The sequence below is a fragment of the Kitasatospora sp. NPDC096077 genome (assembly GCF_040303245.1).
In the GTDB taxonomy this organism is placed as follows: domain Bacteria; phylum Actinomycetota; class Actinomycetes; order Streptomycetales; family Streptomycetaceae; genus Kitasatospora.
The window spans coordinates 1-113,486 of sequence record NZ_JBEOSV010000004.1 but is presented as its reverse complement, the minus strand read 5'-3'; the positions used below and the strand labels follow the sequence as shown (position 1 = coordinate 113,486).

Sequence of the window (113,486 nt, the reverse complement as noted above, 5' to 3'; positions counted from 1 at the left end):
GTGCTGCGCAAGCGGCTGCCGACGATGGAGCGTTCGTACCGCCTGCCCGGCGGCGCGGTGATCTCACCGGCCGCCTTCGCGGTGGCGAGCCTGGTCATCTACTGGTCCGGCTGGGACACCCTGTGGCGGCTGGGCCTGGCGATCCTGATCGGGTACCTGCTGCTCGGCGGGTACTCCGCCCACGCCGTGTCGAAGGGGGTGCCGAACGCGCCGCGGATGGATTTCCGGGCCGGGCAGTGGCTGCCGGTCTACCTGATCGGGATGGGGGTCGTCTCCTGGCAGGGCACCTTCGGCGTGGGCGCCCGGGGCAACCTGCCGCTGTGGTGGGACATCGCGGTGGTGGTGCTGTTCTCGCTGGCCGTCTACTACTGGGCGCTGGCGGTGGCGCTGCCGGCGGAGGAGATCGAGCGGAACATCCGCGGCGTCGAGGTGGTGGACCCGGGCGGGCACTGAACGGCCGCTTCCCGCACAGCACTTCGCCCCGCCGAGCACAGCACTTCGCCCCGCCGAGCGCAGCGCTCGGCGGGGCGGAGTCGTCAGTGCTGCTGGTCGGACGGGGCGGTGGCCGGGGCGCCGGTCCCGGCGCCCGGGCTGGTGCCGGGGCTGGTGCCGGGGCTGGTGCCGGTGGTGCTCGGGTCGGGCTTGGTGACCGGGTCGGGGATGTCGGCCATCGGCAGGGACTGCTTGGGCGTGCCCCGCAGGGCGTCGTTCATGGCGTCCCGCCAGATCGGGCCGGGGCCGTCGGCGCCGAACACCTCGGAGTGGTAGCGGCCGTTGATGGTGATGTTGCGCATCTCGACGCCGCCCGCCGGTCCGCCCAGCCAGACGGAGGTGGCGAGCTGCGGGGTGTAACCGCTGAACCAGGCGGCCTTCTTGTGGTCCGAGGTGCCGGTCTTGCCGGCGATCTGCCGGTTGCCCTCCAGGTTGAGCGCGGAGCCGGTGCCGTCCACGGTCACGCCGTTCAGGATGGTGTTGATCGCCTCCGCGGTGTCGTCGGAGAGCACCTTCTCGCAGTGGCCGGCCGGGACGGGCACGTCCTTGCCGTCCACGGTGGTGATCTTGTTGATGGCGAGGGTGTTGCAGTGGGTGCCCTCGGCGGCGAAGGTCGCGTAGACGTCCGCCATGGTCAGCGGGCTCATCTCCTCGACGCCCAGGGCCATCGAGGGGACCTCCTCCAGCGGCTTGCCGCTGGCCTTGGTGGTGATGCCGAACTTGTTGACCATCTGCTTGACCGCGCAGAGGCCGATCTCCTGCTCCATCTGCACGAAGTAGGTGTTGATCGAGCGCGCCATGGCCTCCTTGAGCTGGTAGGGGCCCTTCTCGTTCGGGGACTCGTTGGGCACCACCGTCTTGGGCCGGCCGTCGTTCCGCCAGGTCCCCTCGCAGGTCTTCATGGTCGGGTACTCCAGCTTGTTCGGCGCCGAGTACTCCTTGGTCGTGGACAGGCCCGCCTCCAGGGCCGCGGCCGCGACGATCGGCTTGAACGTGGAGCCGGGCTGGAAGCCGGTGCCGCCGCCCATCGCGGCGTCGACGTTGAGGTTGACCACGGTCTGGTTCTTGGTCGTGTCCAGGCCGTAGGGGCGGGTCTGGGCCATCGCGAGGATCTTGCCGGTGCCGGGCTCGATCATGCTGGCGGCGGCGGAGACGGAGTCGGTGACCTTCACGTTGCTGCTCACCGCGTTCTGGGCGGCGGCCTGCTTGTCCGGGTCGAGGGTGGTGTAGATGTTCAGGCCGCCCTGGTCCCAGACCTTCTTGCGGTCCTCGCTGCTCTTGCCGAAGGCCGGGTCCTGCTTGACCACGTGGCGGACGTAGTCGCAGAAGAAGCCCAGGCCGGCCTTGGCGGTGATGCAGCCGTTCTGCGGGTCCTTGTACTTCAGACCCAGCGGGGCGGCCTTCGCCTCCTTCGCCTGGTCGGCGGTGATGTGCTTGTTCTCCAGCATCTTGTCGATGACGGTGTCCCGGCGCTTCTGGGCGGCGCTCGGGTGCAGCTTGGGGTCGTACTGGGACGGGTTCTGGACCAGTCCGGCCAGGGTGGCCGCCTCGGCGACGGTCAGGTCCTTGTTGCTCTTGCTGAAGTAGCGCTGGGACGCGGCCTCCACGCCGTAGGCGCCGTTCCCGTAGTAGGTGATGTTCAGGTAGTTGGTGAGGATCTGGTCCTTGGGCAGTTCCTCCTCCAGCTTGACGGCGATCTTCAGTTCCTGGATCTTGCGGCCCAGGGTCTTGCGCTGGGCCTCCTGGACGGCGTCCTTGTCGTCGCCGGCCTTCTCCACGTTGACGTTCTTCACGTACTGCTGGGTCAGCGTGGAGGCGCCCTGGGAGGCGGTGCCGCTCTCCGCGTTCTTGCCGAGTGCGCGGACGATGCCCTTGACGTCGACGGCGCCGTGCTCGTAGAACCGGGCGTCCTCGATGTCGACCTGGGCGTGCCGCATGAAGGGCGACATCTGGTCGGCCGGGATGACGGTGCGGTCGCGCTCGTAGACCTTCGCGATCAGTCCGCCCTTGGCGTCGAAGATCTGCGTCGCCTGGGTCAGCGGCGGGGTCTTGAAATCGCTGGGGATGTCGTCGAAGCCCTCCGCCGTGTCCTTGGCGGTCAACCCGATGCCGCCGGCGACCGGCAGGGCGAGGCCCGCCACCAGGACGCCGGACACCACGCTCACCCCGAGGAAGGTCGCGCCGAAGCGGACCAGCCGGAGCGGCGAGTTGCGGGACGGGCGGGAATCCGCGGTGTCGTCGGCGGAATTCCGTGTGGTCGATATAGGAGGGCGATTTGAGTCCACAACACTTTGATGTCGCGGGTGTGGAGAAAGGTTGCACGCGGAGTGCTCGGAGGGGCCGAAGTGGGCCTTATGCGGTCGGAGTTCCGTTTTGTGCAGTGCCCGGCCCCGGGACAGCGCTCCGCCCCGCCGGGCGGTGGTCCGGCGGGGCGTCGTTCGGCGGGGTGTTGCCCGGTGGGGTGTTGTTCGGTGGGCGAGGCGGTGGCGGACTACACCCCGGCGGTCGCGGTCCAGGCGGCCTCGGCGGCGGCCAGGGCCGGTGCGGCATCCGCCCCGGTCGCGCCGGCCAGGGCGGTCAGGCAGGCGAGGACGGTGTCCAGCGAGGCCGCCCGGCCGTAGTGGTTCACCCGGAGCATCTCGGCGGCCAGCGCCCCGCCGCCCGGCTGGACCGGCAGCGCCGGGTCGAGGCCGGCCGCGAGTTCGGCGGCGTGCAGGCCGGCCGCGGTGCGCAGGGTGGTGGCGACCGGGGCCGCGTGGGCGTCCTGGTGGACGAACGGGCTGAGCGTGCCGAGCGCCCGGGCGCCGGCCCGGGTGGCGGCGGAGGCGGCGCGGTGGCGGGCGATCACGCTGGGCAGGCCGTCGGCGGTGATCCGGTCCAGGCAGGCGCCGAGCGCGAGCATCTCCAACTGGGCCGGGGCGTGCGGGAGTACGGCGCGGCCGGCGTCCGTCCAGCGCTCCTTCCAGTCGAGCAGCGACAGGTAGGAGCGGCGCGGCGCGGCCGGGTTGGCGGCGATCCGCTCCCAGGCGCGCTCGGAGACGGAGACGGCGGAGACCCCGGCCGGGCCGCCCATCGCCTTCTGGCCGCCGATGACGCACAGGTCGATGCCCCACTCGTCGGTGAGCAGCGGCTCGGCGGCGACCGAGGCGACCGCGTCGAGCATCAGCAGGGCGCCGTGCGCGCGCACCACGGCGGCGATCTCCGCGACCGGGTTGGTGTTGCCGGTGGCGGCCTCGGCGTGCACCAGGGAGACGAAGTCGATCTCCGGGTGGCGGGCGAGGGCCTCGGCGACCTGCTCGGCGCCGACCGCGCTGTCGAAGGGCACGGCCAGGTCGACCACCGTCGCGCCGCAGGAGCGCAGCCAGTTGCCGAAGGTCTGCCCGTACGGGCCGGTGACGATGTTGAGGGCGGTGGAGCCGGGGTGGGCGGCGCCGCGGATCGCGGCCTCCAGCGGGAGCAGCGCCTCGCCCTGGGTGACGATGACGTCGGCGTCGGTGTGCAGCAGCGCGGCCACCTGGTCCTCGATCGCCGCGAACCCGGCGGCGCTGAGCGGGGGGAGGTCGAGGAAGGGGCTCACGGTGCAGAACCTTTCGGGTGCGGGCCGGGTACGGATCGGTGGGTGCCGGAACGAGTGTGCCGCATTTTCACTGCTTACAGGTCACGGTCGCGTCGGTAGAGTGCGGCCATGAGCGATGGCGCGGTGCTGCACGTGCGGGGTCGGGTGCTGGTCGGTCCGGACGAGGTCCGGGACGAACTCTGGGTGGTGGACGGCACGGTGAGCTTCTCCCGCCCGCCGACCGCCGGGGACGTCCGGACGGTGACCGGCTGGGTGCTGCCCGGCCTGGTGGACGCGCACTGCCACGTCGGCCTGGACGCGCACGGCGCCGTGGACGCCGAGACCAGCGAGAAGCAGGCCCTCACCGACCGTGACGCCGGCACCCTGCTGATCCGCGACGCCGGTTCGGCCGCCGACACCCGCTGGATCGACGAGCGCGAGGACCTGCCCCGGATCATCCGGGCCGGGCGGCACATCGCCCGCACCCGCCGCTACATCCGCAACTACGCCCACGAGATCGAGCCCGGCGACCTCGCCGCGTACGTCCGGGCCGAGGCCCGGCGCGGCGACGGCTGGGTGAAGCTGGTCGGCGACTGGATCGACCGCGACCGCGGCGACCTCGCCGCCTGCTGGCCCGGCGACGCGCTGGCCGAGGCGATCGCGGCGGCGCACGAGGAGGGCGCGCGGGTCACCGCGCACTGCTTCGCCGCGGAGTCGCTGCCGGACCTGCTGGCGGCCGGCATCGACTGCGTCGAGCACGCCACCGGACTGACCGAGGAGCTGATCCCGGCCTTCGCCGAGCGCGGGGTGGCCATCGTCCCGACGCTGGTCAACATCGCCACCTTCCCGGACCTCGCGGCCGGCGGGGAGTCCAAGTTCCCGGCCTGGGCGGCGCACATGCGGCGGCTGCACGAGCGCCGGTACGACACCGTGGGGGCCGCGCACGACGCCGGGATCCCGGTGTTCGTCGGTACGGACGCGGGCGGCTCGCTCGCGCACGGGCTGGTCGCGGACGAGGTGGCGGAGCTGGTGAAGGCGGGGCTGAGCCCGGCGGAGGCGCTGTCGGCGGCGAGTTGGGGGGCGCGGGCCTGGCTCGGGCGGCCCGGGCTGGAGGAGGGTGCGCCGGCCGACTTCGTGGTGTACCGGGAGGACCCGCGGGCGGACGTCCGGGTGCTCGCGGACCCGCTGCTGGTGGTGCTGCGGGGGCGGCCGGTGGGGTGACGCGGGGGCGGTGCGGGGCCGGCCGGCGGGGCGGCCGGTGGGGTGATCGTTTGCGGTGACGCTCTGTCGGTATGGGCCGATAGGGTGACGCCCATGGCACCGCGTCCACTGAATGAGATCGTCGAGCCCGGTTGGGCCACCGCCCTGGAACCCGTCGCCGGGCAGATCGCCGCGATGGGCGACTTCCTGCGCGCCGAAATTGCGGCCGGCCGCACCTACCTGCCGTCCGGGCCGAACGTGCTGCGGGCGTTCCAGCAGCCGATCGCCGACGTCCGGGTCCTGATCGTCGGGCAGGACCCGTACCCGACCCCCGGCCACGCCGTCGGCCTGAGCTTCTCGGTGGCGCCCGAGGTCCGGCCGATCCCGGCGAGCCTGATCAACATCTTCCGGGAGTACGGCACCGACCTCGGTCTGCCGCAGCCGTCCAACGGCGACCTCACGCCCTGGACGCAGCAGGGCGTCCTGCTGCTGAACCGGGCGCTGACCACGCAGCCGCGCAACCCCCGGGCCCACAAGGGCAAGGGCTGGGAGGCGGTCACCGAGCAGGCGATCCGGGCGCTGGTGGCGCGCGGCGGCCCGATGGTGGCGATCCTCTGGGGCAGCGACGCCCGCAACCTGCGCCCGCTGCTGGGCACCATCCCGACGGTCGAGTCGGTGCACCCGAGCCCGATGTCGGCGGACCGCGGCTTCTTCGGTTCGCGGCCGTTCAGCCGGGCCAACGAGCTGCTGGTGCGGCAGGGGGCGCAGCCGGTGGACTGGCGGCTGCCGTAACGGAGTCGGGCTTGCCGTAGCAGAGTCACGTCAGGGCGGAGCGCCAAACTCACCCCAACGGGTGAAATGACGTTCCGTGCTGCTCATGTGACAGATCGTTCGAGAAGACTGGCGGCTCACCATTTCATCTGTGTGGGGGTACCGCCTTGTCTTCTCGCCGAATCGTTTCCGCTGCCGTCGTCGTGGTGGCGAGTACCGCGCTCGCCGCCGGGCCCGTCCAGGCGGCGCCGGTGCCGGCCTCCGCGCCGTCCTCCGCGCCGACCGCGTCGCCGGGCAAGGCGCGCGCCGTGACCGCCGAAGTCGCCCTGGACGTCAAGCTGTTGAACAACTCCGTGGCCGTCCCGGTGGACATCGCGCTCAACAAGGTGGAGTCCCCGGCGCAGCGCGACGGTTCCGTGCTGACCGCCAAGGTGGCGGGGGTCGACCAGGCCGCCCCGGTCGAACTGGTCAAGGCCGACATCGGCAAGTCCGTCACCCGGGTCGACGCCAAGGGCGCCACCGCCTCCGTCAAGCTGGTCAACGCCGATGTGCACGCCCCCGGCCTGCCCGCCACCGCGCTGCTCGGCCTGGAGGCGATGAGCGCCGAGGCCACCTGCCCGGTCGACGGGCAGCCGACCGCGGACGTGGTCGCGCCCGCCAAGCTCACCGTGCTGGGCAAGCCCGTCACCGTCGGGCTCTACGGCCCGACCAAGGTGGACGTGCCGCTGGTCGGCAGCGTGTCGGTGGAGTTCTCCAAGAAGACCACCACCACGACCACCGCCGCCGCCTCGGCCCTGGAGGTGCAGGTGGAGGTGAACCCGCTGAACCTGAACGTCGCCAAGGTCACCGGAAAGATCACCGTCGCCTCGGTGAGCTGCGAGAAGCCCGTACCGTCCACCCCCACGGACACCCCGAGTGCCGCGCCGACCGGCGTGCCCACCGCCCAGCCGGTGGTCGACACCAGTACCTCGCGGGCCGCGGTGCCGCAGGCGGCGGTGGAGAAGCCGACCGGGCAGCCGGAGCGGCTCGCCACCACCGGTGGCAGCAGCGCCACCGGCCCGCTCGCCGCCGGTGCGGCCGCCCTGGTCGCGGGCGGTGCGGCCGCCCTGTGGGCCACCCGGCGCCGCCGGTCCGCGCACGCCCGCCGCGGCTGACCGGCCGCGCCCCGGGCCGCCCGTCGACCACCTGTCGGCCGTTCCTCATCTTTTGGTCACTCCGGGCGGCGGGAGTGCCACGCCTGGCACTCCCGCACCGTGACCGTGTCGATGCGGACGGTTGGTTCACATGCGCGTTACACGAGAGGAACAACCGGGAAACGGCGACTTGCGACGCTACGCGGGCACCCACCACCCAGCAATGCGAGGGACACGTCGTGGCAATCAAGGCCGAGTACATCTGGATCGACGGCACCAAGCCGACCGCGAAGCTCCGTTCCAAGACTCGCGTCCTGCCCAACGCCGACAAGATCCCGACCTGGGGCTTCGACGGTTCCTCGACCAACCAGGCCGAGGGCCACGCCTCGGACCGCGTGCTGGAGCCGGTGAAGGTCGTCAAGGACCCGATCCGCGGTGGCGACAACATCCTCGTCCTGTGCGAGGTCCTGGAGACGAACGGCACCCCGCACGAGTCCAACACCCGCGCCCTGCTGCGCGAGGTCGAGGAGAAGTACACCGCGCAGGAGTCGATCTTCGGCATCGAGCAGGAGTACACCTTCTTCAAGGGCTCCCGCCCGCTCGGCTTCCCGGAGGGCGGCTTCCCGGCCCCGCAGGGCGGCTACTACTGCGGCGTCGGCGCCGAGGAGGTCTTCGGCCGCGAGATCGTCGAGCTGCACCTGGACCGCTGCATCGACGCCGGCCTGGCCATCTGCGGCATCAACGCCGAGGTCATGCCCGGCCAGTGGGAGTTCCAGATCGGCCCGGTCGACGCGCTGACCGTCTCGGACGACCTGTGGATCGCCCGCTACCTGCTCTACCGCACCGCCGAGGAGTTCGGCATCGACGCCACCCTGGACGCCAAGCCGGCCCGTGGCGACTGGAACGGCGCGGGTGCCCACACCAACTTCTCCACCAAGGCGATGCGCGAGGGCTACGACGCCATCATCACCGCCTGCGAGTCGCTCGGCGCCTCCCAGGACATCGTGATGGAGCACGTCACCCAGTACGGTGCCGACATCGAGTCCCGTCTGACCGGCAAGCACGAGACCGCCCCGTGGAACGTCTACAGCTACGGCGTCTCCAACCGCGGTGCCTCGGTCCGCATCCCGTGGCAGGTCGAGGTGGAGCAGAAGGGCTACATCGAGGACCGCCGCCCGAACGCCAACGTCGACCCCTACGTGGTCACCCGCCTGCTGATCAACACCTGCTGCGAGGCCCTGGAGAAGGCCGGCCAGGTCTGATCCCCGCGCCCTCCTGAGCGCCCCGCCGGGCCTCCCCTCCACCTGGAGGGGAGGCCCGGCGGCCGTGCGTGCGGCACTGGGGCGGACGGTGGGTGGACGGTTGAACTCGGCGGCCAGGAAGTCCCGTTGCTACCGGTGATGGCCGCCCGGAGCGGCCGGACGCCTCTTGAACGAGGAGGGGGAGTCCCGGAGAATCGGTCCATGACCACTCCGGGCCGCCCCCTCCTCGTGCGCCGTCTGTACGTGGACCTGGCGCGGGTGTGGGCGGCCGGCTGTCGTCGTCGGTGAGTTCGCGGGTTCTCCGAAACACCACCGACGTCAGGCAGTACCGGCCGCAGGAGTGTGTCCGTTCATGGCTCTCACCTTCCACTGGTTCCTCCCCACCAACGGCGACAGCCGGGGCATCGTCGGCGGCGGGCACGGTTCGACGCCCGGGACGGCCGGCTCCGACCGGCCGCCGAGCATCGCCTATCTGGGCCAGGTCGCCCGCAGCGCCGAGCAGTTGGGCTTCGAGGGGGTGCTGACGCCGACCGGGGCGTGGTGCGAGGACGCCTGGCTGACCACGGCGATGCTGACCCAGGTGACCGAGCGGCTGAAGTACCTGGTGGCGTTCCGGCCCGGGCAGATCAGCCCGACGCTGGCGGCGCAGATGGCGGCGACCTACCAACGGCAGTCCGGCGGGCGGCTGTTGCTCAACGTGGTGACCGGCGGCGAGTCGGCGGAGCAACGGGCGTACGGGGATTTCCTGGACAAGGACGCCCGCTACGCGCGCACCGGGGAGTTCCTGGAGATCACCCGGCGGCTCTGGGCGGGGGAGACGGTCGACCACGACGGCCTCCATCTGCGGGTCGAGCGGGCGAGGTTGAACCGGCTGCCCGATCCGGTGCCGCCGGTCTACTTCGGCGGCTCCTCCCCGGCGGCCGGGGACGTCGCGGCCCGGCACGCGGACGTCTACCTGACCTGGGGCGAGCCGCCCGGCCAGGTGCGGGACAAGATCGGCTGGATCCGTGAGCTGGCCGCCGCCCGGGGACGGTCGGTGCGGTTCGGGATCCGGCTGCACGTGATCACCCGGGACACCTCCGCCCAGGCCTGGGCGGAGACCGAGCGGCTGCTCGCCGGGATGGACCCGAGCCGGGTCCGGGAGACCCAGCGGGCCCTGGCCGAGAGCGAGTCGGAGGGGCAGCGGCGGATGCTCGCGCTGCACGGCGGCTCGTCGGAGCGCCTGGAGGTGTACCCGGGGCTCTGGGCCGGGATCGGGCTGCTGCGCGGCGGCGCGGGGACGGCGCTGGTGGGCAGCCACCGGGAGGTCGCGGACCTGGTCACCGAGTACCACGAGCTGGGGATCGACGAGTTCGTGCTGTCGGGCATGCCCCACCTGGAGGAGGCGTACTGGTTCGGGGAGGGCGTCCTGCCGCTGCTGGCCGACCGCGGCCTGTGGCGCCGACCGTGACCGGCACGGACCGTGACCGGTGCCGACCGTGACCGGTGCCGGTCGGGAACGGCGTCGGTCGGGAACGATGTCGGTCGGGAACGGTGACGACGCCTGCAAACCGCTGGTCAATTCCGCACGGCCACCGGAGAATTCACGACATGACCCAGCAGCCCCTGCTCCTGCTCGACGTGGACGGACCGCTCAACCCCTATGCCGCGCCCCGGCTGCGGCGGCCGGCCGGCTACGACAGCCACGACCTGATGCCCAGCTGGTGGGCCCGGCGGCAGACCCGGCAGGCCGAGGGCAAGGCGAAGCCGCTGCGGGTGTGGCTGAACCCGGGGCACGGGCCGGAGCTGCTGTCGCTGCCGTACCAGCTGGTGTGGGCGACCACCTGGATGGACGAGGCCAACGTGCTCATCGGCCCCAACCTCGGGCTCCCCGAACTGCCGTACATCCCGTGGACGGAGCTGTTCGCCGAGGACCCGGAGGGGCTGCACTGGAAGACCAGGGACGTGGTGGCCTGGGCGGCCGGGCGGCCGTTCGTCTGGGTGGACGACGAACTCGGCCCGCAGGACGCCGCCTGGATCTCCGCCCACCACCCGGCCCCGGCGCTCACGCTGCACGTCAATCCCCGGATCGGCCTGCTCGCCGAGGACTTCGCGACCCTGCGGGACTGGGCGGCCGCCGCGTGACCGGGCGGCCGTTGCTGCTGCTCGACGTGGACGGGCCGCTCAACCCCTACGCCGCCCAGGACACCGACTGCCCCGAGGGCTACGGCACCCACCGGCTGTTGCCCGAGTCCTGGGTGGCCCGGCACGCGCCGCTGCCGCGGGCGGAGGTGGAGCCGCTGCGGGTGTGGCTGAACCCGGGGCACGGGCCGGAGCTGCTGTCGCTGCCGTACGAGCTGGTGTGGGCGACCACCTGGATGGACGAGGCGAACACCTTCATCGGTCCGCGCCTCGGCCTGCCCGAACTGCCGTACATCCGCTGGACGAACCTGTTCGGCGAGGACGCGGGCGGGCTGTACTGGAAGACCAGGGATGTGGTGGCGTGGGCGGCCGGGCGGCCGTTCGTCTGGCTGGACGACGAGCTCGGGCCGGCGGACATCGAGTGGATCGCGGCCAACCATCCGGGGGAGGCGCTGCCGCTCTGGGTCGACCCCCGGGCCGGCCTGCGGGAGTTGCACTTCGCGGCGCTGCGGGAGTGGGCGGAGGAGTCGCCGTGCTGAGCGGGGAGCCGGTCGGGCGGGTCGAGCGGCTGCGCCGCTATCCGGTCAAGTCGCTGCTGGGCGAGGAGCTGTCGGCGGTGACGGTGGACGGCCGGGGGCTCGCCGGGGACCGCGGCCGGGCGCTGCTGGACGTGGCGAGCGGCCGGGTGGCCAGTGCCAAGAACCCCCGCCGCTGGGCCGGGCTGCTGGACTACTCGGCGGCCACCGCGGCGGACGGCCGGGTGGCGATCACCGGCCCGGACGGGTGTTCCGTCGACGAGGCGGAGCTGTCCGAGACGTTCGGTCGCAAGCTCACCCTGATCGCCGAGCGCCCACCCGGCGCGACGGTCGAGCGGGCCGTCCCGGAGGAGGTGCTGGCGCACGGGATCGAGGCGGAAGTCCCGGTGACGCTCTCGGAGTTGGGGCGTGCCGCCGAGGCGGGCGGCTTCTTCGACTTCGCCCCGCTGCACCTGATCACCAGCTCCACGCTGGCGGCGGTGGGCGTCGACGCGGAGCGCTACCGGCCGAACCTGGTGATCCGCACCGAGGGCGAGGGCTTCGTCGAGAACGCTTGGGTGGGGCGGGAGTTGGCGATCGGGGAGACGCTGCGGCTGCGCATCGTGGCGCCCACCCCGCGCTGCGCCGTCCCCACCCTGCGGCACGGCCCGCTGCCCCGACGGCCGGAGGCGCTGCGGGTCCCGGCCGAGCGCAACCGGCTGGTCCCGCTGGAGGGCATGCCCGCGCTGCCCTGCACGGGGGTGTACGCGCAGGTGCTGGCGCCGGGCCGGGTCGGGGCCGGTGACGCGGTCAGGCTCGGGCCGGGCTGAGGGCTGAGGGCTGAGGGCTGGGGGCTGGGGGCTGAGGGCTGAGGGCTGAGGGCGAGGTGGCGGGGTGGCCCGGCTCAGGCCGGACCCAGCACCTGCTGCAGGGCGGCGAGGAAGCGGTCGGTGGTCCCCTCGTCCCGGACGGCGATCCGCAGCCAGTCCTCGCCGAGACCGGGGAAGGTGTCCCCGCGCCGGACGGCGAAGCCGTGCTCGCGCAGCCGCTCGCGGACCGCCGCCGCGCCCGGCAGCCGGACCAGGACGAAGGAGGCGGCCGGCTCGCCGTGGATCCGCAGGGCGGGGAAGGCGGCCAGGCCCTTCACCAGGCAGTCGCGCCACAGGGTGAGTTCGGCGGCCGCCCGGTCCGCCTCGGCCAGCGCCGCCGGGCCGCTGCAGATCTCGGCGGCGGCCAGCGCCGGGGTGGAGACCGGCCAGAGCGGCTGTGCGGCGCCCAGGGCGGCGATCAGCGGCGCCGGGCCGAGCACATAGCCGATCCGCAGCCCGGCCAGGCCCCAGGTCTTGGTGAGGCTGCGCAGGACGACGACCTGCCCGGGCAGGTCCCGGACGGCCGCGAGGGACTCCCGCTCGCCCGGCACGGTGTCCATGAAGGCCTCGTCCACCACCAGGGTGCGCCCGGGGCGGGCGAGTGCGGCGACGGCCTCGGCGGGGTGCAGGACGGAGGTCGGGTTGGTCGGGTTGCCGAGCACCACCAGGTCCGCCTCGGCGGGGACGGCGGCCAGCCGGAAGCCGTCCTCGGGGGAGAGCAGGACCCGGTGCACCCGGTGTCCGGCGTCCCGCAGGGCGGCCTCGGGCTCGGTGAACTGCGGGTGGACGAGGACGATATGACGAGCCGTCAGCACGCGGGCGAGCAGTACGAAGGCCTCCGCCGCCCCGGAGGTGAGCAGCACCTCCTCGACCGGGCGCCCGTGCCGGGCGGCCACCGCGGCGCGGGCGGCGGACTGGTCGGGGTAGGCGGCGAGGGTGCCCAGGGTGGCGGCCAGGTGCTCGCGCAGCCAGGGCGGGGGCGTGCCGGTGCGGACGTTGACGGCGAGGTCGACCAGGTCGCGGCCGTCCGCCCGCACCTCGGCGTCGCCGTGGTGGCGCAGGTCGGGCTCGTGGGCCGTCATGCGTGGGCTCCGTCCGTGGGGAAGTCGGGGGCATCGGGGGTCTCGGGCGGGCCGGGTGGTTCGGGCGGGCCTGGGGGCTTCGGGGTCTCGGGCAGGCCGGGGACCCGGTGGAGCTCGTACGCCCCGGGCGGGACGGTGAGCCCCGCGCCGTCGCCGAGCGCGACCAGGGCGACCGCATGCCCGTGTGCGGCCAGTGTGACGGCCGCCCCGAGGTGGTCGACCACCTCGCCGGCGCCGTCCGTCGCCACCCCGGCCCGGTCCAGCACCTCGCCGCGGGTGTTCCGGACCGACCCGGGTTCGGGCACCGCGACCCGTCGGGTGCCCGGCCGGAGCAGTCCGGCCACCGCCTCGACCGCCGCCGGCCGGCCCACCACCACGGAGGCGCGCCGCAGTTCGGTCAGCGCGCGCGGGACGAGCAGGTCGTGGTCGCCCGGGCCGAGGCCGACCAGGGCCAGCCGCCCGCGCACCGCGGCCCGGGCGATCGCCACCGTGGCCGTCGCCGACTTCCGCTTGGGGACGACGAGTTCACCGCCGCGCGCGCTCGCCAGCGCCGCCGCCTCGGCGACGCTCGCGGTGCCGACCGCCGTCCCGACGGCCTCGGACGGGTTCGGCACGGTGAGTCGGGCCAGCTCCTCCGCCGGGTGTTCGTCGACCGGCACGTTCAGGCAGCGGGCGGCCCAGCGCACCGCCGGGTGGTCGCCCTTGCCCGCCACGGTGGCCACCCGGGCGATCGCCGGGCGCAGAAGGCCGGTCTCCTTGAGTACCTCCGTCAACAGCCGCATGGCGTCGGCCGGTTCGGCGGCGCTGCCGGCGCCGATGCCGACCACCAGGGTGCGCGGGACGACCAGCAGGTCGCTGCCGTCCGGGTCCTCCCGGTCGGTGATCCGCAGCACCGGGGCGTCCTCGGGCGCGTCCGGCCGGACGTTCGGGGGCAGTGCGGGCAGCGGGTACGGCACCTCGGCGACCAGCCGGACCGGCCGGCCGTCGGCGGCCGCCTGCCCGGCGGCTGCGCCACCGCCCCGCCGGTAGCGGACGGCGTGCGGCGTCAGGACGGCCAGCGGGTCCTCGGGGGCGGGCAGCGGGCCGGTGAGCACCGGGGTGACGCCGAGGGCGGCGGCCACCTCGTGGGCCAGCTCCTCGGCCGAGTCCGTGTGGGCCAGCGGGATGATCCAGCGTCGCCCCGGGTCCAGGCAGAGCACCTCGGTGTCGCGCGGGCGGGCGACGAGCCCGCCGGTCAGCAGTCCGACGACGGTGGCGAGCGAGCCGACGGCGATCACCTGCCGGTGGCGGTCGAGTGCGAACTGCATGGCCTCCGGCGCCTGGAAGCAGTTGCCGAGCGAGGCCCGGTAGACGTGGCTGCTCTCCGGCCAGCGGGCCTGCAACTCGTCGGCCAGCGGGCGGCCCGGCCCGTGGATGGCGACCAGTCCGATCACGTCCCGCACTCCTTGCCGTCCCCGGCCCTGCGTTCGTGGGCCCCCGTGATCCCACCACGGGCGGCCGAAAGGGGTCAATCGCGGCGGGTGTGACCTCCGCCGCCGGGCCCGGCGCGGTGCCGGGTACGACCTCCGGCGCGGTGCCGGGTACGACCTCCGCCGAGGCGCCGGGTGCGGCGCCGGGCGGGACCTCCGTCGCAGGTCCCTTCGTGTCCGGTCGCTCCGTACGGGCACGGCCTCGCAGCTGTTCGCCTGTTCTTCACTTCTCTTGTGCGGTACACGACACTGCCGCGATCCTACTGTTCTCGGCGCTCCCGTCCTGGGAGCCCCGACAACCGGAGGACCCCATGGCCTTCGCACGACTCCGCAAACACGGCACCCCCACCGCCGCCCCCACCACCGACCCGCGCCCCGCCCGTGGTCGCAAGCTCCGCCCGATCACCGCCCTCGCCGCCGGCCTCGGCCTGGTCGCCGGCTCGCTCGGCCTGTGGGCCGCGAGCGGCGACGCGGCCGCCGACACCGCGGCCGGCCTGCCCTCGCCCGACCACATCATCGTCGTGATGATGGAGAACCACGCGTACTCGCAGGTCATCGGCAGCTCCGATGCGCCGTACTTCAACAACACCCTGGCCGCCGGCGGCGCGACGCTGACCCAGTCGTTCGCGCTCACCCACCCCAGCCAGCCCAACTACTACATGATCTTCTCCGGCAGCTCGCAGGGCGTCACGGACGACAGCTGCGTGGACGTCGGCGCGCTCCAGCAGCCCAACCTGGGCTCCGAGCTGCTCGCCGCCAACCAGACCTGGGCCAGCTACAACGAGGGCCTGCCGAGCGTCGGCGCCACCGACTGCAGCAGCGGCAACTACGCCCAGAAGCACAACCCGTGGTTCGGCTTCGGCAACGTGCCCACCTCCAGCGCCTACGGCATGGACGCCTTCCCGACCGACTACACCACCCTGCCCAAGGTCTCCTTCGTCGTCCCCGACCTGTGCGACGACATGCACGACTGTTCCGTGAGCACCGGCGACTCCTGGCTGCAGAGCAACCTCGACGGCTACGCCCAGTGGGCCAAGAGCCACAACAGCCTGCTGGTCGTGACCTTCGACGAGGACAACAAGCTCTCGGGCAACCGCATCCCGACCATGGTCTACGGCGCCCACGTCGCCCCCGGCAGCTCCACCGCCACCACCTACAACCACTACGACGTGCTGCACACGCTGGAGGACCTGGCGGGCGTCAACGCCCACGCCGGCAACTCCGCGAACGCCTCCGACATCACCGGCATCTGGAACTGACGCCCGTGTACGTCGCGGACTCCCGCAGCTCGAAGGCCCCCGTCGCACCGGCCACCGGCCCGGTGCGGCGGGGCGCCGCCCTGCGCTCCGTGCCGGGGGCGGTCCTCGCCCTCGGCGCCGTGAGCATGGTCACCGACATCTCCTCCGAGATGGTCAACGCCGTCCTGCCGCTCTACCTGCTCACCGGACTCGGCCTCTCCCCGCTCGGCTTCGGTCTGCTCGACGGCATCCAGAACGGCTTCAGCGCCCTGGTCCAGCTGGCCGGCGGCTACCTCGCCGACCGCCGCGGCCGCGACGGGGCCGCCCGCCACAAGACGGTCGCGGCCGTCGGGTACGGGCTGTCCGCGCTGTGCCGGCCACTGCTGCTGTTCGTCCACACCGTGCCGCTGATCGGCGCCGTCATCGCCGCCGACCGCACCGGCAAGGGCCTGCGCACCGCACCCCGGGACGCGATGATCTCGCTGGCCACCGAACCCGCCCACCGCGGCCGGGCGTTCGGCGTGCACCGGGCGATGGACACGGCCGGCGCGCTGCTCGGCCCGCTCACCGCCTTCCTGGTGCTGCGGCTGGCCGGCGGGCCGATGCTCGCCGACGGCGGCGAACGGCACGGCTACGACGCGGTGTTCACCGTCAGCGCCTGCGTCGCGGTGCTGGGCGTGCTGATCCTGCTGCTCTTCGTGCCGAACCGGCTGAGTGCCGACACATCGTCAACCACTGCGCCGACGCTGCGGAGCAGCCTCACCCTGCTCCGGCTGCCCGGGCTGCGCCGGCTCGCCCTGTGCGCCGTGCTGCTCGGTCTCACCACCGTCAGCGACTCCTTCCTCTACCTGTTGATCCAGCGCCGACTCGGCCTGTCCGTCAACCTGTTCCCGCTGCTGCCGCTCGGTACGGCCGCCGCCTTCCTGCTGCTCGCCGTGCCGCTCGGCTCGCTGGCCGACCGGGTCGGGCGCCGCCGGCTCTTCCTGCTCGGGCACGGGGTGTTGCTGCTGGCGTACGGGCTGCTGCTCTCGCCGTTGCGCGGGCTACCGGCGGTGGTCTGCGTGCTGGTGCTGCACGGCTCGTTCTACGCCGCCACCGACGGGGTGCTCGCCGCCGCGGCGGCCGACACGGTGCCGGTCGAGCAGCGCGGCGCCGGGCTCGCCCTGGTCGGCACCGGGCAGGCCCTGGCCCGGTTCGCCTGCTCGCTGCTGTTCGGTGCGCTGTGGAGCGTGGTGGGCGGCTCGACCGCGCTGGCCTGGTCGGCGGGTGCGCTGGCGCTGTGCGTGGCCGGCGCGGCGGTGGTGCTGCGGACGTCCGGGCCGGTCGCCGAACCCGATCCCGTCCAGAACCGCTCTTGAGCCCGACGCGCCCGTGAGCCCGACGTATCCGCGTGTCCGTGAGCCCGATGTGCCCGTGAACCTGGAGAGTCCTTGACATCCTCCCCGCCCTGAAGGGCGGGGATTCCTGGCTCACGCTGCCGCAGCGTCCGTCGGACGGTGCGGACTTCCACGATCAACACCAGCCGGGTTGAGACCAGCCCGGACGAGCATCACGGCGGCGGAGTTCTTGTCCCTGGGGGACGAGACTCCGCACCCGGTGCACGAATAGGTCCTCTCGGAGAGGAGGAGACGGTGCTTGGCTCTCACACCGCAGTGCGCGCAGTCCATCGTGGTGTGCGCGGGGTTGACGAGATACACGGTCCGCCCGTGCTTGCGGGCCTGCTCGATCAGGGCCGTCTTCGCGGCCCCTATCGCCGCGTCGGCGGCCTTGCGGGCCATGGTGGTCTTCGCCAGGAACTTCGGCCGGAAGTCCTCCACCGCGAGGGCGTCATGGTCCCGGACGACCTGCTTGGCCCACTTGCGGGCGGTGTCGGTCCGCTGGTCGGCGATCTTCCGGTGGACCTTCGCAGCCTGCCGCCGGGCCTTCCGGTAACCCTTCGTCTGGGCCTTCCCTTTCGGCTGCCCGCGCCGGGCCATCTGCCTCTGGTAGTGCGCGAGCCTTTGCGCGGCGCTCTTCCCGTGCTGGGGGTGGGGCAGGTCGTGGGCATCGGAGGTGGTGGTCGCGATCTCCCTCACGCCCCAGTCGATGCCGATCACCGCACCGGTCCGCGGCAGCGGCTGGACGCCGACCGCGACGACGAACGAGCAGTACCAGTGCCCGAGGGAGTCCTGGTACACGCGCACCGACGAAGGGCCGCACGGAAGGTCACGCGACCACACCACCGTCACGGCGATGCCGCTCGCGAGATGCAGCCGGCCGTCTCTGATCCGGAAACCACGCCGGGTGTAGTTCAGGCTGAGCCGGGAGTCCCGCTTCCTCTTCGGCTTCGGCATCCCGGCGCGCTGACGCCGCGGCGGCTTCGTCTTGATGTCCTTGAGGGCCTTCGCCCGGGACTTGGCGAAGTCCCGGATGGTCTGCTGTTGCGGAACCGACGCGCCTTCACGCAGCCACGCCGTCGCACCGCGGGCCTCGGTCAGGAGCTTGTCGAGGTCGGCCGGCCCGCAGGTACGCGTCGCGCCGGACCGGTTGGCGAGGTGTGTCCTGCGGGACATGTGGACGCACTCGTTCCACAGCCACCGGCACCGGCCCCACTCCGCCTCCAGCAGCGCGCACGCCGTCTTCGACACGCGCAGGCGGTAGGTGTACCGGGCGTGCCCGGCTTCCTCCGCAACCTGTCGCGTCGTCACAACCCGGAACCTACCGGACCCCACCGACAACGAGAGAGGACAGAGCGGATGCGCAGAGGACTCCGCCGCTTCGCGACTCCGAGCCAAGGACCCATTCCTCCCCGACCTGAAGGCCGGGGCTTCCTGGGAGAAATCTGGTGAACCTGCAGAGCAACCGCAGCCGGGTGATCGTGCTGCTGCTCGCCGTCCTGGTGCTCGGCGCGGTCGGCACCGGCGCCGTCCTCTACGCGGCCGACCGCACCGCCGAACGCGGCCGCACCCAGGCCGGCGGGCCGCCCGTCAGCCCGGGGCCGGTCTCCCTCGACGTCCCGTCGAACGGGCGGCAGTTGCTGTTCCGCAACATGGCCTGGGGGCCGCACCGGGACGAGATCACCACCGTCCCGGCCGACCGGCCGGACGGCCCGCGCACCGCCTCCGGCACCCAGTGCCTGCGCTTCCACGCCGCCGCCGGCACCGGCATCTGCCTCCAGGCCCAGCACGGCGCGCTGGACGACACCTACCGCGCCGTCGTCCTCGACGACCACCTGCACGAACGGCGCGCCTTCCCTGCCGCCGGCATCCCCACCCGGGCCCGGGTCTCCCCGTCCGGGCACCTCGCCGCCTGGACGGTCTTCGTCAGCGGCGACTCCTACGCGGGCACCAACTTCTCCACCCGCACCTCGATCGTGGACGTGCGGGACTGGAACCTGCGGGAGAACCTGGAGGACTTCGCGGTCGTCAAGGACGGCCACCCGTACCAGGCGCACGACATCAACATCTGGGGCGTCACCTTCGCGGACGACAACACCTTCTACGCCACCCTGGCCAGCTCCGGGCAGACCCACCTGGTCCGCGGCGACCTCGCCGCCCGCACCCTCACCACGCTGCACGACAACGTCGAATGCCCCTCGCTCTCCCCGGACGGCACCCGCATCGCGTACAAGAAGCGCGTCCCCGGCCTGCCCGCCGACTCCCCGTGGCGGCTGTACGTGCTCGACCTGGCGAGCGGGACGGAGACCGCCACCGCCGAGCAGCGCAACATCGACGACCAGGCCCTCTGGTCCGACGGCGGCGCGCTGCTCTACGCCCTGCCCGGGGACTACGGCGCCGACCTGTGGACCGTCCCGGCCGACGGCTCCGGCGCTCCACGGCTGGTCACCAAGGCCGCCGTCGCCCCCGCCTACCTGGGCTGAGGAACTCTCCGCTACGGTCCCACGTCGAGCAGAGTGTGACGTCCTGATCGCAGGTGTCGGACGATCGTTCCGGACGGACGATCGTCCGAGACATCTGTCCGAGACGTTTGTCCGGGACTGCGGTCCGGGACAATCGTCTCGATCGGACGTCCTGAGCGAAACGGGGGAGCGAGCAAACCGTGGACGGCATCCCGCCCGAGCGCATGGTCACCGATTCCTGGCCGGCCCTGCACGGCCGGCCGGTCCTGCGGCGCACCGTCGCCGTCGGACTGGTGCTGTGCGTGTCCGCCGGCGCCGCCCTGGTGGTGCGCGGCGTCAATGCGCTCACCATCGGCCGGGTCGGCCGGGACACCGACCGGGACCGCGCCGAGCGCCTGGCCGGCCTGCACCCCTCCCAGCACCCCGGTGCCGGTCGCTACTACGTCCCGGTCGGCGCCGTCTACACCCGGACCTCGGACGGCGCGCCCGTCGCCTACCTGCACTACCGCCTCGGCGGCGGCAAGGAGCCCGGCCTCGGCGAGTTCCTGCGCACCTACGACCTCCCCGAGCCCGGTCCGGCCGCCCCGCTGCCGCCGGACCTCGCCGCCGCCCTCGGCGGTGACGAGCCGGCGGAGGCCCCGGAGCTCCCGGAGGCGCCGGCCTCCGAGACGCCCACCGCGACGTCCACCGTGCCGCCCACCGCGACGCCCACCCCCGAGCCGGCCGTCGTCGCGGCCGAACCGCCGCCGACCGACGCCGCCCCGGACATCGCCCCGGACGTCGCCGAGAGCCCGGACGCGACCGGCGACGGGGATCCGGAGGACGGCACGCCCGACCCGAGCCCCACCCCGACCAGGACCCCGACCCCGACCTGGACCCCCACCCCGACCGCGACCCCGTCCGCCGTCCCCACCCACGCCCCGACCGCCCGTCGGATCTATGTCGCCACCGTCCCCGGCGGCCTCCCGGGCGCCGCCGACATCTACATCCGCGCCACCGGCTGACCCGCCCCGCCGGGCAGCGGCCGGGCGGGGCGGGGGTGCGGGGTGCGGGGTGCCGGTCCGGGGCGGGGCCGTCAGCGGGCGGCCGCCGTCTGTCGTACGGGCGTGTGTGCCGCAGTCGTCTCGACCTCAGCCGCCTCGCCCGCGGCCGCCTGGCCCGCCGCCGCGGCGGTGGCCGTGGCCGTCCCGCGGGCCGGGGCCTGGCCGATGAGCATCGCCCCGAGGGCCAGCACCAGGCCGAGCACCTGCCACGCGGTGAGGGTCTGGCCGAGGACGACCAGTCCGCCGACCGTGGCCACCACCGGGTTGATCAGCCCCAGGAAGGACGCCGGCCCGGCGCCCAGCCGCTCGATGCCGCGGAACCACAGGACGTACCCGACCGCGGTGCTGAACAGGCCGAGGTAGGCGAAGCCCGCCAGGTTGGCCGTGCTCAGGGCCGGCGGCGCGCCCTCGACCAGGGCCGCGAGCGGGACCAGGAGGACCGAGCCGGCCAGCAGCTGCCATGCCGTGAGGTCGACCATGGTGGCGCCCTCCGGGCGGCCCCAGCGGCGGGTGAGGACGGTGCCGGTGGCCATCAGTCCGATCGCGGTGACCATCGCGGCGATCCCGACGCCGTCCAGCGCGGCCCCGCTCTTGAGCACCAGCAGTGCCACCCCGCCGACCCCGACCACTCCCGCGAGCAGCGCCCGTCGCCCGGGCCGGACCCGGAGCACGCCGATCGAGAGTCCGGCGACCAGCAGCGGCTGGATCGCCCCGATGGTGGCCGCGACGCCGCCGGGCAGGCGGTAGGCGCCGACGAAGGTGAGCGGGAAGAACAGCCCGATGTTGAGCATCCCGAGCACCGCCGCACGCCCCCACCAGCGCCCCCTGGGGAGCTTGCGGCCGATCAACAGCAGCAGGAGCCCGGCGGGCAGCGCCCGCAGCGCGGCGAGCAGCAGCGGGCGGCCCTCGGGCAGCAGCTGGGTGGTGACCAGGTAGGTGGTGCCCCAGGCGGCCGGGGCGAGTGCGGCGGCGGCGGCGATCCCTGCGCGCTTGCGGTCCATGGTGTTCCCGATCCCCTCAACGTTGATTATCTGAACGTTGAGATATTTCTACGCCCCGAGGTCCGCGAACGTCAAGTATGTGAATGTTAAGATATCTACGACCGGTGGACGGGGACCGGCGAACGACGAGCGGCGGACGGTCGCCGCACGGAGTCCGAGGGAGATGGCAGGCCATGCAGCAGCGCGACACCGTCGACGACATCGCCGACCAGTGGGCCAGGAACCGCCCCGACCTCCCGCTGGAGGCGATGGCCCTGATCGGTCGGCTGCGGCGGCTGAAGGCCCGGGTCGACAACGCCCTGCGCGAGTACTTCCTCACCTGCGGCCTGGACTCCTCCGAGTTCGACGTCCTCGCCACCCTGCGGCGCTCCGGCGAGCCCTACGAACTCAACGCCCGGGCGCTGCTGAAGTCCGCCATGGTCACCTCCGGCGCCATCACCAACCGGGTCGACAGGCTCTCCGCCAAGGGCCTGGTCGAGCGCAACCCCTGCCCGACCGACCGCCGTGCCGTCCTGGTCCGCCTCACCCCGGCCGGCAAGGAACTGATCGACGCCGCCCTGCCCGGCCACATCCGGAACGAGGAGTCCATCCTCGCCGCCCTCGACGCCGACGAGCGCGCCCAACTCGACGTCCTGCTGCGCAAACTGCTCCTCGCCCACGGCGACACCGAGCCGCTCGGCTGAACCGGTCCGGGCGCTCTCCGCGCCCCGGTGGGGTGGTTCGCGTGTCCACCGCCCGTCCGGCCGCGTTATCCCGGTGGGCCACCGCACCGGAGGAGAGGGCCGATGAAGCGCAAGACCCCCAGGGACATCGCGGTCGACGACCAGCTGCGGGCGGCGGGCGCCGAGGGCGCCCAGTGGCTCGCCGCCGCCGGCTGGGGCCCGCCGGTGAAGGTGCCGCTGCAGAACGCGGCCAAGTGGCAACGGGACACCCGGGACCGGATGCTGGCCGCGCAGCAGGACGAGTCCTGCACCTGGTGCGACCACCTGCTGTACGGCGGCCCGCAGCCCGTCGTGGTGCACGCCGAACACCCGACCCACCTGGTCTGCCGCGCCTGCTCGGTCACCGCCCGGTCCCGTCGGCGCTGCCTGGACTGCGGGGGGCCGGCCGACTCCACCTCGCCGCTGGACGGCCGCGAGGACGTCTGCATGGGCACGGTGGCGATCTACACCCGGCTCCGCTGTGTCGCCTGCTTCCGCGCCGACCCGCTCAACGGGACCTTCGGCGGCGCCTCCTGACCCCCGCTACCGGTCGGCGACCAGGGCGTAGCGCTCGTCCGTCACCGGGCCGCCCCACAGCTCCGTCTCCCCGCTGAGCGGCACGATCCGCAGTCGCGCCACCAACGGCCTTACCGCCGCGGCGAGTTGCTCCGCACCGACGCCCCCGTCCCAGGGCAGCCGCCCGGCACCCGCGACGTACGGCTCCGCCCGCCCGCCGGCCTCGCGCCAGCGCCCCTCGACCAGCACCAGCCGCCCGCCGGGCCGGAGCAGCCGCACCCAGGCGTCCAGCGCCCGCTCCGGCTCGGGCAGGGTCCAGACCAGATGCCGGCAGAGCACCACGTCGAAGCTGCCCTCCCGGACCGGCGGCGCGCCCGCGTCGCCCACCAGGAACCGCCCCGGCAACCCGGCGGCCGCCAGCTTCGCCCGGGCCCGCGCCACCATCCGCGGGGCCAGGTCCACCCCGGTCACCCGGTGCCCGTCCGCCGCCACCAGCTCCGCCAACGAGCCCGTCCCGCAGCCGACATCGAGCACCTCCACCGGACCCGCCGGCAACCACTCCCGGATCCGCCGCACCCAGGCCTCCCGCGTCCCGGCCGCCCGCAGCCCGTGATCCGGCTCGTCGTCGAAGCTCGACGCGGCCGCGTCCCAGTACGCGCCGATCGCCCGGCTGCCCCGCCCGTCCGTCATGCCGGCCATCCTCCCAGCCGCCACCGACAGTCGGCCTGTTGTTGCGGCCCGGCCGCCTTGCCCGGGCTGCTCCCCGCGAGGCGCTCAGTACCTGGGTGTCAGTCCTCTGGGGGGACGGCCGCCGCCAACTCCCGGCGGACGGCGGCGAGCGCCTCCGCCGGATCGACGGTTCGCGACACGTCGACACCGTCGACGACGAATGTCGGGCCCCCGTTCCGGCCCGTGTCGAGCTGGACGCGCTCCTCCCAGGACCCGACCGTCAGGACGTACACGTTGTCGTCGTCACCGGGGTGGGGCACGGTCGGTCGCCGGACCCGCAGGCCCGGAGCGGTCCGACGGGCCTCCCGCAGGATGTCGTCCAGAGGGCCGCCCGTGAGGTCGTCAGGGCTCCACTCGCGGCTCGGGGATCGCATTCGATCATCCTCCAACACCCCTGGCTCCCGGTGCTGTTCAGGGTGGCGGCCGGTTCCCCCGTTCACGCCCCGCCGGTCAACTCCGGCGGCTGCCAGTCGTAGATGCCCGCGGAGCGGCTCAGCAGGGCGCGGGTGGGGAGGAGGCCGGCCAGGGTGAGGGCGGTGGTGCGGAGCAGGGTGGCGGCGGGTGTGCGGAGGGCGACCAGCTTGCCGGTGCGGCGGGAGGCGGTGACGACGGCGGTGGTGCGGGGGAGCCGGGCGGCGGTGTAGGCGGGGAGGGCGGTGGCGAGGTCGGCGGCGGGGGCGAGCGGGGCGGCCAGCACGAGGGCGTCCTCGACGGCCTGGCAGGCGCCCTGGCCGAGGAAGGGGCACATGGCGTGGGCGGCGTCGCCGAGCAGGGCGACCCGGCCGTGGTGGTACGCGGGCAGCGGGTCGGCGAGTTCCCGGACGTCGTTGCGGAGCACCCGGTCGGGCTCGGCGAGGGCGAACAGCTGGGGGACGGGTGCGCACCAGTCGCCGAACAGGCGCTGGAGTTCGGCCTGTTCGTCGGCCGCCCGGGCGCCGGCCGGGGCGAGGGCCGCGCCGTAGACGTAGACCCGGCCGTCGGCGAGCGGGACGATCCCGGCGAGCCGGCCGCGGCCCCAGACCTCGCCGGCGGCGGCCGGGCGGCGGGCCGGGGTGACGATCGCGCGCCAGGTGGTGAAGCCGCTGTAGCGCGGGCCGGGGTGGCGGGGGAAGAGCAGGCCGCGGGTGGCGGAGTGGATGCCGTCGGCGGCGACGACGAGCCCGGCGGGCCGGTCCCCGTCGCCGGTGTGGACGACGGCGGGGTGCCGGGTGCCGCCCGGGTCGACGACGGTGGCGGGGGAGTCGGTGCGGACGGTGCCCTCCGGCAGGGCGTCCACCAGGGCGGCGATGACCTCGGCGCGGGCGACGGCGGCGACCGGGTCGCCGAAGTGGGCCTCGACGGCGGCGGTGCTGGTCCGGGCGAGCCAGCGGCCGGAGGGGTGGCGTACGCCGATGGCGGGGTGCGGGGCGGCGAGGGCGCGCAGTCGGGGGCCGACGCCGAGCCGGTCGAGGGCGCGCAGCGCGTTGGGGGCGAGGGCGAGTCCGGCGCCGACGGGTTCCAGGGAGGCGGCGCGTTCGTGGACGGTGACGGGGACGCCCTGTCGATGGAGGGCGAGGGCGGCGGTCAGGCCGCCGATGCCGCCGCCGATGACGATCGCCTGGTGCAGGCCCATGTGGGGCTCCTGTTCTCGCACGAGCTGGCAACGCGCTGCTCACTACGGGTGTAGTGGCCGATGTTCCAGCACCGTACTACACATGTAGTTTCCCGTAAACTACGACTGTAGTGAGTTGGGGGAGCCCGAAGGGAAAGGCCATGATCGGACCCATGACGCCCCCGCGCCCGACCCTGATCGCCGACGCCGCCATCGACCTGATCGCCGACGCCGGCCTGCGCGGCCTCACCCACCGCGCCGTGGACGACGCGTCCGGCCTGCCGGCCGGCTCGACCTCCAACCTGGCCCGGACCAGGGCCGCCCTGCTGGAGCTGGTGCTCACCCGGATCGTCGAACGGGAGACCGCCGACTACCCGGTGTTCGCCGAGGGCGGCCGGTCGCCCTCCGTCGTCCCGCCGCGCGAACTCCTGGCCGGGATCACCGCCGAGGCGCTCTTCCAGGCGCTCACCAGCGGCCGCCGGCTCACCCTGGCCCGCCTGGAACTCGCCCTGGAGGCCACCCGCAGGCCCGAACTGCGCGCCGTCTACGACCGTTTGGGGGCACGCTTCGCCGACCTCGCCGCCGACCTGCTCGCCCGGGCCGGCTCCGCCGACCCGGAGCGCGACGCCCGTCGGCTGATCCGCTGGTGCGACGGCGTGCTGTTCAACGCGACGGCCGGCAGCGGGCACTGGCACGTGCCGATGCCGGAGGAGCTGCGCGAGGAGATCGACCGCTACCTCACCTCGCTGCTGGGTGGGGACGCCTGACGGGCCGCCGCCTATACTCCGTGTGCTCGATCAGCCAGGGGGAATCATGCTGAGCACGTTGGACGTGGCCGTACTGATGACGATCGGTGCGGCGTTGCTGCTCCGGCTGGCGACCCTGCCGGTGCTGGTGCGCTCGCAGACGGCCACCCGGCGGCGGGCCCTGGCGGCGACCGGCGCCGATGCGACCGCCGGTGCGCCGGGCGGCACCGGTGCGACCGTCGGCGAGTTGGCGGTGGGCCTGCTGGGCGCGGTGGGGCTCCTGGTCTTCGTGTCCGCCAACGTCCTGGGGGGTTTCGACTCCAGAGTGCTGCAGCAGTCCTTCGACCCCGCCAACGCCAGGTACATCGCCTACCCGACGCACACGGCCCTGAGCCTGGCCCGGACCGAGTACATCAGTGTCTTCGTGGTCTGCCTGCTGCTCTGGCTGCTGTTCTGCTACCTGACCCAGCGCAACCTGCTGACCGTCGGCCTGCCCCGGGAGGTCTGGACGTCCAGCGGGACCCGGCTCCGGGTCATCGGCCTGCTCGTCCTCCGTGCGGCGCTCGGACTGCTCCTCCTCCCGGTCGCGCTGATCGTCGCCGCGACGTTCTACCAACTCGTCGCCGTCCTGGTGAGCCGCAGGCCCAAGCCGGTGGGCGCCGCTGCGGCGGATGCCGGGGCGGGTGAGGCGGCGCAGGCGTTCCAGGCGGCGCTGGCCGCCCAGAACCCGTACACGCCGAACCCGTACGCGCCGAACCCGTACGCGCCGACCGTGCCGCCGCAGGCGCCGCAGAACCCGTACGCGTCCACCGTGCCGCCCCAACTGCCGCCGCAGGCGCCGTACGTCCCCACGCAGGTCCCGCCCGCCCCGCCCGTCGGCCAGCCGCTCAGCGCCCACGAGCCCCGCACGATCGGCGGTTACCAACTCCTCGGCCGGATCGGCTCCGGCGGCATGGGCACGGTCTACCTCGCCCGCCGTCAGGGCTCCGCCACCCAGGTCGCGCTGAAGACCATCAACCTCGAACTCCTCGACGACGCAGACCTGTTGCGCCGATTCCAGCGCGAGTCCGAGGTGCTGGCGATGGTCCCCGGCGCCTACACCGCCCGGGTGCTGGACACCGGGGTGGACGCCGGACGCCCCTACCTGGCCATGGAACTGCTGGACGGCCGCCCGCTGGACGCCCACCTGCGCGAGCAGGGCCCGATCCGCTCCGCCGAGGCACTGCGCGCCCTCGCGCTGGCACTGGCGGTCGCCCTGTCCGGGGTGCACCGCCTCGGACTGGTCCACCGGGACCTCAAGCCCGCCAACATCATGCTGACCACCGCCGGCCCGCGTCTGCTGGACTTCGGCATCGCCGCGATCGTCGACGGCACCCGGCTGACCGCCACCGGCGGCGGCCCCGGCACCCTGACCTACATGGCGCCGGAGCAGTTCGGCGACGAGCGGGTCGGCCCGGCCGCCGACATCTGGGCCTGGGCGTGCTGCGTGGTCTGCGCGGCCCACGGGACCAGCCCGTTCGCCGCGACCAACACCGGAGCGGTGATCCGCCGGATCGTCGACACCGGACCCGAACCCACCGCACTCGCGGCGGTCCAGGCCCTCGACCCGACCCTGGCCGCCGTCATCCGCCGCGCCCTCTCCACCGACCCGGCCGCCCGCCCCGCCGACGGCACCGCCCTGCTGGCCGCACTCGCGGCAGCCCAGCCGACGGCACCGGACCCGACCGCCGTCCACGAGCAGATCACCCGCGGCTGGCAGACCCTCGCCCTCTAGCGCCTGTCCGGCCGGGCCCGGTCGCTCACCTCCCGGTGGCTCACCTCCCGGTCGTCATCCGCGCCAGGATCAGCCCCGCGCACTCGTCCACCGAGGCCCGCGAGCTGTCGACCACCAGGTCGTACCCGACCCCCTCGTGCACCGACTCGGCCTGCGCCGCGGCCATCCCGCCGACCCGGTCGCCGCGTGCGGCCTCCCGGGCGGCGGCCACCGCCGGGTCGCAGCGCACGCCGACCCAGAGCACCTCCAGGTCCGCCAGCGCCGCGCGCCACCGCTGCTGCGAGGCCGCCCCGCCGAGGAACACCTCGTCCACCACGATTCGGGCCCCGGCCCGGGCCATCGCCGCGACGCCCAGCGTCCAGGCGGCGTCCAGCCGGGCGAAGACCGGCCCGACCTCCACCGTGCCGTCCCCGTCGTCCAGGCCACCGATGCCGTCGCCGCCGCCGAGCAGCCACGGCGGCAGCGCGCTCACCATGGTGTCCGCGCCGAGGTGCAGCCAGGGCTCCGGCAGCAGTTCCTGAAGGCGTCGGGCGATGCTGGACTTGCCCGAGCTGGAGCCGCCGTTGAGAACGATCACATGAGGCATGCGGGCATCCTAGGAGCGCGCGGCACGCCTCGCCCCGGCATTAACCGCGGGCGTCAGCCGGCGCTGTCCCGCCGGCCGGCGCTGAACTCCGCCGCGGCCGCCGCGAAGGAGACGGCCAGCGCGGGCGCCCCGGCCCAGTGCAGGTGCAGGTACGAGGCGTGCACGTTGCCCGCGGCGAAGCCCTCGGTGCGCGGCCCGGTGGGCAGCCGCCAGCCCCAGGCGGGGTGGTCGCCCGCGCCCGGCTCGCAGACCGTGCGGTGGAACTCGTGCCCGCGCACCCGGCTGCCGGCCGGGGCGAGCGGGGAGTCGTGCAGGGCGACGGCCTCCCGGTAGCCGAGGGTGAGCCGTTCGGTCATCCGGGCGCTGGTGTCCAGCACCCCGCACATCGGCAGGCCGTCCAACTCCCGCCCCAGGTACAGCAGTCCGGCGCACTCGGCGGCGATCGGCCCGCCGGCCGCGGCGAACGCGGCGATCGCGTCGCGCAGCGCGGCGTTCCCGCTCAACTCCCGTACGTACAGCTCCGGGAACCCGCCGCCGATGACCAGCCCCGCCGTTCCCGCCGGCAGCGCCGAGGCGTGCAGCGGGTCGAAGGGGACCACCTCCGCGCCCGCCGCGCCGAGCAGTTCGGCGTTCTCGGCGTACGAGAAGGAGAACGCCGCGCCGCCCGCCACCGCGATCCGCGGCCGCCCGCCGAGCGACCCGTCGGATCCCCCGACCCCGGCGACCGGCGCGACCTCGGCCGCCGGGTCCCACGGCTCCGCGTCCAACTCCGGCGCGGTGCGGGCGAGTTCCAGCAGGGCGTCCAGATCGACCGAGGCCGCCACCAGCGCCCCCATGTCCGCGACGGCCCGCAGCGCCTCCGCCGAGCGCTCCACCGCCGGGATCAGCCCGAGGTGGCGGGACGGCGTGGCCACCGCCGCCGAGCGGCGCAGCGCGCCCAGCACGGGCACCCCGGAGCCCTCCTCCAGGGCCTCGCGCAGGAGGTGCTCGTGCCGGTCGGAGGCGACCCGGTTGAGGATCACCCCGGCCAGCCGCACCTGCGGGTCCCAGGACGCGAAGCCGTGCACCAGCGCGGCCACCGAGCGGGACTGCGAGGAGCCGTCCACGACCAGCACCACCGGCGCCCGCAGCAGCTTGGCCACGTGCGCGGTGGACGCCAGCTCGCCCCGCCCGGAGGCCCCGTCGAACAGGCCCATGACCCCCTCGACCACCGCGACGTCCGCCCCCGCCGCGCCGTGCAGGAACAGCGGCGCGATCCGCTCCGGACCGCACATGAAGGCGTCCAGGTTGCGACCCGGCCGCCCGGCGGCCAGCGCGTGGTAGCCCGGGTCGATGTAGTCCGGGCCGACCTTGTGCGGCGACACCGCCAGCCCGCGCGCGGCGAGTGCCGCGATCAGGCCGGTGGCGACGGTGGTCTTGCCGGCCCCGGAGGAGGGCGCGGCGATGACGAGGCGGGGAACGTTCACTGGTGCGGGACTACCATTCGATGCCGCGCTGGCCCTTGCGGCCGGCGTCCATGGGGTGCTTGACCTTGGTCATCTCGGTGACCAGGTCCGCGACGTCGGTCAGCGCCTCGGGCGCGTACCGGCCGGTGATGACGACGTGCTGGCTGCCCGGGCGGTCCCGGAGCACGGCGACGACCTCCGCCGGGTCGATCCACCCCCAGTGCATCGGGTAGGTGAACTCGTCCAGCACGTAGAAGCGGTAGGTCTCGGCCGCGAGGTCCCGCTTGACCTGCTCCCAGCCCTCCTTGGCCGCCTCCTCGCTGGTCATCTCCTGCTCGGCGGAGCGCTGGATCCAGGACCAGCCGGAGCCCATCTTGTGCCAGTCGACGGTGCCGCCCTCGCCGGAGGCGCCGAGCACGCGCAGCGCGTTCTCCTCGCCGACCTTCCACTTGGCGGACTTCACGAACTGGAACACCCCGACCGACCAGCCCTGGTTCCAGGCCCGCAGCGCCATCCCGAAGGCGGCCGTGGACTTGCCCTTCCCGGGGCCGGTGTGCACGGCGGTGATCGGCTGGGTACGGCGCTGGCGGGTGGTCAGGCCGTCGTCGGGAACGCTCTCGGGAACACCCTTGGGCATGTCGGCTCAGGCCGCCTTTCGCATCGAAGTCGCAGAAGTCGCAGAAGTCGCGGGATTCGCGGCACGGTTGGCGCGGACCAGCGAGGCGACGCCCTCCGCGCGCAGTTCGTCCAGGCTGACGGCGCTGCCGCCGAGCAGCCCGGCGAGGGTGCGGGCCAGGCCCAGTCGGACCGGTCCGGACTCGCAGTCCAGCACCACGCTCGCGGTGCCCTGGGCGGCGAACAGCGCGGCCGCGCGCTGCGAGCGGGCGAGTGCGTCGCGCCCGCCGGTGGCCCGGCCGTCGGTCACCACGACCAGCAGCGGACGCCGGTTCGGGTCGCGCAGCCGCTCCACCCGCAGCACCTCGTGGGCGCGCAGCAGGCCGGCCGCCAGCGGGGTGCGCCCGCCGGTGGGCAGCGTCTCCAGTCGGGCGGCGCCGACCTCGACCGAGGAGGTGGGCGGCAGCGCCAGTTCGGCGTCCGCGCCCCGGAAGGTGATCATGCCGATCTTGTCCCGGCGCTGGTAGGCGTCCATCAGCAGCGACAGCACCGCACCCTTGACGGCGGTCATCCGCTGCCGGGCGGCCATCGAGCCGGAGGCGTCCACCACGAACAGCACCAGGTTGGACTCCCGTCCCTGGCGCACCTGTTCGCGGAAGTCGTCCTTGTGCAGCACCAGTGCCCGGCCGGCCCGCCCGCGCGCCACCTGGTGCGGCGCGGCGGCCTGGAGGGTCGCGGTCAGGTGCAGTCGGCTGAGCATGCCCTGCGGCCGGCGGGCCCGGATGGTGTGCCCGCCGGTGGTCTCGGCGGGGGAGCGGCGGCCCTGGGCACCGTGGCCGGTGCCCTGCACGCTGAACAGCCTGGTCCGGTACGGGTCGCCGGCCGCCACCGGCGCCGACTCCCGTGCGGGGGAGGGGTGTTGGGCCGGTACGGGCTGCTGCGCGGGCGCCTCGGGCGCCGCGGTGGAGTCCGCCGCGGGGTCCGTCGTGCTGTTCTCGGGGGCCGACGGCTCGGGTGCGCCGCCGCCGTCCGGGCCGCCGCCGGGGCCGCCGTCGCCGCCGCCGTCCGGACCGCCGTCGCCCGGGCCGTCATCGCCCGGACCGTCGCCCTCGGGCTCCGGCTCCGGGTCGTCCGGCTGCGGGTCGTCCGGCTGGGCGTGCTCCTCCAGCGTCCGGTCCAACTGCTCCTCGTCCAGCCCCGGGGCGTCGAAGGGGTTGCGTCGCCGCCGGTGCGGCAGGGCCAGCTGGGCGGCCTTGCGGACGTCCTCCTCCAGCACCTCGGTGCGCCCCGCCCAGGCGGCCAGCGCGACCGCGGTGCGGGCCATCACGATGTCCGCGCGCAGCCCGTCCACCTCGAACGCCGCGCAGACGGCGGTGATCTGACGCAGCGCCACCTCGGTGAGCTCGACCTTCGGCAGCAACTCCCGTGCGGCGGTGATGTGTCCGGCGAGCGCCCGCTCGTCCTCGGCGAACCGCGCGGCGAACGAGGCCGGGTCCGCGTCGTACGCGAGCCGGCGCCGGACCACCTCGGCGCGCTCGGCCGGGTCCCGGGTGGCGGCGATCTCGACGGTCAGCCCGAAGCGGTCGAGCAGCTGCGGCCGCAGCTCGCCCTCCTCCGGGTTCATCGTGCCGACCAGCAGGAACCGCGCCGCGTGCCGCACCGACACGCCCTCGCGCTCGACGTACGAGCGGCCCATCGCGGCGGCGTCCAGCAGCAGGTCCACCACGTGGTCCTGGAGCAGGTTGACCTCGTCGATGTAGAGCACGCCGCGGTGCGCCTTGGCCAGCAGCCCCGGCTCGTACGCCTTGACGCCCTCGGCCAGCGCGCGCTCCAGGTCGAGCGAGCCGACGATCCGGTCCTCGGCCACGCCGACCGGCAACTCGACCAGCTGGGAAGGCCGTTCCGAGCCCGCCGGGGCGTGGTGCGGGCCGTCCGGGCACTGCGGGTCCGGCGCGGCCGGGTCGCAGGCGAACCGGCAGCCGTCCACGGCGGCGATGGCGGGCAGCAGCCCGGCCAGCGCGCGCACCATGGTCGACTTGGCGGTGCCCTTCTCGCCGCGCACCAGCACGCCGCCCACGGCCGGCGAGACCGCGTTCAGCAGCAGCCCGAGCCGCAGGTCGGCCATGCCGACGATCGCGGTGAACGGATAGCGGACGTCACTCATGCGTCACTCCCAGGTGCCCCGGGCGGGAGGAACGGCAGCGTTCCGGCCGCCGGCACCCCGCCTTCGATCAGCTTCCACAGCGCGTCGGTGTCCGCGTGCTCCTCGATCAGGTCGCCCAGCCGGTCCAGCCGGGCCTCGCGCGCCGCGGCGAACGAGGTGTCCGGCGCCGGGACGAACGCCCGGCCGGCCGATTCGGCGACCTCGCGCAGGAGTTCACGGCGGAAGCCGTCGTTCTCCAGCGCGCCGTGCCAGGTGGTGCCCAGGACCGGGCCGACCCGGCAGCCCTCCAGGTCCTGCCCGCGGTCATCGGAGAAGAACGCCTCGCCGCCCTCCACGGAGACGACCCCGTGGTGGATCTCGTAGCCCTCGACCCGTTGCCCGTAGGCCATGCCGACCGGCCGCGCCAGCTCCTTCTCGGCGCTGAAGCGGACGTGTGTCGGCAGCAGCCCGAGCCCGTCGACCGTTCCGGCCCCGGACTCCACCTCGTCCTCGATCGAGCGCGCCAGCATCTGGTAGCCGCCGCACACCCCGAGGATCGGCAGCCCGGCCGCCGCCCGCGCCTTCAGCGTCGGCTCCAGGCCGCGCTCGCGCAGCCAGGCCAGGTCGGCCACGGTGGCCCGGGTGCCGGGCAGCACCACCAGGTCGGCGTCGGCCAGCTCCTCCGGCCGGGTCACCCAGCGCACCAGCACGCCCGGCTCCTGCGCCAGCGCGTCCAGGTCGGTGAAGTTGGACAGCCGGGGGAAGCGCACCACGGCCACCCGCAGCACGTCCGCCCCGAGCGGGCCGGGCCCGTCCGCCCGGTCCGCCACGGTGGACAGGTCCAGCGAGTCCTCGGCGTCCAGCCACAGCCCCGGCAGCATCGGCAGGGTGCCCAGCACCGGCCGGCCGGTCAGCTCGCGCAGCATCTCCAGCCCGGGCGCCAACAGCCGGGCGTCGCCGCGGAACTTGTTGACGAACCAGCCCGCCACGTGCCGCTGGTCCTCCGCCGACAGCAGTGCGAGCGTGCCGTACATCGCCGCGAACACCCCGCCGCGGTCGATGTCCCCGACCACCACCACCGGCAGCGCGGCGGCCGTGGCCAGGCCCATGTTGGCGATGTCCCGGTCGCGCAGGTTGATCTCGGCGGGCGACCCGGCGCCCTCGCAGACCACCACGTCGTAGCGGGCCCGCAGGTCCGCCAGGCACTCCAGGGCGCGCTCCAGGAGGACGGGCTTGCGCTCCCGGTAGTCCAGCGCGCCCACCTCGGCGACCGCCCGGCCGAGCAGCACCACCTGGCTGCGGCCGTTCGCGCCGGGCTTCAGCAGCACCGGGTTCATCGCCGCCTCCGGCTCCACCCGGGCGGCCTGCGCCTGCATCGCCTGGGCCCGGCCGATCTCGGCACCGTCGGCGGTGACGAAGGAGTTCAGCGACATGTTCTGCGCCTTGAACGGCGCGACCCGCACCCCCTGCCGGACCAGCCAACGGCAGATCCCGGCCGTCACCACGCTCTTGCCCGCGTCCGAGGTCGTCCCCGCGACCAGCAGCGCGTTGCTCATGCCGTGCCCCTCCTCCACAGACGGATCGCCAGATGCCCCGCGACGGACGTACCCAGCGCCAGCACGCCCACCCGCCGGGACAGCGCGCAGGCCCGTTCGATGTCGTCCACCGTCACGGGCCGCAGCTCCGCCCCCAGCACCGGCCGGTGCTCCACTCGCTCGCCGTACTGAAGAGTCCCGCCCAACCGCACGCCCACCGCGCCCGCGAACGCCGACTCGGCCTGGCCCGCGTTCGGGCTCGGGTGCGCGGAGCCGTCCCGGCGCCAGACCCGCCAGGCGGTCCGCGGTTCGGGCGCGGCGGCCACCGTCAGCAGCGCGGTCAGCCGGGCGCCCGGCCAGCCCGCGACGTCGTCCAGCCGGGCGGACGCCCAGCCGAACCGGGCGTAGCGGGGCGAGCGGTGGCCGACCATGGCGTCCAGGGTGTTCACCGCGCGGAAGGCCAGCAGCCCCGGCGTGCCCGCCAGGGCGCCCCAGGTCAGCGCGTTCACCACGGCGTCGGCGGTGTTCTCGGCCACCGACTCGACCACCGCGCGGGCGATCTGCGGCCCGTCCAGCGCGCTCGGATCCCGCCCGCACAGGTGCGGCAGCCGCTCCCGGGCCGCCGTCAGATCGCCCGCGGCGAGCGACCGGCCGATGGTGCGCGCCTCCCGGGTCAGCGAGGTGCCGCCGAGCACCGTCCAGGTCGCCGCGGCGGCCAGCGCGGCCCGGCCCAGGGGGCGCCGGCCGACCGTACGGTCCAGGGCCAGCGCCCCGGCCGCGACCGTGCCCACGCACAGCGCGGTGTACGCCGCCCCGGCGGCGCGGTCGTCGCGCCACAGACGCCGCTCCAGGCGGTTCGCGGCGCTGCCGAACAGGGCGACCGGGTGGCCGCGGCGCGGGTCGGCGAACCGGGCGTCGGCGGCGTAGCCCGCGACGGCCCCCAGCGCGAAGGCGGCGGCGCGGGTCAGCGGGCGCACGGCGGCGCGTGGTCGGGGTCCGGCGGGGCAGCGCGCATCGCGTGGGTGTCCTCACTCAGGGTCCGCGCCCTGGATCGACGTACCGGGGGCGAGAGTCTCCTGGCTTCCGGGTCGGACGCACCCCCGGGCCTTCCAGCGGCTCCTGACGGACCACCGTGGCACTTCCGGGCGTGCTCCCCGGTGACAGTGGCGGGACCGCGCCGGACTCGCACCGGCTTCCTCTCCATGCCTCCGTTTGGCCCCAGGATCCCATCACGGGCCCGATCCGGGAGTCAACCGAGGTCACGGAGGGGTTGGTCACAGGAACGGCCCGCTCCGGGCCTGTGCGATCGCCCAGCGCGGCGGCGGCCCGACCGGCCCGGCTTCGTGCGTTCGGCGGCTGGGGGCGTCGCGCCGGCCGCGCCTACGGTTCGGGCCATGCGCCGCAGAAAGCCACCCGCCGTCGCCCCCGCCCCGGTGCCGTTCGCGCCCGGCGCCGCCCGCGCCCACCGGGCCGGCCTCGGGCTGACCCCCGAGCAGGTCGCCGAGGGCATGGCCGCGCACGGGGTGCGGCTGCTCCCCGGTCACGTCCTCGCCTGGGAGCTCGGCGGGTCGCGGCCCGGCGAGGCCGAGCTGATCGCGCTGGCCCGCGCCCTCTGGTGCCCCGTCGCCGAGCTGATGGACGGTCGGCCGACGAGCCTGCGCGACCACCGGCTGGCCCGCGAGCTCACCCAGGAGACCGTCGCCGAGCGGGTCGGCATGGCGCCGGCCGACTACCGGCGGGCCGAACTGACCGGCCACTGGGACGGCGACCCGGACCAGACCCTCGCCCTCGCCCAGGCCCTGGGCCTGCGGCTCACCGAGCTGGTCGAGGCCACCGGCCGCGGCGAGGCCCTCGACCGCCTCCTGCGGCAGTGCGTGACCGGCCGCTGGCAGTCCCAGCTGCGCCCGATCGCCCGCCTCGTCCCCGTCCCCGAAGCCGATCTGGCGGCCGTGCTCCCGGTCCTCCACCAGGAGCACCACGCCCCCACCTACTGGGGCGCCACGGCCAGTCCCCGCACCGCCACCCCACCCCTCACCCCCCGGTTCTGGCACCTCCTCAGCACCCGGGACCCCGCCGTCCCCGTCTGACCCGGCCCGCCGCCTCCCGTCCCCTCCCGCACCCGCCGTCCCCTCCCTTCCCCTCCCGTCCCCGTCCCCCGGACGGGCCAGCCCGGTGGCCGGGGGTGCGGTGCGCCGGTGGACTGGTGCTCGAAAACCGTCCGGTGCGTGAAACAGAGCGGGGATCGAGATGCGTTGGGGAACCGCAGCCGTCGTGGCGGCCGCCGCCGCGGGGGCGGCCGTGTTGGTGATCGGCCGCCGGGCCTCCGAGCGAATGGTCCGGCCGGGGGCGGGGCCGGGGGCCGGGGGATCGGAGTCCGGGCCGGTACTGGTGCAGAGCCTGGCGGCCGGCCGGGTCACCTTCAACCGGCGCCCCGAGAGCCTGCGGCCGGGCCGCTGGGCCGTGGAGTGGGAGGACGGCGGGCACGCGGTCGTCGAGGAGATCCTGCACCGCGACGAGCAGGGCGTCACCCGTCGGCTGGTCCGGGCGGACCGGGGCACCCTCGTCCCCGGCACCGAGGTCCGCTTCACGCCGCGGGTGCACCTGGGCGATCCGACCCGGGCGCTCGGCCTGTCCTTCACCGACACCGCCGCCGAGGGTGAGCTGGGCCCGCTCCCCGCCTGGCGGGTCGACGGCACGCGCGGCACCTGGGTGATCCTGGTGCACGGGCCCGAGGCGGACCGCCAGCAGACCCTCCCGGTCCTGCCGGTGCTGCACCGCCTGGGCCTGCCGGTGCTGTCCGTCACCTACCGCGGCGACGAGGGCGCCCCCGCCTCGCCGGACGGCCTCAGCCACTTCGGCGAGACGGAGTGGCGGGACGTCGAGTCGGCGGTGCGGCTGGCGCTCGACAGCGGGGCGGGCCGGGTGATCCTCTACGGCTGGTCGGTGGGCGCGACCATGGTCCTGCAGGCGGCGGCCCGGTCGGCCTGGGCCCAGGCGGTCCGCGGCATCGTGCTCGACTCGGTGGTCCTGGACCTCCCCGCCTCGGCCCGCCGGGACGCCGCCCGGGCGGGTTACACCGGGGTCGCCGCGGAGCTCGGCGCGCTGGCCGCGCAGGGCCGCACCGGGGTCGACCTCGCGGACTTCTCCCGCCTGGCGGAGGGTACCGACCTGCGGGTCCCGACCCTGGTGCTGCACAGCCCGGACGACCAGCTGGCCCCCTTCGGCACCGTGCAGCGCCTGGCGGCGGCCCGCCACGACGTGGTGAGCCTCCAGCGCTTCCCGGGGGCCGAGCACGCGGCCCTGTGGAACTCGGCGCCGGACCACTACGGCGAACTCCTGCGGCGCTGGCTCACCCCCCTCCTCTGAGCCCCCCGCTGCACCGGAGGTCACACCCGCCGCACCGGACGCCCCCCGCACCGGAAGACACCCGCTGCACCGGAAGACGGCCCGGCCGACTTCCGGTGCAGCGCCGCGTTCCGGCCGGCGCCCGCGGCCTGGCCGGATCCCGGTGTTCCGCTTCCACCCCGCCCCGTCCCCCGCGCCCCTCGACGCCCGCCCGGACACGGAGAGTGACCGCTCGAACGGGCAGCGCGACACCCCGCCACCACCCTGGCATGCCCCCGCCACACGTTTCCGGCCAGGCGGTTTGCCTCTGTTGCCCGATCTTGCCTGGGTCTCGCCCGGGCCCCGTCCCCGGCCGAGCGGTCGTACGGACAACCGGATGTGACAGAAGGCCGGTGCAAGGGGAAGACTGCTCGACGTGACGTCTCGGAACCCGCGCGACCGTGATGCCCCGCTCCCGCCGACGATCGGTACCGGTGCGACGGTGACCCGTCTCCCCGGTACGGCCCACCGGCCCGCCGGTGGCAGGCCGGGCGGGGCAGGTGTACCCCGGCGACGAGGGCCGGCGCCGGCGCCCGGCCGGGGCCGGGTTCCGGTACCCGAGGGCTTCCCCGCACCGGCCGAACTGGCGCCGCTGGCCCGTCGGATGCTGGTGGACGCCGTCCGGATCGCCCGCTGGGCCGGGGAGCTGGCGGAGGTCGACAAGCGCGGCGAGCTGCTCCCGGAGGACGCCCGGGCGGCCGGCCGGGCGCTGGCCATGACGGTCGGCGCGGCAGCCAAGGCCTGGGGCCAGGCGCTGCTGGTGGGCCTGGTGGAGGCCCGGGACGGCGGAGCCGGCCCCGGCTGGCGCCTGCACGCCTGGGAGCACGACGACGAGGCCGTGGTGCGCGGCTGGTCCGGCCTGTTCGACGCCTGGACGCTGCTCGCCCCGGTCCCGCCCGCCGCGCTGCGCGGGGTGTTCGCCGTACTGGCCGGCCAGGCCGTCGACCAGGCCCCGCAGCTGCTGTCCTTCCTGCACCTGGTGGACGGTCCGGTGCAGGAGAGCGAGCTGCTGGAGCTGCTGCGCCGCGGCCTGGACGAGCGCCGGGTCGGTGCCGGTCTGGGCAACCCGGGCCTGTCGCCGGTCCCGCACGCCGCCTCGGCGGTGTCCGCGGTGCGCGGCACCTGCCGGGCGCCGCAGATCGACACCCCGCCCGCGCCCTCCGACGTGGCCGCCGTCCTGGACTGGATGCTGGACGGCCTGGCGGCCGTCGGTGCCGTGGTGCGCCGGGACGCCGCCGCCGAGCTGTCCCCGCTGGGCCACTGGGCGGTGCGGGCCAAGCTGGAGGAGATCTGCACGGTCGCCCAGACCGCGGCCGGGCACATCGAGCAGAGCGCCTTCGAGCTGCTGAACGCCTGCGCCGACTACTCGCCGGGCCCGGCCCGGGCGGAGTTCCGCGCCTGGGTGGCGGCCCGCCCGGCGGACCGCGCGGTGGCGGAGCTGCTGGACGCCGCCCGGGGCGACGACGCGCTGGTGCGCGGCCTGGCCTTCGAGGCGCTGCGGGTGGCCGGCGGGCCCGCCGAGCAGGCGGTCCGGGCGGCCGTGGACGCGCCGGTGCTGCGCCCGTACGCGCTGCTGTGGCTGGCCGAGCGGGCCGACGAGGGGGTCTCCCCGGCGGACGTGCTGGGCGCCGAGGACGCGGCCTGGCTGTGGGTGGACACCGCGGCCGCGGTGCTGGACCACGGTGAGACGGAGCTGCTGGTCGGCCACGTCGAGGGCGCCGCGGCGGGCGACCCGGTGCGGCTGTTCGCCCGGGCCCGGCAGTCCGGGCACCCGCGGGCGGCCTCGGTGCTGACGGCGGTCTCCGGGGTGCACCCGGACCCGGGCGTGGCCCGGGCGGCCCGTCGCTCGGCCTTCAGCGTCCACACCGGCGGGGCGTGACCCGGCAGCGTGACCCGACAGCGGGAACACGAGCGGCAACGAGCACGAGGAAGGGCCCGGAACCATCAGGTTCCGGGCCCTTCCTCATCGCGAAATCGCGAACGCAGGCTCAGCCGAGCCGCGACTCCGCCCGCCGGGCGCGGACGTCGCCGACCTTCTGCCCGACCTTGCGCCGGATGACCAGCAGCGGCGCCATGGCCGCGAGCGTGATCTGGGCGAAGGCGCCGACGTGCATCAGGGTGTCGCCCCCCGGCAGCCCGGTCGCCCAGGCGGCCAGGCAGCCGATCGCCACGACGACCCAGCAGAGCGTGGCGGTGGCCAGCAGCCCCTGCGGCTTCGGGTACTCGATCCGGCTGACCATGAGGTACGCGGCGCCGAAGATGGCGAGCAGACCGGGCAGGAACGGCGGGTCGAGCAGCACGATGGCGATGACCGTCATCGCGCCCATCGGGCAGGGCATGCCCTGGAACACCCCGGGCCGCATCTTGACGGTCGAGAAGCGGGCCAGCCGCAGGACCACCGCGAGCAGCACGGTCAGCGCGATCAGCGCCGAGAGCTTGGTGTTGGAGCCCTGGGAGACCATGCCCCAGACCGCGACGAAGTAGGCCGGCGCGATGCCGAAGCTGATCAGGTCGGCCAGGTTGTCGAGTTCCGCTCCGAGGGCGGAGGAGCGGAGCTTCCGCGCCACCAGTCCGTCGAAGAGGTCGCACATCGAGCCGATCAGCAGCAGCGTCACCGCGGTGGCGGCGCTGTGCCGGTCCGGAGCGGCGTCCGGGTTGGTGATGTGCGGGACCAGGACCCCGGTGGTGATCGAGTAGATCGCCAGGAAGCCGCAGACGGCGTTCCCCAGGGTCAGGAAGTCGGCGGTGGACAGGTGCTGGGGGGAGCGCGGTGCCCGCAGCTCGCGGTCGCGCGCCCAGCGGCGACGGCGCAGGGCCGTCTCCTCGTCGTCCAGGCCGACGATTGTTTCAGGATCAGTCACGGTCAAGGCGCGTCACCCCGGCTGTGGTCTTCTGGCCGACCTCGACGCCGACCTCGACGCCGGCCGGCAGGTAGGTGTCGACCCGGGACCCGAACCGGATCAGGCCGATCCGTTCGCCCTGCTCGACCTTGGTTCCGGCGGCCGTGTACGGCACGATGCGACGGGCCACGGCCCCCGCGATCTGCACCATCTCGATGTCGCCGAGCTCGGTGTCGAAATGCCAGACGACCCGCTCGTTCTGGTCGCTGTCCTTGTTGAACGCCGGCACGAAGCCGCCCGCGACGTGCTCGACCGACGTCACCGTGCCCGGCAGGGGCGCCCGGTTGACGTGGACGTTCAGCGGGCTCATGAAGATCGCGACGCGGGTGCGGCCGTCCGGCCACGCGTCGATGCTCTGGACCACGCCGTCGGCGGGGGAGATCACTCTGCCCGTGCCGATCTCACGCTCGGGGTCGCGGAAGAACCACAGCATGCCCGCGCCGAGCGCGCAGGCCGGTACCGCAGCCAGGGCCCACTTGCCGTTGCGCCGGGTGAGGGCGGTGGTCACGGCGGCCGTGGCGAGGGTGGGGACGAACCAGGGGGTGGCTCCGCGCGCGATGGTCACGCGGGGTCGCCGACCGGCCGTCGGGGCGGCGAGGGCATCGCGGTCCGTGACGGAGGTGTGAGGGGACGGGCTGATGGGCATCGAAGACCTTTGTCGCGGGGGATCATGGCCGCTGGACGGGGGCCACCGCGGGATCGGTAATAGAGGGACGGCTTGCTGTCCCGGTGGATGCTATCGGGAGCACACGGTGGGTGGGCAACCCGCCTGCTCGTTCATGTGTCCGGTGGGAGCGCGTACACGCGTCCCGCCTCTACGACCGTAGCTCGCCCCGGTCCGGTTCCCAAGGGACCGGACACGGCTGGTGACTCTTGTCTCAGCAGGGCGGCGATCGGAACCCGGAGGGGGACACGGGCCGTACCGGGGGTCGTGGGTGTACGGAAGCGGCCGCAGGGCGCGTCGCTGCAGCTGTACGCCCTGCGGCCGCTGTCCGGAGGCCGTGCCGGACCCGGCGGACCAGGCCGGGTCCGTGGCTGGCACGGCGCTCTGCCGGGACGGGCCCGCACGCCCGTCGACCGGCGGTTCGGAGGGGGTCGTCCGTCAATCCGGACGACCCCGTGATCACTCCGCGTTCCCGGCGCCCGGGCCGGGAGGCCGGGTCGTCACTCGGCGATCCTGTACTCCTCCAGGAGCCGGCGTCCGACGATCATCTTCTGGATCTCCGCAGTTCCTTCACCGATGAGCAGCATCGGGGCCTCGCGGTAGAGCCGCTCGATCTCGTACTCCTTGGAGAAGCCGTAGCCGCCGTGGATCCGGAAGGCGTCCTCGACGACCTCCTTGCAGTACTCCGAGGCCAGGTACTTCGCCATGCCGGCCTCCAGGTCGTTGCGCTCGCCGCCGTCCTTCTTGCGGGCGGCCATCACCATCATCTGGTGGGCGGCCTCGACCTTGGTGGCCATCTCGGCGAGCTTGAACTGGATCGACTGGTGCTCGGCGATCTTCTTGCCGAAGGTGGAGCGCTGCTGGGCGTAGGTGATGCCGAGCTCGAAGGCGCGGCGGGCGACGCCGCAGCCGCGGGCGGCGACGTTGACCCGGCCGACCTCGACGCCGTCCATCATCTGGTAGAAACCGCGGCCCGGAGCCCCGCCGAGGACACGGTTGGCCGGAATCCGCACGTCCTGCAGCACCAGCTCGGTGGTGTCGACGCCCTTGTAGCCCATCTTCTCGATCTTCCCGGGCACGGTGAGGCCGGGGACGGTCGGGTTCGGGCCGAAGCCGGCCGTCTTCTCGATCAGGAAGGTGGTCATGTTCTTGTACGGGGTGTCGCCGCCCTCGTCGGTCTTGCACAGGAGCGCGACCACGGTGGAGGTGCCGCCGTTGGTGAGCCACATCTTCTGGCCGTTGAGGACGTAGTCCTCGCCGTCCTTGACGCCCTTGGTGGAGATGGCGGAAACGTCGGAGCCGAGGCCGGGCTCGGACATCGAGAAGGCGCCGCGGATTTCACCGGCGGCCATCCGGGGCAGGAAGTACTCCTTCTGCTCCTGGGTGCCGTGGGCGTTGATCATGTGCGCCACGATGAAGTGGGTGTTGACGATGCCGGAGACCGACATCCAGCCGCGGGCGATCTCCTCGACCACCAGGGCGTAGGTGAGCAGCGACTCGCCGAGGCCGCCGTACTCCTCGGGAATGGTGAGGCCGAACAGCCCGAGCTGCTTCATGCCCTCGACGATGGCGGTCGGGTACTCGTCCTTGTGCTCCAGCTCGGTCGCGACCGGGATGATCTCCCGGTCGACGAAATCCCGCACAGTGGCGAGGATGTCCCGCTGGATCTCGGTGAGGCCGTCGGTCTGTGCGAGGCGTCCCATCGTGCGGCTCCGGAATGTCTGGGAAAGAGCGGGGGGGGGGATTTCCGGGGGCCCTGCCGGCGTGGCTGCGGCAGCAGGGCCCCCGACCGGGTGGGGGTCGGCCGATGACGGCGGCCTTCCCGTCCGGGGTCTGCGGGCTCCCCTATATAGGGGAGCCCCGAGGGAGGGAGTGTTCAGGAAAGCGGCTCGGGGCGGCCGGGCTGCTCGCCGCCGCGCTCCTTGATGTACGTCGCGGTCGGCACCATCACCTTGCGGCGGAAGACGCAGACGACCGTGCCGTCCTGCTTGTAGCCCTTGGTCTCGACGTGGACGATGCCGCGGTCGTCCTTGGACTTGGACGGCCACTTGTCCAGGACGGTGGTCTCGCCGTACAGGGTGTCGCCGTGGAAGGTCGGCGCGATGTGGCGCAGCGACTCGATCTCCAGGTTGGCGATCGCCTTGCCGGAGACGTCCGGGACGGACATGCCGAGCAGCAGCGAGTAGATGTAGTTGCCCACCACGACGTTCCGGCCGAAGTCCGTGGTCTTCTCCGCATAGTTGGTGTCCATGTGGAGCGGGTGGTGGTTCATGGTGAGCAGGCAGAAGAGGTGGTCGTCGTACTCGGTGACGGTCTTCCCGGGCCAGTGCTTGTAGACCGCGCCGACCTCGAACTCCTCGTAGGTGCGTCCGAACTGCATGGCTCAGGCCCTCAGCTTTCCGGGATCTCGAACTTGGTGGTGCGCTGCAGGCCGGCGGCCCGGCCCTTGCCCGCGACGACCAGGGCCATCTTGCGGCTGGCCTCGTCGATCATCTCGTCGCCGAGCATCGCGGAGCCCTTGGCGCCGCCCGCCTCCGAGGTGCAGTAGTCGTAGGCGTCGAGGATCAGCTCGGCGTGGTCGTAGTCCTCCTGCGAGGGCGAGTAGATCTCGTTCGCGGCGGCGACCTGGTCCGGGTGCAGCACCCACTTGCCGTCGAAGCCGAGGGCGGCCGAGCGGCGGGCGACCTCGCGGTAGCCCTCCTGGTTGCGGATCTGCAGGTACGGGCCGTCGATCGCCTGGAGGTCGTTGGCGCGGGCGGCCATCAGGATGCGCATCAGGATGTAGTGGTAGGCGTCGGCGCCGTAGCCGGGCGGCTGCTCGCCGACCACCAGGGACTTCATGTTGATCGAGGCCATGAAGTCGGCGGGGCCGAAGATGATGGTCTCCAGCCGGGGCGAGGCCTCGGCGATGGCGTCGACGTTGATCAGGCCCTTGGCGTTCTCGATCTGCGCCTCGATGCCGATCCGGCCGACCTCGAAGCCCATGGTCTTCTCGATCTGGGTGAGCAGCAGGTCGAGCGCCTTGACCTGCTCGGCGTCCTGGACCTTGGGCAGCATGATGCAGTCCAGGTTGGGGCCGGCGCCCTCGACCACGGTGATCACGTCGCGGTAGGTCCAGTGGGTGGTCCAGTCGTTGACCCGGACGACGCGGGTCTTGCCGCTCCAGTCGCCGTTGTTGAGCGCGTCGACGATGAGGTGGCGGGCGCCCTCCTTGGCCAGCGGGGCGCAGGCGTCCTCCAGGTCGAGGAAGACCTGGTCGGCCGGGAGGCCCTGGGCCTTCTCCAGGAAGCGCGGGTTGCTGCCCGGCACGGCGAGGCAGGAGCGGCGCGGGCGCAGGCGGTTGACGGGAGTCATGAGGGTGGGTCTGTTCCTTCCAGTGGTCAGCTGGTGGCCGCGGTCGGTGCGGGTGTCCACGGCTGGAGCCGGTTGGCCAGTCGGATCTCGTCCACGATCCGGCCGATGATGGTGGTGATGCCGAAGTCCTTCGGGGTGAACACGGCGGCGACGCCGGCGGCCTTGAGGGCCTCGCCGTCCGCTGCCGGGATGATGCCACCCACGATCACCGGGACATCCTCCACCCCCGCGCGGCGCAGCCGCTTCAGGACGTCGGGTACCAGCTCGGTGTGGGCGCCGGAGAGGATGGACAGGCCCACGCAGTGCACGTCCTCGGCCACGGCGGCGGAGACGATCTGCTCCGGGGTGAGCCGGATGCCCTGGTAGACCACCTCGAACCCGGCGTCGCGGGCCCGGACGGCGATCTGCTCGGCGCCGTTGGAGTGTCCGTCCAGGCCGGGCTTGCCGACCAGCAGGCGCAGCTTGCCGGCGCCCAGCTCCTCGGCGGTGGCGGCGACGGCGGCGCGGACCTGCTCCAGTTCCCCGCCCGGTTCGGCGGCGACCGCGACGGGCGCGCCGCCCACGCCGGTGGGGGCGCGGTACTCGCCGAACACCTCGCGCAGGGCGAAGGACCACTCGCCGGTGGTGACCCCGGCCCGGGCGCAGGCCAGGGTGGCCGGCATCAGGTTGGCCTCGGTGGCGGCGACCTCCTTGAGCCCGGCCAGCGCCTCCTGGGCGGCGGCCTCGTCGCGCTGTCCGCGCCAGGCCTCCAGGGCGGCGAGCACGGACTGCTCGGAGGCCGGGTCGACCACCATGATCGCGGTGTCGAGGTCGGCGGTGAGCGGGCTGGGCTCGGTGGTATCGAAGCAGTTGACGCCGATGATCTTGTCCTCGCCGGACTCGATCCGAGCCCGGCGGGCGGCGTGCGAGGCGACCAGGTTGGACTTCAGGTAGCCGGACTCCACGGCCGGAATGACCCCGCCCATCTCCAGCACCTTGGCGATCTCCGCCTCGGAGCCGGCCAGCAGCGCGGCGGTCTTGGCCTCGATCACCTCGGAGCCGTTGAAGATGTCGCCGTACTCCAGCAGGTCCGACTCGTAGGCCAGCACCTGCTGGATGCGCAGCGACCACTGCTGGTCCCAGGGCCGGGGCAGGCCCAACGCCTCGTTCCAGGCCGGGAGTTGGACGGCCCGGGCGCGGGCGTCCTTGGACAGCGTGACGGCCAGCATCTCCAGCACGATCCGCTGGACGTTGTTCTCCGGCTGGGCCTCGGTCAGGCCCAGCGAGTTGACCTGGACGCCGTAGCGGAAGCGGCGCTGCTTGGGGTCGGTGACCCCGTAGCGCTCCAGCGTGACCTTCTCCCAGAGCCGGGCGAAGGCGCGCATCTTGCACATCTCCTCGACGAAGCGCACGCCGGCGTTGACGAAGAAGGAGATCCGGGCGACCACGTCGCCCATCCGCTCGGCGGGCACCTGCCCGGAGTCGCGGACGGCGTCGAGCACCGAGATGGCGGTGCACATCGCGTAGGCGATCTCCTGGACGGGCGTGGCCCCGGCCTCCTGGAGGTGGTAGCTGCAGATGTTGATCGGGTTCCACTTGGGGATGTTGCCGACCGTGTAGGCGATCATGTCGGTGATCAGGCGCACCGACGGGCCGGGCGGGAACACGTGGGTCCCGCGCGACAGGTACTCCTTGACGATGTCGTTCTGGGTGGTGCCGGTGAGCTTGCCGATGTCGGCGCCCTGTTCCTCGGCGACCACCTGGTAGAGCGCCAACAGCCACATCGCGGTGGCGTTGATCGTCATGGAGGTGTTGGTCTGTTCGAGCGGGATGCCGTCGAACAGGGTGCGCATGTCGCCGACGTGGCCGACCGGGACGCCGACCCGGCCCACCTCGCCGCGGGCGAGGATGTGGTCGGAGTCGTAGCCGGTCTGGGTCGGCAGGTCGAAGGCGACGGACAGGCCGGTCTGGCCCTTCGCCAGGTTCCGCCGGTAGAGCGCGTTGGAGTCGCTCGCGGTGGAGTGTCCGGCGTAGGTGCGCATCAGCCAGGGGCGGTCGCGCTTCTGGGGCTCGGTCATCGGAGTGGTCTCACACGTTCCGGCTCGGCTGGACGTTCCGCTCGTCGAGCTCGCGGAACAGGTTGATGGCCGGCAGGTGCCGCTCGCGCAGTTCCGCGTCGCGCACGCCCAGGCCCTGCTCGGGGGCCAGGCAGAGCACGCCGACCTTGCCCTGGTGCTTGTTGTGGTGCACGTCGAGGGCGGCCTGGCCGGTCTCCTCCAGGGAGTAGACCTTGGACAGGGTCGGGTGGATCTTGCCCTTGGCGATCAGGCGGTTGGCCTCGTAGGCCTCGCGGTAGTTGGCGAAGTGCGAGCCGACGATCCGCTTGAGCGACATCCACAGGTAGCGGTTGTCGTACTGGTGCATGTAGCCGGAGGTGGAGGCGCAGGTGACGATGGTGCCGCCCTTGCGGGTGACGTACACCGAGGCGCCGAAGGTCTCCCGGCCCGGGTGCTCGAAGACGATGTCGACGTCCTCGCCACCGGTGAACTCGCGGATCTTCGCGCCCAGGCGCTTCCACTCGCGCGGGTCCTGGTTGTGCTCGTCCTTCCAGAACTTGTAGCCCTCGGCCGAGCGGTCGATGATCGCCTCGGCGCCCATGGCCCGGCAGATGTCGGCCTTGGCCTCGCTGGAGACCACGCAGATCGGGGTGGCGCCGCCGGCCAGCGCGTACTGGGTGGCGTACGAGCCGAGGCCGCCGCTGGCGCCCCAGATCAGCACGTTGTCGCCCTGCTTCATGCCCGCGCCGTTGCGCGAGACCAGCTGGCGGTACGCGGTGGAGTTGACCAGGCCGGGGGAGGCGGCCTCCTCCCAGCTGAGGTGCTTGGGCTTGGGCAGCAGCTGGTTGGTCTTCACCAGGGCGATCTGGGCCAGGCCGCCGAAGTTGGTCTCGAAGCCCCAGATGCGCTGCTCCGGGTCCATCATCGTGTCGTTGTGGCCGTCCGGGGACTCCAGCTCGACCGAGAGGCAGTGGGCGACGACCTCGTCGCCGGGCTTCCAGGAGTTGACGCCGGCTCCGGTGCGCAGCACCACGCCCGCGAGGTCGGATCCGAGCACGTGGTACGGCAGGTCGTGGCGCTTGGTGAGCGGGGACAGCCGGCCGTAGCGCTCCAGGAAGCCGAAGGTGGAGACCGGCTCGAAGATCGAGCTCCACACGGTGTTGTAGTTCACCGAGCTGGCCATGACGGCGACCAGCGCCTCGCCGGGGCCCAGCTCCGGCAGGGCGACCTCGTCGAGGTGAAGGGACTTGCGGGGGTCCTTGTCGCGGCTGTCGAGGCCCGCGAACATCTGCTCCTCGTCCTTGTGGAGCGTGACCGCCCGGTAGGACTCGGGGAGCTTGATCGCCGCGAAGTCCGCCGACGTGGTGTCGGGGCTGAGGATCGCGTCGAGGATTTCCTGCATGGCTGCCTCCGAAGGCGTACCTGTGTGAAGGGCACAGGGCGTCTGGGGGAGCCGGGAGCGGACACCGGCTTCGCTGAGGTGGGTGGTGGGCGGTCGGACGGTCAGGCGGTCCGCCCGGGAGTCGGTCCGGGCGGGTCTGGCAGTGCTGGTCTGGCACTGTTCCCGGGGTGTGGGAACGCCGGACGACGGCGCGCCGAGGTGGGGAGCCGCGGCGCCGCGACCTGGTGGAGAACACGGTAGTGGCACCCTGTGCCACTCGTAAAGACACTGGGTGTCATGAATTCCGGCGCACCGGAAGGCCTCGGAATAGGCCTGACGGGGGCATGCCGAGGGCCCGCGCCGATGGCTCGACGCGGGCCCTCAGTGCATCTCTGACCTGCGGTTATATGGCCCTCAGCGGCCCCGGGCGCCACTCAGTGCGGCCCGGATGCTGTCCACCACGACCTCCAGTGGAGCGTCCGTTCGGGCGACTGTGATGAGCACCTCACCTCCGGGGCTGGCACTCAGTGCGCTTTCCACTACTTCGTCCTCAAGGTCCCCAGTGGCACCCGGTGCCACTACCGAGCCGCGCCGTCTGGCACCCGGTGCACTGGCCGCCCAGAAGGTCCGCCGGATCACCTCGAAGGAGTGGTCCAGCTGCGCTTCCACGTCCCCCCGGCCGCCGGCCCGCAGCCAGCGCCGCAGCACGTGGTTGTGCGCCGCGACCACCGCCGCCGCCGACACCTCGGCCAGCATCGAGTCGTCCTCGCCGCCGCGCTGCCAGCCCGAGGGGATCGGCTCGCCGGTGTCGAAGCGGCCCAGCAGGTACCGGGTGAACAGCCGCTCGTACCGGGCCACCACGGCGATCTCCCGCTCGCGCAGCGTCGGGACCTGACGGATCAACTGGTACCGCGCGACCGACACCCCCGGAGTGGAGGCGTACATCCGCAGCACCTCCTTGATGCCGCGGCAGACCACGTCCAGCGGGTGCTCCTCCGGCTCGGCGCTGGCCAGCAGGTCGGCCACCTGGACCAGGGTGTCGTCGTGATCGGGGAAGATCGCCTCCTCCTTCGACCGGAAGTACCGGAAGAAGGTGCGCCGGGCCACCCCGGCGGCCGCGGCGATCTGGTCGACCGTGGTCTCCTCGTAGCCCTGCGAGGCGAACAGCTCCATCGCGGCCGCGGCCAGGTCCTGGCGCATCTGCTGACGCTGCGCCGCCGCCCGGCGACTGCCCGGGCCGGCCTCCGGCGCGGCGCCCCCGGACGGGCCGGCCGTCCGGTCGGCGCCGCGCGGTCCGGCGGAGTGCTGAGGGGTGGTTGACTGAACCCGATCCATGCCCGGAACGCTACACGGCCCGGCTGGTGTGACCACGGCCCTTCCCCGGCGCACCGGCGTGACCGGGCCGGTCACGGCCGGTCTCGGCCAGCGCGCGGACACCGCCCCCGGCGACCAGCCGGGGCCGCCGGAGCCGCCGGGGGCGGTCCCGTTCCCGTAGGCCGCGCCGTTGCCGCGGGGCGCCGCGCCGCCACCGTACGGGCCCGGTCCGGCCTCGTACGGCGGCGGCTCGCCCCCGGCCCGTGAGGTGGTCACCGGCGCGCGTGGTCGCGGAAGCCGCGGCCGGTCTTGCGGCCCAGGCAGCCGGCCGCCACCAGGTGCTCCAGCAGCGGCGCCGCGGCCAGGCCCGGCTCGCGGAACTCCTGGTGCAGCACCTGCTCGATGGTCAGCGAGACGTCCAGGCCGACCACGTCCAGCAGCTCGAACGGGCCCATCGGGTAGCCGCAGCCCAGCTTCATCGCGGTGTCGATGTCGTCCACCGTCGCGTAGTGCTCCTGGAGCATCCGCACCGCGTCGTTCAGGTAGGGGAACAGCAGCGCGTTGACGATGAAGCCGGCCCGGTCACCGCACTCCACCGGGTGCTTGCGCACCTTCGCGGTCAGCTCCAGCACCGTCGCGGTGACGTCGGGGGCGGTCAGCACGGTGGAGACCACCTCGACCAGCTTCATCGCCGGGGCCGGGTTGAAGAAGTGCATGCCGATCACGTCCTGCGGCCGCGAGGTGGCGGTCGCGCAGCTGATCACCGGCAGCGAGGAGGTGGTGGTGGCGAGCACCGCGCCCGGGCGGACGATCTTGTCCAGGGTGGCGAACAGCTCCCGCTTGACCGCCAGGTCCTCGGCGACCGCCTCGACCACCAGGTCGACGTCGGCCAGCTCGGCGTACCCGCCGACCGGGGTGACCAGCGCCAGCGCGGCGTCCCGCTGCTCCTCGGTCAGCCGGCCCTTGGCGACCGAGCGCTCCAGCGACTTGGCCAGCTGCGCCCTGGCCCGCTCGGCCTTCTCCTGGCTGCGGGCGGCCAGCAGCACCGGGTGCCCGGCCTTGGCGAACACCTCGGCGATGCCGGTGGCCATCGTGCCCGAGCCGCAGACGCCGACGGTGCGCACCGTACGGCCGGGCACCTTCGGGGCGGCCGGGCCGGTCGCCGCGTCCACCGCCCTGGACGAGCCCGGCGCCTCGTAGGTGTAGAAACCGCGCCCGGACTTGCGGCCCAGCAGCCCGGCCGAGACCAGCTGGCCGAGGATCGGCGCGGGCGCGTGCAGCCGGTCCCGGGACTGCTCGTACATCGCCTCCAGCACGGTGCGCGCGATGTCGACGCCGATCAGGTCGAGCAGCGCCAGCGGGCCCATCGGCAGGCCGCAGCCGAGCCGCATCGCTGCGTCGATGTCCTCCCGGGAGGCGTACTTGGACTCGTACATCGAGGCGGCCTGGTTCAGGTACGCGAACAGCAGGCCGTTCACCACGAAGCCGGCCCGGTCGCCGGCCGCCACCGGCTCCTTGCCGAGGTCACGGGCGAACGCGGCGGCGTCCTCGGCGGTCTGCGGGGAGGTCAGCACGGTGCGGACCACCTCGACCAGCTTCATCGAGTGCACCGGGTTGAAGAAGTGCAGGCCGAGCACCCGCTCCGGGCGGGAGGTCGCGGCGGCGATCCGGGTCACCGACAGGGCGGTGGTGCCGGTGGCCAGCACCGTGGTCTCCGGGCAGATCCGGTCCAGCTCGGCGAAGACCTCCCGCTTCAGCTCCAGCTGCTCGGGGACCTCCTCGATCACCAGGTCCGCGTCGGCGGCCGCCGCCAGCGCGTGCCCGACCGAGATCCGCTCCAGCAGCGCGGTCCGCTCCTCGGCGGTGATCCGCTCCCGGGCGACCGCGTGCGCGGTCGCCTCCTCGATCCGGGCCAGCGCCCGGGCGGCCGAGTCCGCGCCGGCCTCGATGCCGATCACCCGGCGGCCGCTCCTGGCGACCGCCACCGCGACACCGGCACCCATCGTGCCGAGGCCGACGACGGCCACGGTGGGGAAGGGACGCTCCATCTGTCCTGACTCCTAGTCATGAATGGCCCGCGCGTGCTCCGGCGGGCGGGCCGCCGCACCCGTCGGCGAAACGGGGGCGGCCGCCGCCGGAGGAGGGTCCACGCGCGGGGGCTTGGGGAGATGACGGGGTTCGGCGCAGCCCGACGACGGCCGGTCCGCTCCGGCCGATCCGCGGGTGTGCCGTGGTACTCAGGCGCTCGGGGGTGAAGGCGGCGCTGATACGAGGAGAGAGACCCGGTCCCGGCCGCGGTTCGCGGCACCGACCGGTGAAGGCGCACTGCGCGGGCGCCGCAGACACGACGACCGCGACCTCCCGCCGGTGCGGCTCCCGAAGCCCGGCGGTGGTGCGTGTCCGGCCACTGTAGCGAAGCTACTCATCAGTAGGAAGGGGGCGGAGGCGGAAAACCCGTTCGAGACCGGGAGTCGGCCCCACTAGGGTGATCCACGCGGGGGCGGCTCCGCGGCGTGCTTCCTTCTCTCATCTTTGAAATGACCCAGCGCGCCCACTCTCCGCCCCCGCTTCGTCATATCCAGCCGGGGGAGCAGCGGAGTGAACAGGTCGAAGGTCGCCGAGGGGCCCGGCAACGCGCTGGACGCCTACCTGCTGCGGCGCCACGGACAGGTCCTGGTCGCGCCCGGGGCCGCACCCGGCGAGCCCGACCCGTGGACGGCCCGGGGCCTGGTCGCCCTGGAAGCCGACCTGGTGCAGCGCGGCCACGTGCTGACCAAGCCGCTGCGCGACGCCCTCGGCCGGCTGCGCCCGGCCGACCTCGCCGAGGCCGGCACCCGGCTGCTCGCCGGGATCGACGCCCTGCTCGGCGCCGACCGCCGCCACCAGCCGCTGTTCCGCCGTTTCCCCGAGGGCGTGCCCGCGCACGCCCACGCCGACTACTCGGCCGCCGTCCGCGGCCACCTGCTCTGCCAGGCCGACCAGCTCTGCCTGCTCTGCGAACGCTCCAGCCTGGAAGCCGGCATCGGGGCCCTCGCCCCCTGCGCCCACCTGCTCTGCGGCGAGTGCTACCAGGAGCTCGTCGACGGCGGTGAGCCGCGGTGCCCGCTCTGCCGCACCCCGCTGGACGACCCCGGCCGCCTCGACCCCGACACCAGGGCCGCCCGCAAGGCCGCCCGCGACCTCGGGCCCGGCCGGACGCTCAAGCCGCTGCGCCTCGCCGAGGCCGCCGACCCGGACGCGCTCATCGGCGCCGCGCTGGCCGCCCTCCTCGCCCGGCGGACCCCGCTCGGCCCGCAGGACCGGGAGGACCTCGCCCACCTGCTCGACCGGGCCCCCGCCGACCCGACCGGCTGGCTGCCCGCGGCCATCCCGGTCCGGGAGACCCGCGCCACCGTCCTGGCCGCCCTGCTGCGCCGCGACCCGGAGCGCACCCGCCCGCTGCTCGCCGAGCACCTCACCACCGCCACCGACGTCCTGCGGCTGCTCTGGGCCTGGTCCGGCGCCGAGCCCGACCTGCTCCCGGAGACCGCCCGCGGACTGCGCCTGCGCAACCTGCCCCGGCCGCTGCGCCGCGAACTCCTCGCCGTCCTGGACGCGTTCCCGGTCGGCACCCTCGCCGAGGACCTGCGCCGCCACCGCGCCGCCTGGCTGCGGGCCGGCGAACTCCTCCACCCGTACGAGCACCGCACCCGCTTCCCGTACGCCGCTGCCGCCTTCGCCGTGCTGCGGCAGAGCGACCTGGACCTGCACGGCCTCGGCCCGGAACTGCGCGAGGCCCCCGCCCCGCTGCGGGTGCGGGAGACGCCCGGCGGCCACACCCGGCTGACCGTGGAGACCTCCGCCGCCCGGGTCGAACGCGCCCTGGCCCAGGGCGACCTGTCCACCGCCGTCCGGCTGCTGGCCCGCCGCCCCGGCGAGCTGGTCCGCCGACTGCACCACCTGCTGCGGGTGCACGCCGCCGGGCGGCCCGGCGCGCCGCTGCCCGCCGACCTCGCCGAGGTGCTGCCCGCGGCCCTGCGCGCCGTCGCCCCCGGACCGCTGCTCGGCGCGTACGGGCGGCTGCGCGCACCGCGTCGGATCGGCGAGCAGCGGCTGTACTTCCCGCGCGGCCGGGTCGCCGCCGCGCACACCCGGCACGACTGGGGCAAGCCCGTCCCGGCCGGGCTGAGCGCGCCGGTCTGCGCCCTGATCGAGGCCGAACTGCTGCGCCGGGCCGGGCGGTCGGCGCGCGAGGGCGGGCGCTACGACGTGGCGGTGCTGGACGCCGGCCTCGCCGACCTGGTGGTCCCCTTCGCCGAGCGCGCCGCCGCCAAGACCCTGGTGGCGGTGCCTCGGGGCAGCGTGCAGCGGCTCCCGGCGGGGCAGTACCTGCGGCTGTTCGTGCACTGGATGCAGCGCGCGCACCAGCGGGTCGACCTCGACCTGTCGGTCGCCTTCTACGACGAGGAGTGGCACTTCACCGGACTGTGCGACTACACCCGGCTGGTCACCGGGGCGCGGGCCGCCGTCCACTCCGGCGACTTCACCACCGCCCCGCCGCCGCACGGCGCCACCGAGTTCGTCGACCTCGACCTGCGGTCGTTGGGCGTGGCCCGGGCCCGGTACGCCGTGGCGGTGGTGTTCAGCTACAACGACGTCCCCTTCGAGGACCTCACCGAGGCCTTCGCCGGCTTCATGTCGCTGAAGCCCTCCGAGGCGGCCCGGCAGCGCACCGGCAGCTTCCACCCCCGCAGCGTCCGCCAGCGGCTGGACCTCGCCGGGAACGCCAGGATCTGCCTGCCGATGATCGTCGACCTCCAGACCCGCACGTACACCTGGACCGACCTCAACCTCAGCTCCACCAGCGGGTTCCAGAACCTCCACCGGCACCGTGACCGGATCGGCGCGCTGGCCGAGTCGGTGCTGACCCACTTCGCCCCCGGCACCCGGGCCACCCTGTGGGACCTCGGCAGCGCCGCCGCGGCGGCGGGCAGCGACGAGGTGTGGGTGCGCGACCGCGACGGCGAGCGGCTGGACCGCTACCGCCGGGGCGCGGACGAGCCGGTGGCCGACTTCGCCGAGCGGGTGCGCGGACGGTACGCGAGCGACCACCGCACCGAGCAGCGGGCCGACGACACCGCCCGGCTGATCGCCGAACGGCTCACCGGCGTCCGGGCGTTCACGGCCCTGGTGCACGCCGACGTGCCCGCCCCGGCGCGGGCGGAGGGGACGCTGTACCGGCTCTACCCGGGGCGGCTGGACGCCGCTCCGGACGCGCTGGAGCGGATCACCGCCGGGGAGTTGACGGCCCGCTTCGCCCCGGACGGCACGTCCCCGAACGACCCTGCCACGAACGGCCCTGCCACGAACGGGTGAAGAGGCGTACGGGCGTCCATCTCTTCCACTCGATAGGGGAGTTACCGCCACCCCGGTCGCGGGGCAGCATGGCGGCATGAGCACCGTCACCGCCTCCCAGGCCGCCGGCCCCACCGGCCCGCTCGACCCGGCCGCCCTCGCGGCCGCCGTCGCGCTGCCCCCGCGGGCCGAACACGCCGAGCGGGCCGAGCGGGCGGTCGACCGGCTGCGCACCGCCGCCGTCGAGGCGGTCGCCGTCACCTGGGTGGACAACGCCGGCATCGCCCGGGTCAAGGCGGTGCCGCTCGGCGGCCTGGTGCACGCGGCCCAGTGGGGCGTCGGCGCCGCGCCCTGTTTCGACGTCTTCCTCGCCGACGACGCCATCACCACCAGCCCGCACATCGGCGGCCCCACCGGGGACCTCCGGCTCTACCCGGACCTCGACCGGATCGTCCCGCTGGCCGCCCAGCCCGGCTGGGCCTGGGCCCCGGGGGACCGCCACACCCAGGGCGGCGGCCCGCACCCGGGCTGCCAACGGCTCTTCGCCCGCCGGTTGGAGGCCGCGGCCGCCGCCCGCGGGCTGAGCCTCAAGGCCGGCATCGAGGTCGAGTGGGTGGTCGCCCGGGAGGGAGCCCCGGAGGATCCGCCGCAGTACCCGACGCACGGCCCCGCGTACGGGATGCACCGGCTCACCGACCTCTCCGACTACCTGCGGGACGTCCTGCGCGCCCTCGGCGCCCAGGGGCTGACGGTGCTGCAGATCCATCCCGAGTACTCTCCGGGCCAGTTCGAGGTCTCGGTCGCCCCCGAGGGCCCGGTCGGCGCCGCGGACACCTCCGTGCTGGTCCGGCACACCGTCCGCGCCGTCTCCGCCCGGCACGGCCTGCGGGTGTCCTTCGCCCCGGTGGTCGAGCCCGACGGCGTCGGCAACGGCGGCCACCTGCACGTCAGCCTCTGGCGGGACGGCCGCAACCTCGGCCACGGCGGCCCCGGCCCGCACGGGCTGACGGCCGAGGCCGAGGGTTTCCTCGCCGGGGTGCTCCAGGCGCTGCCCGAACTCCTGGTGCTGGGGTGCTCCAGTCCGGCCGGGTACCTCCGCCTGGTGCCCCGGCACTGGGCCGGGGCGTACCAGTGCTGGGGCCTGGAGAACCGGGAGGCCGCGCTGCGTCTGGTCACCGGCTCCGCCGGGGAGCGCGCCGCCACCGCGAACGCCGAGGTCAAGTGCTTCGACGCGAGCGCCAACCCGTACCTGACGGTCGGCGGGGTGCTCGCCGCCGGGCTCGCCGGGCTGGAGCAACGCCGCGCCCTGCCACCGGAGTTCACCGGGGACCCGGCCGCCGCCGAACCGGGCACGGTGCCCCGGCTGCCGCAGGGCCCGGCCGAGGCGATCGCCGCGTACGAGCGCTCGGCGGTGCTGCGCGAGGCGCTGGGCGAGCCGCTGCACCAGGCGGTGCTGGCGGTGCGCCGGGCCGAGGCCGAGCAGTACGCGGCCGTCGGCCCCGAGGAGTTGATCGCGGCGACGCGCTGGAGGTACTGAGACGGACGGGAACGGGAGGGGAGATGCCGGAACTCGCCCTGTTCGGAAAGCCGTTGTTCTCCGCCGGTGCCTACGGACTTCCCGAACTGTTCCGGACCGGCGCCGCACAGTTCCGGTACGGACTGGGTGCGTCGCGTACATGACCAGTTGAGTCAGCTCGTCGGCGAACCATCACTTTTTAACAATCTTCGTCTCTGTTGGCCTTGTTGACCTGCGGAACGCCGCCCGCCATTGTTGGTCAAGATGTGACGATTAGATGACTACCTCTTGCGCTTCTCAGCGAATATTCATTAACGTCCCGGTCATCCCAGCGCACCTGCCGCACCGCGGCTGCCGCCTGACGACCCGGGAGGGCATACCCCCATGAGAGTTCCTCGGATCAGCCGGACCCGGTACGCGGCAGTGGGCCTCGTGCTCGCCACCGCCGGCGCCCTCGCGCTGCCGGCCGGCACCGCCGTCGCTGCGCCCACCGGCGACCCGACGACCGGTCCGCTGCTCAGCTACGTCGTCAACACCAAGGCCAACCACGGCCAGGTGCAGAAGGTGGAGAAGGCCGTCACCTCCCTCGGCGGCACGGTTGTCCAGTCGTACGAGCAGATCGGCGTCGTGGTCGCCCGCTCCAACGACACCAAGTTCGCGGAGAAGCTGCGCCTGGCCAAGGGCGTCGACTCGGTCGGCGCCAGCCGCACCAAGGGCATCCTGGCCGCGGACCAGGGCAAGGCCGAGGTCGCCGCCGAGCCGACCGGCGCCGCCGCCGCGGCCGACGGCCAGGAGCCGTACGAGCCCAACCAGTGGGACATGCGCCAGATCGGCGTCGACAAGGCGCACAAGATCTCGCTCGGCAGCCGCAACGTCACCGTCGGCGTGCTGGACTCCGGCATCGACGCCACCCACGAGGACCTGGCCGCCAACGTGGACGCCTCGCAGTCGGTCTCCTGCATCGACGGCAAGACGAACACCGACTGGAAGGCCTGGCAGCCGACCAACAGCGACCACGGCACCCACGTGGCCGGTACGATCGCCGCCGCCAAGAACGGCAAGGGCATCATAGGCATCGCCCCGAACGTGAAGCTGGCCGCGGTCAAGGTCGTCGACGACGGTGGCTTCATCTACCCGGAGAACGCGGTCTGCGGCTTCGTCTGGGCCGGCGAGCACGGCTTCAAGGTGACGAACAACAGCTACTACGTCGACCCGTGGATGTTCAACTGCCCGAACGACAAGGACCAGGCCGCGATCTCGGACGCCGTCCGCAAGGCCGTCGCCTTCTCGCAGCGCAAGGGCGTCCTGAACGTCGCCGCCGCCGGTAACGAGAACATCGACCTGGCCCACAAGACCGTCGACGTCTCCAGCCCGGACGACACCACCAAGACCACCCGCCCGGTCACCAACGACTGCCTGTCGCTGCCGACCGAGCTGCCCGGCGTGATCGCGGTCTCCGCGGTCGGCGTCAACGGCGACAAGTCGTACTACTCCAGCTACGGCAAGGGCATCGTCACCGTCGCCGCGCCGGGTGGTGACGCCCGCTACCAGATCCCGAACACCCCGGACAAGAACGGTCGCATCCTGTCGACCATCCCGGGCAACAAGTACGGGTACATGCAGGGCACCTCGATGGCCACCCCGCACGTCACCGGCGTGGTCGCGCTGCTCGCCAGCACCTTCCCGTGGGCCAGCCCGGACGAGCTCACCGAGCTGCTGACCAACCAGGCCGAGTCCCACGCCTGCCCGACCGGCGAGTACAACCCGGGCAACACCGGTCAGTTCAAGGCCACCTGCGAGGGCGGCGAGGACGACAACGGCTTCTACGGCGCGGGCATCATCAACGCCGAGAAGGCGGTCCAGTGGTGGCGCTGACGCGCCGACCGCGGTGACCTCTGAGCACTGAGCTGGGGAGCGGGGCCTTCGGGCCCCGCTCCCCAGCGGCGTTCGAGCACCCGCTACTCCTCGAAGTGGTGCTCCCAGACCGTCTCCACCGACGGTTTGCCGTGCAGGTCCGGCACCTCCTGCAGCCAGGCCGGCCGACCGGCCCGGGTGCGGGCCGCGCGCCGCAGCTCCGCCTCGCGCAGCTGCTCGGGGGTGGCGAAGCCCTCCGGCAGCCACTGCTCGGAGAGCACCGCCCGGGCGGCCAGGTGGGTGACGTAGGCGTGCCGGACGGCGGCGACCGAGTCGAAGCCGGGCTCGTCGGCCAGCCACTCGTCCGGGACCAGGGCCACCACCTGCTCCAGCAGCTCGACCGTGACCAGCGGCCCGAGGTCCTCGTCGGCCAACCGGACGTCCGGGGCGCAGCCGCCGAGCGCGTGGGCGCTGAGGTCGTACCGCTTCCCGACGGACGCCTCGGCGCCGGCCCAGCGGTGGTGGAAGATCAGCGCGGCGCCGTTGTCGATCAGCCAGAGCCGCCGGTGCCAGGCCATCAGGTTGGGGTTGTGGACGGTGCGGTCCACGTTGCCGGTGAGGGCGTCCAGCCAGACCACCCGCCCGGCCTCGACCGAGTCCACCGGGATCATCCCGGGCCGGTAGTCCGTGGCCCCGGGCAGCAGGTCCATCCCGAGGTTGAGGCCGGCGCTGGCCTTGAGCATGTCCTGGATCTCGGTGTCCGGCTCGTCCGCGGCCACCGCCGGGTCGAAGTCCACCAGCCGCAGCTCCGGCACCCGCAGCCCGAGCCGCCGCGCCAGCTCGCCGACGATCACCTCGGCCACCAGCGCCTTGCGGCCCTGGGCGGCCCCGGTGAACTTCACCACGTACGTCCCCAGGTCGTCCGTCTCCACGACGCCGGGCACCGAACCGCCGGCCCGCAGCGGGTCCACGTAGCGCAGCGCAGTCACCAGATCGAGCACACCCGTCACCCTATCCCGCCGCGTCGCGGCCGCGACGCTGTGATTGGCTTGCCGGTGCGAACGGTACGGCGAAGCGGTACCCACCACACGAGGAGAGCACGGCATGGGACAGGTGCAGGCCACCACCGAGCGGGTCTACGACGCGGCCCCCGAGCGGGTGTACGAGGCGCTGGCCGACTACCAGGTGACCCGCCCGAAGCTGCTGCCCGAGCAGTACAGCGAGTACGAGGTCCGGGTCGGCGGCACCGGCGCCGGCACCCAGGTGCACTGGAAGCTGCAGGCCACCGAGAAGCGGGTGCGGGACTGCCTGTTCACCGTCTCGGCGCCCAAGCCGGACCAGCTGGTGGAGAAGGACGCCAACTCCAGCATGGTGATCACCTGGACCGTCGCGGCGGTCGGCGAGGGCCGCTCCAAGGTCACCGTCACCGCCACCTGGCAGGGCGCGACCGGCATCGGCGGCTTCTTCGAGCGCACCTTCGCCCCCAAGGGCCTGAACCGGATCCACGACCAGGTGCTGGCCAACCTGGACGCCGAGGTCCGCTGAGGTCCACCGCGGTCGGCTGGGATCCACCGAGATCCACCGAGGTCCGCCGGAATCCGCCGGAATCCGCCGGAATCCACGGAGGTCCGCGGGATCCGATAGTAGAACCGGAAATTCGTCCGGGATTTCGAGCGGCTCGTCCGCCCGTACGAGCCGAAAGCCGTACGGGTGGACGGCCCGCCACCTGCGGGTGACGAGGGCCGCCCGGCGCGGGGGAGCCATCCTAGGCTCGCCGCCGTGCATATGACGATCCTTCACATTTCACAGCCGGTGGACGGCGGAGTCGCCCGCGTCGTCGTCGATCTGGTCCGGGGGCAGCGCGAGGCCGGGCACCGGGTGCTGGTCGCCTGCCCGCGCGGCGGCCGGCTGGCCGAGGAGGCCGCCGCGGTGGGCGCGCTGGTCCAGGACTGGCCCGCCGACCGCTCGCCCGGCCCGGGCACCGCCGCCGAGGCCTGGCGGCTGCGCCGGATCGTCCGGGCCGCCGGGCCCGACGTGGTCCATCTGCACAGCGCCAAGGCCGGGTTGGCCGGTCGGCTGGCCGTGCGCGGCGCGGTGCCGACCGTCTTCCAGCCGCACGCCTGGTCCTTCGCCGCCGTGGACGGCGCGATGGCCGCCGCGACCCTGCGCTGGGAGCGCTTCGCGACCCGCTGGGCGCACCGGCTGCTCTGCGTCAGCGTCCAGGAGCGGGCGGACGGCGTGGCCGCCGGGATGCACGCGGACTGGGCGGTGGTGCCCAACGGCGTGGACGTCCGCCACTACGCGCCCGCCGACCGCCGGGCCGCCCGGATCGCGCTCGGGCTGGACCTGGACGCTCCGCTCGCGGTCTGCGTCGGGCGGCTGTGCCGGCAGAAGGGCCAGGACGTGCTGCTGGCCGCCTGGCCGGAGGTGCTGCGCCGGGTGCCGCAGGCCCGGCTGGCGCTGGTCGGCGGCGGGCCGGAGGAGCAGCGGCTGGCGGAGACGGTCCGGGAGTCGGCCGAGCCCTGCCGGGTCCGGCTGGTCGGGGACGTGCCGGATCCTCGGTCGTGGCTGGCGGCGGCGGACCTGGTGGTGCTGCCCTCGCGCTGGGAGGGCATGGCGCTGGCCCCGCTGGAGGCGATGGCGGCGGCCCGTCCGGTGCTGCTGACCGATGTGCCGGGTGCCCGGGAGTGCCTGCCGCCGGCGGAGCGCGGGCAGTCGGTGGTGCCGCCGGGGGAGCCGGACGCGCTCGCCACCCGGATGGCCGAAGCGCTGTCCGATCCGATCGAGTGCGAGCGACGCGGTGCCCGGCTGCGTGACCACGTGGTCGCCCGGCACGACGTCCGCACCGTGGTCGAACAGGTGGACGCCCTGTACCGCCATCTGCTGGGTGCCGGACCGGCCGCCGGCCGGCGCAGGGCCCGTGTCCCAGAGCGGATCTGATCGTTTCACATGCCGTGAATCCCCGCCGTTCCGACACCGGCGCATTCGCACCCTCAGCCGGAAATATGGGCGAGGTGTCAAATCCGAAATACCTATTAATGGGCGGCTGGAATGAATCGGCAAGTCAACTTCCGGCCCCCATGGCCTGGTTCGGTATTGTCGGATTTTGCCTGCTTCATTTCGATTTCGTCCCGGACATTCGCGTCCGGGCCCCTCGCGGCCGCGTCCACGGCGACCAGGCATTCCGCGATCGGCCCCCGCGCAGGAGAACCGGCAGGAGAGCCGAAAGCCGCCAGCGGTAGCAGGCGCTGTCAGGACCGCGCCCACCGGGCCGGGACGGCGGCCCTGCGCCCGACGGCGTCGGGACACCGCCACCCCGGGCACACAGCAGGGGAGTTCGTGCGCTGATGACCATTGACCACGACAGTGTGCCGCGATCCGGCGGGTCCCTGTCCGGACCGCGACTCCCCGGCACCGGGCTGCTCGACCGGCCGACCGGGGCGACGTACGCCCGGGCGGTGCCGGCGCCCCGCCGGCACCGCCGGGCCGGCCGCTCCCGGCTCGCCCTGCCGCTCGCGCTGGTCCAGGTCGACGCGATCGCGCTGTGCTCCGCCGTCGGCATCGCCAACCGGGCGATCGACCCGGCCGACGCCCTCGCCCCGCTGCTCGGCGTCGCCGCCGTCCTGCCCCTGCTCCTGCTGCTCAACCTGGCCGGCGGCCTCTACCGCACCCGGCTCACCCTGTCCGTCCTGGACGAACTGCCCGCCCTGGCCGTCCGCGCCGTGGTCGCCACCGCCTTCGCGGTCACCCTGGCCGGCTGCCTGGACGGCCGCTGGCCCGACTGCGGCCCCGCCACCCCGGCCCGGCTCACCGTCCTGCTCGGCGCCCAGCTGGTGATCGTCGCGGTCGGCCGCGCCGTCCTCTACCACCTGGTCCGGCGGATCCGCCGCGGCCGCCCCAGCCCGGTCCTGGTGCTCGGCGCCGGCCGGCTCGGCCGCAAGGTCGCCGCCGCCCTCAGCGAGCACGGCGAGTACGGCATGCGCCCGGTCGGCTTCCTGGACGCCGACCCGCCGCTGCTGGCCGGCGACACCGACCTGCCCGTCCTCGGGGGCCGCGAGGTGCTGGAGCGCGAGGTCCGCCGGCACCGGATCCAGCAGGTGATCGCCACCGCCGGCGCCGCCGACGAGGCCGAGACCGCCGCCGCCCTGCGCGACGCCGTCCGGCTCGGCTGCCAGGTCTGGCTGGTGCCCGCGCTGCGCGAGCACGGCTCGCTGCCCACCGCCCCGATCGCCGGCGGCGACCACCTGTGGGGCTTCCCCTGCCTGCGGCTCGGCAGCCCGGCCATGCGCCGTCCCGGCTGGGCCGCCAAGCGCGCCCTGGACGTCGTCGCCGCGGGCTTCGGCCTGCTGCTGCTCGCCCCCGTCCTGGCCCTGTGCGCCCTCGCCGTCCGCTTCGACACCGGCCCCGGCGTGCTCTTCCGCCAGCAGCGCACCGGCCTGGACGGACGGGTCTTCACCGTCCTGAAGTTCCGCACCCTGCGCCCCAGCAACGAGCACGAGTCGGCGACCCGCTGGAACATCTCCCAGGACCACCGGATGGGCGCGGTCGGCCGCCTGCTGCGCAAGAGCTCGCTGGACGAGCTGCCGCAGCTGTGGAACGTGCTGCGCGGCGACATGAGCCTGGTCGGCCCGCGCCCCGAACGCCCCTACTTCGTCATGCGGTTCAGCCAGGCCTACCCCGAGTACGCCGACCGCCACCGGGTCCCGGTCGGCCTCACCGGCCTCGCCCAGGTCCACGGCCTGCGCGGGGACACCTCGATCGAGGACCGGGCCCGCTTCGACAACCGCTACATCGAGAGCTGGAGCCTCTGGCAGGACGTCAAGGTCCTGTGCCGCACCGCGGCCCTGATGCTCCACCCGGACGGGAGCTGACCCCGCGTGGCCCTGACCCTCCCGGCCCTGCCGCGGCTGACCCGACCGGCCTTACGGCGGGCCCTGCCCGCCCTCGCGGACCGGCCCAGCCTGCTCGCCGCGGCCACCGTCCTGCTGGTCTGCGTGCCCACCGGGGAGAAGGACGTCACCGCTGCCGTCCACGTCACCGCCGCCGACGTCGCATCGCTCGCCCTGGTCGCCCTCACCGCGCTCAACCTGCTGCGCGGCCGACTGCCCGCGATCACCCGCACCACCGCCGTGCTGTTCGGCGGGATCGTGGTCGCCGCCGCCGTCGCCACCACGGGCTCGATCGACCCGGCCACCAGCGTCACCGGCTTCGTCCGGCTCGCCCAGGTGTTCGTCCTGGTGCCGGCCGCCGTGCTCTGCTCGCTGCGCGACCGCACCGACCAGCGGCTCGTCCTCGGCTCCTTCGTGCTCGCCGCGCTGATCCAGGGCGTGGTCGGCGCGCACCAGTACCTCACCCGCACCGGCGCCTCCTACACCGGCCAGCCGATCCGCGCGGTCGGCACCTTCGGCGCGCTGGACATCATGGCGATGTCCACCGTGGTCGGCTACGGGCTGCTGGCCGCCCTGGCCCTCGCGCTCGGCGAGCGCGGACCGGGCGGCGACGTCCGGCTGCGCCGCGCGATGTTCGCCGCCGCCGCCTTCCTCGCCTTCCCGCTCGCCGTCTCCTTCAGCCGCGGCAGCTGGATCGCCACCGGCGCCGCCGCCACCGTGCTGCTGCTGCGCGCCGACGCCCGGCTGCTGGTGCGCAGCGCCGTGCTGGGCCTCGCCGCCGCCGTCGTCCTGATCGGCGGCCTGGGCCTCGGCGCCTCCGGCGTCACCGAGCGGCTCAGCTCGATCGGCTCGGTCTCCGCCGCGCCCGACCAGTCCGTCTCGGACCGCTACGACCTGTGGGCCACCGCCGGCCGGATCTGGCAGGACCACCCCGTCCACGGCGCCGGACCGAAGGCCTTCCCCAAACTGCGCGACAGCCACGCCCCGCTGCGGCTGTCCTCCGGCAGCGACGCCGCCGACTCCACCATCGGCTTCCAGCGCGAGCCGCTGCTCTCCCCGCACAACATGTACTTCCTGGTGCTCAGCGAGCAGGGTCTGATCGGCATCACCGCGTACGCCGCGCTCTTCCTCGGCCTCCTACTCGGCTGCCTGCGCCACCGCGGCGGCACGGGAGGGTCGTGCCGCCAGGGCCAGCCGGGCGCGCGACGCCAGGGCACGCACCTCGCTGCGTTGTCGTCAGTCGCCGATGACCCGCAGGGACTTCTTCCTCCGCCTTGCGATGCACGCACCCTGACGCCGCGCGCTCATCCGACTGGCCCTGGCGGCACGACCCTGGCCGCCCTCGCCCTGCTCACCTGGGTGCTGGTCGACTTCCTGTACGCCGACATCGGCGGCACCACCACCGTGCTGACCTCCGTCGTCCTCGGCCTCGCCGCCAGGGCCGGCGTGCGGGAGGCCCGGTGACCACCGATCAGCCCGCCGCCGCGCTCGCCTCCCCCCTCCCGGCCCCGCGCAGCGCCCCCGTCCGGGCCCCGGCCCCCGGGCCCGGCCCGGCACCCCGGGGCGGCTTCCTCGCCAAGGCCTTCGGCATCACCGCGCTGCTCAGCGCGGCCGGCTCCGGGCTCGGTCTGCTGCGCGACCTGCTGCTGGCCCGCTACTTCGGCGCCAGCCAGGGCACCGACGCCTTCCTGGTCGCCTGGACCGTCCCCGAGACGGCCGCGCCGCTGCTGATCGAGGACGCCATGTCCTTCCTCATGGTGCCCGCCTTCGCCCTGGCCCTGGTGCTGCGCGAGGAGGACCCGGACGCCCCCGACCCGGTCCGCCAGCTGGTCCGCGCCACCCTGCCCTGGCTGCTGCTCGCCCTCAGCGGGCTGGCCCTGGCCGCCGCCCTGGGCGCGCCCCAACTGGTCGAGCTGCTCGCCCCAGGCCTGCCCGACCCGGGCCTGGCGGTCGTCTGCACCCGGATCACCGCGATCACCGTGCTGCCCTTCGGCGTGGCCGGCTACCTCGCCGCCGCCCTGCGCGCCCACCACAGCTTCACCGCCCCGGCGGGCATCTACGTCGCCTACAACCTGGGCATCCTGGCCCTGCTGTTCGGCTTCCACGGCGTCCTCGGGGTCCGCTCCGCCGCGCTCGGCGTGGCGCTCGGCAGCCTGCTGATGGCGGGTCTGCTGGTCGGCCCGTTCCTGCGCCACCTGCGGGCCGGACAGGCCGCGGCGGGCCGCACCCGGCGCAGCCGCGACACGCTGGTGCTGATGCCGCTGGCCCTGCTCCCGGTGGCCGCCTTCACGCTGACCCGGCAGTCCCAGGTGTTCGCCGAGCGCTACCTCGGCTCGGCGCTGCCGCCCGGCACCATCTCGCACCTCAACTACGCCGCCAAGGTCTCCCAACTCGCCATGACGGCGGGCATCCTGATCTGCACCGTGACCTTCCCGCTGGTGGCCCGGGCGCTCGCGGCCGGGGACCTCGCCGCGGCCCGCGACCGGGTCGAGAAGGACCTCGGCCAGGCCGCGGCGGTCGTCCTGCTGGGCACCGCCTTCCTGATGGCCTGCGCCCCCTCGGTGGTCTCGCTGCTGTTCGAGCGCGGCGCCTTCGGCCCCGGCGACACCGCGGCCACCGCCGCCGTGATCCGGGTCTACAGCTTCGGCCTGCCCGCCCAGGCGCTGATCGGCGTGATGATCCGCCCGTACTTCTCGCTGCGCCCGGTGGTCCGTCGGGCCGACGACCCGCGCTGCGAGGACGGCGGCCGCCGGCTGCTGGACTGGTACCCGGTCGCCGCGATGCTGCTCGGCCTCGCGGTGACGGTCACCGTCGGACTGCTGGCCACGCCCCGCTTCGGCGCCCTCGGCCTGGCCGCCGGCAACGCCTCCGGGATCACCGTCACCGCCGCGCTGCTGCTGCGCGGCCTGGTGCTGCGCGGCATCCCGCTGCGGCTGCGCCGGGTGCTCGGCGGCCACGGTCGGCTGGTCGGCGCCGCGGCCGGTGCCACCCTGCTGGGCACCGCCGCCGCCGGCCTGAGCGCCGATCCGCTGCTCGCGACCCTCACCGGGGGTCTCGCGGTGGTCCTGGCGTTCGCCGTCCTCGGCACCGGCCTCGGCGCCCGAGAGGTGCGCGGCCCGGTCCTCGCCGTCGCCCGGGTCCTGGGGCGCTCCCCGAACCCGCCAACCGTCGCCGATGAAGGGAAGCTGCCCGATGGAGAATGAACGGGGAACCGTCCGTTCGGCCCTGGCGGGCGGCGCCGGTGCCACGCCCGGCCGGGCGCGACTGCCCAGGAGCCGCCGTCCGGTCGGCGAACCGGTCCTGCCCGGCTCCTCCTCGCCGTGGATCCTGATGTACCACTCGGTGGCGGTCGAGAAGGAGGATCCGTACCAACTCACCGTCAGCCCCGAGCGGTTCGCCGAGCAGATCGCCTGGCTGCACCGGCGCGGACGGCGCGGCGTCTCGGTCCGCGAGCTGATGCGGGCCCGCGCCCACGGGCGGGACGACAAGCTGGTCGGCCTCACCTTCGACGACGGCTACGCGGACTTCGCCCGGTACGCCGTACCGATCCTCCAGGCGTACGGCTTCACCGCCACCGCGTACGTGGTCGCCGACCTGCTCGGTCAGGAGAACGGCTGGGACACCGAGGGGCCGCGCAAGAAGCTGCTCACCGTCGAGGAGGTCACCGAACTCGCCTCCGCCGGTTGGGAGATCGGCTCGCACGGCCTCGGTCACCAGGCCCTGCCCGGGCTGCCCGCCGACGTCCTCGCGGTGCAGACCCGGGAGAGCCGGCGGCTGCTGGAGGAGGTGGTCGGCGGTCCGGTCACCGGCTTCTGCTACCCGTACGGCGCCGTGGACGCGCCCGCCGCCGAGGCCGTGTGCGAGGCCGGCTACGACTACGCCTGCGCGATCGCCCACTCCCCGCTCACCGGCCGCTTCGCGCTGCCCCGCTGCTACGTCGGCGACCGCGACGGCGCCTGGCGGCTGCGCGCCAAGAAGGGCCGGCACCGGCTGCGGGACGCCGTCACCGGGCTGAAGCGCAAAAGCCGGGGCCGCCCCGAGTCGAAGGGGCGCGCCGGTGCCGAGAGCGACGAGCGACAAGCGAGCGCAGCGAGGGCCGGAGCGAGGAGCGTCGGCAGCGGGTCCGAGCGGCCCGGAGGCGAGCGGGCGATGAAGGAGCGTCGGCCGTGAAGGTGCTGCACATCGTCACCGGGCTCGCCTCCGGCGGCGCCGAACGCCAACTCCACCTGCTGCTACGTCACTTGCCGCCGCACCAGCGCTGCGAGGTGGTCGCGCTGACCAACCCCGGCACGGTCGCCGACGCGCTGCGCGCCGACGGCGTGACCGTGCACCACCTCGGCATGCGCGGCAACCGGGACCTCGGCGCGCTGCCCCGGCTGGTCCGGCTGGTCCGGGCCGGCCGCTACGACCTGGTGCACACCCACCTCTACCGCGCCCAGCTGTACGGCCGGCTGGCCGCCCGGCTCGCCGGGGTGCGGGCGGTGGTCTCCACCGAGCACTCGCTGCACGCCGGGGTGATCGAGGGCCGGCCGGTCACCCGGGGCGTCAAGGGCCTCTACCTGGCCGCCGAACGGCTCGGCAGCACCACCGTCGCGGTCTCCCGGCAGGTCGCCCAGACGCTGCGCTCCTGGGGCGTGCCACCGGCCCGGATCGAGCTGATCCCGAACGGCATCGACACCTCCGGCTACCGCCGCCCGGCCGCCGAACGGGCCGCGGCCCGCCGCCGGGTCCGGGCCGAACTCGGTCTGCCGGAGGGCAGTTGGGTGATCGGCGGGGTCGGCCGGCTGGTCCCCGGCAAGCGCTTCGAGGTGCTGCTGGCGGCCCTCGCCGACCTCGATCCGCAGGCCCGGCTGGTGCTGGTCGGCGAGGGCCCCGAGCGTGCCGGGCTGGAGCAGCGGGCGGCCGAACTCGGCGTCCGGGACCGGCTGGTGCTCACCGGCGAACGCGACGACGTGCCCGACCTGCTGGCCGCGATGGACGTACTGGCCGCCCCCTCCACCGCGGAGACCTTCGGCCTCGGCGTCCTGGAGGGCCTCGCGGCCGGGCTGCCGGTGCGGCACAGCGCCTGCCCGGCGCTCGACGAACTGCCGCCCAGCGCCGCCCCGCAGGCCCGCCGGATCCCCTCCGAGCCCGCCGCGTACGCCGCCGCGCTGCGCGACCTGCGGCAGGAGGGCGGCCACACCGCCGACCCGCTGCCGCACCCCCCGGCCGTCGGCCACTACGACATCGCCCGGGTCGCCGCCGACCTGGGCGCCCTCTACGACCGGCTGGCCCGCGTCTGACCGCCCGCCGCCGGAACCGCCGCCCCAGACCCAAGGAGCCACACCCATGACCACACCGCGCCGAAGCGCCCGCCACCTGGTCCGCCGTTGGTGGCCGGTGGCGCTCGCGGTGCCGCTGGGCGCCGCGGCCGGCGCCGGGTACGCCGTCGTCTCGCACCCCTCGTACGCCGCCAGCGCCTACGTCCTGGTGGTGCCGCAGAACCCCGGGGAGGCCTCCACCGCGACCAACTTCGCCCAGGCGTACGGGCGGCTCGCGGGCCAGCCGCAGGTGCTCGCGGTCGCGGCCGCCGAGACCGGCCACACCCGCTCCGAGCTGGAGTCCCTGGTCTCCGGGACGACCTCTCCGGACGCCCCGATGATCGAGATCACCGGCACCGGGACCCGCCCCCAGGAGGCCGCCCAGACCGCCGACGCGGTGGCCCGTTCGCTGGTCGCCTTCGCCAACACCAGCAGCAAGGACACCAACGTCCGGCTGGTGACGCTGGCCCCGGCCGCCGCGCCGGACAAGCCGACCACGCCCTCCGGCAAGCTGGACGTCGCGGTCGGCGCCGCGGCCGGGCTGCTGCTCGGGTCGCTGGTGCTGATGACCCGCCGGCGCGGCGGCCCGGCCGAGGCGGCGCCGACGGCACCGGAGCCCCCGGCCGCCCCGGAGCCGGGCGAGGTCGCGCCGGCCCCGGCCGCGCCCCGGCCGCGCGCTGAACAGCCGGGCGGCCCGGCCCGGTCGAGCGGCGCGGCGAAGGCCGAGGTCGAGGTCGAGGTCGAGCCCGAGACGGAGTCGAAGGCCGAGTCCAAGGCCGAGTCCAAGGCCGAGTCCAAGGCCGAGTCCAAGGCCGAGTCCAAGGCCGACGCCGCGTCCGCGGGCAAGGCCGGGGGCAAGGCCTCGGGAAAGCCCGACGGCGAGCCCAAGCCCCCGGCCAAGGAGAAGGCCGCCGCCGGGAGCGGACGATGAGCACCGAGGCCCGCGCCGCCGGCCTCCCGGCCCAGTCGGCCGTGCCCGTCTGGACCACCGAGCTGCGGCGCGAGGACGATGCGCTGGACACCCTCGCCGAGGAGTGGGACGACCTGGTCGCCCGCTGCCGCACCGCCACCTTCTTCCAGGCCGCCGTCTGGCAGTGCTCCTGGTGGCGCCACTACGGCCGCCCGGGCGCGCTGCTGGTGGTGCTGGTCCGCCGGGACGGCCGACTGGTCGGCGCGGGTGCCTTCATGCGGCGCGGCGGCCCGTTCGGCGGTCTCACCGGCCTCGGCGCCGGGCTGGTCGACTACGGCGACGTCCTGCTGGACGACGACTGCGCGGACCGGGCCGCCGCCGAGTTCGCCGCCGCCCTCCCGCTCACCCGCCCCTGGCACTGGCTGGAGCTGCGCGAGGTGCACCCCGAGGCGGCGGTCCAGCGGGTGTACGAGCACTGGCGCGGCTCCCGCCGCCGGCACCAGGACTCGCTCTGCCAGTACCTCCCGGCCGTCCCGATGGAGCGGCTGCTCAAGCGGGTGCCGGGCAAGACCGCCCAGCGCAGCCGGGTGAAGCTGCGCAAGATCGCCGAGGCCGGGGTGCAGGTCCGCAGCACGCCGGTGGACGAGGTGCCGGCCGCGCTGGAGGGGCTGCTGCGGCTGCACTTCCTGCAGTGGCAGGAGCGCGGCGTCACCGCCGAGCACCGCACCGAGCGCTTCGCCCGGCACCTGACCGAGTCCACCGTCGGCCTGGTCGCCAGCGGCCGGGCGGCGGTCCACCGGTTCCACCTGAACGGCGAGCTGGTCGCGGTCAACCTGCTGCTGCTCTGCCCCTCCTTCGGCGGGCTGTACATGTACGGCGCCCACCCGGTGCTGCGCGAGCGGCTGGACATCGCCGGGCTGCTGTTCAGCGCCGCCCTGGACGAGACGGTCGGCGCGGGCATCCCGGTGCTCGGCCTGCTGCGCGGCCAGGAGCCGTACAAGCAGCGCTGGCGGCCGGACCGGATGCCCAACCAGCGGCTGTTGCTCGGCCCGGCCGGCGCCGCCCCGGCGGCCGCCGCCCGGGCCGGCACGGTGCTGGCCCGGGCGGCGGCGGTGCACCAGCTGCGCACCCGCTTCCCCCGGCTCAAGGAGGCCCTGCTGGCCCGCCGCCGGGCCTAGGGTCCGTCCTCGCCCTCCCGGCGGGAGGGTCGGCCGGCCCCGGAGGGGCTGGGCGAGGCCGTGGCGGAGGGGCTCGCCGTCGCGCCCGGCAGGGCGGGTGCGACGGGCGGGGTCGGCCGGACCGGTGGGGTCGGCAGGCCTGGGGCGCTCGGCAGCACCGGCACCATCGGGGCCGGGGGCGTCGTCGGCACCGCCGTCGGTGCCCCCGGCGAACCGGCCATCAGCTGCTTGAACGCCGCGGTCGAGCGCGGGTTGCTCCGGCACTGGAAGAAGCCGTGCGGGCAGTAGTCGGTGACGGTCTGGTAGGCGGTGTCGTGGGTGCGCATCCACTCGACCATCCGGCGGACGAACTCGGGGTTGTCGCCGTTGCGGAACAGCCCCCACTCCGGGTACGAGACCGGCTTGCCGCGCTTGGCCGCGAACTCCACCTGGTCCTGGAGGCCGTACGGCTCGCGCACGTAGTCGTCGAAGGTGCTTCCGGCCGGCTGGTCGTAGCTGTCCATGCCGATGATGTCGACCACGTCGTCGCCCGGGTAGCACTTGGTCCACGGGATGGCGTCCAGGCCCCGGTTGGGGGCGAAGTCGAAGCGGAACCGCTGGCCGGGCACCGAGCGCATCACCCCGACGATCCGGCGCCAGTACGTCTTCCAGGCGGCGGGGTCGGGCTTGCAGCGGTGGGTGTAGGTGACGCCGTTCATCTCCCAGCCGAGGGTGATCACGGTGTCCGCGCCGCCGAGCGCCACCAGTCGGCGGGCGAGCCGGAGGAAGTGGCTGTCGAAGTCCCCGCGCGCGCCCTGGCCGAGCAGCCGGGCGACCTCGCCGTTCGGCACGTTCGCCTCGTTGGGCACCAGCATCGGCACGCCGAGCACCAGCAGCCGGGACGGGTCGGCCAGCCGCCACTGCGACCACAGGCCGAGCACGACCGGCTCGCCCTCGATGTCCGCCCAGCCGTTGCCGGCCAGGTAGGTGTGGCCGACCTGCATGTTCGCGTTGCCCAGGAACTGGGCGTACTTGCCGATCTGCGGGATGTAGTCGTTCCAGGAGCCGACGAAGGCGCCGAACGGCGGCTCGTGCTTCGGCCGCTGGACCGGCGGGCGGGGGGCCGCGCCGCGCGGCTCGAAGGCGTCCGAGGAGAGAGAGTGCCGTTCGGTCCGGCTGAGCGGCGTCCCGGCCGGGACGCTGGCCGTGGCCAGCAGCAGCAGAGTGGCGGCGGCCAGCGTCAGGCGGCCGATGCGCATGGTCTCTCCTCCGGACGTCGCGGGAGCGGGGCGGGCGGTGGCCACGTCGACGGACGGTGGCGCCACGCTCGCCGACAGTAGGCCCGGCACGCGACGGGAAAGCCGAATGTCACCCTAAAGTGGGCGATATTCGAACGCCGTCTGCCGCAACCCCCCGTCCAGCCCGGTCGCGTGTATCAGGTCTGTAACGGTCCGGCGGGCCTTACGGCGCCCGCCGCGGAGGGCGCCGCCGACCGGCCGGGGAGCCGACGGCGCAGGTGGGCGGGCGGGCGTGCGGGACGGGCGCGCACCGTCCGGCGCACGGTCGGAGGGCCGTCCGGAGGGCGATTCCGGGCTGACTCGTGCGCCCGCCGAAAGGTACGCTCCGGCCGTGTCCTGGAAGCCGCCGCGTGTCCTCACCCCCCGCTCGATCCTGCCTGCCCTGGCGGTGATGCTGGTCCTTGCGGCCGGTGCGGCGGCGCACGCGAACAAGCCGGTGCCGTTCGGCGACCGGGTGGCGGGGCCGGGCGACGCGGAGGCGACCCCGGTGAACTCCCAGTCGGTCGACTCGGCCGGCCTGGACCTCAAGGTGGTCGGCCCCGGCCTGGAGGCGTACCACAAGCAGACCGGCGAGCGGGCCTGGACGTACCGCCGGGAAGGCGCCGAGGCGCTCTACCTGGCGATGGCCGGGGACAACGCGATCGTGGTCTGGGACGACGGCCTGATCACCTCGGTGCGCCCGGGCGACCACGAGGTGCGCTGGCACCGCGCCGTGCCCGGCCTCGCGGACTACCTGCGCGCCGACGGCGAGCCGGGCGCCGACAAGCGGACCGACGCCGAGCGCAAGGAGACCGCCAAGCAGCGGGCCGCCGCCGCGCTGCACACCGTCCAGCGGGACGGCTCGCCCTGGCTGGCCGTGGTGACGCCCAACCTGACCATGGGCCTGCGCGACGCCGACGGGGACCTGCGGTACAACGACCGGCCGTCCAACGGCTGCCTCTACGACCCGCTGCGCACCGTGCACACCGACTACGCGGTGCTCATCCCGCGCACCTGTACCAGCGGCGGGGTCCCGGTCTCCGGCGGCATCACCGGCTACCGGCTGGACAGCAACGGCTGGTCGATGATCACCGGCCCGGCCGCGACCGTGAAGGTGCTGGACGCCAGCCGGGTGGAGATCACCGACGGGCCGATCGTGCCGGTCAAGGTCTTCGACACCAAGGCGGCCGCCCCCGAGACGGCCTGCACCGGCCTGGACGCGCCGTTCGCGGCCGTCCGACCGAAGGAGGGCTGCACCGACCCGTCGGCGAGCCCGACGGCGACCGCCCCGGCGGATCCGGCCGGGCCCGCGGCGGCTTCGGCGACGGCCTCCGCGACCGACGGGGCGACCGCCCCGCAGTAGCCGCCGAGGGCCCCGCGGGTACCCCAGGGCGGTACGCCCACGGGGCGTTTCGCGCGGCCCGGTAGACTGGCCGTCATGGCTATCCTCTCCGGGCAATAGCGGGCGGCGGCGCCCAGTTCCACCGCGCCGACCGCCGATGAAGCCCCGTTACCGCTTCCCGCCGCCCGGGCCCGTACCCGGCCGCCCGCCCACGTCCCAGGAGTAGTTCCAGCCATGATTTCCGCCAACGCCCTTGAGCTGCGCGCCGGTGCCCGGGTCCTGATCGAGTCCGCGAACTTCAAGGTCGCCGCCGGTGACCGGATCGGCCTGGTCGGGCGCAACGGCGCCGGCAAGACCACGCTCACCAAGGTGCTGGCCGGTGAGGGCATGCCCGCCGCCGGTACGGTCACCCGCAGCGGCGAGGTCGGCTACCTCCCGCAGGACCCGCGCACCGGCGACCTGGACGTCCTCGCCAAGGACCGCATCCTCTCCGCCCGCGGCCTCGACACCGTGCTGAAGAAGATGCGCGAGAACGAGGACCGGATGGCCAACGGCAAGGGGGCCACCCAGGAGAACGCGATGAAGAAGTACGCGCGCCTGGAGACCGAGTTCCTCACCAAGGGCGGGTACGCCGCCGAGGCCGAGGCCGCCACCATCGCCGCCGCCCTGGGCCTGCCGGACCGCATCCTCGCCCAGCCGCTGCACACCCTCTCCGGCGGTCAGCGCCGCCGCGTCGAGCTCGCCCGGATCCTCTTCTCGGACTCCGACGTGCTGCTGCTCGACGAGCCCACCAACCACCTGGACGCGGACTCGATCGTCTGGCTGCGGGACTTCCTGAAGACGTACAAGGGCGGCTTCATCGTCATCTCGCACGACGTCGACCTGGTCGAGACGGTCGTCAACAAGGTCTTCTACCTGGACGCCAACCGCTCCTGCATCGACGTCTACAACATGGGCTGGAAGCAGTACCAGCAGCAGCGCGAGGACGACGAGAAGCGCCGCAAGCGCGAGCGGGCCAACGCCGAGAAGAAGGCCGCGACGCTGAACGCCCAGGCCGACAAGATGCGGGCCAAGGCCACCAAGACGGTCGCCGCGCAGAACATGGCCCGGCGCGCCGACAAGCTGCTCTCCGGCCTGGAGCAGGTGCGCCAGAGCGACAAGGTCGCCAAGCTGCGCTTCCCGGACCCGGCCCCGTGCGGCAAGACTCCGCTGACGGCCAGCGGCCTGTCCAAGTCCTACGGCTCGCTGGAGATCTTCACCGACGTCGACCTGGCGATCGACCGGGGCTCCCGGGTCGTCGTGCTGGGCTTCAACGGCGCCGGCAAGACCACCCTGCTGCGGATGCTGGCCGGGGTCGAGGCGCCGGACACCGGCGAGGTGATCCCGGGCCACGGCCTGAAGATCGGCTACTACGCCCAGGAGCACGAGACCCTGGACGCGGAGCGCAGCGTCCTGGAGAACATGCGCTCGGCCGCGCCGGACACCGACCTGGTGCAGATCCGCAAGATCCTCGGCTCCTTCCTGTTCTCCGGCGACGACGTGGACAAGCCCGCCGGGGTGCTCTCCGGTGGTGAGAAGACCCGACTGGCCCTGGCCACCCTGGTGGTCTCCTCCGCCAACGTGCTGCTGCTGGACGAGCCCACCAACAACCTGGACCCGGCCAGCCGCGAGGAGATCCTCGGCGCGCTGCGCGACTTCAGCGGTGCGGTCGTGCTGGTCACCCACGACGAGGGTGCGGTCGAGGCGCTCGAACCGGAGCGGATCATCCTGCTGCCCGACGGGGTGGAGGACCTCTGGAACCCGTCGTACGCCGATCTGGTCTCGCTGACCTGACCGGAACTAGACGCCCTATCGGCTTTTCGGACCAGAAAATCTAGTCCTTTCGGCGTGTCCGGGAATGAAGAAGACCCGGATTCCGTTTAAGCACTTCCCGTCGGCCCGCCACTCGATCGTGGTCGGGCCGACGTTGCTGATCAGCTCTTTCTCGGCATACGGCGGAATCAGTCCGGGGGCGTGCACTCTGCGTGAGCGCCCCGGTGCGCTCGGATCACCACCGCAGGACCACGCATTTGCGACATCGACCTTGTCGAATGGGTGGCCAGGACGCGGTGGATGGGTGATCATGGGAATCTGACCGAGCAACGCTACGAGGAGGCACGGGTGGCCGAGACTCTGAAAAAGGGCAGCCGGGTGACCGGTGCCGCGCGTGAGAAGCTCGCGGCCGATCTCAAGAAGAAGTACGACTCCGGGGCGAGCATTCGCGCTCTCGCGGAGGAGACCGGTCGTTCGTACGGCTTCGTGCACCGGATGCTGAGCGAATCCGGAGTGATTCTCCGGGGCCGCGGTGGTGCCACGCGGGGCAAGAACAAGGCGACTGCCGGGGCCGGTTCCTGACGGTTCGTCAGCCCCGGAGCTGGATGGCGCGGCGGCAGGGCGCCGGCCGAGGAGACGACAGCTGACCACAGCTGGGCGTCCGCCCTCGGATCGAGTGGACCGGCCGCCGATCGTCATGTCCGGATCCCGGACCCGCTCCTCCCCTCCTGATCTTTCCGGGCCGGGGCCCTGCCCGTTCGCGCCCAGTTTTGTTACTCTCCGGTAGCCACGTCCCCCGCCACCGGAGGTTCCCGCATGACCGCCCCCGCCACCGACCCGCAGGCCCCGAGCTGGGAGCGGGACGGCGTCCGTCTGGAGATCGACGGCGAGCTGGCCGTCGTCACCCTCTGTCAGCCCAAGCGGCGCAACGCCCAGTCGCCCGCGCTCTGGCGTGCCCTCGCCCAGGCCGGCCGCGAACTGCCCGGCAGCGTGCGGGTGGTGCTGCTGCGCGCCGAGGGCGTCTCCTTCTCGGCCGGGCTGGACCGGGCCATGTTCACCCCCGAGGGCATCCCCGGCGAGCCCACCTTCCTGCAACTGGCCGGCTCCGCCGACCGGGAGCTGGACGAGGCCATCGCCGGCTACCAGGAGGCCTTCACCTGGTGGCGCCGAGCCGACCTGGTCACCATCGCGGTCGTCCAGGGTCACGCCGTAGGGGCCGGCTTCCAGCTCGCGCTCGGCTGTGACCTGCGGGTGGTCGCGGACGACGTGCAGTTCGCGATGAAGGAGACCTCGCTCGGCCTGGTCCCGGACCTGGCCGGCACCAAGCCGCTGGTCGAACTGGTCGGCTACGCCCGGGCGCTGGAGATCTGCGCGACCGGCCGCTGGGTCGGCGCGGAGGAGGCCACCGCGACCGGGCTGGCCAACCTGGCCGTGCCCGTCGCCGAGCTGGACGCCGCCGCCCGCGACCTCGCGGCCGCCCTGCTGGCCGCTCCGCGCGGGGCCGTGATCGAGACCAAGGCGCTGCTCCAGGGCGCCTCCGGACGGTCGTACGAGGAGCAGCGTTCGGCCGAACGGGCGGCCCAGGCCCGTCGGCTGCGGGAGCTCGCCGGGATCGGCGACTGACCCGTCCGCCAACAGCCGGAGGCCCGGCCCGGGGGAGTGCCCCGGGGCCGGGCCACCGGCGTTCCCGGGGCACTCCCGGGGGCGTACTCGGCGGGCGGGGGCCGTGGCGGAATGCCAGGCTTGGGGAGGTTTGCGATACAGCTGGAGCCGCCACGAGGGAGATGCGCCCCATGCCCGACACCCCGACCCCCGCGACCCTGCACAAGAACCCCGGCGGTGGGCCCGTGCCCGGCCCGCCCGCCGGTGCCAGGCCCGCGTCCGGCGCGGGCGGGGACGGCGGCCGGCCGGTCGGCGAGCGCGGGCGCACCGCGCTGGCGGTCGGCGTGGTGGAGAAGATCGCCGGGATGGCCGCTCGGGAGGTGGCCGGCATCCACGCGCTGGGCTCCGGGCTGGCCCGCACCTTCGGCGCGATGCGGGACCGGGCGTCCGGCGGCAGGGCCGGCATCGGACGCGGGATCAAGGCCGAGGTCGGCGAGAAGCAGACCGCGATCGACATCGCCCTGGTGGTCGAGTACGGCGTGGTGATCCCCGAACTCGCCCGCCAGGTGCGGGAGAACATCATCGACGCGGTGGAGCGGATGACCGGCCTGGAGGTCGTCGAGGTCAACATCGCGGTCAACGACGTCCACCTCCCGGACGAACCGGAGGCGGAGGAGGACGAGGAGCCGGTGGCGGTGTCGGGGCAGCGGCCCAAGCTCAAGTAGCGCCCGGCGCCCGGCGTTCGCGCCCGGTGTTCGGCGCGGGGCGTTCGGCGCGGGGCGTTCGGTGTTCGGCGGAGGACGAGGGAGACGAGGGAGTAGCGGATGAACCTGGCCATCGTCGGCCTGGTGGTGGGCATGGCCCTCGGCTTCGCCGGGTACTTCGGCGGGTTCGCGGCGTTCCTGCTGGTGGCGGCGCTCGGGCTGGTCGGCTTCGTGGTCGGGCGGCTGCTGGAGGGCGACATCGAGCTGGGCGACCTCGGGGACCTGCTCCGCGGCCGCGACCGGCGGCGCTGATGGGGGCCTCGGTTCCCGCCCCCGCCCCCGCCGCGGCGCGCCGGGGGCGGCTTCGGGTCGCCGACCGGGTGTACCGGCGGATCGCCGGGCAGGCGGCCCGGGAGGCGCTCGCCGAGGCGTGGGCCGGGCGGTCGGCGCAGGGGGCGCCGCCCCGGGTGTCGGTGGCCCGGCCGGGCAGCACGGTGACCGTCCGGGTGGCGGTCGACCTGCCCTTCCCCGCCGACCTCGCGGGCCTCGCCCGGGGCGTCCGGGACCGGGTGGCCGAGCGGGTGGCCGGGCTGACCGGGACCAGGGTGTCCCAGGTGGTCGTCGTGGTGGAGACGTTGGTCCCCCGGGCAGCCCGGTGAGCACCGCGAGTGCGGCGCGTGCGGAGCGGGGGGCCGCCGACCGGGAGCGGAGGGTGCCCCGGCTGCGGTCGGCCCGGGCGGCCGTGGCGGCGCTGGTCGCCACGGTGGTCCTGGTGGTCGCGGGGGCGCTGCTGTACGACGCGGTCGCGGTGCGGGCCGGACAGCCGGCCCGGCGCTGGCGGGCGCGGCTCGCGGACGAGCTGGCCGCCCGTCACCTGGCGGACCAGTGGGTGCTGGTGGGCGCCGGTGCGGCGGTCCTGGTGGGCGGCTGGCTGCTGTGGCTGGCGTGCGCGCCCGGGCTGCGCCGCTGGTTGGTGCTGCGCCCGTACGGCGGGACGGCCGCGGCGATCGAGCGGGCCGGGATCGGGCACCTGCTGGCGGACCGGGCGGCCGGGTCGCCGGGCATCGACCGGCTGCGGATCCGGGTCGGCCGGCGGCGGGTGCGGGTGTCGGTGAGCGGGCCGGTGGACCCGGCGACGGTGCAGCGGCAGCTGCGGGAGGAACTGGCACGGGTCGGGCTGGCGCGGCCGCTGCGCCTGGACGTGCGGTCCTGGGGCGGGTCGGCCGGGGTGGTGCCGGAGGAGACGGCCGACCGGGCGGGGGAGGCGGCGCGGTGAGCCGGACGGTCGTCAACCGGGTGCTGCTGGGGCTGGTGGGGGCGGTGCTGCTGGGGGTCGGGGTGCTGGTGCTGGCGGGCGGGCTGGACCTGTACCGGCGGCTCGGGGTCCACCCGCCCGGCTGGTGGCCGCTGACCTCGCCGGACCAGCCGGTGGTCGGTGCGCGCTCCCGGCGCCGGTGGGCCGGGTCCTCGTGGTGGTGGCCGACGGTGCTCGGCGGGCTGTCGGTGCTGGTGCTGGGGACGGCCTGGTGGCTGGTCGCCCAGCTGCGCCGGACCGGGCTGCCGGGGATCGCCGTGCCGACGCCGGGGGTGGCCGGGCTGCGGCTGCGGGTGGGTGCCCGGGCCCTGGAGGAGGCACTGGAGCAGGGCACGGCGGTGCTGCCGGAAGTCGAGCGGGCGGGGGTGCGACTGGTCCGGGCACCCGGGCACCCCCGGCTGCGCGGGGCCGTCCGACTGACCCCGGGCGGGGACCCGGTGGCGCTGGTGGAGCACTTCGAGGACGGCCCCCGGGCGGACGCGGTGCGCAGCCTGGGGCTGGCGGAGCTGCCGGCCGACCTGCGGATCAGGGTGCTGCAGGAGGCCTCCGCCGGGCGCCGGCGCCGGGTCGCCCGGCGCCGGCCGGAGCGGCGGAGGCTGGAGTAGCGGGGGCTGGAGCAGGCCCTACCCGCGTGCGGGTGCCTTCAGCGGGCGCGGTCAGAGGGAGCGCAGGGCGCCGCCGTCGACGGGGACCATCAGGCCGGTCAGGTAGGAGGCGGCGGGGGAGAGCAGGAAGGCGGCGACCTTGCCGAACTCCTCGGGGGTGCCGTAGCGGCCGAGCGGGATGGTGGCGCTCGCCTCGGCGCGGGCGGCCTCGGGGTCTGCGGCGAGGGCGTCGAGCTCGCGGACCCGGTCGGTGTCGATCCGGGCCGGGAGCAGGCCGAGCACCCGGATGCCGCGCGGGCCGAGCTCGTCGGCGAGGGCCTTGGCGGCCATCGCCAGGCCGGGGCGCAGGCCGTTGGAGATGCCGAGGCCGGGGATCGGCTGGCGGACCGAGCTGGAGAGCACGAAGCCGATCACGCCGCCGGCCGGGAGGGCGGCCGCCGCGGTGCGGGCCAGCCGCAGGGCGCCGAGGAAGACCGACTCGAAGGCGTCCCGCCAGGCGGACTCGGGGGTGGTCTCGACCGGGCCGGCCTGCGGGCCGCCGACGCTGATCAGGATGCCGTCGAAGCGGCCGAAGCGCGCCTTCGCCTCCGCGATCAGGCGCTCGGCGGCGTCCGGGTCGGCGTTGTCGGCGACCAGGCCGTGGGCGCTGCCGAGCGCGTCGAGCTCGGTGACGGCCGCGTCGACGGCCGATCGGGTGCGGCCGCTGATCAGCACGTGGGCGCCGTCGGCGGCCAGTTCGCGGGCGGCGGCGAGGCCGAGGCCCCGGGTGGCGCCGGTGACGACGTAGGCCTTGTTCTTCAGTCCGAGATCCATGGGGGACATCTTGCCGGGCCACGGCCCCGCGTTCGCACTGGCGTTGACGTCCGGGGCAAGGTTTACCGTCGGTACCGGCTGTTCGGAAGGAGTGGTTCGGCGTGCGGATCGGGGAGTTGGCGGAGCGGGCGGGGACGACCACGCGGGCGCTGCGGTACTACGAGCAGTTGGGACTGCTGCCGGCCCGGCGGGCCGGCAACGGGTACCGGGCGTACGGCGAGGAGGACCTGCGGCTGCTTCGGGAGATCCGGATGCTCCAGGACTTCGGCTTCGGGCTGGAGGAGACCCGGCCGTTCGTGGAGTGCCTGCGGGCCGGGCACCCGGAGGGTGACTCCTGCCCGGCCTCGCTGGAGGTGTACCGGCGCAAGCTCGCGGAGCTGGACGAGTGCATCGCGCGGCTGCGGGACGTGCGCGAGCAGGTGTCCGGTCAGTTCGAGCGGGCGGTGCGGGCGCGGGACGAACTCGCCTCCGCCGAGCAGTCTCCCCTGTGTGAACTGGCGAAGGAGTAGGCGATGGTGGAGATCCCGGGTGTGCCGGCGGTGACGGACGAGACGTTCGCGGCGGAGGTGCTGGCGGCCGAGGGGCCGGTGCTGGTCGACTTCACGGCGGACTGGTGCCCGCCGTGCCGGATGATGGCGCCGGTGCTGGCGGACGTCGCGCGGGAGGAGGCGCACCGGATGCGGGTGGTCAGCCTGGACGTGGACCACAACCCCCGGACCCAGGCGGCGTACGGGGTGCTGTCGATGCCGACGCTGATGCTGTTCCGGGGCGGGGAGCCGGTCCGCTCGGTGGTGGGGGCGCGGGCGAAGGCGCGGCTGCTGCGGGAGTTGGCGGACGTGCTGTAGCGCGCCGTCGGTCAGGCCGGCAGGGCGTCGAGGGCGACCTCGGGCTCGCCGGCCTGCTTGGCGCGGTCCTTGGCCTCGCGGCGGATGAGGACCCAGACGCCGACCGGGATCATCGCCGTGAACAGCCACCACTGGACGGCGTACGCCATGTGCGGGCCGATGTCGGAGTGGTTGGGCTCGCCGATCAGCTCGGGCTGGTCGGCCGGGGCCGGGGTGGTGCCGGTGAGCTCCAGGTACCCGCCGAGCAGGGCGGTTCCGCTCTCCTTGGACTGCTGCTCGGTGTTGATCAGGTTGAACTGGCGGTCCGGGAGGCCGGCCCGGTCCTTGACCCAGCCGCCGCTGCTGCTGGTGGTCTCGTCGGCGCGCAGCCGGCCGGTGAGGGTGACCTCGCCGGTGGGGGCGGCCGGGACCGGCGGGTACTGGGTGGCGCCGTCGCCGGAGGGCACCCAGCCGCGGTTGATCAGCACGGTGCCCTTGCCGTCGGCGAGCTTCAGCGGGGTGATGACGAAGTAGCCGAGGGTGCCGTTGGAGTCGGTGCGCTTGCGGACCACGAACTCGTGGGCCGGGTCGTACTGCCCGGTGGCCGTCACGGCGTGCCAGAGGAGGCCGGAGGGCACCCCGGCGCCGGGGGCCGTCGACAGGGAGTCGAAGGGCACCGGGGGGGCCGTCAGGGCCTTGCCGACCAGCTCGTTCCGGGCCACCCGCGCCTCGTGGCGGTGCAGCTGCCAGAAGCCCAGCTTGATCGTCGCGGGGATCAGCAGCAGCGCGATCAGCATGGTGATCAGCCACTGTCGGGTCAGCAGAAAACGGTACACATGGGAACGGTACGCCGACCTCACAACCGGCTCACGCACCGGGGTGCGGGGCGACCTCGCGCAGCAGTTGGAGGAAGGCGTCCTCGGTGATCACGGGGGTGCCGACGTCGCGGGCCTTGCGGGCCTTGCCGCTCCAGCTGGTCGGTTCGTTGGTGACCAGCAGGCTGGTGAGCCGGCTGACCGAGCCGGCGATGTGCAGCCCGGCCTCGACGGCGCGGTCCTCCAGCACCTCGCGGTCGGTGGCGGTGTCCCCGGTGAAGGCCACCCGCATGCCCTGGACCAGCGGCTTGCCGTCCTCCCAACGCCCCGGGTTGGGGTACGGGCAGGGCGGGCGCTTCTTGGCCTGGCGGTACTGGGAGCCGGTCCAGTTGCCGCGGCTGGGGGTGGCGGGCTCGTCCTCGCCGAGGTCGGTGACCGCGACGCAGGTCTGCAGCGGCAGCGCGAGGCCGGCCAGCCGGGCCAGCCGCAGGCTGGGGCGGAAGGCCTCGGCGAGCACCCGGGCGTCGTCCAGGGCGTTGTGGGCCTGCAGCTGCTGGACGCCGAAGTGGGCGGCGAGCGAGGCGAGCTTGCCGTTGGGCAGCGGCAGGCGCAGGTCGCGGGAGAGGACCATGGTGCACAGCCGCTGTTCGACCGGAGCGGTGCGGCCGGCCCGGGAGAACTCGCGGGAGATCATGTTCCAGTCGAACAGCGCGTTGTGGGCGACCAGCACGCGGTTCGCCAGGCGGGTGGCGAACTCCTCGGCGATCTCGGGGAAGGTCGGCGCACCGGAGAGCAGCTCGGCGGTGAGGCCGTGGATCCAGACCGGGCCCGGGTCCCGCTCGGGGTTGACCAGGGTGTACCAGTGGTCGGTCACCTCGCCGTCGCCGTCCAGCTGGTAGACGCCCGCCGAGATGACGCGGTCGGAGCGGCCGAGACCGGTGGTCTCGACGTCGACGACCGCGAAGCCCTCGGCGGGGGCGGCGGAGCGCTGGGCGGGGACCGGGGCGGTCCGCGGCGCGCCGTACGTCTCGGGCTGGATCGGTTGCATGGTCCAACAGGATAAGGGGCGAGCCGGTCGGGTCCGGTCGAAATGTTCCGACGCGGGGGCCGGAATAGAGTGGTCGGAGGGGATGTCGGACACCTGATCGAGATCGTTTTCGGTCCTCGGACCGGATCTTTGTGAGGAAGAACGCATGCGTGCCACGGTGATTCACGGACCCAACGACATCCGGATCGAGGACGTGCCCGACCCGGTGATCCAGCACCCCACGGACGTGGTGGTGCGGGTGGTCAACGCCTGCATCTGCGGCAGCGACCTGTGGGCCTACCGCGGGGTGGCCCAGCGGGTGGCCGGGCAGCGGATCGGGCACGAGTTCCTCGGGGTGGTCGAGGAGGTCGGCGCCGAGGTCCGGGGTTTCACGAAGGGCGACCTGGTGGTCGCGCCCTTCGTCTGGTCGGACGGCGTCTGTGAGTTCTGTCTCGAAGGCCTGCAGACCTCCTGCCCGCACGGCGGGTTCTGGGGCTCGGTCGGCTCGGACGGCGGCCAGGGCGAGGCGGTCCGGGTGCCGTTCGCGGACGGGACGCTGGTGAAGCTGCCGAAGGAGGCGGAGGGCGACGAGAAGCTGCTGCCGGGGCTGCTGGCGCTGTCCGACGTGATGGCCACCGGGCACCACGCGGCGGTGTCCGCGCGGGTGCGTCCGGGGGCGACGGTCGCGGTGGTCGGCGACGGCGCGGTGGGCCTGTGCGGCGTGCTGGCGGCGCACCGGCTGGGCGCGGGCCGGATCATCGCGCTGGGCCGCCACCCCGCCCGGACGGAGCTGGCCCGGCGCTTCGGGGCGACGGACGTGGTGGCCGAGCGCGGCGAGGCCGCGGTCGAGGCGGTCAAGGAGCTGACCGGCGGGCTGGGCGCGCAGGCGGTGCTGGAGGCGGTCGGCACCGAGGAGTCGATGCGGACGGCGATCTCGATCACCCGGGACGGCGGCGCGGCCGGCTACGTGGGCGTGCCGCACGGCGGCTCCGCGGGCGTCGACATCGGTCAGATGTTCGGCCGAAACGTTTCGCTGAACGGTGGCGTCGCGCCGGCCCGGGCGTACATCCCCGAGCTGCTGCCGGACGTGCTCTCGGGTGCGATCGAGCCGGGCCTGGTCTTCGACCGGACGGTCGACCTGGACGGCGTGCCGGACGGCTACCGGGCGATGGACGACCGTTCGGCGCTGAAGGTCCGGATCGCGTTCTGACGCTCCGTCAACAGGGGTGGCACCGTTGGACGGTGTCACCCCTTTCGGTTCCTCCGGCCCCTCCGGGCACACTCCGGACGGCGCGGCGAGCGGCGGTTTTCGGCCAATTGGATAGTGCGAGGGGGTGAACGACTGGCTGATCGCGGTCAACCTCTTCCGGGGTGGGCACGACGCTCCTAGCATTGCGCGGCGCGCACGGGGAATGTGACGTCCCTCACGTTCGATTGTTCCCACCCGTGTGACCGCCCCACCGAAGGAGTGAGGAGACAGAGTGGATTCGCCGCCGATCACCACTACCGCCACGGAAGTCCAACTCATCGACGACAGCGAGGAGTTCCGTACCCTGCGGCGCTCGTTCCGGAGCTTCGCCTTCCCGGTCACCATCGGCTTCGTGCTCTGGTACCTGCTCTACGTCCTGCTCTCCTGCTACGCCCCCGGGCTGATGGGCACCAGGGTCCTCGGGCACATCAACGTTGCCCTGGTGCTCGGGTTGCTGCAGTTCGTCACCACCTTCGTCATCGCCGGTTGGTACGCCCGCTACGCGGACCGGCGGATCGACCCGCCCGCCGCCGCGATCCGCGAGGCCCACGGCGCCGTCGTCCACGCTCCCCGGGAGGCCGCCGAATGACCTTGCTCGCCAGCTCCGCCACCGACCACCGCGGTCTGACGATGGCCCTGTTCGGACTCTTCGTGGCGGCCACCCTGGTCATCACCGTCTGGGCCGGGCGGCAGAACCGCAGCGCCGCCGACTTCTACGCCGGCGGCCGCGGTTTCACCGGCTTCCAGAACGGCCTGGCCATCTCCGGCGACTACATGTCCGCCGCCTCCTTCCTCGGCATCGCCGGCACCATCGCGCTGGCCGGCTACGACGGCTTCCTCTACTCGATCGGCTTCCTGGTCGCCTGGCTGGTCGCGCTGCTGCTGATCGCCGAACCACTGCGCAACTCCGGCCGCTTCACCATGGCGGACGTGCTCGCCTTCCGGATGCGCCAGCGTCCGGTGCGCACCGCGGCGGGCGTCTCCACCATCGTGGTGTCGATCTTCTACCTGCTGGCCCAGATGGTCGGCGCCGGGACGCTGGTGGCCCTGCTGCTCGGCGCGGAGGGGAACGCCGCCAAGCGCTGGACCATCGTCGGCGTCGGCGCGCTGATGATCGTCTACGTGGTGATAGGGGGTATGAAGGGCACCACCTGGGTGCAGATCGTCAAGGCCGTGCTGCTGATCGCCGGCGCCGCGCTGATGACCGTCCTGGTGCTGGCCAAGTACCACTTCAACCCCTCGGAGCTGCTCGGCGCGGCGGCGAGTGCCAGCGGAAAGGGCGAGGCCTTCCTGCAACCCGGGCAGAAGTACGGCACCGGCACCGCCAAGCTCGACTTCATCAGCCTGGGCATCGCGCTGGTGCTCGGCACCGCCGGCCTGCCGCACATCCTGGTCCGCTTCTACACCGTGCCCACCGCCAAGGCGGCCCGGAAGTCGGTGCTCTGGGCGATCGGCATCATCGGCGTCTTCTACCTGATGACCCTGGCGCTCGGCTTCGGCGCGGCCGCGCTGGTCGGCTCCAAGGAGATCAAGGCGGCCAACGCGGCCGGGAACACGGCCGCCCCTCAGCTGGCCGAGGCGCTCGGCGGCGGCAGCGGCAGCACCGGCGGTGCGATCCTGCTCGCGGTGATCTCGGCGGTCGCCTTCGCCACCATCCTGGCCGTGGTCGCCGGGCTCACCCTGGCCTCCTCGGCCTCCTTCGCCCACGACCTGTACGCCAACGTGATCCGGCGCGGGAAGGCGAGCGAGCGCGAGGAGGTGCGGTCGGCGAAGTGGGCCGCGGTCGGGATCGGCGCGGTGTCGATCGTGCTCAGCCTCTTCGCGGACAAGCTCAACACCGCCGCCCTGGTGGCGCTGGCCTTCGCGGTGGCGGCCTCGGCCAACCTGCCCACGCTGCTCTACTCGCTGTTCTGGAGGCGGTTCACCACCGTCGGCGCGGTCAGCTCGGTCTACGCCGGACTGGTCAGCTCGGTGCTGCTGGTGGTCTTCTCCCCGGTCGTCTCCGGCGCCAAGACCTCGCTCTTCCCGGACTCCGACTTCCACTGGTTCCCGCTGGAGAACCCTGGCCTGGTCTCCATCCCGATCGGCTTCCTGGCCGGCTGGCTGGGCACCCTGCTGTCCAGGGAACAGCCCGACCCGGCGAAGTACGCTGAACTGGAGGTCCGCTCGCTCACCGGGCTGGGAGCCCACTGATCGATCCGGCATGACTATGCTGGCCCGGCCCCGCCGCGACGGTGGACCGGGCCGGCCGCTTTTTCGGGAAGGGACGCACGTGCTGCTCGACACCTTCGGACGACGCGCCGTCGACCTGCGGGTCTCCCTGACCGACCGGTGCAACCTCCGCTGCACGTACTGCATGCCGGAGGAGGGGCTGCAGTGGCTGGCCAAGCCCGAGCTGCTGACCGACGAGGAGATCGTCCGGCTGGTCTCCCTGGCCGTGCGCGACCTGGGCGTGCGCGAGGTCCGCTTCACCGGCGGCGAGCCGCTGCTGCGCCCCGGGCTGGTCGCGGTCGTGGCCGCCTGCTCCGAGCTGGAGCCGCGCCCGGAGCTCTCCCTCACCACCAACGGCATCGGGTTGGCCCGGACCGCGACGGCGCTGCGCGAGGCCGGGCTGGACCGGGTCAACGTCTCGCTGGACACCCTCGACCCCGAGGTGTTCTTCACGCTCACCCGCCGCCGGCGCCACCAGGACGTGCTGGACGGGCTGGCCGCCGCCGAGGCGGCCGGGCTGGCGCCGGTGAAGCTGAACGCGGTGCTGATGCGCGGGGTCAACGACCACGAGGCGGCCGACCTGCTGGCCTGGTGCCTGGAGCGGGGCTACGAGCTGCGCTTCATCGAGCAGATGCCGCTGGACGCCCAGCACGGCTGGGACCGCTCGTCGATGGTCACCGCGGAGGAGATCCTCGAACTGCTGCGGGCCCGCTTCGTCCTCACCCCGGAGCCGTCCGCGCGCCGGGGCGCGGCGCCCGCCGAACGCTGGACGGTGGACGGCGGCCCCGGCCGGGTCGGGGTGATCGCCTCCGTCACCCGGCCGTTCTGCCGGGCCTGCGACCGGACCCGGCTGACCGCCGACGGGCAGGTGCGCAACTGCCTGTTCGCGACCGGGGAGACCGACCTGCGCACCGCGCTGCGCTCGGGGGCGGACGACGCGGAGCTGGCCGCGCTGTGGCGGGCGGCGATGTGGGGCAAGAAGGCCGGGGCCGGGATCGACGACCCGGAGTTCCACCAGCCCGAGCGGCCGATGTCGGCGATCGGCGGTTAGACCGGACGGCGGCCGGGCAGGACAGCGGCCGGGCAGGACAGCGGCCGGGCCGGACGGCGATCAGGCCTCTTCGGCGGTCCAGTCGGCGAAGGCGACGACCTCCTTGAGGAAGCCGCGCACGCCCAGGAACTGGGACAGGTGCTCGCGGTGCTCCTCGCAGGCCAGCCAGGTCTTGCGGCGGTCCGGGGTGTGCAGCTTGGGGTTGTTCCACACCAGCACCCAACGGGCGTCCGCCCGGCAGCCCTTGGCGGAGCAGATCGGCGTCTGCGCGGTGTCCATCGGGGGCCGTCCTCGGTGCTCAGGCGGGTGCGTCGTCACCGCCAGTCTGTCACGCCGGTCGGGCTCGCCCGGATCCGGACATGGCGACGCCGGGCAGCCACGGGGGGAGCCGCCCGGCGTCGGTCCGTCGCTCCGACGGGGGATGCGGAGCGCGTACGCAGTATGTCACGCCGAGACCCTCGGATGGGGAGGTCTTGCATGATTAATCTGAGGTTCTTTTGAGCTTTCGTGGAGTCGAATCCGGCTGAACCAGAGCGAATCGGACGATCAGTCCGTGCGCGGCGGCGCCTCGGCGGCCGGGGCCTTTGCCTGTCCTGTACCAGTGGCCGCACCAGCCCCACCCGTACCACCCGGGCCGAGCATCAGCGGGGTGTCGGCCGGGAAATCGAAGGTGCTCGGCAGACCCGGCGCCTGCTCCCGGCCGGCGTTGGCGATCAGCACCGCGAAGTACGGCAGCAGCACACCGCCGCCCAGTGCGGCGAAGGCCAGCCAGCGCTGGACGTCCCACAGCACCACCGCGAGCAGCACGCAGACGGTGCGGATCAGCATCGAGATGACGTACCGGCGCTGGCGCCCCCGGACGTCCTCGGAGAGGCTGCTGCGCGCGCCCGTGATCCGGTAGACCTGTTCGCCCTCGGCGCTCTTGCCCATGTGTCCTACCGCCCTCGTCCACGCGCCCGCGCGCCGTTCCGCGCGGCCTCCTCACGGTACGCCCGGGCGGCGGGGACGACGAGACCGGGTGGGCGGGGCCCACCCGGTCGGGCGTGATAGAGGAGCCGTACGGCGCTGTGGGTGTCAGGAGCGCCGGGAGAGGTATTGCGGGGGGACGGCGTCGGTGAGCCAGACGCCGTTCTCGCTGAGCCGGAACTCGTATCCGTCCGCCGCCATCGCGGCCGCGTTCACGGTCAGCACGACCGGGCGGCCGTGCCGGGCGCCGACCCTGGTCGCCGTCTCGGTGTCCGCCGACAGGTGGACGTCCTGCCGGGTCATCGGGCGCAGGCCCTCCCGGAAGATCGGGGCCAGGTGGCGGTCGGCGGTGCCGTGGTACAGCACGTGGGGCGGCTCGGTGGCGGTCAGACCGAGGTCGACCGCCACCGTGTGGCCCTGGTTGGCGCGGATGGAGAGGCCGTCCGGCGAGTAGCCGAAGCGGCGCTTGTTGTTGGTGGCCACGACGTGGTCGAGCTCGGGCCGGGTGAGCGGCCGGCCCTTCGCGGCGAGCGCGTCGAGCAGGACGTCGATCCGGACCCAGCCGGAGCCGTCCAGGGTGATCCCCAGCAGCTCCGGCTCGTGCCGCAGGATGCGCGACAGCATCTTGCTCGATCTGACCAGCCGCTTTTCGTCCATCATGTTCTTCGTATCCCCCCGTCGGCCGCCGGCTATGAGGCCTGGCTGACCGAACTCATGTTGAAGTCCGCGACACGCACGGGTGGCATCGCGGTGCGGGTGAAGTAGTCGCTCCACTCGCGCGGCAGGCAGCGTTCGGTGCGGCCCGCCTCGGTGATCCGGCCGAGCAGGTCGACCGGGGACTCGTTGAACCGGAAGTTGTTGACCGCGCCGACCACTTCGCCGTTCTCGACCAGGTAGACGCCGTCCCGGGTGAGGCCGGTGAGCAGCAGCGTCGCCGGGTCCACCTCGCGGATGTACCAGAGGCAGGTGAGCAGCAGGCCGCGCTCGGTGCGGGCGATCATCTCGTCCAGGGTCGGCGCGGACTCCTGGTCGGCCGTCTCCAGCACCAGGTTGTCGACCGACGGGCGCAGCGGCAGGCCGGTGAGGGCGGCCGCGTGCCGGCTGGTGATCAGCTCGGTCAGCACGCCCTCGCGGATCCAGTCGGTGGCGGTGACCGGAGCGCCGTTGTCGAAGACCGAGACGTCGCCGCCGGTGCTGTGCGTCAGCACGAACGGGGCGGCCTCCAGGCCGGGTTCGCGCGGGTCGGCGCGCAGGGTCAGCGGCAGGCCGGCCAGCTTGTCGCCGAGCCTGGTGCCCCCGCCGGGCTTGGCGAAGACCGTCCGGCCCTCGGTGGCGTCCCGGCCGCCGGAGGACCAGTGGAGGTAGACCATCAGGTCGGCGACGGCCGAGGGCGGCAGCAGCGTCTCGTACCGTCCGGCGGGCAGGTCGACCTTGCGGGCGCCCCAGCCGAGCCGCTTGGTGAGCTCGGCGTGCAGGGCCGGGACGTCGACGTCGGTGAAGTCCCGGGTGGCGGCGCCGACCCAGGCCGAGCCGCTGAGGTCGGCCGTCTTGGCGTTGAGCTCGACCGTGCCGGTGGGCTGGTCGTGGCGCAGCCGCAGGCCGGTGGAGCTGCCCAGGTAGCTGGTGACGACCTCGTGCCGGGCGAAGCCGTAGAGCAGCTCGCCCTGGGCGGCGGCCCGGGCGAAGGCCGCGCCGAGGGCCGGGCCGAAGGCCTCGAACACCTCGATCGAGGTCTCCGCGGGCGGTCGGCCGAAGTCCGGGGACGGCGGCACGTCGGCGATCAGCGGCTGGGCGTCCTCGGCCGGGCCGGCCGCCCGGGCGGCCTCCTCGGCGGCCCGGACCAGGTCCTCGACGTCCTCGGCGGTGACGGCCTCGCGGGAGACCACGCCGGAGGCGGTGCCCTCGGCGCCGGCCACGGTGGCGATCACGGTGAGCCGGCGGCCACGGGTGACGCCGTTGGTGGTCAGGGCGTTGCCGGCCCAGCGCAGGTTGGCGGTGGACTCCTCGTCGGCGATCACCACGCAGCCGTCGGCGCGGGAGAGGCCGAGCGCCAGCTCGACGAGTTCGTGGGGCTGCATCGCGGTCATCAGTGACCCGCCTCCTGCTGGGTGTTGAGCACGTTGACGTTGCGGAACAGTGCCGACGGGCAGCCGTGGCTGACCGCCGCGACCTGGCCGGGCTGCGCCTTGCCGCAGTTGAAGGCGCCGCCGAGGACGTAGGTCTGCGGTCCGCCGACCGCCGCCATCGAGCCCCAGAAGTCGGTGGTGGTGGCCTGGTAGGCGAAGTCCTTGACCTGGCCCGCGAGTTCGCCGTTCTTGATGGCGTACGCGCGTTGCCCGGTGAACTGGAAGTTGTAGCGCTGCATGTCAATCGACCACGAACGGTCGCCGACGATGTACAGGCCGTTCTCCACCCCGGCGAACAGGCCCGCGGTGTCCGGGCCGTCGGCGGCGGGCCGGAGCGAGACGTTGGCCATCCGCTGGACCGGGACGTGCGCGGGGGAGTCCGCGAAGGCGCAGCCGTTGGAGCGCTCGAAGCCCTTCAACTTGGCCATGCCGCGGTCGAGTTGGTAGCCGACCAGGACACCGTCCCTGACCAGGTCCCAGGACTGGGTGGCGACGCCCTCGTCGTCGTAGCCGATGGTGGACAGGCCGTGCTCGGCGGTGCGGTCACCGGTGACGTGCATCAGCTCGGAGCCGTAGCGGAGGCTGCCGAGCCGGTCGAAGGTGGCGAAGGAGGTACCGGCGTAGGCGGCCTCGTAGCCGAGCGCGCGGTCCAGCTCGGTGGCGTGGCCGATCGACTCGTGGATGGTCAGCCAGAGGTTGGACGGGTCGACGACCAGGTCGTAGCGGCCCGGGCGGACGCTCGGGGCCTTCATCTTCTCGGCCAGCAGGACGGGCAGTTCGGCGAGTTCGCCGTCCCAGTCCCACTCCGTCCCGGTCAGGTACTCGTAGCCGCGGCCGACCGGCGGGGCCAGGGTGCGCATCGAGTCGAAGGCGCCGGTGCGCTCGTCGACCGAGGTGGCCTCCAGGTCGGAGTGCAGCCGGATGCGCTGCTGGGTGGTCGTGGTGCCCGCGGTGTCCGCGTAGAACTTGTTCTCCTGCACCGTCAGCAGGGCCGCCTGGACGTGCGAGACGCCCGGCGCGGCCAGCAGCCGGGCGCTGCGCTCGGCGAGCAGCGCGGTCTTCTCGGCGTCCGGCACCTCGAAGGGGTTGACCTCGTACGCGGAGACCCAGGTGGCGTCCCGGTGGACCGGCTCGTCGGCCAGCTCGACCCGCTCGGTGGAGCCGGCCGCCCGGCTGATCCCGCCGGAGAGCCGGGCCACCGCGACGGCCTGGGCGGCGACCTCCGCCGCGGCCGCCGGGGTGAGGTCCACCCCGGCGGCGAAGCCCCAGGCGCCGTCCAGCAGCACCCGGACGGCGAAGCCCAGTTGCACGCTGTCGGAGGTGCCGGCCGGCCGGGCGTCGCGCAGCCGCCAGGAGGCGCTGCGGACCCGTTCCAGCCGGAAGTCGGCGTGGCTCGCGCCGAGTTCGCGGGCCCGGCTGAGGGCCGCGTCGGCGAGGGTGCGCAGCGGCAGGGCGAGGAACAGCGGGTCGACGGCGCGGGCGGACGCGGCGCCGGCGCTGTTCGCCGCAGGGATCGGAGGCAATCGGGCTCCCAGGTCGCGGAGGGGGGCGGTGCGGGGCCACAGGGGCGCCCGCACCGCATCATTTCCCGTCCACGGGGTTTCCGGCCAGCGCATTTCACCCGGTGCGCTGCGGTTTCGGACAGCGCCGGCCCCCGGCGTGTCGGGAGGTCCGTCAGGAGACGGACTCCCACCAGCCGTCCAGCTCCGGCGGGTTGTCCACGTCGACCCGCTCGCCCGGTCGGGGGACGGCCAGCGGGACGGCCTGGGTCTTGGCCTCCTTGAGCAGCCGTTCGACCGGTTCGGCCCACGGGTGCAGGCCCAGGTTGAAGGTGCACCAGTGGACCGGCACCAGCAGCCCGGCCCGGAGGTCCCGGTGGGCGAGGACGGCGTCCTCGGGGGTCATGTGGATGTCCGCCCAGGCCGTGTCGTAGGCGCCGATCTGCACCAGGGCGGCGTCGAAGGGGCCGTGCTGCGCGCCGATCCGGGCGTAGCCCTCGAAGTAGCCGGAGTCGCCGGTGTAGAAGGCCTTGCGGCTCGGGCCGGCGATCACCCAGGAGCCCCACAGGGTGGTGTTGCGGGTCAGTCCGCGGCCGGAGAAGTGGTGGGCGGAGGTGAGGGTGAGCACCAGCTCGCCCAGGGTGCAGGTCTCGTCCCAGTCCAGCTCGATGATCCGGTGCTCGGGGACGCCCCAGCGGCGCAGGTGGCCGCCGATGCCGAGCGGTACGGCGAAGGGCGCGGACTGGCTGCGCACCAGGCGCTTGACGGTCGCCATGTCGAGGTGGTCGTAGTGGTCGTGGGAGATCAGCACCGCGTCGACCGGCGGCAGCTCCTCCAGCTCGACCGGCACCGGGTGCAGCCGCTTGGGGCCGACGTGGGCGGCGGGGGAGCAGCGGTCGCTCCAGACCGGGTCGAGCAGCACGCGCGAGCCCTCGATCTCCACCAGCGCGGAGGCGTGCCCGTACCAGGTGATCTCCAGGCCCTCGGCGGCCGGCCCGGTCGCGGCGGCGGGGCGGACGGTGGGCACCGGGTGGGCCGGGACGCGGCCCTCGCGCTGGAACAGCATCCGGCGGACGGTGTCGCGGTCGAAGTCCGGGGTGGCGGTGGACCGGGCGAGGTCCGAGGGCGCGTTGTGGAAGACCCCGTCGCGGTACTGCGGGGAGTTGCGCACCCGCGCCTCGCGCTCGCCGTCCGGGCGGCGCCCGAACGCCGCGGGCAGGTCGCGCAGTGCCCAGGCGGTCGCGCCGAGGCCCGCGGCCAGGGCGGTGAGGGCGAGCAGTCGTCCGCGTCGGGAGGTGCTCCCGGGCCGTGCCTTGGTCATGCGCCCTGCCTTCGTTTCCGCACCGGGACTCATCGGGGAAGGGTACGGCCGGTCCCGGTTCGGTCCGCACCACGGGGCAACGGGCGCGGCCGTCCGTGTTGTTCCCGTACAGCGGCCCCTTTCGCGGCGGTCCTGCGGCCGGTGGGGCGGGGTGGGGAACGGGCAGGTGGCGGGGCTCCGGATTGTCGGATTGCCACAGATCCTCCGGTGCGGCGCTGTGGGGGCCCGATTCGCCGCCGCCGCCGACCGCCCGATAGCGTCACACCGCGTACGCATTCCGACGTACGCGCTGACCACATGGAGAGAGGTGGGTCGTTGAGCCGCTCGGTTCTCGTCACCGGAGGAAACCGGGGCATCGGCCTCGCGATCGCCCAGGCCTTCGCCGAGGCGGGCGACAAGGTCGCCATCACCAGCCGCTCGGGTGAGGTGCCCGAGGCCCTGGCGAAGTACGACGTCCTCGCGGTGCGCTGCGACATCACGGACGCCGCGCAGGTCGACGCCGCCTTCACGGAGATCGAGCAGAAGCACGGCGCGGTCCAGGTGCTGGTCGCCAACGCGGGCATCACCAACGACACCCTGCTGCTGCGGATGACCGAGGAGGACTTCACCTCCGTCCTGGACACCAACCTGACCGGCACCTTCCGGGTGGTCAAGCGCGCGTCGCGGCTGATGATGCGCGCCAAGAAGGGCCGCGTGGTGCTGATCTCCTCCGTGGTGGGCCTGTCCGGCTCGCCGGGCCAGGCCAACTACGCCGCCTCCAAGGCCGGCCTGGTCGGCTTCGCCCGCTCCCTGGCGCGCGAGCTGGGTCCGCGCAACATCACCGTCAACGTGGTCGCCCCCGGCTTCGTCGACACCGACATGACCGCCGTGCTCAGCGACGAGCGCCGCGCGGAGATCGTCTCGGGCGTGCCGCTGGGCCGTTACGCGGCGCCCGCCGAGGTCGCCTCCACCGTGCGGTTCCTCGGTTCGGACGAGGCCGCGTACATCACCGGAGCCGTCATTCCCGTCGACGGCGGATTGGGCATGGGTCACTGATCATGAGTGGAATCCTCGAGGGCAAGCGGATCCTGATCACCGGCGTGCTGATGGAGTCCTCCATCGCCTTCCACGCCGCCAAGCTCGCCCAGGAGCAGGGCGCGGAGATCATCCTCACCGCCTTCCCGCGGCCGACCCTGACCGAGCGGATCGCCAAGAAGCTGCCGCACCCGGTCAAGGTGCTGGAGCTGGACGTCTCCAACCCGGAGCAGCTGGCCGGCATCGCCGACCAGGTCCGGGAGACCCTGCCGACCCTGGACGGCATCGTCCACTCGATCGGTTTCGCGCCGCAGGACGCGCTGGGCGGCAACTTCCTGGACACCCCGTGGGAGTCCGTGGCCACCGCGATGCACGTCTCGGCGTACTCGCTGAAGTCGCTGACGACGGCGCTGATGCCGCTGATGCAGGACGGCGGCTCGGTGGTCGGCCTGACCTTCGACGCCCAGTTCGCCTGGCCGCAGTACGACTGGATGGGCCCGGCCAAGGCCGCCCTGGAGGCCACCAACCGGTACATGGCCCGCTACCTGGGCGCGCGGGACATCCGCTGCAACCTGGTCTCGGCCGGCCCGCTCGGCTCGATGGCCGCCAAGTCCATCCCGGGCTTCGGCGACCTGGCCGACACCTGGAACCACCGCTCCCCGCTGAAGTGGGACCTGAGCGACCCGGAGCCGGCCGGCCGCGCCATCGTCGCGCTGCTGTCGGACTGGTTCCCGAAGACCACCGGCGAGATCGTCCACGTCGACGGCGGTCTGCACGCCATCGGGGCCTGACCGCCCGATCGTCCTCGACGCCGCTGCCCGGCACCCCGTCCTGGGGTGCCGGGCAGCGGCGTTCCCGTCGCGGTGGACCGGACCGGGCCTACGCGTCCGGGGCGGCCTGGACGTCGGTGGTCGCGCAGGCGATGGCGCGGCCGGCCTCGACCGAGGCGCGCCGGGCGTCGCGGTCCCGGATGGCGTCCCGGATGGTGTCGTGGCCGATGTAGCGCTCGGCGATCAGCTCGGGGCCGACGTCGTTGCGCAGGTGCTCGCGGGTGACCTCGCCGAGGTCGGAGTAGACGGCCAGCAGCACGTCGTTGTGGGCGGCGGCCACCACGGCCTGGTGGAAGGCGGCGTCGGCCTGGACGAAGTCCTCGGCGTCGCCGGAGCGCCAGGCGGCCTCGCGCCGGTCGAGCGCGGCGTCCAGCAGGCCGAGGTCGCGGTCGGTGCGGCGGACGGCGGCCAGCCCGGCCGCGGAGGTCTCCAGCGTCGCCCGCAGCTCGGCGACCTGGGCCTGGTCGGCGTCGGCGAAGCGGCGGTGCATCACCCCGGCCAGCTCGCTGGTGGCGAGCACATACGTGCCGGAGCCCTGGCGGATGTCCAGCAGGCCGTTGTGGGCGAGGGCCCGGACGGCCTCCCGGACGGTGTTGCGGGCCACCCCGAGCTGCTCGACGAGGGCGGCCTCGGTGGGGATGCGCGAGCCGACGGGCCACTCCCCGGAGGTGATCTGGGCGCGCAGCTGCGCGATCACCTGGTCGGACAGCGGGGTGCGCCTCGGCGAGGACAGCGCCACGGGGACTCCTTGCGACTACGGGGTGGGTGGGCCCTGGAGGGAGATGGCCGGTGGATGAACGGTCGGCACATCATGCCAATTCCAAGGTGCATCAATTCATCCCATCATTCTATGATGGCGCACATGCCTCCCGCAGCAGACACCACCACCACCCCCGCACGTACCGGGGACCGGCCGCAGACCGAGCGGCCCGACGCCTCCGCCAAGTACCTCGGCGTGCTGTTCGCCGTCGCGATCGCCGCCGCCGCGTTCAACCTGCGCCCCGTGGTCACCAGCCTCGGGCCGCTGCTCGACCAGGTCCGCGGCGACCTCGGGATGAACCCGACCCTCGCCGGACTGCTCACCGCCGTCCCCTCGCTCTGCTTCGGGCTGTTCGGTTTCGCCGCACCCGCGGCGGCCCGCCGGGTCGGCCCGATCGCCGTGGTCACGGCCGGCATGGGCGCGATCACCGCGGGCGTGCTGGCCCGCTCCTTCGCCGGCGGCACCGCGGTGTTCCTGCTGCTCACCGCGCTCGCCCTGGCCGGGGTGGCGGTCTCCAACGTGCTGCTGCCGGTGGTGATCAAGCGGTACTTCCCGGAGAAGGTCGGGCCGATGATCGGCCTGTACTCGATGGCGCTGTCGGCAGGCACCGCGCTGGCCGCCGCCGTCACCGTGCCGGTGACCAGCGCGCTCGGCGGCGACTGGCGCTACGGCCTGGGCGTCTGGGCCGCGCTCGGCGCGCTCGCCCTGGTGCTCTGGCTGCCGGTGCTGATCGCCAAGCGCGAGCGCGGGGAGCGCGCCGGGGGCGCGGCCGTGCCCGCCAGGCTGCCGATCACCCGCAGCCGTACGGCCTGGGCGCTGGCCTGCTTCTTCGGCCTCCAGGCCACCGGCGCCTACGTGGTGATGGGCTGGCTGCCGAAGATCTTCCAGGACTCCGGGATCGACAAGGGCACCTCCGGGGTGCTGCTCGCGGTCACCATGGTGATCGGCGTGCCGGTCTCCTTCGTGCTGCCCAACCTGGCCGCCCGCCGCGGCGACCAGCGGCTCTTCGTGGTCGTGCTGGCCTGCTGCGGCATCGTCGGGTACGCCGGGCTGGCGCTCGCCCCGGCCGGCGGGGCGTGGCTGTGGGCGGTGCTGGTCGGTCTGTCCAACTGCGCCTTCCCGCTGGTGCTGACGATGATCGGGCTGCGCGCCCGGACCCCGGGCGGGGTGGCCCAGCTGTCCGCCTTCGCCCAGGGTTTCGGCTACCTGATCTCCATCCCGGGCCCGATCCTGATCGGCCGGCTCTACCAGGCCACCGGCCAGTGGTACTGGCCGCTGGGCTTCCTGTCGCTGCTGCTGGTGCCGCAGATGCTGTTCGGCCTGCGGGCCGCGCGGGCCCGGCACATCGAGGACGAGGCGGTCCTGCCGGTCGAGCCGGCCAAGGCCTGACCGCTCAGGGTCCGGCGGTCGCGTCGCGGTCCGGAAGGTCAAGGCCAGGCCAAGGCGGTGGGGCCAGCGCGGAACGGGCGTGTTCGGGGTGGTTGAATCCCGACATGCCCGTTCTCGACCCGAATCCCACCGACGGCCGCAAGCAGCTCGGCCGCATCGCCCTCGCCTTCGCCGGCATCGTGGTGCTGGTGGCGATCATCGCCACCGTCGCCGCCGCGATGGGCTGACCCGTCCGCTCCGCCCGCCCGTGGTGCCCGCCGCACCGTCGCCGTACCCCCGGAGTCCCGCACTCCCGGTGACGGCGATCGGCCCGGGACGGCACCCGCCACCCCCCGGAGTGGCGGCAGCCGGGAGCACCGCGCCCCCGGACCGCTTTTCTGCCAAGCTTGCTGGGTATGAGCGCCGAAACGCCCCGCAGGATCATCGTTCTCCGCCACGCCAAGGCCGACTGGCCGGACGGGGTGGACGACCACGACCGGCCGCTGGCCGACCGGGGCCGCCAGCAGGCCCCGGACGCCGGCCGCTGGCTGGTCGACTCCGGCATCAACCCCGACTTCGTGCTCTGCTCCACCGCCCTGCGCACCCGTGAGACCTGGAAGCTGGCCGCGCACGAGCTGCCCAAGCGGGCCCGCCGGACGGTGTACGAGGACCGGATCTACGAGGCCAGCCCGGGCGAGATCATCGCCGTCCTCCAGGAGACCCCGGAGGAGTTCGCGGACGTGGTGCTGGTCGGCCACAACCCCGGTGTGCTGGGCCTGACCCAGGTGCTGGCCGGGGACAGCGGCGACGTCGACGCGCTGAACCGGCTGCGGCTGGGGGGCTTCCCGACGGCGGCGATCGCGGTGCTCAGCTTCGGCGGGTCCTGGAAGGACGTCGAGCCGGGCGTGGCCGCGCTGGTCTCGTACCACACGCCGCAGGACTGACCTCCGGAACATGCTTGAGGGGCGCGCGGATTGGATCCGCGCGCCCCTCGTGTGCAACCACCGCCGTCGAGCGGCCGGGCCTGGGTTTCGGTCCGGGCCTAGTCGACCGAGAGCCCGCCGTCGGCCGCCTCGACCTCCTCGCGGGTGATGCCCAGCAGGTACAGCACGGTGTCCAGGAACGGCACGTTGACCGCGGTGTCGGCGGCCTCGCGCACCACCGGCTTGGCGTTGAACGCCACCCCCAGCCCGGCCGCGTTCAGCATGTCCAGGTCGTTGGCGCCGTCGCCGATCGCCACCGTCTGCTCCAGCGGCACCTTGGCCTGCTCGGCGAACCGGGCCAGCCAGCGGGCCTTGCCCGCGCGGTCCACGATCTCGCCGACCACCCGGCCGGTGAACCTCCCGTCCACCACCTCCAGGGTGTTGGCCGCCGCGAAGTCCAGCCCCAGCTGCTCCACCAGGTGGTCGGTGACCTGGGTGAACCCGCCCGACACCACCGCCACCTGGAAGCCCAGCCGCTGGAGGGTGCGGATCAGGGTGCGCGCCCCCGGCGTGAACCGGACCTCCGCGCGCACCTTCTCGGTCACCGCGGCGTCCAGCCCGGCCAGCAGGGCGACCCGGGCCCGCAGCGACTCGGCGAAGTCCAGCTCGCCGCGCATCGCCGCCGCCGTCACCTCGGCGACCTCCTCCTCGCAGCCCGCGTGGGCGGCGAACAGCTCGATCACCTCGTCCTGGATGAGCGTGGAGTCCACGTCCATCACCACCAGGCGCTTGGCCCGGCGCTCCAGCCCGGCCGCCACCACCGCGACGTCCACCCGCTGGGTGGCCGCCTCCTGGGCCAGTTCGGCCCGCAGCTCATCGGTGGCCACACCGGAGACGGCCAGTTCGACCGCCGTCACCGGGTACTTGGCGAGCCGGAAGACCCGGTCGATGTTGCCGCCCGCCGCGGTGATCCGGGAGGTCAGCGCGGACACGGCGGCGGCGGTCAGCGGGTGGCCGAGCACCGTCACGTGCGAACGGCCCTCGCGGCGCGGCCGGTTGTCGCCGATGCCGGAGAGGATCTCGGCCTGCAGCTTGAGTTCGTCCGCCCAGCGGTGCACGGTGGCCCGCAGGCCGCCCTCGGCGCCGGGCGCCAGGGGCGGGGTGACCAGGGCGCACAGCGTGATGCGGCCACGGGTGACGACCTGCTCGATGTCGATGACGTCGACGCCGAAGCCGGCCAGGGTGGCGAAGAGGCCGGCGGTGATGCCGGGGCGGTCCTTGCCGAACACCTTGACGAGCAGGGTGCGCTCGTCCGCGGTCCGGGGCTGGGCGGCGGGGAGGGGCTCAGCGGCCAAGGGCGATGCGTTCATGGTGTCTCCCACGCTACCCGTCGGTGGGTGCGCGGAGGGCACCCGTCCCACGTCGCGGGACACCCGCGCGCCCCTCCCCGGGCCGGTGCCGCCGCGTAGCAGCCTGGTCACAGTCACCCGGGGTGACTTTCACCGGCGGACGGCGGGCTGGAATGATTCCCCCCGTCAGTCAGAGGAACGAAGCACCCCCGGCCGGGGGGCCACAATTCGGGGGAACCGAGAGAGCGGGGCAGGCGAGCAGTGCCGCAACTCGTCATCGAGATCAACGGGCAGCAACGGACTCTTGAGCCGGGGCGGTCCTACACCATCGGGCGCAATCCGCAGTCGGACTTCACGTTCGACGACGCCAGGGTCTCCTGGCAGCACGGGACGATCAGCTTCAACGGCAGCGGTTGGCAGCTGGACGACCACGGCAGCACCAACGGCACGTACACGGCCGGCGCCCGCACCATGCAGGCCCAGCTGTTCCCCGGTGCCGTGGTGAACCTGGGCAACCCGGAGAACGGCCCCCGACTCGCCTTCTCCGCGCCCGCCCACGCCGCCGCCCCGCAGCCCACCCCGGTGCACGAGGCCGTCACCAGCCGCAGCCCCGCCCCGACGCCCCAGCCGCCCGCGCAGCAGCAGCCCTGGCCCGGTCAGGATCCGTACCAGCAGCCCCCGCAGCAGTACGCACCCCCGCAGCAGCAGCCGTACCCGCCGCAGGACCAGCAGCCGCCGCAGCACGGCGGGTTCCCGCAGCAGCAGGGCTTCACGCCCGCGCCCCAGCACGGTGCCGGTGGCCCGCAGCCGACGGTGATCCGCAACCTGACCGCCGGCATGCGCACCGTCAGGATCGGCCGTGCGCTGGACAACGACGTCGTGGTGTCCGACCTCCAGGTCTCCCGCCACCACGCCGAGCTGCGCCAACTGCCGGACGGCCGCTACGAGATCGTCGACCTCGGCAGCCACAACGGCATCTTCCTCAACGGCCAGCGGGTGCAGCGCCAGCTGATGGGCCCGCAGGACCGGCTGACCGTCGGCCACTCCGGCTTCGTGCTGGTCGGCGACCAGCTGCAGGAGTTCGTCGACACCGGCGCGGTCTCCTTCTCCGCCCGCCACCTGACCGTCGAGGTCGACCACAAGGGCGGCAAGAAGGTCCTGCTCGACGACGTCAGCTTCGGCGTCCCGGAGAAGTCCCTGGTCGCCGTGATCGGCCCGTCCGGCTCCGGCAAGTCGACCCTGCTGCGCGCCCTCACCGGCTACCGCCCGGCCGACCGCGGCGAGGTGCTGTACGACGGCCGCAACCTCTACAAGCAGTTCGCCGAACTCCGCTCCCGGATCGGCCTGGTGCCGCAGTCCGAGATCCTGCACCGCGAGCTGACCGTGCGGAAGGGCCTCAAGTACGCGGCCCGGCTGCGCTTCCCCGGCGACACCGAGGCCAAGGAGCGCGAGGCCCGGATCGACGAGGTGCTGTACGAGCTGCGCCTGGACAAGCGCGCCGACAACAAGATCACCGCGCTCTCCGGCGGCCAGCAGAAGCGCGTCTCGGTCGCCCTGGAGCTGCTCACCAAGCCCTCGCTGATCTTCCTGGACGAGCCCACCTCGGGCCTCGACCCGGGCATGGACCGCGAGGTCATGCAGATGCTGCGCGGCCTCGCCGACGACGGCCGCACCATCCTGGTCGTCACCCACTCGGTGGCCGAACTCGCGCTCTGCGACCGGCTGCTGGTGATGGCGCCGGGCGGCTCGGTGGCCTACTTCGGCCCGCCGGACGAGGCGCTGCACTTCTTCGGGTACGAGACCTGGGCGGACGTCTTCCAGGCCTTCGAGAACTACCCGGACCACGACTGGTCCGGCCGCTACCGCGGTTCGGTGCACTACCAGCAGTACTCCGCCCCGACCGTCGAGGCGGGCGAGGTGCAGCACGCCCAGGTCGCCCAGGAGGCCGTCCGCCCGCCCAAGCCGCAGAGCTGGGGCTCCCAGCTGTGGACGCTGATGCGCCGCTACATGTCGGTGCTCGCCTCGGACCGCGGCTTCCTGGCGCTGTCGGTGCTGCTGCCGGCGGTGATCGGCGCGGTCAGCGTGCTGATCCCCAACGAACCCGGGCTCGCCCCCAATCCGAAGACCCAGCTCCACCTGAACAACGGGGCCGCGACGATCCTGCTGATCCTGGCGATCGGCGCCTGCTTCTCCGGGGCGGCCAACTCGGTCCGTGAGCTGATCAAGGAACGGGCGATCTACGAACGGGAACGGGCCACCGGGCTGTCCCGCTCGGCGTACATGATGTCCAAGATCATCGTGCTGGGCATCTTCTCGGTGATCCAGGGCGCGATCATCTCCGCCGTCGGCTTCCTGCCGCGCAAGCTCCCCGAGCACGGTCTGATCGTCAAGGACATCCCGATGATCGAGATGACCATCGGCATGATCCTGCTGAGCTTCGCCGCGATGATGTTCGGCCTGATGATCTCCGCGCTGGTGAAGACCGCCGAGAAGACCATGCCGCTGCTGGTCATGTTCGCCATCGTCCAGGTCGTCTTCACCGGCTGCCTGTTCCAGATCTTCGGCAAGCCCGGACTGGAGCAGGTCGCCTGGCTGATGCCGGCCCGCTGGGGCACCGGCATGGTGTCCACCACCCTCGACCTGTCGCACCTGATGGGCCCCTGGAACAAGGACTTCCAGAACCCGAACTACGACCCGCTGTGGACGCACTCCGTCGCCCAGTGGTCGATCGACGCGGCCGTGCTGATCGTCATCTCGGTCGTGATCGGCGTGGTCGTGACCCGGCTGCAGCGCCGGCACGAGCCGGAGGTCATGCAGAAGGGCTGACGCCCGCCACCGCCGAAGGGCGCTCCCCGTACTACCGGGGGAGCGCCCTTCGGCGTTCCCCCGGCGTACGGGACGGGGCCCATCGTCCTAGGTCCGCGGACCTGCGTCCCGCGCGGCCGCGGACGGACGCGGACGCCCCCGCGGCGGCGGTAGTTTGGCGGTATGCCCAGCGCCACCGATGACCGCCCCGCCCCCGTCGGACCGCCCGCCGCCTGCGACCCGCTGGCCGGCATCGAGGCCGTCAGCCAGGCCCTGCTCGCGATGAGCCGGCACCTGGAGGTCCGCGAGGTGCTGCGCCGCATCACCGCCTCCGCCCGCGACCTGCTCGGCGCCGAGTACGCGGCCCTCGGTGTGCCCGACGACCACGGCGGCTTCGCCCAGTTCGTGGTCGACGGCGTCACCGACGAGCAGTGGCGGGCGATCGGCCCGCTGCCCCGCCAGCACGGCGTGCTCGCCGAACTGCTGCACGAGACCGGGCCCACCCGCCTCGCCGACGTCCGCAAGGCCCCCGCCTTCGAGGGCTGGCCCGCCGCCCACCCCGAGATGGACGCCTTCCTCGGCATGCCGGTCCTGGACGCCGAGGCGGCCGAGGACGAGCCCCAGGTGCTGGGCGTCATCTTCCTCGCCAACAAGCGCGGCGGCGGCCTGTTCACCGACCACGACGAGGAACTGCTGCGGATCCTCGCCGCGCACGCCGCCCTCGCCCTCTCCAACGCCCGCCTGTACGAGCGCAGTCGTGAACTCACCCTGGCCGGCGAGCGCGCCCGGATCGCCCACGACCTGCACGACGCCGTCGCGCAGAAGCTCTTCTCGCTGCGGCTGACCGCCAAGGCCGCCGCGAAACTGGTCGACCGCGACCCGGCCCGGGCCCGCGCCGAACTCGCCGAGGTCGCCCGGCTCGCCGCCGAGGCCGCCGACGAACTGCGCGCCGTGGTGGTCGAACTGCGCCCCGCCGCCCTGGAGGAGGACGGGCTGAGCGCCACCCTCGCCTCCCAGGTGCAGGTGCTCGACCGCGCCCACACCGCCGACCTGGCCTTCGCCGCCGACGGCGTCCGCGCCCTGCCGCCCGCCCAGGAGGCCGCGCTGCTGCGGGTCGCCCAGGAGGCCCTGCACAACGCGCTGCGCCACTCCGGCGCCGGCCGGGTCAGCGTCACCCTGGCCGGCACCCCCGGCCGCGGCGCCGTGCTGCGGGTGCGCGACGACGGCCGCGGCTTCGACCCCGAATCCGTCCGTCGGGCCGGCCGCCACCTCGGCCTGGCCTCGATGCGCGACCGCGCGGCCGCCGTCGGCGGCACGCTCACCCTGGAATCCGCCCCCGGCAAGGGGACGCTCGTCGAGATGGAGGTCCCCGGTGCCTGAGAGCACGCCGTCGATCCGCGTCCTGCTGGTCGACGACCACCAGGTGGTCCGCCGCGGACTGCGCACCTTCCTGGAGGTCCAGGACGACATCGAGGTGGTCGGGGAGGCCGCCGACGGGGCCGAGGGCGTCGACCGCGCCCGCGAACTCGACCCGGACGTCGTCCTGATGGACCTCAAGATGCCCGGCGTCGACGGCATCGAGGCGCTGCGCACCCTCAAGGACGAGGGCAGCCGGGCCCGGATCCTGATCGTCACCAGCTTCACCGAGCACCGCACCATGGTCCCCGCGCTGCGGGCCGGCGCCGCCGGGTACGTCTACAAGGACGTCGACCCGGAGGCGCTGGCCGGGGCGATCCGCTCGGTGCACGCCGGCCACGTGCTGCTCCAGCCCGAACTGGCCGAGGCGCTGCTCTCCGACGACGGCCCGCGCGCCCCGCAGGGCCGCGGCGGCACCCTCACCGAGCGCGAGCGCGAGGTGCTCGGCCACATCGCCGACGGCCGCTCCAACCGGGAGATCGCCCGCAGCCTGCACCTGTCGGAGAAGACGGTGAAGACCCACGTGTCCAACATCCTGATGAAGCTGGACCTCGCCGACCGCACCCAGGCCGCGCTGTGGGCCGTCCGCAACGGCGAGACCCGGCCGGCGTAGCGGACGGCCCCGGCGGACGGTCCTAACGGGCCTCGCGCTCGTCCACCAGGGCGTTGTACGCGGCCACCTGGGCCCGCCGGGCGGTGCGCCGCAGGGGGGCCAGCACGGACTGCCGCGCGGCCATCTCCGAGGCGCTCACGGCCGCGCCGTGGCCGCCCGCGGCGATCGACAGCAGCGCGGACACCTGCCGGGCCGACTCCAGCACCCGGACGGCGCGCGGCGGGTAGCCGGGGGCGAGCAGCTCGGCGTGCCCGCGCCGGCGGTACGCCTCCAGGGCGCGCATCGCCTCCGGCCCGGCGCCGGCCACGTCCAGCCGGGTCAGCAGCACGGTCGCCTCGCGCAGCCCGTCCGCGAGCTCGCGCTCGGCCTCGTGCAGCGAGGGCACGTCGGCCGGCGGGGCGTCGTTGACCTCGGCGCAGCGCCACAGCACGGTCGCCGAGCGGTCCCCGGCCGGCCCGAACACCGTGATCTCCGGCACCAGCCCGAGCGGCACCCCCACCGCGAGCACCGCCTCGCCCGTCGCCATGGCGTGCTGGTTGAAGGCCGCCGGGCCGGTCAGTCCCAGCGGGTGCCCGGCCGAGGGCAGCGCCAGCCGGAGCCCCTTCGCACCCAGCACCCGCAGCCGGCCCAGCGCCCAGGTCAGGCCGTGCTGCTCGCCCGGGGCGTCCCCGGGCAGCCCGGTCACCCGGTGCCCCTCGTCCTCGCCGAGCACGGCCGCGGCGGCGTCGTCGGGCGCCACCAGGCCGCTCAGCAGGGCGTTGCCCCAGGCGGTCAGCCGCCCCGAACGGGGCTCTTCGTACGGATTGTCGGCAGGAGTCGCGAGCATCCGGCCAGCCTACGGAATCGGCGGTCATCCGCGTGGCGTAGGTTTGCCCATGCGCGTGCGGCGCACCCATCCCGTGCCCACCGGCTGCCGGAGTAGGCTCGCCGCCCGCACCGACGGCCGAGATTTTTTGTATTTGGGGAAGGCGTGGGCATGAGCGACGTGCTGGAGCTGGTGGACGTATCCGTGGTCCGGGAGGGGCGCGCGCTGGTCGACCAGGTCTCGTGGTCCATCTCCGAGGGTGAGCGCTGGGTCATCCTGGGCCCGAACGGCGCCGGCAAGACCACCCTGCTGCAGATCGCCTCCTCGTACCTCTTCCCGACCTCGGGCAAGGTCTCGGTGCTCGGCGAGAAGCTGGGCGAGATCGACGTCTTCGAGTTGCGGTCCCGGATCGGCCTGGCCGGTGCCTCGATGTTCGACAAGCTGCCGGCCGAGCAGACCGTGCTGCAGACCGTGCTGACCGCCGCCTACGGCATGACGGTCAGCTGGCAGGAGACCTACGAGCAGTCCGACGAGGGCCGGGCGCTCGCCCTGCTCGACCGGATGGGCATGTCCAACCTGACCGCCCGCAAGTTCGGCACCCTCTCCGAGGGCGAGCGCAAGCGCACCCTGATCGCCCGCGCCCTGATGACCGACCCCGAGCTGCTGCTGCTCGACGAGCCCGCGGCCGGACTGGACCTCGGCGGCCGGGAGGACCTGGTCCGCCGGCTCGGCGCGCTCGCCCAGGACGAGTTCGCGCCCGCCATGGCGATGGTCACCCACCACGTCGAGGAGATCGCCCCCGGCTTCACCCACGTCCTGATGATCCGCCAGGGCAGGGTGCTCACGGCCGGCCCGATCGACACCGAGCTGACCGCCCGCAACCTCTCCAAGTGCTTCGGCCTGCCGCTCACCCTGGAGCGCCACGGCGACCGCTGGTCGGCGCAGGGTCTGCCGCTCGGCTGACCTCCCGTCCGTCCGTCCGGGTCGCCCGGGGTCGTCGGAACCGGTCGCACCCGCGACCGGTTTCCGCCCCTCGACCTGCGGGAACTGTCCGCCTCGAAGGCCCTTCGCTCCCTAGGATGGACACGTGGACAGCTGGATCTGGTGGCTCCTGGCCGCCGCAGCGCTCGGCATACCGCTGGTGCTCACCGCGATGCCCGAGTTCGCCATGTTCGCGGTCGGCGCGCTGGCGGCCGCCGGTGTGGCCGGACTGGGCGGGGGAGTGGTCCTCCAGGCCGTGACCTTCCTGGTGGTCTCGGTCGCGCTGGTGGCCTTCGTCCGGCCGATCGCCTACCGGCAGCTGCAGAAGGGCCCGCAGGTCAAGATGGGCATCGAGGCGCTCCAGGGCGCCACCGCGGTCGTCGCGGAAACCGTCGACGGGGAGGGCGGACGGATCAAGCTCAACGGCGAGATCTGGTCGGCCCGAGCGCTCCACCCGGACCAGGTCTACCAGCCCGGGCAGCAGGTCGACGTCGTCGAAATCCAGGGCGCGACCGCCCTGGTCGTCTAGGGGAGAGTCCGTGGAACCCGTCCTTATCGTTTTGGTCGTCCTGGTCGTGGTGGCCTTCATCGCGCTGATCAAGACGATCCAGGTCATCCCACAGGCCAGCGCCGCGATCGTGGAGCGCTTCGGCCGCTACACCCGGACGCTCAACGCGGGCCTGAACATCGTCGTCCCGTTCATCGACCGGGTCCGCAACCGGATCGACCTGCGCGAGCAGGTCGTGCCGTTCCCGCCGCAGCCGGTGATCACCCAGGACAACCTGGTCGTCAACATCGACACGGTGATCTACTACCAGGTCACCGACCCCCGGGCGGCCACCTACGAGGTCGCCAGCTACATCCAGGCCATCGAGCAGCTGACCGTCACCACGCTGCGCAACATCATCGGCTCGATGGACCTGGAGTCCACCCTGACCTCCCGCGAGGTCATCAACGCCGGTCTGCGCGGCGTGCTGGACGAGGCCACCGGCAAGTGGGGGATCCGGGTCAACCGCGTCGAGCTGAAGGCGATCGAGCCGCCGACCTCCATCCAGGACTCGATGGAGAAGCAGATGCGCGCCGACCGTGACAAGCGCGCCGCGATCCTCACCGCCGAGGGCCAGCGCCAGGCGCAGATCCTCAAGGCCGAGGGTGAGAAGCAGGCGGACGTGCTCCGGGCCGAGGGTGAGGCGCAGGCCGCGGTGCTGCGCGCCGACGGTGAGGCGGCCGCGATCCGGACGGTCTTCGAGGCCATCCACGACGGCGACGCCGACCAGAAGCTGCTCGCCTACCAGTACCTGCAGACCCTGCCCGAGCTGGCCAAGGGCGACTCCAACAAGCTCTGGATCATCCCCAGCGAGGTCGGCGACGCGCTCAAGGGCCTCGGCGGCGCCTTCGGCGGCCTGACCGGCAACGGCGGCGGGGTCAACGGCGGTGCGCTGGCGGCGCCGAGCGTGCCCCAGGCGCCTCCGGCGACCACCCAGGTGCCGCTCGTCCCGGCGGCGGGGCCGCGGCCGGTGGACGTCGAGAAGGGCGCGGCCCGGCCCCGGGTCGACCCGGCGAGGGAGTACCGCAAGATCGACCCGGAGTGATCCTCCGCGTTCTCGGCCCGGGGCCCGCTACCTGTCGGTGGCGGGCCCCGGGCGTTTTCCGGGGCGGTGCGGGGACGCCCGGGTGCCGTGGCTGCCGACGGTGTGGCGTGCGTCCCGAATCGTGGTCGGGCCTGGTCGGTGCGGCGCGCGGTCCGGCATGATCCCCTTCGAACAGGACCGCTCGAACAGGACCGCGAGGAGAGGTGACCCATGACGCTCTGGGAGTCGATCGCCGTCCTGGCGGCCGGCGTCGGCGCCGGGATGATCAACGTGATCGTCGGCTCCGGCACCCTGATCACCTTCCCGGTGCTGCTCGCCGTCGGCATCCCGCCGGTGACCGCCAACGTCTCCAACTCCTTCGGGCTGGTGCCCGGTTCGCTCAGCGGCGTGATCGGCTACCGGCGCGAGCTGGCCGGCCAGGGCCGCCGACTGCGGCGGATGGGCACCGCCTCGCTGCTCGGCGGACTGCTCGGCGCGCTGCTGCTGACCAGGCTGCCGAGCGGCGCCTTCGACGCGATCGTCCCGGTGCTGATCCTGCTCGCCCTGGTCCTGGTGGTGATCCAGCCCCGGGTGGCCAAGGCCGTCGCGGCCCGGCGCCGGGCCGACGGCGACCCGGACGGCAGCCCGGTGCTGCTGGTCGGGGTGTTCCTCACCGGCGTCTACGGCGGCTACTTCGGCGCCGCGCAGGGCGTCCTGCTGTTGGCGCTGATGGGCATGCTGCTCCAGGAGGAGCTGCAGCGGATCAACGCGGTGAAGAACGCGCTGGCGATGATCGTCAACGGGGTCGCGGCGCTGTTCTTCCTGTTCACCTCGACGGTGGACTGGACCGCCGCCGGGCTGATCGCCGCGGGTTCGCTGGTCGGTGGGCTGCTCGGCGCCAAGGTCGGCCGCCGCCTGCCGCCGGTCGCGCTGCGCGGGGTCATCGTGGTGGTCGGGCTCGCGGCCGTCACCAAACTGCTGGTGGGTTGACCGCACACCGGATGATCATGGGATCGGTCGTCCGACCGTAGGACCACATGTGATCGGAGTAGTGAGCCATGACCCTGGAGATGCGCGAGATCTGCGAGCGCTGTGAGGTGTCGCTGACCGCCGACGGCCCCGCCTCGATATGTTCCTACGAGTGCACCTTCTGCGCGGACTGCACCGCGGCCATGGAGTCCAACTGCCCCAACTGCGGCGGCGACCTGGTGGTCCGTCCGCGCCGGAAGGCCGCCTGACCGGCACCCGACCGGCCCCCCCGACCGACCACCCGGAGCGCACCGATGAGCAGCAGGGCACGACTGAGCGAGGACGAGATCGCGGCGGCCCTGGCGGCCCTGCCGCTCTGGAGCCGCGCGGGCGACAGCATCGCCCGCGGCGCCGACGCCCCCGACTTCCCGGCCGCGATCCGGGTGGTGGTCGCCGTCGCCGAACAGGCCGAGGCGCTCGACCACCACCCCGACATCGACATCCGCTGGCGCACCCTGCGCTTCGTGCTGTCCACCCACAGCGCCGGCGGGCTGACCGGACTGGACTTCACCCTCGCCGCCCGCATCGACGAGGCCCTGCGCGCCGAGTCGGCGGCCTGAGGCCCTGCCGCGCTGCGCCGAGGGCCCGGGTGGGGAGCCGGGGCGGGCGTGAGATGCTGACTGCCGCAATCGGCAGGCAGGCGGGGCTGGGAGGGACGGAACGATGGCGCAGGAGCCCTTCGGAGACGCCCACGGCCAGCAGCAGCCCTGGTACCCCCAGGGCCCGCAGCCGGACTGGCAGGGGTACTACGACCCGCAGCAGGCCCACGTCCAGGCTCACGTCCAGGCCCACGCCGAGGCCCAGCAGCCCCCGGCCCAGCCGCAGTGGCAGCAGGCGCCGCAGTACGACCAACAGCAGTACGACCAGCAGCAGTACGACCCGTACTACGGGCAGACCGGATACGTCGAGGGCGGCTACGCCCAGGCTCCGGGACAGGGCCACGACCCGTACGGCGGCGGGCAGCAGTACCCGCAGCCCTACCCGGACCAGCACGGCGGGCAGCCGTACGCCGCCGAGCCGCCGCAGGCCCAGCCGGTGGCGGACGCGCTGTACGTCCCGGCGGGGGCCGAGTACTCGGCCGACGGCTACGTGCGGATCGAGCAGATCGAGGAGCCCGTGGCGGAGCCCGGGCCCGCCGCGGCCGAGACCGTCGACCAGCCCGGTGGGGGGACCGGTGGGGAGCCCGCCGGGCCCGCGCCGCGCTCGCGGGCCGCTCGGCGCGGAGGCGGCTCCGGCTCCGCCGCTCCCGCCCCGTCCGGGTCGCTCGTGGACCGGGTCCGGGCGGCCGTCCTCACCGGGGAGCACGTGCCCAGCCGGCGCGCCCTGCTGGTGCGGGCCGGCGCCGGGGTGGCCGCGCTCGGGGTGCTGATAACGGCCGCGCTGACGGTCGGCGCCGAGGGCGGCGGCAGCGCGGCCGCGACCAGCGGCGGCGAGCCCGGGTTCGCGGTGGCGCACACCAAGGTCTGGTCCGCGCAGCCCGCCGCCGCGCAACCGGCCGCCGCGTCGCCCGCGGGCGACGACACCCTGGTCGGGAGCTGGCTGCTGGCCGACGCGGTGGTCCGCGCCGACGGCTCCGGCGTGCACGCGTACGACCGGACGGCGGGCAAGCCGACCTGGTCGGTCGAGCCCCCGGCGGCCGGGGCCGTCCCGTGCGGGCTGTCGTCGGGCGTGAACCAGGCGGGCCTGGGCGCGGCGCTGTTCCGCCCGCAGGCCGACCCGAAGAGCCCGTGCACGCTGGTCGCCGCCGTGGACACCAAGACCGGCAAGACCGTCTGGACCAAGAACCTCTCGGACGCAAAGGGCCCCTACTCGGCGCGGGTCGGCGTCACCGAGGACATGGTGATCGCGGTCGGCGACGACCACGCGCTGGCCTGGGCGGCGGCCGACGGGAAGGACGTCTGGCAGTACACCGGGCAGGGCAAGTTCTGCACCCTGTCCGGCGGGGTGAGCGGCAAGACCGTGCTGGTCGCCTCCTCCTGCGCCGATTCGACGCCCGCCGACCAGGCCGTCTCGTTGAACGCGGCGGACGGCAAGGTCGGCTGGTGGCGGGGCCTGAACAACCAGCCGAAGACGGTCACGGTGCTCTCCGCCGAGCCGGCCGTGGTGCTCACCACCGGCGGGAAGCCCGAGGACGACCGGGTGTTCGCCTGGGGCGCCACCGGTGACCCGGCCGCCGAGATCCCGGTGGTCACCGACGCGGGGCGGCTGGACGTCGGCCACGGCACGTTTTCGGCCACGCCCGAGGTGTTCTTCGAGGGCCGCACCATGGTCGCCGCTATGTCCCCGGCGAAGGCCGGCGGACCGGTGTCCGCGGTCGGCTACGACCTGGACACCGGCAAGCAGCGCTGGCGGACGCCGACCTCCGCCAAGGGCGGCGCCCGGGCGGTGGGCATCGACGGCGGTTCGCTGGTGCTGGCCGCCGACGAGCGCCGCGACCAGCCCGCCCGCCTCGGCCGCTTCCCGCTGGCGGGCGGCCAGGAGGCGGTGGGCGGCAACTTCCCGGCCGGCACCGGCTCGCTGCTGCTCTCCGGGCGGGTGCTGATCGGTGGCGGACAGGTGGTCGTGGTGCCCGAGCACGCGTCCAACTACGGCACGGCGGCGGGCTACCAGGCGAAGGGCTGAGTCCCGCCGGCACGGGCCCGGTGCCCGGGTGGACAGGCCGTGTCCTGTGAGGCGGCTAGGCGGCCGTGACCGGCGCTCCCGGGACGGTCGGCAGCCAGTCGGCGAGTTCCCGGGCCTCCGAGCCGCGCAGACCGAGCGCCAGCATCAGCGTCGCCTGCGGCGTCGGCACGAACGGGCGCCGCAGCAGCTTCATCCCGGCCTGCTCGGGCGTCCGGTCGGCCTTGCGCTGGTTGTCCTCCGCGCACGCGGCCACGGTGTTCATCCAACTGTCCTCGCCACCACGCGACTTGGGGTGCAGGTGGTCCACCGTGGTGGCCCGGCGCCCGCAGTACGCGCACAGGTGCTGGTCCCGGGCCAGGACACCCCGCCTCGACCACGGGGCCTGTTGTCGGAACGGCACCCTCACGTACCTCTGCAGTCTGATCACCCTCGGCACCGGAACGGCCACGCCCGTCCCCCGGATCGAGCGCAGCGGATGCGCCTGCTCCACCACCGCCTTGTCCTGGAGCACCAGGACGACGGCGCGCTGCAGCGACACCGTCGTCAGGGGCTCGTAGCTCGCGTTCAGAACCAGCGTGTTGCGCACTCGGCACACCCTTCCCACGGGCGTGCCACGGCGGCACGACCGTCTCCACACACGTCACCGCCGCCGCACGGCGGTGGAACCACTCTGAATGGGCCCACAGCCGACTAACAACGGAATTTCCGGTACCGCGGAGGGACCGGGCAGGGGTCGGGCCGAGGTCGGGAAGGGGGCAGGCAGGATGCCTCGGGGAAAACTCGCTGGCCGGAACCGCGTAGGCTCTATCAGGCTGGAGTCGCACCGACCCGGGGCCCGACCGAACCGGGCCGACAGCGGGCGGGACGCCCGATCGAAGGAGAAGCGTGACCGTGACGGACATCGTCGACGAGCTGCGGTGGCGTGGGCTGATCGCCCTGTCCACCGACGAGGACGCACTGCGCAAGGCGTTCGCGGACGGCCCGGTCACGTTCTATTGCGGCTTCGACCCGACGGCCCCCAGCCTGCACCTGGGCAACCTGGTGCAGATCCTCACCATGCGCCGCATCCAGCAGGCGGGACACCTCCCGCTCGGCCTGGTCGGCGGCGCCACGGGCCTGATCGGCGACCCGAAGCCCACCGCCGAGCGCGTGCTCAACGACCCCGAGACGGTGGCCGGCTGGGTCGAGCGCCTGCGCGGCCAGATCTCGCGCTTCCTCGACTTCGAGGGCCAGTACGCGGCGCGCATGGTCAACAACCTGGACTGGACCTCCGGGATGTCCGCCATCACCCTGCTGCGTGACGTCGGCAAGTACTTCCGGGTCAACAACATGATCGCCAAGGAGGCCGTCGCCCGACGGCTCAACTCCGACGCGGGCATCAGCTACACCGAGTTCAGCTACCAGATCCTCCAGGGCATGGACTACCTGGAGCTGAACCGCCGCTACGGCTGCACCCTGCAGACCGGCGGCAGCGACCAGTGGGGCAACCTCACCGCCGGCACGGACCTGATCCGCAAGGCCGACGGCAAGTCCGTGCACGCGCTGGCCACGCCGCTGATCGTCAAGGCGGACGGCACCAAGTTCGGCAAGACGGAGTCCGGCACGGTCTGGCTCGACCCCGAGCTGACCACCCCGTACGCCTTCTACCAGTTCTGGCTGAACGCGGACGACCGGGACGTCCCCAACTTCCTGCGGATCTTCAGCTTCCGCTCGAAGGAGGAGATCGAGGAGCTGGAGCGCGAGACCACCGAGCGCCCCGCCGCCCGCCTCGCCCAGCGCGCCCTCGCCGAGGAGCTCACCACGCTGGTGCACGGTGCCGAGCAGTACGAGCGCGCGGTCGCCGCGTCCAAGGCACTGTTCGGCCAGGGCGACCTGGCCGACCTGGAGGCCCCGACCCTGGCCGCGGCCCTGGCCGAGGTCCCGAAGGCCGCGGTCACCGAACTCCAGCCGGTGGTGGACCTGCTGGTCGCCGTCGGCCTGGCGCCGAGCCGCTCGGCCGCCCGCCGGACGGTCAAGGAGGGCGGTGCCTACCTCAACAACGTCAAGGTGACGGACGAGGAGGCGGTGCCGACCGAGGCCGATCTGCTGCACGGCCGCTGGCTCGTGCTGCGCCGCGGCAAGCGCAACCTGGCGGCGGCGGAGCTGGTGCCGGCGTCGGCGTGAGGGCCGATGTCAGTGCCGGCGTGAATGTCGGCATGACTGAAAACCGACGCCGCTGAGCTGCGGATTCGACGAGCGAGGGCGGGATCCAGCCGGATCCCGCCCTCGACGTTTGACGATGTCCTCCAGGTGGCCTAGTGTTGAACGAGTCGCTGAAGCGGCCACCCCACTCAGCAAGACCCACTCTCACTCACTTCGATGCCCATTCATTTGGGTTCGTTGGCGTTGCCGTCAACAGGGTGTGAGCGTGAATTTCGAGTAACACTCGGAATACGCTAAAGTGGTGGTTGTCGCGAAAAGCGGACCCGGCCAGTTCGGGAAATCGGATGAATGAAACTCCGGAAAACGGAGCGGAAAACATCTGATAAGCTGGAAACACGAAAGAACGAAGCGCCCGGAGGGCCCGCTGGAAGGCGGTCCGAAGGAAGCGTCCGTTCCTTGAGAACTCAACAGCGTGCCAAAAGTCAACGCCAGATATGTTGACATCCCCGGCCTCGATCGTCTGATCGGGGTTGGAGATTCCTTTTGAAACAAACACTAGCGAGGACGCAGTGCGCGGGGCCGCCCTATTCCGGTGGTTGCCGTGCCGCTCAACGCGGGTGTGAACCCGATTACGGGTAAACATTCACGGAGAGTTTGATCCTGGCTCAGGACGAACGCTGGCGGCGTGCTTAACACATGCAAGTCGAACGGTGAAGCCCTTCGGGGTGGATCAGT

Annotated in this window: 102 protein-coding genes, 1 rRNA gene and 1 riboswitch (1 of these 104 running past the window's edge); of the genes, 64 read left to right on the top strand and 39 right to left on the bottom strand. The window is 73.7% G+C overall.

What is annotated here, in order from left to right; all coding sequences use genetic code 11:
- Positions 1-453, top strand: partial view of an APC family permease gene (locus tag ABTZ03_RS05905; RefSeq protein ID WP_350511619.1) — the final stretch only. The gene continues 1,188 nt to the left of window position 1, outside the view; only the last 453 of its 1,641 coding nucleotides appear in the window; its start codon lies off the left edge, out of view; the stop codon is at positions 451-453.
- A gap of 83 nt (positions 454-536) precedes the next feature.
- Here ABTZ03_RS05905 and ABTZ03_RS05900 read toward each other — a convergent pair whose 3' ends face one another.
- Positions 537-2,777, bottom strand: a complete 2,241-nt coding sequence (locus ABTZ03_RS05900; protein WP_350511618.1) for a transglycosylase domain-containing protein — start codon at positions 2,775-2,777, stop codon at positions 537-539.
- 206 nt (positions 2,778-2,983) lie between these two features.
- Positions 2,984-4,069, bottom strand: a complete 1,086-nt coding sequence (locus ABTZ03_RS05895; protein ID WP_350511617.1) for a pyridoxal-phosphate-dependent aminotransferase family protein — start codon at positions 4,067-4,069, stop codon at positions 2,984-2,986.
- A gap of 108 nt (positions 4,070-4,177) precedes the next feature.
- Between ABTZ03_RS05895 and ABTZ03_RS05890 the strand changes: the two genes are divergently transcribed.
- The 8 genes from ABTZ03_RS05890 to ABTZ03_RS05855 all read left to right on the top strand — a co-directional run bounded on the left by ABTZ03_RS05890 (position 4,178) and on the right by ABTZ03_RS05855 (position 11,880).
- Positions 4,178-5,269, top strand: coding sequence for an amidohydrolase family protein (locus ABTZ03_RS05890; protein WP_350511616.1), 1,092 nt, complete (start codon positions 4,178-4,180; stop codon positions 5,267-5,269).
- A gap of 93 nt (positions 5,270-5,362) precedes the next feature.
- Positions 5,363-6,040, top strand: coding sequence for a uracil-DNA glycosylase (locus ABTZ03_RS05885; protein ID WP_350511615.1), 678 nt, complete (start codon positions 5,363-5,365; stop codon positions 6,038-6,040).
- 185 nt (positions 6,041-6,225) lie between these two features.
- Positions 6,226-7,173, top strand: a complete 948-nt coding sequence (locus ABTZ03_RS05880) for an SCO1860 family LAETG-anchored protein (protein ID WP_350511614.1) — start codon at positions 6,226-6,228, stop codon at positions 7,171-7,173.
- 218 nt (positions 7,174-7,391) lie between these two features.
- Positions 7,392-8,414: a glutamine synthetase GlnII gene (glnII, locus tag ABTZ03_RS05875; protein ID WP_350511613.1), complete on the top strand. Its 1,023-nt coding sequence runs from the start codon at positions 7,392-7,394 to the stop codon at positions 8,412-8,414.
- A 352-nt stretch (positions 8,415-8,766) separates the two neighbouring features.
- Complete coding sequence (locus ABTZ03_RS05870; protein ID WP_350511612.1) at positions 8,767-9,864, top strand: LLM class flavin-dependent oxidoreductase; 1,098 nt, start codon at positions 8,767-8,769, stop codon at positions 9,862-9,864.
- Positions 9,865-10,004: 140 nt separating this feature from the next.
- On the top strand, positions 10,005-10,538 hold the full coding sequence (locus ABTZ03_RS05865) for a hypothetical protein (RefSeq protein WP_350511611.1): 534 nt from the start codon (positions 10,005-10,007) through the stop codon (positions 10,536-10,538).
- On the top strand, positions 10,535-11,074 hold the full coding sequence (locus tag ABTZ03_RS05860) for a hypothetical protein (RefSeq protein ID WP_350511610.1): 540 nt from the start codon (positions 10,535-10,537) through the stop codon (positions 11,072-11,074). The genes ABTZ03_RS05865 and ABTZ03_RS05860 overlap by 4 nt, the downstream gene beginning before the upstream one ends.
- Entirely contained in the window at positions 11,068-11,880 is an 813-nt protein-coding gene (locus ABTZ03_RS05855) for an MOSC domain-containing protein (RefSeq protein WP_350511609.1), read from the top strand. The genes ABTZ03_RS05860 and ABTZ03_RS05855 overlap by 7 nt, the downstream gene beginning before the upstream one ends.
- Before the next feature lie 74 nt (positions 11,881-11,954).
- Here ABTZ03_RS05855 and cobC read toward each other — a convergent pair whose 3' ends face one another.
- Together cobC and ABTZ03_RS05845 are read right to left on the bottom strand one after the other, a co-directional pair.
- Positions 11,955-13,001 (bottom strand): Rv2231c family histidinol phosphate aminotransferase CobC, encoded by a 1,047-nt coding sequence (gene cobC / locus ABTZ03_RS05850; protein WP_350511608.1) that lies wholly within the window; start codon positions 12,999-13,001, stop codon positions 11,955-11,957.
- Positions 12,998-14,434, bottom strand: coding sequence for a cobalamin biosynthesis protein (locus ABTZ03_RS05845; RefSeq protein WP_350511607.1), 1,437 nt, complete (start codon positions 14,432-14,434; stop codon positions 12,998-13,000). The genes cobC and ABTZ03_RS05845 overlap by 4 nt, the downstream gene beginning before the upstream one ends.
- Positions 14,435-14,781: 347 nt before the next feature.
- Here ABTZ03_RS05845 and ABTZ03_RS05840 point away from each other — a divergent pair, with 347 nt between their 5' ends.
- Both ABTZ03_RS05840 and ABTZ03_RS05835 read left to right on the top strand, forming a co-directional pair.
- Positions 14,782-15,729, top strand: a complete 948-nt coding sequence (locus ABTZ03_RS05840) for an alkaline phosphatase family protein (RefSeq protein WP_350511606.1) — start codon at positions 14,782-14,784, stop codon at positions 15,727-15,729.
- Positions 15,730-15,734: 5 nt separating this feature from the next.
- Positions 15,735-17,066, top strand: coding sequence for an MFS transporter (locus tag ABTZ03_RS05835; RefSeq protein ID WP_350511605.1), 1,332 nt, complete (start codon positions 15,735-15,737; stop codon positions 17,064-17,066).
- Between the two features lie 111 nt (positions 17,067-17,177).
- Here the strand turns inward: ABTZ03_RS05835 and ABTZ03_RS05830 are convergent, their stop codons facing one another.
- On the bottom strand, positions 17,178-18,395 hold the full coding sequence (locus ABTZ03_RS05830) for an RNA-guided endonuclease InsQ/TnpB family protein (protein ID WP_350511604.1): 1,218 nt from the start codon (positions 18,393-18,395) through the stop codon (positions 17,178-17,180).
- A gap of 134 nt (positions 18,396-18,529) precedes the next feature.
- Between ABTZ03_RS05830 and ABTZ03_RS05825 the strand changes: the two genes are divergently transcribed.
- Positions 18,530-19,567 carry a TolB-like translocation protein gene (locus ABTZ03_RS05825; protein WP_502894398.1) on the top strand — a complete coding sequence of 346 codons (1,038 nt, stop codon included), beginning with the start codon at positions 18,530-18,532 and terminating at the stop codon, positions 19,565-19,567.
- A 179-nt stretch (positions 19,568-19,746) separates the two neighbouring features.
- Positions 19,747-20,550, top strand: a complete 804-nt coding sequence (locus ABTZ03_RS05820) for a hypothetical protein (protein ID WP_350511602.1) — start codon at positions 19,747-19,749, stop codon at positions 20,548-20,550.
- Positions 20,551-20,621: 71 nt separating this feature from the next.
- Here the strand turns inward: ABTZ03_RS05820 and ABTZ03_RS05815 are convergent, their stop codons facing one another.
- Complete coding sequence (locus ABTZ03_RS05815) at positions 20,622-21,590, bottom strand: EamA family transporter (RefSeq protein ID WP_350511601.1); 969 nt, start codon at positions 21,588-21,590, stop codon at positions 20,622-20,624.
- A gap of 173 nt (positions 21,591-21,763) precedes the next feature.
- Here ABTZ03_RS05815 and ABTZ03_RS05810 point away from each other — a divergent pair, with 173 nt between their 5' ends.
- Complete coding sequence (locus ABTZ03_RS05810) at positions 21,764-22,273, top strand: MarR family winged helix-turn-helix transcriptional regulator (protein WP_350511600.1); 510 nt, start codon at positions 21,764-21,766, stop codon at positions 22,271-22,273.
- A 102-nt stretch (positions 22,274-22,375) separates the two neighbouring features.
- On the top strand, positions 22,376-22,828 hold the full coding sequence (locus tag ABTZ03_RS05805) for a hypothetical protein (RefSeq protein ID WP_350511599.1): 453 nt from the start codon (positions 22,376-22,378) through the stop codon (positions 22,826-22,828).
- A 6-nt stretch (positions 22,829-22,834) separates the two neighbouring features.
- On the opposite strand, the gene ABTZ03_RS05800 is transcribed toward ABTZ03_RS05805, so the two are convergent.
- The 3 genes from ABTZ03_RS05800 to ABTZ03_RS05790 form a co-directional block, all read right to left on the bottom strand.
- A complete protein-coding gene (locus tag ABTZ03_RS05800) occupies positions 22,835-23,497 on the bottom strand; it encodes a class I SAM-dependent methyltransferase (RefSeq protein ID WP_350511598.1) in 663 nt (220 codons plus the stop codon).
- Positions 23,498-23,595: 98 nt separating this feature from the next.
- Positions 23,596-23,910, bottom strand: coding sequence for a hypothetical protein (locus tag ABTZ03_RS05795; protein WP_350511597.1), 315 nt, complete (start codon positions 23,908-23,910; stop codon positions 23,596-23,598).
- 62 nt (positions 23,911-23,972) lie between these two features.
- On the bottom strand, positions 23,973-25,148 hold the full coding sequence (locus ABTZ03_RS05790) for an FAD-dependent monooxygenase (protein ID WP_350511596.1): 1,176 nt from the start codon (positions 25,146-25,148) through the stop codon (positions 23,973-23,975).
- Positions 25,149-25,300: 152 nt separating this feature from the next.
- Between ABTZ03_RS05790 and ABTZ03_RS05785 the strand changes: the two genes are divergently transcribed.
- Both ABTZ03_RS05785 and ABTZ03_RS05780 read left to right on the top strand, forming a co-directional pair.
- The gene (locus tag ABTZ03_RS05785; RefSeq protein WP_350511595.1) at positions 25,301-25,894 is read left to right on the top strand and encodes a TetR/AcrR family transcriptional regulator; all 594 of its coding nucleotides are present in this window, start codon (positions 25,301-25,303) and stop codon (positions 25,892-25,894) included.
- Between the two features lie 46 nt (positions 25,895-25,940).
- Entirely contained in the window at positions 25,941-27,647 is a 1,707-nt protein-coding gene (locus tag ABTZ03_RS05780; RefSeq protein ID WP_350511594.1) for a serine/threonine-protein kinase, read from the top strand.
- A gap of 40 nt (positions 27,648-27,687) precedes the next feature.
- Here ABTZ03_RS05780 and ABTZ03_RS05775 read toward each other — a convergent pair whose 3' ends face one another.
- Genes ABTZ03_RS05775 through ABTZ03_RS05750 form a run of 6 tightly spaced genes read right to left on the bottom strand, consistent with a single transcriptional unit; the run spans position 27,688 to position 34,948 of the window.
- Positions 27,688-28,233, bottom strand: a complete 546-nt coding sequence (locus ABTZ03_RS05775) for a chloramphenicol phosphotransferase CPT family protein (protein WP_350511593.1) — start codon at positions 28,231-28,233, stop codon at positions 27,688-27,690.
- Between the two features lie 53 nt (positions 28,234-28,286).
- Positions 28,287-29,699, bottom strand: a complete 1,413-nt coding sequence (locus tag ABTZ03_RS05770) for a cobyrinic acid a,c-diamide synthase CobB (protein WP_350511592.1) — start codon at positions 29,697-29,699, stop codon at positions 28,287-28,289.
- A 10-nt stretch (positions 29,700-29,709) separates the two neighbouring features.
- On the bottom strand, positions 29,710-30,315 hold the full coding sequence (gene cobO / locus ABTZ03_RS05765) for a cob(I)yrinic acid a,c-diamide adenosyltransferase (RefSeq protein WP_350511591.1): 606 nt from the start codon (positions 30,313-30,315) through the stop codon (positions 29,710-29,712).
- 6 nt (positions 30,316-30,321) lie between these two features.
- Positions 30,322-32,457: a putative cobaltochelatase gene (locus ABTZ03_RS05760; protein WP_350511590.1), complete on the bottom strand. Its 2,136-nt coding sequence runs from the start codon at positions 32,455-32,457 to the stop codon at positions 30,322-30,324.
- Positions 32,454-33,992: a cobyric acid synthase gene (locus ABTZ03_RS05755; RefSeq protein ID WP_350511589.1), complete on the bottom strand. Its 1,539-nt coding sequence runs from the start codon at positions 33,990-33,992 to the stop codon at positions 32,454-32,456. Before ABTZ03_RS05755 ends, ABTZ03_RS05760 begins: the two co-directional genes overlap by 4 nt.
- Positions 33,989-34,948: a cobalamin biosynthesis protein gene (locus tag ABTZ03_RS05750; protein ID WP_502894392.1), complete on the bottom strand. Its 960-nt coding sequence runs from the start codon at positions 34,946-34,948 to the stop codon at positions 33,989-33,991. Before ABTZ03_RS05750 ends, ABTZ03_RS05755 begins: the two co-directional genes overlap by 4 nt.
- A gap of 93 nt (positions 34,949-35,041) precedes the next feature.
- A riboswitch (cobalamin riboswitch) is annotated at positions 35,042-35,169 on the bottom strand.
- A gap of 196 nt (positions 35,170-35,365) precedes the next feature.
- Here ABTZ03_RS05750 and ABTZ03_RS05745 point away from each other — a divergent pair.
- The 3 genes from ABTZ03_RS05745 to ABTZ03_RS05735 all read left to right on the top strand — a co-directional run bounded on the left by ABTZ03_RS05745 (position 35,366) and on the right by ABTZ03_RS05735 (position 39,234).
- On the top strand, positions 35,366-36,058 hold the full coding sequence (locus ABTZ03_RS05745) for a helix-turn-helix domain-containing protein (RefSeq protein ID WP_350511588.1): 693 nt from the start codon (positions 35,366-35,368) through the stop codon (positions 36,056-36,058).
- Positions 36,059-36,218: 160 nt separating this feature from the next.
- Positions 36,219-37,337 (top strand): alpha/beta hydrolase family protein, encoded by a 1,119-nt coding sequence (locus ABTZ03_RS05740; RefSeq protein WP_350511587.1) that lies wholly within the window; start codon positions 36,219-36,221, stop codon positions 37,335-37,337.
- A gap of 622 nt (positions 37,338-37,959) precedes the next feature.
- Entirely contained in the window at positions 37,960-39,234 is a 1,275-nt protein-coding gene (locus tag ABTZ03_RS05735; protein ID WP_350511586.1) for a hypothetical protein, read from the top strand.
- Positions 39,235-39,343: 109 nt separating this feature from the next.
- On the opposite strand, the gene ABTZ03_RS05730 is transcribed toward ABTZ03_RS05735, so the two are convergent.
- The 9 genes from ABTZ03_RS05730 to ABTZ03_RS05690 all read right to left on the bottom strand — a co-directional run bounded on the left by ABTZ03_RS05730 (position 39,344) and on the right by ABTZ03_RS05690 (position 51,052).
- Positions 39,344-40,222, bottom strand: a complete 879-nt coding sequence (locus ABTZ03_RS05730) for a CDP-alcohol phosphatidyltransferase family protein (RefSeq protein WP_375894011.1) — start codon at positions 40,220-40,222, stop codon at positions 39,344-39,346.
- Positions 40,209-40,901, bottom strand: coding sequence for a phosphatidylserine decarboxylase (locus tag ABTZ03_RS05725; RefSeq protein ID WP_350511585.1), 693 nt, complete (start codon positions 40,899-40,901; stop codon positions 40,209-40,211). Before ABTZ03_RS05725 ends, ABTZ03_RS05730 begins: the two co-directional genes overlap by 14 nt.
- A 518-nt stretch (positions 40,902-41,419) precedes the next feature.
- A complete protein-coding gene (locus ABTZ03_RS05720; RefSeq protein ID WP_350511584.1) occupies positions 41,420-42,622 on the bottom strand; it encodes an acyl-CoA dehydrogenase family protein in 1,203 nt (400 codons plus the stop codon).
- 173 nt (positions 42,623-42,795) lie between these two features.
- Entirely contained in the window at positions 42,796-43,299 is a 504-nt protein-coding gene (locus ABTZ03_RS05715) for a MaoC family dehydratase (RefSeq protein WP_350511583.1), read from the bottom strand.
- 11 nt (positions 43,300-43,310) lie between these two features.
- Positions 43,311-44,273 carry an HpcH/HpaI aldolase/citrate lyase family protein gene (locus ABTZ03_RS05710; RefSeq protein WP_350511582.1) on the bottom strand — a complete coding sequence of 321 codons (963 nt, stop codon included), beginning with the start codon at positions 44,271-44,273 and terminating at the stop codon, positions 43,311-43,313.
- Between the two features lie 26 nt (positions 44,274-44,299).
- Positions 44,300-46,330 (bottom strand): ethylmalonyl-CoA mutase, encoded by a 2,031-nt coding sequence (locus ABTZ03_RS05705; RefSeq protein WP_350511581.1) that lies wholly within the window; start codon positions 46,328-46,330, stop codon positions 44,300-44,302.
- 10 nt (positions 46,331-46,340) lie between these two features.
- The gene (ccrA, locus tag ABTZ03_RS05700; RefSeq protein ID WP_350511580.1) at positions 46,341-47,711 is read right to left on the bottom strand and encodes a crotonyl-CoA carboxylase/reductase; all 1,371 of its coding nucleotides are present in this window, start codon (positions 47,709-47,711) and stop codon (positions 46,341-46,343) included.
- 393 nt (positions 47,712-48,104) lie between these two features.
- Positions 48,105-49,025: a TetR family transcriptional regulator gene (locus ABTZ03_RS05695; protein WP_350511579.1), complete on the bottom strand. Its 921-nt coding sequence runs from the start codon at positions 49,023-49,025 to the stop codon at positions 48,105-48,107.
- Positions 49,026-49,276: 251 nt separating this feature from the next.
- Positions 49,277-51,052, bottom strand: a complete 1,776-nt coding sequence (locus ABTZ03_RS05690; RefSeq protein ID WP_350511578.1) for a 3-hydroxyacyl-CoA dehydrogenase family protein — start codon at positions 51,050-51,052, stop codon at positions 49,277-49,279.
- A gap of 550 nt (positions 51,053-51,602) precedes the next feature.
- On the opposite strand from ABTZ03_RS05690, the gene ABTZ03_RS05685 reads away from it, so the two are divergent.
- The 3 genes from ABTZ03_RS05685 to ABTZ03_RS05675 all read left to right on the top strand — a co-directional run bounded on the left by ABTZ03_RS05685 (position 51,603) and on the right by ABTZ03_RS05675 (position 57,729).
- Complete coding sequence (locus ABTZ03_RS05685) at positions 51,603-54,359, top strand: MXAN_6230/SCO0854 family RING domain-containing protein (protein WP_350511577.1); 2,757 nt, start codon at positions 51,603-51,605, stop codon at positions 54,357-54,359.
- 76 nt (positions 54,360-54,435) lie between these two features.
- Complete coding sequence (locus ABTZ03_RS05680; protein WP_350511576.1) at positions 54,436-55,875, top strand: type I glutamate--ammonia ligase; 1,440 nt, start codon at positions 54,436-54,438, stop codon at positions 55,873-55,875.
- Between the two features lie 363 nt (positions 55,876-56,238).
- Positions 56,239-57,729 carry a S8 family peptidase gene (locus ABTZ03_RS05675; RefSeq protein ID WP_350511575.1) on the top strand — a complete coding sequence of 497 codons (1,491 nt, stop codon included), beginning with the start codon at positions 56,239-56,241 and terminating at the stop codon, positions 57,727-57,729.
- A gap of 83 nt (positions 57,730-57,812) precedes the next feature.
- Here ABTZ03_RS05675 and ABTZ03_RS05670 read toward each other — a convergent pair whose 3' ends face one another.
- The gene (locus tag ABTZ03_RS05670) at positions 57,813-58,709 is read right to left on the bottom strand and encodes a HipA family kinase (protein WP_350511574.1); all 897 of its coding nucleotides are present in this window, start codon (positions 58,707-58,709) and stop codon (positions 57,813-57,815) included.
- A gap of 103 nt (positions 58,710-58,812) precedes the next feature.
- On the opposite strand from ABTZ03_RS05670, the gene ABTZ03_RS05665 reads away from it, so the two are divergent.
- The 9 genes from ABTZ03_RS05665 to ABTZ03_RS05625 all read left to right on the top strand — a co-directional run bounded on the left by ABTZ03_RS05665 (position 58,813) and on the right by ABTZ03_RS05625 (position 69,985).
- Positions 58,813-59,253, top strand: coding sequence for an SRPBCC family protein (locus ABTZ03_RS05665; protein WP_350511573.1), 441 nt, complete (start codon positions 58,813-58,815; stop codon positions 59,251-59,253).
- Positions 59,254-59,493: 240 nt separating this feature from the next.
- Positions 59,494-60,648, top strand: a complete 1,155-nt coding sequence (locus tag ABTZ03_RS05660; RefSeq protein WP_350511572.1) for a glycosyltransferase — start codon at positions 59,494-59,496, stop codon at positions 60,646-60,648.
- A 407-nt stretch (positions 60,649-61,055) separates the two neighbouring features.
- Entirely contained in the window at positions 61,056-62,579 is a 1,524-nt protein-coding gene (locus ABTZ03_RS05655) for a sugar transferase (protein WP_350511571.1), read from the top strand.
- A 6-nt stretch (positions 62,580-62,585) separates the two neighbouring features.
- Positions 62,586-64,061 (top strand): O-antigen ligase family protein, encoded by a 1,476-nt coding sequence (locus tag ABTZ03_RS05650; RefSeq protein ID WP_350511570.1) that lies wholly within the window; start codon positions 62,586-62,588, stop codon positions 64,059-64,061.
- Positions 64,058-65,800, top strand: coding sequence for a murein biosynthesis integral membrane protein MurJ (gene murJ, locus ABTZ03_RS05645; protein WP_350511569.1), 1,743 nt, complete (start codon positions 64,058-64,060; stop codon positions 65,798-65,800). Before ABTZ03_RS05650 ends, murJ begins: the two co-directional genes overlap by 4 nt.
- Positions 65,790-66,767: a polysaccharide deacetylase family protein gene (locus ABTZ03_RS05640; RefSeq protein ID WP_350511568.1), complete on the top strand. Its 978-nt coding sequence runs from the start codon at positions 65,790-65,792 to the stop codon at positions 66,765-66,767. Before murJ ends, ABTZ03_RS05640 begins: the two co-directional genes overlap by 11 nt.
- Positions 66,764-67,879: a glycosyltransferase gene (locus ABTZ03_RS05635; RefSeq protein WP_350511567.1), complete on the top strand. Its 1,116-nt coding sequence runs from the start codon at positions 66,764-66,766 to the stop codon at positions 67,877-67,879. Before ABTZ03_RS05640 ends, ABTZ03_RS05635 begins: the two co-directional genes overlap by 4 nt.
- Positions 67,880-67,925: 46 nt before the next feature.
- Complete coding sequence (locus ABTZ03_RS05630) at positions 67,926-68,828, top strand: Wzz/FepE/Etk N-terminal domain-containing protein (RefSeq protein ID WP_350511566.1); 903 nt, start codon at positions 67,926-67,928, stop codon at positions 68,826-68,828.
- The gene (locus tag ABTZ03_RS05625) at positions 68,825-69,985 is read left to right on the top strand and encodes a GNAT family N-acetyltransferase (RefSeq protein ID WP_350511565.1); all 1,161 of its coding nucleotides are present in this window, start codon (positions 68,825-68,827) and stop codon (positions 69,983-69,985) included. Before ABTZ03_RS05630 ends, ABTZ03_RS05625 begins: the two co-directional genes overlap by 4 nt.
- On the opposite strand, the gene ABTZ03_RS05620 is transcribed toward ABTZ03_RS05625, so the two are convergent.
- Positions 69,982-71,223, bottom strand: a complete 1,242-nt coding sequence (locus ABTZ03_RS05620; RefSeq protein WP_350511564.1) for a glycoside hydrolase family 26 protein — start codon at positions 71,221-71,223, stop codon at positions 69,982-69,984. The genes ABTZ03_RS05625 and ABTZ03_RS05620 overlap by 4 nt on opposite strands.
- 370 nt (positions 71,224-71,593) lie before the next feature.
- Here ABTZ03_RS05620 and ABTZ03_RS05615 point away from each other — a divergent pair, with 370 nt between their 5' ends.
- From ABTZ03_RS05615 to ABTZ03_RS05575, 9 genes are all read left to right on the top strand, one after another.
- Entirely contained in the window at positions 71,594-72,604 is a 1,011-nt protein-coding gene (locus tag ABTZ03_RS05615) for a PQQ-binding-like beta-propeller repeat protein (protein ID WP_350511563.1), read from the top strand.
- A gap of 213 nt (positions 72,605-72,817) precedes the next feature.
- Positions 72,818-74,416: an ABC-F family ATP-binding cassette domain-containing protein gene (locus ABTZ03_RS05610; protein ID WP_350511562.1), complete on the top strand. Its 1,599-nt coding sequence runs from the start codon at positions 72,818-72,820 to the stop codon at positions 74,414-74,416.
- Positions 74,417-74,743: 327 nt separating this feature from the next.
- The gene (locus ABTZ03_RS05605; RefSeq protein ID WP_030059940.1) at positions 74,744-74,977 is read left to right on the top strand and encodes a helix-turn-helix domain-containing protein; all 234 of its coding nucleotides are present in this window, start codon (positions 74,744-74,746) and stop codon (positions 74,975-74,977) included.
- A 234-nt stretch (positions 74,978-75,211) separates the two neighbouring features.
- Positions 75,212-76,018, top strand: a complete 807-nt coding sequence (locus ABTZ03_RS05600; protein WP_350511561.1) for an enoyl-CoA hydratase/isomerase family protein — start codon at positions 75,212-75,214, stop codon at positions 76,016-76,018.
- A gap of 170 nt (positions 76,019-76,188) precedes the next feature.
- Positions 76,189-76,722, top strand: coding sequence for an Asp23/Gls24 family envelope stress response protein (locus ABTZ03_RS05595; protein ID WP_350511560.1), 534 nt, complete (start codon positions 76,189-76,191; stop codon positions 76,720-76,722).
- Positions 76,723-76,821: 99 nt separating this feature from the next.
- Positions 76,822-77,013: a hypothetical protein gene (locus ABTZ03_RS05590; protein WP_196951007.1), complete on the top strand. Its 192-nt coding sequence runs from the start codon at positions 76,822-76,824 to the stop codon at positions 77,011-77,013.
- Positions 77,013-77,360, top strand: coding sequence for a hypothetical protein (locus ABTZ03_RS05585; RefSeq protein ID WP_350511559.1), 348 nt, complete (start codon positions 77,013-77,015; stop codon positions 77,358-77,360). The genes ABTZ03_RS05590 and ABTZ03_RS05585 overlap by 1 nt, the downstream gene beginning before the upstream one ends.
- Positions 77,361-77,413: 53 nt before the next feature.
- A complete protein-coding gene (locus ABTZ03_RS05580) occupies positions 77,414-77,977 on the top strand; it encodes a DUF6286 domain-containing protein (protein WP_350511558.1) in 564 nt (187 codons plus the stop codon).
- Positions 77,974-78,621: an alkaline shock response membrane anchor protein AmaP gene (locus ABTZ03_RS05575; protein WP_350511557.1), complete on the top strand. Its 648-nt coding sequence runs from the start codon at positions 77,974-77,976 to the stop codon at positions 78,619-78,621. The genes ABTZ03_RS05580 and ABTZ03_RS05575 overlap by 4 nt, the downstream gene beginning before the upstream one ends.
- A gap of 51 nt (positions 78,622-78,672) precedes the next feature.
- On the opposite strand, the gene ABTZ03_RS05570 is transcribed toward ABTZ03_RS05575, so the two are convergent.
- Entirely contained in the window at positions 78,673-79,434 is a 762-nt protein-coding gene (locus ABTZ03_RS05570; protein WP_350511556.1) for an SDR family oxidoreductase, read from the bottom strand.
- A 101-nt stretch (positions 79,435-79,535) separates the two neighbouring features.
- On the opposite strand from ABTZ03_RS05570, the gene ABTZ03_RS05565 reads away from it, so the two are divergent.
- The gene (locus tag ABTZ03_RS05565) at positions 79,536-79,943 is read left to right on the top strand and encodes a MerR family transcriptional regulator (RefSeq protein WP_350511555.1); all 408 of its coding nucleotides are present in this window, start codon (positions 79,536-79,538) and stop codon (positions 79,941-79,943) included.
- A 3-nt stretch (positions 79,944-79,946) separates the two neighbouring features.
- Positions 79,947-80,279 (top strand): thioredoxin, encoded by a 333-nt coding sequence (gene trxA / locus ABTZ03_RS05560; RefSeq protein ID WP_350511554.1) that lies wholly within the window; start codon positions 79,947-79,949, stop codon positions 80,277-80,279.
- A gap of 11 nt (positions 80,280-80,290) precedes the next feature.
- Here trxA and ABTZ03_RS05555 read toward each other — a convergent pair whose 3' ends face one another.
- Together ABTZ03_RS05555 and ABTZ03_RS05550 are read right to left on the bottom strand one after the other, a co-directional pair.
- The gene (locus ABTZ03_RS05555; protein ID WP_350511553.1) at positions 80,291-81,094 is read right to left on the bottom strand and encodes an SURF1 family cytochrome oxidase biogenesis protein; all 804 of its coding nucleotides are present in this window, start codon (positions 81,092-81,094) and stop codon (positions 80,291-80,293) included.
- Positions 81,095-81,125: 31 nt separating this feature from the next.
- Entirely contained in the window at positions 81,126-82,121 is a 996-nt protein-coding gene (locus ABTZ03_RS05550) for a DEDDh family exonuclease (RefSeq protein ID WP_350511552.1), read from the bottom strand.
- Between the two features lie 145 nt (positions 82,122-82,266).
- On the opposite strand from ABTZ03_RS05550, the gene ABTZ03_RS05545 reads away from it, so the two are divergent.
- The 4 genes from ABTZ03_RS05545 (at position 82,267) to moaA (ending at position 86,611) form a co-directional block, all read left to right on the top strand.
- Entirely contained in the window at positions 82,267-83,310 is a 1,044-nt protein-coding gene (locus ABTZ03_RS05545; RefSeq protein ID WP_350511551.1) for a zinc-dependent alcohol dehydrogenase family protein, read from the top strand.
- Positions 83,311-83,581: 271 nt separating this feature from the next.
- Positions 83,582-83,938 (top strand): DUF485 domain-containing protein, encoded by a 357-nt coding sequence (locus tag ABTZ03_RS05540; protein ID WP_350511550.1) that lies wholly within the window; start codon positions 83,582-83,584, stop codon positions 83,936-83,938.
- Positions 83,935-85,542, top strand: a complete 1,608-nt coding sequence (locus ABTZ03_RS05535) for a monocarboxylic acid transporter (protein WP_350511549.1) — start codon at positions 83,935-83,937, stop codon at positions 85,540-85,542. Before ABTZ03_RS05540 ends, ABTZ03_RS05535 begins: the two co-directional genes overlap by 4 nt.
- Before the next feature lie 79 nt (positions 85,543-85,621).
- Positions 85,622-86,611 carry a GTP 3',8-cyclase MoaA gene (gene moaA / locus ABTZ03_RS05530; protein WP_350511548.1) on the top strand — a complete coding sequence of 330 codons (990 nt, stop codon included), beginning with the start codon at positions 85,622-85,624 and terminating at the stop codon, positions 86,609-86,611.
- 60 nt (positions 86,612-86,671) lie between these two features.
- Here moaA and ABTZ03_RS05525 read toward each other — a convergent pair whose 3' ends face one another.
- From ABTZ03_RS05525 to ABTZ03_RS05500, 6 genes are all read right to left on the bottom strand, one after another.
- Positions 86,672-86,890: a hypothetical protein gene (locus ABTZ03_RS05525; protein WP_350511547.1), complete on the bottom strand. Its 219-nt coding sequence runs from the start codon at positions 86,888-86,890 to the stop codon at positions 86,672-86,674.
- Positions 86,891-87,157: 267 nt separating this feature from the next.
- Positions 87,158-87,541 carry a DUF3099 domain-containing protein gene (locus ABTZ03_RS05520; protein WP_350511546.1) on the bottom strand — a complete coding sequence of 128 codons (384 nt, stop codon included), beginning with the start codon at positions 87,539-87,541 and terminating at the stop codon, positions 87,158-87,160.
- 144 nt (positions 87,542-87,685) lie between these two features.
- Entirely contained in the window at positions 87,686-88,234 is a 549-nt protein-coding gene (locus ABTZ03_RS05515; RefSeq protein WP_350511545.1) for an RNA 2'-phosphotransferase, read from the bottom strand.
- 32 nt (positions 88,235-88,266) lie between these two features.
- Complete coding sequence (locus tag ABTZ03_RS05510; protein WP_350511544.1) at positions 88,267-89,664, bottom strand: metallopeptidase TldD-related protein; 1,398 nt, start codon at positions 89,662-89,664, stop codon at positions 88,267-88,269.
- Positions 89,664-91,217: a TldD/PmbA family protein gene (locus tag ABTZ03_RS05505; RefSeq protein ID WP_502894397.1), complete on the bottom strand. Its 1,554-nt coding sequence runs from the start codon at positions 91,215-91,217 to the stop codon at positions 89,664-89,666. Before ABTZ03_RS05505 ends, ABTZ03_RS05510 begins: the two co-directional genes overlap by 1 nt.
- Positions 91,218-91,377: 160 nt before the next feature.
- Complete coding sequence (locus ABTZ03_RS05500; RefSeq protein ID WP_350511543.1) at positions 91,378-92,523, bottom strand: MBL fold metallo-hydrolase; 1,146 nt, start codon at positions 92,521-92,523, stop codon at positions 91,378-91,380.
- A 315-nt stretch (positions 92,524-92,838) separates the two neighbouring features.
- On the opposite strand from ABTZ03_RS05500, the gene fabG reads away from it, so the two are divergent.
- Both fabG and fabI read left to right on the top strand, forming a co-directional pair.
- Complete coding sequence (fabG, locus tag ABTZ03_RS05495) at positions 92,839-93,558, top strand: 3-oxoacyl-[acyl-carrier-protein] reductase (protein ID WP_350511542.1); 720 nt, start codon at positions 92,839-92,841, stop codon at positions 93,556-93,558.
- 2 nt (positions 93,559-93,560) lie between these two features.
- Entirely contained in the window at positions 93,561-94,328 is a 768-nt protein-coding gene (gene fabI / locus ABTZ03_RS05490) for an enoyl-ACP reductase FabI (RefSeq protein WP_350511541.1), read from the top strand.
- A gap of 88 nt (positions 94,329-94,416) precedes the next feature.
- Here the strand turns inward: fabI and ABTZ03_RS05485 are convergent, their stop codons facing one another.
- A complete protein-coding gene (locus ABTZ03_RS05485; RefSeq protein WP_350511540.1) occupies positions 94,417-95,106 on the bottom strand; it encodes a FadR/GntR family transcriptional regulator in 690 nt (229 codons plus the stop codon).
- Between the two features lie 123 nt (positions 95,107-95,229).
- Here ABTZ03_RS05485 and ABTZ03_RS05480 point away from each other — a divergent pair, with 123 nt between their 5' ends.
- The 3 genes from ABTZ03_RS05480 to ABTZ03_RS05470 all read left to right on the top strand — a co-directional run bounded on the left by ABTZ03_RS05480 (position 95,230) and on the right by ABTZ03_RS05470 (position 97,439).
- Entirely contained in the window at positions 95,230-96,516 is a 1,287-nt protein-coding gene (locus tag ABTZ03_RS05480; protein WP_350511539.1) for a CynX/NimT family MFS transporter, read from the top strand.
- 104 nt (positions 96,517-96,620) lie between these two features.
- On the top strand, positions 96,621-96,743 hold the full coding sequence (locus ABTZ03_RS05475; protein WP_350511538.1) for an SGM_5486 family transporter-associated protein: 123 nt from the start codon (positions 96,621-96,623) through the stop codon (positions 96,741-96,743).
- Positions 96,744-96,911: 168 nt separating this feature from the next.
- Positions 96,912-97,439, top strand: coding sequence for a SixA phosphatase family protein (locus ABTZ03_RS05470; protein ID WP_350511537.1), 528 nt, complete (start codon positions 96,912-96,914; stop codon positions 97,437-97,439).
- 98 nt (positions 97,440-97,537) lie between these two features.
- On the opposite strand, the gene serB is transcribed toward ABTZ03_RS05470, so the two are convergent.
- The gene (gene serB / locus ABTZ03_RS05465) at positions 97,538-98,788 is read right to left on the bottom strand and encodes a phosphoserine phosphatase SerB (protein ID WP_350511536.1); all 1,251 of its coding nucleotides are present in this window, start codon (positions 98,786-98,788) and stop codon (positions 97,538-97,540) included.
- Between the two features lie 240 nt (positions 98,789-99,028).
- Here serB and ABTZ03_RS05460 point away from each other — a divergent pair, with 240 nt between their 5' ends.
- The 3 genes from ABTZ03_RS05460 (at position 99,029) to ABTZ03_RS05450 (ending at position 103,601) form a co-directional block, all read left to right on the top strand.
- The gene (locus ABTZ03_RS05460) at positions 99,029-101,593 is read left to right on the top strand and encodes an FHA domain-containing protein (protein ID WP_350511535.1); all 2,565 of its coding nucleotides are present in this window, start codon (positions 99,029-99,031) and stop codon (positions 101,591-101,593) included.
- A 162-nt stretch (positions 101,594-101,755) separates the two neighbouring features.
- Positions 101,756-102,952: a GAF domain-containing sensor histidine kinase gene (locus tag ABTZ03_RS05455; protein ID WP_400920276.1), complete on the top strand. Its 1,197-nt coding sequence runs from the start codon at positions 101,756-101,758 to the stop codon at positions 102,950-102,952.
- A complete protein-coding gene (locus ABTZ03_RS05450) occupies positions 102,945-103,601 on the top strand; it encodes a response regulator (protein WP_350511534.1) in 657 nt (218 codons plus the stop codon). The genes ABTZ03_RS05455 and ABTZ03_RS05450 overlap by 8 nt, the downstream gene beginning before the upstream one ends.
- Positions 103,602-103,623: 22 nt before the next feature.
- Here the strand turns inward: ABTZ03_RS05450 and ABTZ03_RS05445 are convergent, their stop codons facing one another.
- Positions 103,624-104,427 (bottom strand): Rv1486c family protein, encoded by an 804-nt coding sequence (locus ABTZ03_RS05445; protein WP_350511533.1) that lies wholly within the window; start codon positions 104,425-104,427, stop codon positions 103,624-103,626.
- Positions 104,428-104,577: 150 nt separating this feature from the next.
- Here ABTZ03_RS05445 and ABTZ03_RS05440 point away from each other — a divergent pair, with 150 nt between their 5' ends.
- The 7 genes from ABTZ03_RS05440 (at position 104,578) to ABTZ03_RS05410 (ending at position 110,609) form a co-directional block, all read left to right on the top strand.
- Positions 104,578-105,369: an ABC transporter ATP-binding protein gene (locus ABTZ03_RS05440; RefSeq protein ID WP_350511532.1), complete on the top strand. Its 792-nt coding sequence runs from the start codon at positions 104,578-104,580 to the stop codon at positions 105,367-105,369.
- A 124-nt stretch (positions 105,370-105,493) separates the two neighbouring features.
- Positions 105,494-105,916, top strand: a complete 423-nt coding sequence (locus ABTZ03_RS05435) for an NfeD family protein (RefSeq protein WP_350511531.1) — start codon at positions 105,494-105,496, stop codon at positions 105,914-105,916.
- 10 nt (positions 105,917-105,926) lie between these two features.
- On the top strand, positions 105,927-106,979 hold the full coding sequence (locus ABTZ03_RS05430; RefSeq protein WP_350511530.1) for an SPFH domain-containing protein: 1,053 nt from the start codon (positions 105,927-105,929) through the stop codon (positions 106,977-106,979).
- Between the two features lie 210 nt (positions 106,980-107,189).
- On the top strand, positions 107,190-107,948 hold the full coding sequence (locus ABTZ03_RS05425; protein WP_350511529.1) for a sulfite exporter TauE/SafE family protein: 759 nt from the start codon (positions 107,190-107,192) through the stop codon (positions 107,946-107,948).
- A gap of 68 nt (positions 107,949-108,016) precedes the next feature.
- Positions 108,017-108,196, top strand: a complete 180-nt coding sequence (locus ABTZ03_RS05420; protein ID WP_350511528.1) for a DUF1272 domain-containing protein — start codon at positions 108,017-108,019, stop codon at positions 108,194-108,196.
- A gap of 45 nt (positions 108,197-108,241) precedes the next feature.
- Positions 108,242-108,547, top strand: a complete 306-nt coding sequence (locus ABTZ03_RS05415) for a 4a-hydroxytetrahydrobiopterin dehydratase (RefSeq protein WP_350511527.1) — start codon at positions 108,242-108,244, stop codon at positions 108,545-108,547.
- Between the two features lie 103 nt (positions 108,548-108,650).
- On the top strand, positions 108,651-110,609 hold the full coding sequence (locus ABTZ03_RS05410; RefSeq protein WP_350511526.1) for an outer membrane protein assembly factor BamB family protein: 1,959 nt from the start codon (positions 108,651-108,653) through the stop codon (positions 110,607-110,609).
- A gap of 55 nt (positions 110,610-110,664) precedes the next feature.
- On the opposite strand, the gene ABTZ03_RS05405 is transcribed toward ABTZ03_RS05410, so the two are convergent.
- The gene (locus ABTZ03_RS05405; RefSeq protein WP_350511525.1) at positions 110,665-111,195 is read right to left on the bottom strand and encodes an HNH endonuclease; all 531 of its coding nucleotides are present in this window, start codon (positions 111,193-111,195) and stop codon (positions 110,665-110,667) included.
- A gap of 305 nt (positions 111,196-111,500) precedes the next feature.
- Between ABTZ03_RS05405 and tyrS the strand changes: the two genes are divergently transcribed.
- Both tyrS and ABTZ03_RS05395 read left to right on the top strand, forming a co-directional pair.
- Complete coding sequence (gene tyrS, locus ABTZ03_RS05400) at positions 111,501-112,772, top strand: tyrosine--tRNA ligase (protein ID WP_350511798.1); 1,272 nt, start codon at positions 111,501-111,503, stop codon at positions 112,770-112,772.
- Positions 112,773-113,393: 621 nt separating this feature from the next.
- A 16S ribosomal RNA gene (locus ABTZ03_RS05395) occupies positions 113,394-113,486 on the top strand; the annotation flags it as partial.

Bases quoted from the DNA above. Each gene is read 5' to 3' on its own strand.
- ABTZ03_RS05720 (WP_350511584.1), bottom strand. From the start codon at position 42,622: ATGGGACGCCTCGCACAGACCGACGGCCTCACCGAGATCCAGCGGGAC.
- ABTZ03_RS05640 (WP_350511568.1), top strand. From the start codon at position 65,790: ATGGAGAATGAACGGGGAACCGTCCGTTCGGCCCTGGCGGGCGGCGCC.
- ABTZ03_RS05570 (WP_350511556.1), bottom strand. From the start codon at position 79,434: ATGGATCTCGGACTGAAGAACAAGGCCTACGTCGTCACCGGCGCCACC.
- fabI (WP_350511541.1), top strand. From the start codon at position 93,561: ATGAGTGGAATCCTCGAGGGCAAGCGGATCCTGATCACCGGCGTGCTG.
- ABTZ03_RS05500 (WP_350511543.1), bottom strand. From the start codon at position 92,523: ATGACCAAGGCACGGCCCGGGAGCACCTCCCGACGCGGACGACTGCTC.
- ABTZ03_RS05725 (WP_350511585.1), bottom strand. From the start codon at position 40,901: ATGCCCATCAGCCCGTCCCCTCACACCTCCGTCACGGACCGCGATGCC.
- ABTZ03_RS05740 (WP_350511587.1), top strand. From the start codon at position 36,219: ATGCGTTGGGGAACCGCAGCCGTCGTGGCGGCCGCCGCCGCGGGGGCG.
- ABTZ03_RS05785 (WP_350511595.1), top strand. From the start codon at position 25,301: ATGACGCCCCCGCGCCCGACCCTGATCGCCGACGCCGCCATCGACCTG.
- ABTZ03_RS05655 (WP_350511571.1), top strand. From the start codon at position 61,056: ATGACCATTGACCACGACAGTGTGCCGCGATCCGGCGGGTCCCTGTCC.
- ABTZ03_RS05690 (WP_350511578.1), bottom strand. From the start codon at position 51,052: ATGGAGCGTCCCTTCCCCACCGTGGCCGTCGTCGGCCTCGGCACGATG.
- ABTZ03_RS05425 (WP_350511529.1), top strand. From the start codon at position 107,190: ATGACGCTCTGGGAGTCGATCGCCGTCCTGGCGGCCGGCGTCGGCGCC.
- ABTZ03_RS05735 (WP_350511586.1), top strand. From the start codon at position 37,960: ATGCTGGTGGACGCCGTCCGGATCGCCCGCTGGGCCGGGGAGCTGGCG.
- ABTZ03_RS05755 (WP_350511589.1), bottom strand. From the start codon at position 33,992: ATGAGCAACGCGCTGCTGGTCGCGGGGACGACCTCGGACGCGGGCAAG.
- ABTZ03_RS05520 (WP_350511546.1), bottom strand. From the start codon at position 87,541: ATGGGCAAGAGCGCCGAGGGCGAACAGGTCTACCGGATCACGGGCGCG.
- ccrA (WP_350511580.1), bottom strand. From the start codon at position 47,711: ATGCAGGAAATCCTCGACGCGATCCTCAGCCCCGACACCACGTCGGCG.
- ABTZ03_RS05545 (WP_350511551.1), top strand. From the start codon at position 82,267: ATGCGTGCCACGGTGATTCACGGACCCAACGACATCCGGATCGAGGAC.
- ABTZ03_RS05515 (WP_350511545.1), bottom strand. From the start codon at position 88,234: ATGGACGAAAAGCGGCTGGTCAGATCGAGCAAGATGCTGTCGCGCATC.
- ABTZ03_RS05715 (WP_350511583.1), bottom strand. From the start codon at position 43,299: ATGCAGTTCGGACGCACCTACGAGGAGTTCGAGGTCGGCGCGGTCTAC.
- ABTZ03_RS05630 (WP_350511566.1), top strand. From the start codon at position 67,926: ATGACCACACCGCGCCGAAGCGCCCGCCACCTGGTCCGCCGTTGGTGG.
- trxA (WP_350511554.1), top strand. From the start codon at position 79,947: ATGGTGGAGATCCCGGGTGTGCCGGCGGTGACGGACGAGACGTTCGCG.
- ABTZ03_RS05665 (WP_350511573.1), top strand. From the start codon at position 58,813: ATGGGACAGGTGCAGGCCACCACCGAGCGGGTCTACGACGCGGCCCCC.
- ABTZ03_RS05600 (WP_350511561.1), top strand. From the start codon at position 75,212: ATGACCGCCCCCGCCACCGACCCGCAGGCCCCGAGCTGGGAGCGGGAC.
- serB (WP_350511536.1), bottom strand. From the start codon at position 98,788: ATGAACGCATCGCCCTTGGCCGCTGAGCCCCTCCCCGCCGCCCAGCCC.
- ABTZ03_RS05610 (WP_350511562.1), top strand. From the start codon at position 72,818: ATGATTTCCGCCAACGCCCTTGAGCTGCGCGCCGGTGCCCGGGTCCTG.
- ABTZ03_RS05410 (WP_350511526.1), top strand. From the start codon at position 108,651: ATGGCGCAGGAGCCCTTCGGAGACGCCCACGGCCAGCAGCAGCCCTGG.
- ABTZ03_RS05440 (WP_350511532.1), top strand. From the start codon at position 104,578: ATGAGCGACGTGCTGGAGCTGGTGGACGTATCCGTGGTCCGGGAGGGG.
- ABTZ03_RS05680 (WP_350511576.1), top strand. From the start codon at position 54,436: ATGAGCACCGTCACCGCCTCCCAGGCCGCCGGCCCCACCGGCCCGCTC.
- ABTZ03_RS05805 (WP_350511599.1), top strand. From the start codon at position 22,376: ATGAAGCGCAAGACCCCCAGGGACATCGCGGTCGACGACCAGCTGCGG.
- ABTZ03_RS05445 (WP_350511533.1), bottom strand. From the start codon at position 104,427: ATGCTCGCGACTCCTGCCGACAATCCGTACGAAGAGCCCCGTTCGGGG.
- ABTZ03_RS05660 (WP_350511572.1), top strand. From the start codon at position 59,494: ATGACGATCCTTCACATTTCACAGCCGGTGGACGGCGGAGTCGCCCGC.
- ABTZ03_RS05865 (WP_350511611.1), top strand. From the start codon at position 10,005: ATGACCCAGCAGCCCCTGCTCCTGCTCGACGTGGACGGACCGCTCAAC.
- ABTZ03_RS05815 (WP_350511601.1), bottom strand. From the start codon at position 21,590: ATGGACCGCAAGCGCGCAGGGATCGCCGCCGCCGCCGCACTCGCCCCG.
- ABTZ03_RS05415 (WP_350511527.1), top strand. From the start codon at position 108,242: ATGAGCAGCAGGGCACGACTGAGCGAGGACGAGATCGCGGCGGCCCTG.
- ABTZ03_RS05620 (WP_350511564.1), bottom strand. From the start codon at position 71,223: ATGCGCATCGGCCGCCTGACGCTGGCCGCCGCCACTCTGCTGCTGCTG.
- ABTZ03_RS05885 (WP_350511615.1), top strand. From the start codon at position 5,363: ATGGCACCGCGTCCACTGAATGAGATCGTCGAGCCCGGTTGGGCCACC.
- ABTZ03_RS05420 (WP_350511528.1), top strand. From the start codon at position 108,017: ATGACCCTGGAGATGCGCGAGATCTGCGAGCGCTGTGAGGTGTCGCTG.
- ABTZ03_RS05795 (WP_350511597.1), bottom strand. From the start codon at position 23,910: ATGCGATCCCCGAGCCGCGAGTGGAGCCCTGACGACCTCACGGGCGGC.
- ABTZ03_RS05625 (WP_350511565.1), top strand. From the start codon at position 68,825: ATGAGCACCGAGGCCCGCGCCGCCGGCCTCCCGGCCCAGTCGGCCGTG.
- ABTZ03_RS05525 (WP_350511547.1), bottom strand. From the start codon at position 86,890: ATGGACACCGCGCAGACGCCGATCTGCTCCGCCAAGGGCTGCCGGGCG.
- ABTZ03_RS05480 (WP_350511539.1), top strand. From the start codon at position 95,230: ATGCCTCCCGCAGCAGACACCACCACCACCCCCGCACGTACCGGGGAC.
- ABTZ03_RS05890 (WP_350511616.1), top strand. From the start codon at position 4,178: ATGAGCGATGGCGCGGTGCTGCACGTGCGGGGTCGGGTGCTGGTCGGT.
- ABTZ03_RS05745 (WP_350511588.1), top strand. From the start codon at position 35,366: ATGCGCCGCAGAAAGCCACCCGCCGTCGCCCCCGCCCCGGTGCCGTTC.
- ABTZ03_RS05535 (WP_350511549.1), top strand. From the start codon at position 83,935: ATGACCTTGCTCGCCAGCTCCGCCACCGACCACCGCGGTCTGACGATG.
- ABTZ03_RS05470 (WP_350511537.1), top strand. From the start codon at position 96,912: ATGAGCGCCGAAACGCCCCGCAGGATCATCGTTCTCCGCCACGCCAAG.
- ABTZ03_RS05595 (WP_350511560.1), top strand. From the start codon at position 76,189: ATGCCCGACACCCCGACCCCCGCGACCCTGCACAAGAACCCCGGCGGT.
- ABTZ03_RS05790 (WP_350511596.1), bottom strand. From the start codon at position 25,148: ATGGGCCTGCACCAGGCGATCGTCATCGGCGGCGGCATCGGCGGCCTG.
- ABTZ03_RS05550 (WP_350511552.1), bottom strand. From the start codon at position 82,121: ATGCAACCGATCCAGCCCGAGACGTACGGCGCGCCGCGGACCGCCCCG.
- ABTZ03_RS05695 (WP_350511579.1), bottom strand. From the start codon at position 49,025: ATGGATCGGGTTCAGTCAACCACCCCTCAGCACTCCGCCGGACCGCGC.
- ABTZ03_RS05475 (WP_350511538.1), top strand. From the start codon at position 96,621: ATGCCCGTTCTCGACCCGAATCCCACCGACGGCCGCAAGCAGCTCGGC.
- ABTZ03_RS05710 (WP_350511582.1), bottom strand. From the start codon at position 44,273: ATGACTCCCGTCAACCGCCTGCGCCCGCGCCGCTCCTGCCTCGCCGTG.
- ABTZ03_RS05800 (WP_350511598.1), bottom strand. From the start codon at position 23,497: ATGACGGACGGGCGGGGCAGCCGGGCGATCGGCGCGTACTGGGACGCG.
- ABTZ03_RS05760 (WP_350511590.1), bottom strand. From the start codon at position 32,457: ATGAGTGACGTCCGCTATCCGTTCACCGCGATCGTCGGCATGGCCGAC.
- ABTZ03_RS05810 (WP_350511600.1), top strand. From the start codon at position 21,764: ATGCAGCAGCGCGACACCGTCGACGACATCGCCGACCAGTGGGCCAGG.
- ABTZ03_RS05585 (WP_350511559.1), top strand. From the start codon at position 77,013: ATGGGGGCCTCGGTTCCCGCCCCCGCCCCCGCCGCGGCGCGCCGGGGG.
- ABTZ03_RS05780 (WP_350511594.1), top strand. From the start codon at position 25,941: ATGCTGAGCACGTTGGACGTGGCCGTACTGATGACGATCGGTGCGGCG.
- ABTZ03_RS05840 (WP_350511606.1), top strand. From the start codon at position 14,782: ATGGCCTTCGCACGACTCCGCAAACACGGCACCCCCACCGCCGCCCCC.
- ABTZ03_RS05775 (WP_350511593.1), bottom strand. From the start codon at position 28,233: ATGCCTCATGTGATCGTTCTCAACGGCGGCTCCAGCTCGGGCAAGTCC.
- ABTZ03_RS05590 (WP_196951007.1), top strand. From the start codon at position 76,822: ATGAACCTGGCCATCGTCGGCCTGGTGGTGGGCATGGCCCTCGGCTTC.
- cobC (WP_350511608.1), bottom strand. From the start codon at position 13,001: ATGACGGCCCACGAGCCCGACCTGCGCCACCACGGCGACGCCGAGGTG.
- ABTZ03_RS05870 (WP_350511612.1), top strand. From the start codon at position 8,767: ATGGCTCTCACCTTCCACTGGTTCCTCCCCACCAACGGCGACAGCCGG.
- ABTZ03_RS05675 (WP_350511575.1), top strand. From the start codon at position 56,239: ATGAGAGTTCCTCGGATCAGCCGGACCCGGTACGCGGCAGTGGGCCTC.
- ABTZ03_RS05705 (WP_350511581.1), bottom strand. From the start codon at position 46,330: ATGACCGAGCCCCAGAAGCGCGACCGCCCCTGGCTGATGCGCACCTAC.
- ABTZ03_RS05510 (WP_350511544.1), bottom strand. From the start codon at position 89,664: ATGACCGCGATGCAGCCCCACGAACTCGTCGAGCTGGCGCTCGGCCTC.
- cobO (WP_350511591.1), bottom strand. From the start codon at position 30,315: ATGCCCAAGGGTGTTCCCGAGAGCGTTCCCGACGACGGCCTGACCACC.
- ABTZ03_RS05455 (WP_400920276.1), top strand. From the start codon at position 101,756: ATGCCCAGCGCCACCGATGACCGCCCCGCCCCCGTCGGACCGCCCGCC.